This is a genomic window from Amycolatopsis sp. lyj-109 (genome assembly GCF_046548995.1).
Classification (GTDB): Bacteria; Actinomycetota; Actinomycetes; order Mycobacteriales; family Pseudonocardiaceae; genus Amycolatopsis.
The window spans coordinates 1-109,630 of record NZ_JAJPWR010000012.1 but is presented as its reverse complement, the minus strand read 5'-3'; the positions used below and the strand labels follow the sequence as shown (position 1 = coordinate 109,630).

The following is a 109,630-nucleotide window of genomic DNA, read 5'->3' as shown; positions in this document are numbered from 1 at the left end:
TGTGCCACGCCCAGGCCCAAGCTCAACCAGCCCAGCCGCCGGCCCTGCCGCTGCACCTCCTCCTGCTTTGTTCGTTCTCCTGTCGGGCTCACCGAGCGCGTCATGGTCAGCCTCCGTATCCGATTGCGCCCTGCCGGACGACCCGGTGTGCCACGCCCCGGGACGGTCTGATCCGGGCGGCTACCCCTCGGCGATCCGGCTAACCCACCGGCCCCGTTCGAACGGTGGCGGCCGGTCGTGGTTTAGCGGGATCCCCGGCGGACATCCGGCTCCGCAGGAAGTTCCGCCACGACAAGGAGGACGTTGTGAAAGCAGTGGTGTACGAAGGGCCGCGGAAGGTCAGTGTCAAGGACGTGCCGGACGCGAAGATCGAGCGGCCGACCGACGTCCTGGTGCGGATCACGTCGGCGAACATCTGCGGCTCGGACCTGCACATGTACGAGGGCCGGACCGACTTCGAGCAGGGCCGCTGGTTCGGGCACGAGAACATGGGCCAGGTGGTCGAGGTCGGCTCCGGGATCGACAAGGTACAGGTGGGCGACTGGGTCGTCATGCCGTTCAACATCGCTTGCGGGCATTGCAAGAACTGCGAGCGCCAGCTGACGAACTACTGCCTGACCGCCCAGCCCGAGCCGAAGATGGCCGGTGCCGCGTACGGTTTCGCCGACATGGGTCCGTACGCCGGGGGACAGGCCGAGCTGTTGCGTGTGCCCTGGGGTGACTTCAACTGCCTGCGGCTGGGCGAGGACGCCGAGCAGCGGCAGACCGACTACGTAATGCTCGCCGACATCTTCCCGACCGGTTACCACGCTACCGAGATGGCCGGCGTGCAGCCGGGCGACCAGACGGTCATCTACGGCGCGGGCCCGGTGGGGCTGATGGCGGCCCTTTCGGCGACCATCCGGGGGGCGAGCAAGGTGATGGTCGTCGACCGGCACACCGACCGGTTGCGGCTGGCGGAGTCGATCGGCGCGATCGCGATCGACGACTCGAAGGTCGACCCGGTGCAGGCCGTGCTGGACGAGACGATGGGGCTGGGCGCCGACAACGGCTGCGAGTGTGTCGGCTACCAGGCGCACGAGCCCGACGGCCGGGAGCGGGCCAATCTGACGATGAACCGGCTGGTCGCCTCGGTGCGGTTCACCGGGAAGATCGGCAACGTCGGTGTCTTCGTGCCCCAGGATCCCGGGGCCGAGGACGAGCTGGCCAAGCAGGGCAAACTCGTCTTCGACTACGGCATGTTCTGGTTCAAGGGCCAGCACGTCGGCAGCGGCCAGGCGCCGGTCAAGAAGTACAACCGGCAGCTGCGCGACCTGATCGCCGCGGGCAAGGCCGAGCCGTCGTTCATCGTCAGCCACGAGCTGCCCCTCGACCGTGCACCGGAGGCCTACGAGCACTTCGACAAGCGGGACAACGGCTGGACGAAGGTCGTTCTGCACCCGGCGATGGCGGGTGCCTGACATGACCGGAGAGCTGAACGGACGCCGGATCGCCATCCTCGCGGCCGACGGAGTGGAGCGAGTCGAGCTGGAACAGCCGCGGCAAGCGCTGGACGACGCCGGTGCCCGCACCGCCGTGGTCTCCATCGCCGGCGGCGAAATCCAGGCGCGCGACCACGATCTCGAAGACGCCGGCACCTTCCCGGTGGACCACCTGGTCGGCGACGTGTCGGTCGACGACTACGAGGCGCTGCTCCTGCCGGGCGGGACGGTGAACCCGGACAAGTTGCGGATGGAACCCGCGGCGGTGCAGTTCGTCCGGGACTTCGTCCAGTCGGGCAAGCCGGTCGCGTCGATCTGCCACGGCCCGTGGAACTTCGTCGAGGCCGACGTCGCGCGGGGCCGCCGGCTGACTTCGTGGCCCAGCATCCGCACGGACCTGCGCAACGCGGGGGCCGAGGTGGTCGACGAGCCGGTCGTCACCGACGGCAACATCACGACGAGCCGATCACCCGACGACCTGCCGGCCTTCTGCGAACGCATCGTGCAGCAGTTCGCCTCGTAGACCGCGGACGACGCGCTGAAGCCGGCTCCTCCTTGCCGGAGGAGGCGCCGGGAGGCTCAGTGCGGGCCGCCCCATCGATGAATTGGCGTAGGTGCCGGGTCCGAAGCGTAGGGGTGGCAACCCGGCTTCCTGCCGCGCCGGACCCGGCGGCCCAGTCTTCCCGCATACTTTGATCGACCGATGTCTTGATCCGTGGTTCGCGGGACCGTGGCCGTATGACGGTGAACGAGATCGACAAGACCTCAGCGGACTGGCCGGCCGGGCCCCCGGATGCTCACGACCAGTGGAACTTCTCGGTGCGCCGGGAAACGCCGACGCAGCGCCTGGACCGCAACTACGCCGAGATCCTGCAGGAAGTGCGGGTGGCGCAGACCGGGGTGCAGCTGCTGCTGGCCTTCCTGCTCACCGTCGCCTTCACCCCGCGCTTCGCGACGCTGACCGAGTTCGAGCGGCGCGTCTACGTGGCCGCGCTGGTGCTCGGGGCCGCCGCCACGGCGCTGCTGATCGCGCCGGCCGCCTTTCACCGGCTCGTCTACCAACGGCGGCTCAAGCGGCAGCTGGTGCTCGCGTCCAGCCGGTTCGCGTTGTGCGGACTGACCCTGCTGATGCTGTCCATCGGCTCGGCGCTGCTGCTGATCCTCAGCGTCACCCTCGGACCCGCGCTCGCCGCGTGGTTCACCGCCGGCGCGCTGGGCTGGTTCGCGCTGTGGTGGTTCGTCGTTCCGATGTGGACTCGGATGCGCAACTCCGGAGACCGCTAGCCCGACGCCGAGTTTCGGGTCGCTTCGCGGGCGATGTCGATGCGCGAATGCGCTCCGAGCTTGGCCAGGATGTGCGAGACGTGCGTGGCCACCGTGCGCGGCGAAAGGAACAACCGCGTCGCGATCTGCGGATTCGACAACCCTTCGACCACGAGGCCGGCGATCTTGGTTTCCGTCGGGGTGAGGCTTTCCCAGCCGTGTGTGGCCTGGCGGTGCTTCACCGTCGGGCCACGCCGGATGCCGAACCCCCGGAACCGGGCCCGCAGCCGGGCCACGTCCCAGTGCGCGCCCAGGCTTTCGTACAGGTCCAGCGCGCGGGTGAACGCGGCCCGGGCCGAACCGCGGTCGCCGGCTTCGGCGAACGCGATTGCGGCGGCTTCCAGCGCCTTGGCGCGGGGGAGGGGACGGCCCGCGTCGCGGTAACCGTCCGCGGCGCCCAGCAACGTCGTCGCGTCCCGCTCGGTCATCCCCTCGCAGTAGCGGCCCAGCGCCCGGCGGTGCGGGACGCCCGCCCCGGCCGTGAGCGTACGGACCCGGGCGCCGATTTCGGTCGCGGTGGCGGTGTCACCGAGTTCCACGGCCAGCCGGACGGCGTCACCGAGCAGTCCTTCGCCTTCGTCTTCGCCCGTGAGCGCGGCGTTCAACGTGGCGAGCGCCCGCTCCGGCTCGCCCGCCTGCTCGAAGGCGAGGCTGCGCGCCAGGACCAGTGATTCCACGACCCGGCCGCCGATCCGGTCCGCGCACGGTGCCGCCGCGTCCAGATGTCCCTGTGCCGCCGCCGTTTCGCCGCGGTGGAAGCCGATGATCGCGGCCACGCCGTGGTCGCAGCACGCCACGCTCGGATCCTTGAGCTCGTCCGGGACGACGTCCGCCTCCGCCACGGCGTCGTCCCACCGCCCGCTGCCCAGCAGCAGCTGCCCGAGCGCGCTCTGGGCCTGGGTCAGCCGCACCACGCTGCCCGCGCGGTCCGCCAGTTCGCGGGCCCGCCCGGCGGCGGCGAGCGCGTCGGGGTAGCGGTCGAGTGCGCCGAAGGTGACGGCCTGGTTGATGCGCAGCAGCAAGCCGAGGTCGGCGAGCGTGGGATCGTCCGACGCGGTGGCCATCGCGCGCTCGAACAGCGGCAGCGCCGCGGTCCACTCGCCGCGCATCATCGCCACCAGGCTCAGCACGTGCAGGGCCCACCCGGTCGCCCAGTGGTCGTCGCCGGCTTCGGCCAGCGCGGCAGTGGCGACCCGGGCGGCGGTGTCGACTTCGCCGAGGTCGCGGTGCGTCCGGGCGGTGAGCACGAGCAGCCGGGCCCGATGCCGGGCAGGCAGGCCCGGTACGGCCTGGCTCAGCGCGGCGAGGGATTCGGCGGAGCGGCCGGTCATCCCACGGCACTGCGCCACCGTCGTGTGCAGGTCGACGAGCAGATCCGGGCCGGCGGTCCGGGGCAGGGCGCGGACGGCGACCCGCTCGGCTTCGGCGAAGTCGCCGACCCGGTAGAGCGCCTCGGCCAGCCGGCAGCTCAGCGCCCCGGCCGTCGCGTCGCCGTCCCGTACCGCGCGGCGAAGGAGCGTGACCGCGACCTCGGGTGCCTGGCCGATCAGCGGGGTGGCGGCGCCGAGCAGCCAGTCCACGACCCAGTGCGGGACCGGTTCGCCGGTGTCTTCGCCGGACACCGTGGGCAGCAGCTGCCGGGCGACCCGCTCGACCGGGGCACCGGCGTCGGCCAGCGCCCGGGCGGTGGCCCGGTGCCAGACGACCCGGACCCCCGCGGGCAGCTCGTCGTACAGGGCCTGGCGGATCAGGGGGTGCCGGAACGCGAGGTCGTCGCCGGCCGCGACCAGGACGCCGGCGGCTCGTGCTTCGTCGAGGGCGGCGAGGAGAACGACCAGTTCGGCTTCGGCCACGATCGTCAGGTCTGCGACCGAGAAGCCGACGCCGAGCAACGCGGCCGCCCGCAGCACGGCCCGCGTCGGCTCCGACAGGAAGCCGAGCCGGTCGGCGATCGCTTCCGGCAGCGAGTCGGGGGTGGGCCCGCCGGTCAGCTCCACGATCCCCGCGTCGTCAACGGTCAGGCACGCGCCCCGGGTCAGTGCCTCGAGCAATTCGGTGAGGTACAAGGGGTTTCCCGCGGCACCGTCGGCCAGTCGCTCCAGCCGGCCGCCCGGCTTGCCGCCGGCCAGCTTCGCCACCAGCTCGAGCGCCGCCGGTTCGGTGAGCCGGCCGACGCGCAGCCGTTCGGCGGGCGCGACGATCCGCCGCAGCGCGCGCAGGTCGTCGCGGCGGGGCACCGGGCGCAGCACGCCGATCAGGAGCAGGGGCAGCTGCCGGACCGAGCGGGCGAGCCTGCCCCACACCGCCACGGTCGCGCGGTCGGCCCACTGCAGCTCGTCGACCACCAGCACCACCGGGCCGCTCTGGCACAGCTCGTCGACCAGGGCCAGCAGCTGCTCGGCGGCCGCCGCGGCGAGATCCGCCACCTTGCCCCGCCCGGCGTCGCCGCGCAGCAACCCGGCGATGGCGCCACGTCGGGGATCCGGCGCGGAACCGGTGATCCGCAGTGCGTCCAGCAGGGGGAGCAGGGGCAGCGCCTGACCCAGTTCGTCGCCGGCGCCCCGGAAGACCTGGCAGCCGGACCGGGCGGCGGCCGCGCAGGCGGCCTGGACGAGGGCGGACTTGCCGATGCCCGGCTCGCCGTCCACCAGGACCGCCCGCCCGCGGCCGGCGGTCACGTCGTGCACCCAGCTCGCCAGCCGGGACAGCTCACCGTCCCGGCCGATCAGGAGGTCGACACCGTCCGTGAGCGGTTGCACACAGTCGATAATAGAAGAAGAACAGTTGCTGAACAAGAGGTGTATTCGACATGGCGGTGTGACTTTTCGGAAACCCGTTATTCCGATTCCGGAAATAAGCGGTTCGGTCGTTGTTCGAAAACCGGCCCGGGTGTGATATAGCCGCCTGGCGTTGGCGGGACCTTAACCGTCCGTTGGTCGCCGGTTGTGTCGGACCTGGGAGCGTGCGCCTGGCACGGAAGGCAGTTTCGCCCCGTTTGACCACCGGAGGAATGATGTTGGTTCGCCGAGCGGTCGCCGCGGTCGCATTGACCCTGCTCGCGGCTGGTGTTCTGGGTACTTCCGCTACTTTCGCCGTCGCCGCGGAGAGTGTGGCGCCGACGGCCGTCCTCGCCGAGATGGGGTACAACGGCGTGGCGCCCGATGAAATGGGCTACAACTAAGGACTTTCCGGTCCTGCGGCCGCGGCTGGAAAACGATTCCGGCCGCGGCCGTTCCGTTTGTTTCGGAGAATTGACTGCAGTGAACAAGCCGGCTCGATCGAGAGTCTCGCCCTCGAAGAGCCGCGCTTCACCGTCCGGCCAGCGCGGCCCGGACCGCCCGTTCGACCAGGATCGGCACGAAGACGTGAATGCGGGCGCCGGCGAACCGGGCGCGTTCGCGGTCGACCATCGTGTGGAGGCGGGTGCGGGCGACGTTCGCGTAGTCCCGCTCCAAGCGTTCTTCGAGCTGGGCGAGGTGGGTCTCGAGTTGCTCGGAGGCCATCGTGTCCAACGTGCTCATCGCTCACCTTCCGGTCGGCCGTGGTACGGACAACATGCCCCATGAGACGGCCGGGAGATGAACCCGAGGTGAACAAGAAGAATTCACCGTGGTGGTGCCGCCCCCTCCTACGGCTGTTCGCCGGCCAGGAACTCGGTGGTCCAGCGGTGTGCGGTTGAGCAGACCTCGGCTTCGGTGCCCCGGAGGTGTTCGACGACCTCGCCGTCGGCCCACAGCATCAGGGCGACCGCGCCGGGCCGGATCGGGGTCAGGCCGATCAGCCGTCGGTGGCCATTGCGCTCGAGGACCCGTTCGGCGGTGAGCCATTGGCCGGTCGTGCCGGTGCGGGTGACCGTCCACGCCGGATCCGCGGTGAGGTCGGCCACCGACCGGGGGACCGGTTTTTCTGGTTGTTCGCGCTGCACGCCGGCCAGCTTCGCACGGCTACCCGCATCTGGTGATCCGTGGGTGAATATCGGATGAACAACAGCTGGCCTGTGGTCGACGAGGGCCCGCTGACCTGGCTCTTCCGCCCTCATCGGCCGGTCGGCGCACTACTCGTGCGCCGCCGGCGGTGTAGCCGTCCGGACATGATCGACTACGCTGAGCCTGACCTGGGGGCCGCGACTGCTGGGAGCCCCTATGCCCACTTTCACCACCGTGGCCGACTGGACGATCACCGCGTCGGGCGACACCGCGGCCTTCACCCACGCCGCCGCCGGCTACTGGGCGCCGCGGGTGTGGAGCGGCCGGGGCCTCGCGATCGCCGAAGCCGACCTGCCCGCCCTCGACAAGGTCCTGGGTGAGGTGCTGAAGCTGCCGATCTACTGGCTCGCCCGCGCCCGGCGCGGCGACTCCGCCGCCGGGGACGCGGCAGTCTGGTCGGAGCCGCGGTACGACCCGGACGACGAGTTCGTCTACCTCACCGGTCCTTGCCGGACGGATGCGCCGGCCCCGGGGTACCGGCCGGCTTCGACGTTCGACATCGACCTGGTCCACCTACGAGGCCTGCGGATCAGGATCGCGGCCTACCGGGCGGCATCGGCGGGCCGCGGCTGAAAGACCACGCTCCGGCGGGTCACCGGCCGTCCCACGGCCACCCGCCCCGGCGCGGGCCGGCAGAGCGCGGCTCCGGCACCGCGCCGATGGGCGACGATGGCGTCGTCGCGCCACCGCGTCGGCGCTGTCGCTCCGCCCGCGGGCGTCGAGGTCTACCCGGCGGGAACCGAGTTCGGGAGCGGCACCTGGACGTCCGCACGCCACGCTCCCTACCGTTCACCGCAGAACCGCCGGCCTCGGTCCAGGACTGTGCCGAGCGGGCTGCGGGAACGACCATGCTGGAGGTTGTCACGATGCCGAGGTTCGACGGCCGGATCGCGCTGGTCACGGGGGCGGGCTCGGGGATCGGCCGGGCGAGCGCGCTGCGGCTCGCGGGCGACGGGGCACACGTCGTCGTCAACGACCTCTCGGCGGAGGCCGCGGAAGAGACGCTGGCCGAACTGGTCGCCGCCGGGGGGACGGCGGAGGTCGAGGTGGGTGATGTCCTGGTGGATGGCTACCTCGACGAGTTGTTCGACAAGGTCGTCGTCCGGCACGGCCAGGTCGACATCGTGCACAACAACGTCGGTTTCGGCCGCCGGGCCGCCATGGTGGACGTCGACGACGCAACCTGGGCGCGTGGCCTCGACGGCAATCTCGGCGCCACCTTCCGGGGCGTGCGGGCGGCGCTGCGGGTGATGGCTCCCCGCCGGCAAGGCTCGGTGATCAACACCTCGTCGCTCGCCGGGCTGGCGAAAGTGCCGGGCGTGACGCCTTACTACGGCGTGGCGAAAGCCGGCGTCATCCAGCTCACCCGCGAGGCCGCCGTCGAGGCCGGCGAGTTCGGGGTCCGGGTCAACGCCGTCGTGCCGGGGTCGGTCAGGACCCCGTCGCTGGAGGCCTTCTTCGGCTCGGACTTCGATGCGTACGTCGGGCAGCTGCCGCTTCGGCGGATGGTCGAGCCCGGCGACATCGCCAACCTGGTGGCGTTCCTCGCCTCCGACGAGGCCGCCGCCATCACCGGCGTCGCCATTCCGGTCGACTGTGGACAGAGCGCGGTGCTCTACCAGCCGACGGTCGGCTGAACGGCGGAGGTGAACCAGCCATGCGAACCGGCCTGTACTTCGACCTGCGCAACCCCGCGCCCTGGCGCCGGGACCCGGTGCGGCTCTACGGCGAGTTCCTCGACCTGTGCCAGGAAGCCGAGCGGCTGGGGCTCGACTCGGTGTGGGTGACCGAGCACCACGGCTTCGACGACGACTACCTGCCGGCCCCGCTGACGCTGCTCGCCGCGGTCGCCGCGCGGACCTCCCGGATCCGGCTGGGGACCGGCGTGGTCGTCGCGCCGCTGCACCGGGCGGCCGAGATCGCCGAGCAGGCCGCGGTCGTCGACCTCCTCAGCGGCGGCCGGCTGGACCTCGGGCTTGGCGCCGGCTACCGCCCGGCCGAATTCGAGCTGTACGGCGCTTCCCTGCGCACCCGGTACGCCGAGAACGACGCGCGGGCCAGGGAGGTGCGTGAGCTGTGGCGGTCGGGTGCGGTGACGCCGAAGCCGGCGCAGCCACGGCTGCCGATCTGGATGGGGTACCTCGGTCCGAAGGGCGCCCGGCGGGCCGGGCTGCTGGGGGAGTACCTGCTCTCGGCGGACGCCCGGCTCTGGGAGCCCTATCGCGCGGCGCTGGTCGAGGCCGGGCACGATCCGGCCGGCGGCCGGATGGCCGGCGGTGTGCAGGCGTGGGTGACCGACGACCCCGACCGGGACTGGCCGGTCGTCTCGCGGCACCTGGCCGCCCAGGTCGACTCCTACGCCCGGCACGCCCGCCAGGGCACCGGGCGGCCACCCCCGCGCCCGGTCGATCCCGACCGGCTGCGGGCCGGGGAACCGCGGACGTCGCTGGACTACTTCTTCTACGGCACCGCGGAGGACGTGGCGGCCCGGATCCTGGACTACACCGCCGGTGCGCCGGTCGACGCGGTGTACCTCTGGGCGGGGCTGGCCGGGATGAGCCAGGACCTGGTCGCCCGGAACGTCACGACGATCGCGACCCGGCTCGCGCCGCTGCTGCGCGAAGCCGGCTGACCCCGGAACCCGGTTCCGGTCGCGACGACCTCGTCGCGCCCGGCCGGCGGGCTACCGTCGGGACATGGCGGAGTACGGGACGGGTGGCGAATCCCTGGCCGGCCGCGTCGCGCTCGTCACCGGCGCGGGCCGGGGGCTCGGCCGGGCGCACGCCATGGCGCTCGCCGCGGCGGGTGCGGCGGTGGTCGTCAACGACATCTCCGTCTCGGTCGACGGGACCACCGCCGAGGAACGCGACCTGGCCACCCGGACGGCGGCGGAAATCGTTGCGGCAGGGGGAAAAGCGGTGGCCGACCGATCCGACGTCTCCTGCTTCGGCGGAGCCGCCGCGGCGGTGCGGGGTGCGCTCGAAACCTTCGGCGGACTGGACATCCTCGTCAACAACGCAGGCATCCTCACCGGCACCGGGGTGGGCGAACTGTCGCAACCGGAACTGGAACGGTGCCTGGCGGTCAACGTGATCGGCAGCGCCGGGACCGTCCGCGCGGCCTTCGACCACATGCGAGGCCGGCGCTACGGCCGGGTGGTCAACACGATCTCCGAGGCCGGGCTGCGGACCGGTTGCCACGCCGGTGTGGCGTACGCGGCGGCGAAAGCAGCGCTGTGGGGGCTGACGATGGCGCTGTCCGACGAGGCCGCGCCGCACGGCATCACGGTGAACGCGGTGTCGCCGGGCGCGCGCACCCGCATGTCGCGGGATCATCTCGACCGCGCCGGGAGCGATCTCGACCTGGCGCCGGAACACGTGTCGCGCGTCGTGCTGGCGCTCGTCGCCGAATCGGCGGGAGACATCACCGGCCGCGTGGTGCACGCGGCGGGCGGTGCGGTCCGGGAGTACCGGCTGCACCGCGAAGCCGACACCTCGCTCGTGCGACGGGTGAACGGACAGGAGGAGCGGCGATGCCGGAGCTGACACCGAGGTTGGCCGGGAAGGTCGCGCTGGTCACCGGGGCCGGGCAGGGCGTCGGACGGGGCACCGCGCTGGCGCTGGCTCGCGAGGGCGCCTGCGTCGCGCTGGCCGGGCGCACAGTCTCCAAGTGCGAGGCGGTGGTGGCGGAGATCGACGCCTTCGGCGGCTCCTCGATCGCGCTCGCCTGCGACGTCACCGATCAAGCCCAGATCGAGGGCGCGATCGCCGCGACGGCAGGCCGCTTCGGCAGGCTCGACGCGCTCGTCAACAACGCCCAGACGTCGGTCCAGCGGCTGCTCGCCGAGACGACACCCGAGGACGTGGACGTGTGCTGGCGCAGCGGGCCGCTGGCCACGCTGCACGCGATGCAGGCGGCGCTGCCGCTGTTGCGGGTCCGGGGCGGCTCGATCGTGAACTTCGGGTCCAGCACAGCCATCGACGGCAACGTGACCTTCGGTGCCTACGCGATGGCCAAGGAGGCGATCCGCGGGTTGTCCCGGGTAGCGGCCCGGGAGTGGGGCCGCTACGGCATCCGCGTCAACGTGGTCGTGCCCAACGCGCTCTCGCCCGCCGCCGAGCAGTTCAGCAAGGATCAACCGGAGCGGTTCCGGAAGCTGACTCAGGCGATGCCGCTGGGCCGCATGGGCGACCCGGAGGCCGACATCGGACGGGCGGTCGTCGCCCTGGTGAGCGACGACCTCGCGTACCTGACCGGTGACACGCTGATGCTGACCGGAGGCGCGTGATGGCCGGGACGACCGAGGGGCGGCTGGCCCGCGTCGAGGCGCGGCTGGACATCGGGCAGCTCCCGATCCGCTACGCCCTGGCCGTGGACCAGCGGGACCTCGACGCCTGGGTCGCGCTGTTCGTGCCCGACGTCGACATGGGCCGCCGCGGTACCGGGCGGCAGGCGTTGCGTGAGTTCATCGAGCCGCAGCTGCGCTGGTTCTACCGTTCGGTGCACCTGCTGGCCGGTCACCGGATCGAACTCGGGCCCGGGTATGCGCCCACCACAGCCACCGGCCAGGTGTACTGCCGGGCCGAACACGAGGTCGGGGACCGGTGGATCGTGATGGCGATCCGCTACGACGACACCTACCGGCTGGTGGACGGCGAGTGGCTGTTCGAACGCCGTCGTGAGCGCCACTGGTACGCCGCGGACCTGGCCGAGCACCCGCAGGCCGTGGGGTTCGACAGCTGGGGCACCGGCGGTCCGCCCGCGTTGCCGGCCGCCGACCCGGCCTGGGACCGGTTCTGGGCCGGATCGCCGGACAGCCGGCTTTCGTCACGCTGAGTCACGAGAGGGCGCGCAGGGTGCGTTCTTCCCGGGTATCGGAGGCCGGGCGCAGGGCCCGGAGCACGAAGTCCGACGCGGTGTCCAGGGCCTGGTCCTCGGTCATGGCGAGCTGGCCGTCCAGACCGTCGGCGAGCAGTCCGCGCATCAGGTGACCCACCATCGCGGCGTCGGCGACCGGGTCGCCGGCCCGGAACACCCGGTCCGCCATGCCGTCGCGGATCACCTCCGCCAGGCGCCTCCCCGGCACGCCGTAGAGCCGGTGCACCTCTTCGGGGAGTTCTTCGAGCAGTCCCGTGTCGAGGAAGAGTCGGGCGCGCTCCGCGAGCTCCCGCCGGTAGATCGTCCGGATGTTGAACTTCAGCCAGGCCCGCAGCCGGCCCTCGGCCGAGTCGGCTTCGGCGATCCGCACCGCGAGCAGGCGGTCCCCACGGGCCGTCTCGTCGGCCAGCAGGGCGAGCAGGAGGTGGGCCTTGCTGGGGAACGACCGGTAGAAGGTGCTCGCGGACGTGTTGGATGCGGTCAGCACCTGGCGTATCTTCAGCGAACGGAAGTGCGACCGCTCGAGCACGGCCCACGCCGCGCGCAGGATGCGCGCGGTCTCGGCGTCCGCGGGCGCGTCCGCATCGGACGGTACCGAGGTCATCACCGGCACGCGGGGACCTTCGACGACGGCGAGCTGCGACATCGCACCTCCGTTCAGGCCGACTCTAATAGTTAAATAAATTACACTATGGCGGCCTGACTTCCAAACGACGTCGAGGGCACTTGATCTCCACGAAGATCCCGATGTCGTCGGCCGTCAACGGGCCGGAAGGCGGGAACGCCGTTCCCTGGGCCTCCCGGATGACGGAGGTTACGGTCGTGACCTAAATCTCTTAATCTTCTAACTCTTTGGTCAAGGGCGATCGATGGAGGTACTCACCGTGGCCGACACGCAGCCCACAGTGCTCGAACCGGCGGTGGCCGTGGCCGACGACCGCCGCTACCTGGAGCCCGAGCTCGAAACGGCGTCCCGCGCGGAACTGGAGGCGTTCCAGCAGCGGCGCGTTCTCGAACTGGTGCCCGAGGCCTACGCGCAGTCGGCCTTCTACCGCGAGCTGTGGTCCGCCGCCGGGGTCGACCCGGCGCGGATCCGCTCGCTGGCCGACTTCCGCCGGCTGGTGCCGACGTTCACCAAGAAGGACGTCCAGGACTACCGGGAACGCACCGGCGACCCGTTCGGCGGGATGCTGTTCGGGCCGCCGTCCGGACTGTCGTCGATCATGTCCACCTCCGGGACCACCAGTGATCCCGAGCTGATCCCGGAGATCTGGGACGCCTACCCGCCGCTGCAGCTGTGTTCGGCCCGCGACCTGTGGGAGATCGGGCTGCGACCGGGCGACAAGGTCCTCGTGTCGGCCGGCTCGTTCCGGGGCTTCTACGACACCTTCTACCACGGCATGGGCCTGGTGCCGATCTTCGTGGACACCTGGATCGGCAAGGGCGAGGAGATCGTCCAGGCCCTGCTCCGGTTCCGGCCCGCCTACCTGCAGCTGATGATGCCGACCGTGCTCGAGCTCGAACGGCTGGAGCACACCTACGACATCCGGGACGCGCTGTCCTCCCTGAAGGGCGCCTCGTTCGCCGGGCAGCCGCTCGGCCGGGCGCTCGCCGAGAAGGTGCGCGACGACTGGGGTGTCGAGATGTTCACCTACAGCAGCGCGGGGGACACCGGGACGTGCTGGGAGTGCCGCGAACACGACGGCTACCACCTCTGGGAAGACCTCGTGCTGGCCGAGAGCCTCGACCCGGCCTCCGGCGAGGCGACCGGCGAGGGCGCGGTCGGCGAGCTGGTGGCCACCGACCTGGACAACCGCGCGGCACCGCTGATCCGGTACCGCAGCGGCGATCTCGTCCGGATCGACCGGCAGCCGTGCGGCTGCGGGCGGACCCACGCCCGCCAGTGGGTGGTCGGCCGGTGCGGCGAAGAGACCACGGTCGCCGGCGTCCCGGTCGTGCTCAGCGAGGTCTGGGCCGCCGTCGAATCCCTGCCCGAGACCAAGGACGGCATGTTCCAGATCATCCGCGAATCGGCCATTGTGGACAGACTGCGGCTGAGAGTCGGCTACGAACCGGCCCGCACCACCGACGTCACCGAACTGCGCGCCCGGTTGCGGCACGCCGTGCTGGACCGGGTCGGCGTCGAGCCCGACCTCGACCTCGTCACCGTCGACGACCTCCTGTCCCGCAGCTCCAGCGTGGCCAAGTTCCCGCGGGTGGTGAAGGCATGAGCAGGGTGAGCATGGCCGCGGCGCTGCAGGGTCCGGTTTCCCCGCTGTTCGGCATCGGGTTGTACCTCGACGACGGCCGGCAGGTCCCGTTCGACATCGGCTGGGCCGAATTCGAGCGTGACGTGCGGTGGGCGTCCCGGGTCCTGGACGTCTGGGACATCGCCGAAGCCGACCACGTGCTCATCAGCACGCCCAACTTCGAGGGGCCGTGGGCGAGCCCGGTGGTGCGGGCGCTGCGGGACCGCCGGGTCGTGCACAGCAACGCCGAACCGTACAGCTGGGACGTGCGGCGGTCCGCCACCTTCCTCCGGTTGCTCCCGTTCCGGGCGTACCTCGCCATGTCCGGGGAGACCGCCGTGGGCCTGCTGAAAGAGCCGGACTGCGCCGGGTCGCTGGCCGCGCTGGCCCCGATCTGGGCCCGGCCGGAGGCGATCGGCCCGTTGCGTGACGCGGGCCTGGACCCGGCCGTCTTCGCGATGCTGGGCCCCGCGCTCGGCCTCGAGTGCCCGTACCGATCGGGCGCCCACGTCGATCCGGCCGAGTGGCGGCTGGCGGAGAGCCCCGCCGGGGTCACCCTGAGCACCGCGGGCGACCGCGCCCACGTCGTGCGGGACCTCGTGGTCGGCCGGACCGCCGCGCTCGACCCCACGCCGTGCCCCTGCGGACTGCCCGGACCCCGCATCCGGGTCGTCGACCCCCTTCCCCTGCGTCCGGCCGGGTAACCCCCGGCCCGAACACGAACACCACCACACCGCGCGCTGGCGTGCCGGTGCCGCCGTCGTACCCGAATTCGAGGAGAACCACCCCATGAACCCGACGAGATCCCTGAAGCGATTCCGCTGGGCGGCAGGCGCCGGCCTGGCGGCCGTCGCGCTGGCGACCACCGCCTGCGGCGCCAGCGGGTCCGCCGCGACCGACACCCACGGCCTCACCGGTACGCCGATCAAGATCGGCGTGCTGGCCAACGTCAGCGGCCCCACCGGGGCGTCGGAAGCGTCGGCCACGAAGGTGTTCCAGGCCTGGGCCGCGCACACGAACAAGGGCGGCGGCATCGCCGGGCACCCGGTGGAGGTGGTCGTCAAGGACACCAAGGAGGACGCGCCGACCGCGGCGGCGGCCGCCCGGTCGCTGATCTCCGACAAGTCCATCGTGGCCGTGATGGCGGCGAGCACCAGCACCGACCCCGCGGTGGGCACCATCCTCGCCGACTCCGGGCTGCCGGTCACCGGCGGCATCGGCTACAACCCGACGGTGTGGGGCAAGCTGAAGAACTGGTTCGGCATCACCACCACCTTCCCGCAGGTGGTCAACATGCAGATCGCCTCGGCCAAGCCGGTGGGCGGCAAGGAGATCTCCGTGGTGGCGTGCGCGGAGGAACCCGCCTGCGTCGCCGCGGTGCCGCTGTTCGAGGCCGCGGCCAAGGCCGCCGGCACGACCTACTCGGGCACGATGCAGGTCGCGGCCGCCAGCCCGAACTACACCGCGCAGTGCCTGGACCTGGTCAACCGCAAGGTCGACTTCGTCCAGCTGTCGATCTCGCCCGCGGTGGGCGTGCGGGTGGTCAAGGACTGCCAGGCGCAGGGCTATGCGGGCTACTTCGGATCTTCGGCGTCGGCGATTTCCCCGACGCTGTACCACGCGCCGAACATCCGGCTGGCCGGCGCGCTCAACGCGTTCCCCTGGTGGGCCGACACGGCACCGGTCAAGGCCTACCGGGCGGCGATGTCCGAGGAGGGCGTGGCGGACAACGATTCGGGACAGCCCGCGTCGACCGCGCTGTGGGCCAGCGGCGAGCTGTTCAAGAAGGCGCTGACCCCGGCCGCCGGCCAGGCGACCGACACCGTCACCCGACAGGCCGTGCTGGCCGCCTACGGCAAGGTGAAGGGCGAGACGCTGGACGGCCTGCTGCCGCAGCCGATCACCTTCACGGCCGACCAGCCCGCCCCGCCGGTGAACTGCTACTGGCTGTACCAGTACCAGAACGGTGCGTTCGCCGGGTCCGCCCAGCCCACCTGCCCCAGCTAGGAAGGCGCCACCGTGCTGCAGCTGCTGCCCTTCGTCGTCGCCGGGATCGCCGCCGGGGCGATCTACGGCCTGGCCGGGACGGGCCTGGTGCTGACCTACAAGTCATCGGGCATCTTCAACTTCGGCCACGGCGCGATCGCCACCGTCGCCGCCTACGTGTTCTACGCGCTGCACACCGGACTCGGTCTGCAGTGGACGGTCGCGTTGATCGTCAGCGTGGGGCTCGCAGGCCCGGTGATCGGGCTGCTGATGGAGCGCATCGCGGCCCGGCTGGCGCCGCAGCGGATCGCCCTGCAGATCGTGGGCACGGTCGGCATCATCCTGGCGGTGCAGGGCCTGGCCACGCTGGTGTTCGGGGCGAACACCATCCAGGTCGAGCCGTGGCTGCCGGCCGGGCAGGCGAGCTTCCGCCTGCTCGGCGCGGTGGTCGCCTGGGGCCAGGTCACCATCGTGGCCATCGCCGTGGTCGCGGTGGCCGCGCTGTACGCGATGTTCCGGTTCGCCCGGATCGGCCTGGCCATGCGAGCCGTCGTCGACGACCCGGACCTGCTGGCGATGCAGGCCACCGACCCCCGGCGGGTGCGGCGGATCGCGTGGGTCATCGGGTCGACGTTCACGGCCTTGTCCGGGGTGCTGGTCATGCCGCTGATCGGGCTGGACGCCGTCGGCCTGACCTTCCTCGTGGTGCAGGCGTTCGGCGCGGCCGCGGTCGGCGCGTTCGGCAACATCCCGCTGACGTTCGCCGGCGGCCTGGTGATCGGCATCGCCTCGGCCGTCTCCCAGCACTACGTCCTCGACGTGCCGTGGCTGAGCGGGCTGCCGTCCGCGTTGCCGTTCCTCGTGCTCTTCGTGACGCTGCTGGTGCTGCCCAAACGCAAGCTGGTCCGGCCGTCCACAGTGGAGAGACGGCCGCCGCCGTCCTACCGCGCGCCCGGCCGGGTGCGGCTGGCCACCGGCGTGATCGTCGTGGTGGTGCTGCTCGTTTTGCCGCAGCTCGTCGGCGCCGACAACCTGTCCTACTGGATCGCGGCACTGGTCAGCGCGATCATGCTGCTCTCGCTCGGCCTGCTGGTGCGCACCTCGGGCCAGGTTTCGCTGTGCCACGCGGCGTTCGCGGCGATCGGTGCGGTGGCGTTCTCCCAGTTCGCCGTCGACCTCGGGCTGCCGTGGGTGGTCGCCCTCGTGCTGGGCGGGCTGGTCGTGGTGCCGGTGGGCGCGCTGATCGCGCTGCCCGCGATCCGGCTCTCGGGCCTGTTCCTGGCCCTGGCGACGTTCGGTTTCGGCATTCTCGTGCAGCAGCTGCTCTACCGCGAGCAGTACATGTTCACGTCGCTGTCCCAGGGCCGCACGATGCCGCGGCCGGACTTCGCGCCGGACGACGGCGGCTACTACTACGTCGTGCTGGCCGTGCTGGTGCTGGTCGCGGTGCTGCTGGTGCTGATCCAGCGGGGCCGGCTCGGGCGGCTCCTGCAGGGGATGGCGGACTCGCCGACCGCGGTCACGTCGATGGGCCTGAGCACCACCGTGTCCAAGGTGATCGTCTTCTGCGTGTCGGCGTTCCTGGCCGGGATCGCCGGCGCACTGCTCGGCGTGGCCCGGATGTTCGCGGTCGGGTCGGACGCGTTCTTCCAGCCCTTCGCGTCCCTGCAACTGCTCGCCCAGCTGAGCCTGGCGACCCTGGCCGAGCCGTGGTTCGCGTTGATCGCGCTGGCGAACGTGATCCCCGGCTACATCCCGGGTGACGGGGTCACGGAGGTGCTCGGGATCGTGTTCGGCGTGTCGGCCGTCCTGGTGGCGATGCGGGGCGGCGGCCCGCCGATGCCGCTGCGGTTGCGTGTCCTGCTCGATCGGCTCGGTGGCCGCCGGCGCGTGCCCGTCGTGGCCGAGGTGCCACCGCGCCGGGTCGCCGCCGGCAGTGGCGTGTCGGTGCGTGACCTGTCCGTCTCCTTCGGCGGCCTGAAAGCCGTGGAAAATCTCAGCTTCGACGCGCCGCTCGGCCGGATCACCGGGTTGATCGGCCCCAACGGCGCGGGCAAGACCACGACGTTCAACGCCTGCAGCGGCCTGAACCGGCGATTCGGCGGTCAGGTGCTGCTGCACGACCGCGACATCACCCGGATGCCGCCCGCGCGGCGCGGCCGGAGCGGGATCGGGCGGACGTTCCAGCGCATGGAGCTCTGCGAAACGCTCACCGTGGCGCAGAACGTGCTGCTGGGGCGGGAATGCGCGCAGGCGGGTTCCGGCGTCCTCACGCAGCTCGCGGCGCGCCCGGCGGAGTGGAAGGCGGCCGAGGCCGCGGCGTGGTCGGCGATGGAGCTGTGCGGGATCACGCACCTGGCCGACGAGCAGGCCGGCGCGCTGTCGACCGGGCAGCGCCGGCTCGTCGAGCTGGCCCGCTGCCTGGCGGGGCCGTTCGACGTGCTGCTGCTCGACGAGCCGTCGTCCGGGCTGGACCACGACGAGACCGAGCGCTTCGGGGAAATCCTCCAGCGGGTGGTCGAAGAACGCGGTGTCGGCGTGCTGCTCGTCGAGCACGACATCGCCCTGGTGATGCGGATCTGCGCCGACATCTACGTCCTCGACTTCGGCCGCCTGCTCTTCCACGGAACGCCGGCCGAGGTCGCCGCCAGCCCGGTCGTGCAGTCCGCCTACCTCGGGGCGGACGAATCCTTGGCCGAATCGGAGGTCCGATGACCAGCACCCTCGACGCCCCGTCGATCGCGCCGCCGGCCCTCGAGGTCGACGGCGTGTCGGCGGGCTACGGGCAGACGACCGTCCTGCGCGAGGTCTCCTTGGTGGTGCCGGCCGGCTCGGTCGTCGCGCTGCTCGGCGCGAACGGCGCGGGCAAGACCACCTTGCTCCGCGCGGTGTCCGGCCTGCTGCCGGTGCGCTCGGGCACGATCCGGATCGCGGGCCGCGACGTGACGGGTGAGCGAGCCCCGCGGCGGTTCGCGCGCGGGCTCTGTCACGTCCCGGAGGGCCGGGGCGTCTTCCGCGGGCTGACCGTCCGGGAGAACCTCGTCCTGCAGGGCTCCGCTCGTCTCGAGGCCGAGTCCGTCGAGCGGGCGGTGATGGCGTTCCCGATCCTCGGCGAGCGGCTGGGCCAGCAGGCGGGCACCCTCAGCGGCGGTCAGCAGCAGATGCTGGCGATGGCGGCCGCGTACGTCCGGAGCCCGGCTCTGGTGCTGGTCGACGAGGCGTCGCTGGGGCTCGCGCCGATCGTCGTCGACGAGATCTTCGGGTTCCTTCAGCGGCGTGCTGCCGAGGGGACCGCGTTGCTGATCGTCGACCAGTTCGCGCGGCGGGCGCTCGCGATGGCCGGGTACGCGTACATCCTGCGGCGGGGCCGCCTCGTGCACGGCGGCCCGGCCGCGGACCTGCTGAACGCCGAGCTGTTCGACTCCTACCTCGGCGGGCAGGCGGACTCCTGATGGTCTGCCGCGGCTTGTCGTGAGTGGTAATTCGGGTTCTAACCCTAATTACCACTCACGACAACCTGGCCACCTGCTCAGCCGAGTTATCCACATCTGCCCTGGTTATCCACAGATTTGGAACGCGCCTCCTACGAGCTGCCGAAACGCGGCACGGTCGAGGTATGCCTCTTCACACGCGCTGGTCCCCCGACGAGATACCGGCAGTCGCCCGGCCGAGCTGGCAGGTTCTACTCGAGGAGCAACACGGCATCGTCAGCAATCGGCAGCTCCGCGCTTACGGTCACTCGGTCGCCGATCTGACCGCCAATCTCGCTGCCGGACGTTGGCAGCGTGTGCTTCCCCGGATTTATGCGACCTTCACCGGCGAATTGTCTCGCCCCGCGCGGCTCCACGCCGCGCTCCGCTACGGCGGCTCACACGCGGCCCTGAGCCACCACAGTGCCGCGGAGGAATGGGGCATTCTGCCGATTGTCGATCGGCCGGTCGAAATCACTGTGCCCTACACGAGTTCAGCGATCTCGCATGCACCACTGGTAGTCGTTCATCGCTCCCGTGCTCTGCACTACACCACGCTGGAAACGAATCCGCCGCGGACGCGAGCGACGGACACCATCCTCGATCTCGCCGTGGCCCAGCCAACTGGTGGCCAAGCGACGATGCTCGTGGTCGATCTCGTCAGCCGAAGCTCCGTTCCGCTCCAGTCCATGCTGGACTGCTTCCAGGCCAGACCGCCGTTCCGGTTTCGCTCCGCGATCCGACGTGGCCTGGAGCTGGTGGGCAACGGGCTGATGTCCGCTCTCGAAGTCGAGTACTAGGACGAGGTGGAGGACAAGCACGGGCTGCCACGCGGCGAACGCCAGACACCTTTCCAAGTCGACGGAAAGACGCTGTGGGAGGACGTCACCTACGACGTACACGGCGCGCCGGTCACGGTCCGGCTCGATGGCCGGGCATCGCACGCCACGGCTGGTGTCGCTTTCCGGGACCGCCGCCGCGACAATGCCGCCGAGCTGGCCGGACGCGCTCGTCTGGTCTATGGCTGGCGCGACGTTCACACCATGCCGTGTGCGGTGGCCGCCGAGGTCCGGCAGATCCTGCTTCGCGAGGGCTGGAATCCTGAAGGCAGCCGCGAACCGACCTGTCGATGTGCGCAGGTGTCGTGAGTGGTAATTCGGGTTCTAACCCTAATTACCACTCACGACAACCCGCACCGAGACTGAGCCGTGCACGACGAGGTCACCCGCACCGGACGCACTCGGCTAGACGCCCGGCAGGGGGTCGGGCTCGGCGGGTGTCGCCGGGTCCCACGGCTCGAACAGCGGCGGCCGCTTCGCCAGGAAACTCTCGACGCCTTCCTTGAAGTCGGGGTGGCCGCGCAGGTGTCCCATCCAGAACCGGATCGCCGTCACCCGGGACTCCTCCAGGGAGGTCTCCCAGCTCTCGTAGACCTGCCGCTTGATCGTGCCCATGGCGACGGGAGAACTGTTCGCCGCCAACGACTTCGCGTATTCCAAAGTCTTCGGCATGAGCTCGGCGGGGGCGAACACCCGATCCGCCAGCCCCAGCGCGACCGCCTCCTCGCCGAGCACGACCCGGCCCGAGAGCAGCAGGTCCAGCGCGCGCGACGTCCCGATCAGCCGGGGGAGGGTCCAGGCCAGCCCGTGCTCGGCCATGATGCCCCGCTGGACGAACGCCGTGGTCAGCTTCGCCGTGGCCGAGACGAACCGCAGGTCGCAGTTGAGCGCGGCGATCAGGCCGATCCCCGCGCAGGCCCCGTTGATCGCGGCGAGCACCGGCTTGGCGATCCTCGTCGGCGTGGTCATCGGCTGGCGCAGGTGGGGATTGGTCGAGACGCCGGTGGCCACCTGGTCGGCGAGCGCGGCGGTGTCCATCCCCGGGCAGAAGCTGCGGCCCGCGCCGGTGACCACGACGACCCGGACGTCGGGATCGCGCTCGGCCTCGCGGAGCAGGTCGTAGTACCGGTTCTCCAGCTCGACGGACCAGGCGTTGTGTCGTTCCGGCCGGTTCAAGGTCAGCACGGCGACGCCGTCGGCCACGGTCCGGGTGACGATTTCGCTCATCGGGCGCTCCTGTCCGGTCGGGGTTCACGCGGCATGCCCAGGGCCGATTCGGCCAGGATGTTGCGTTGCACTTCCGACGTGCCGGCGTAGATCGTGCCGGACACCGCGTGCAGCCAGACCGTGGCCCAGGACGCCGTCGAGTTGGGGGCGCCGGGGTCGTCGGTGCGGTAGTGGCGGAGCGGGCCACGTCCGCTCGGGACCATGGCCGAGGGCCCGAGGATGTCCAGGGCCAGCTCGGTGACCGCCCGGTGGTGCTCGCTCCAGTAGAGCTTCGACACCGACGCTTCGGTCCCCGTCGGCTCGCCGCGCAGCCAGCGCGTCAGGACGCGGTTGCCGAGGTGGCGCATGATCTCGGCGCGGCTGTGGCACCGGGCCAGCCGCTGCCGGACGACGGGGTCGCCGTCGACGCCGCGTTCGCGGGCCAGCTCGATGAGCCGGTCGATCTCGGCCCGGAACATGATCGGGTTGGTCGCCGCTTCGTCGCCGCGTTCGAGGCCCAGCAGGCTCATGGCGACCGCCCAGCCCTCGCCGACCTCGCCGACGACGTTCGCTTCGGCGGTGCGCACACCGGTGAAGAAGACTTCGTTGAACCCGGTGTCGCCGGTGATCATGGTGATCGGGCGGATGTCCACGCCGGACTGGTCCAGCGGGACCAGCAGCATCGTGATGCCGCGGTGACCGCTGGCGGCCGGGTCGGTGCGGGCGAGCAGGAAGATCCAATCGGCACTCTGGGCCTGTGACGTCCACACTTTCTGCCCGTCGATGACCCACTCGCCGTCCACCAGCGCGGCACGGGTGCGCAGGGCCGCCAGGTCGGAGCCGGCGCCGGGCTCGGAGAAGCCCTGGCACCACTTGTCCTCGCCGCGGATGATGCGGGGGAGGAAGTACCGCTTCTGCTCGTCGGTGCCGTACCGGAGCAGCAGGTTGCCGATCATCTTGATGCCGAAGACGTCCTGGGAGCCACTCGCCGGGAGTCCCGCCTTCGCCAGCTCCTCGACGAGGACCACCTGCCGCAGCCGGTCCATCCCGCCGCCGCCGTACTCGACCGGCCAGGCGGGGGCGAGGTAGCCGTGCTCGGCGAGCACCCGGCGCCACTGCTCGACGAACGCCTTCGCCGCGTCGGTGTCCAGCGCGCCGAGGCCGTGCCAGTCCGGTGGGACGTTGGCGGCGATGAACGCCCGCACCTCTTCCCGGAACTGCTGCACCTCGGGTGGGTAGCTCAGGTCCACGATGGGCCTCCGTCAATGGGTGAGGGCTCGGCGCAGAACCTTGCCGTTCGGGTTGCGGGGCAGGGCGGTGACGAACTCCCAGAGTTCGGGCACCTTGAACCCGGCGAGCGTCGTCCGGGCGAAGGCGCGCAGCTCGCCGGGGTCCGGTGGGGCTGCCGGATCGCGCGGGACGACGAACGCCTTCACGGCCTCGCCGACCCGTTCGTCGGGCACGCCGACCACGACGGCCTCTTCGACGTCGTCGTGCCGGGTGAGGGTCTGCTCGACTTCGAGGGGGTAGACGTTCTCGCCGCCGCGGATGATCATGTCGCCCTTGCGGCCGGCCAGGAACACGTACCCGCGCTCGTCGACGCGGCCGAGGTCGCCCGTGCGCAGCCACCCGTCGGCTCCCGGGGCGAACAGGTGCGCACCGCGCGCCCACATCTCGCCGACGCCGTCTTCGTCCGGCTCGTGCACCGTCAGCTCGACTTCTTCGACGGCCGTCCCGACGGACTTCAGCAGTTCTTCGTCGCCGTCCGCCGCGCGCTCGTGGTCTTCGGGGGACAGGCAGGTGAGGGGCGCGCCCTCGGTCTGCCCGAAGAGGTTCACGAAGGCGGCTCCGGGCATGGCGTCCAGGGCCCGGCGGAGCGTGCCGGGGTGGATCGGGGACGCGCCGTACTGCAGCAGGCGCAGGGTGGGCAGCGCGAAGGCGTCGGCTCGCAGCAGCATCTCGATCATCGACGGCACCGCCTGCGCGTGGGTGACGCCGAGGCGGCCCAGGTTCTGCCAGGCGTCCACGGTGAACCGGGGGAACGTCACGATCCGGGCGCCGGTGGCCAGCGCCACCGCGAAGGCGCCGAGCCCGCCGATGTGGTGGAACGGCGAGCTCGCGCTGTAGACGCTGCCGGCGTCGAGCCGCGTCAGCCGGGCGTTGACGATCGCACGCGCGCCCATCCGGTCCTGGCGGACGTCGATCCGCCGCGGGCGCCCGGTGGTGCCGGACGTGTGCAGCACGAAGGCGGTGGCGTCGGCGGCGGCGGACAGCGACGGGGGCGTCACCGAGGCCAGGTCCCCGACCTCTACGAGGTCCCGCCCGCATGCCCTGGCCAGTGCGTGGCCGAGCTCGAGGGAACCGGGTTCGCACAGGATGACGGGGGAGTCGAGATCGCCGACGCAGTCCGCGAGTTCGGCCACCGTGAGCCGCGGGGAGAGGGGAGCGACCGGCCGCCGGGTCACCGCGCCGGCGACGACGACCGCCATGGCCTCGGGCCGGGTCGTCATCAGTGCCGGGACGACGGTGCCGGGCAGGCAGCCGGCCCGGTCGAGCAGAGCCGCCGCGCCGCCGATCCGCCGGCTGAACTCGGTGCCGGTCCAGCCGGCGCCGGGATCGTCCCCCGGGACGACGAGGACCCGGTCGCGGCCGGCGTCGATGGCCTGGGCCACGAGGTCGATCCACAACGGCGTGCGATCTGTCATCCCTGTCCTCCGCGCTCAAGTCGCTCTATTATCTATATCAGTTAACTGATAGGAGGCCAAGTGAACCGTTCGCTGACCGACCGTCTCGCCTGGCTGACGGAGCTGGAACGCCTCGAGGGGGACGTCTTCGTCGCGTTACCGTCGGGCCGCTCCGCCCGGATGTTCGGCGGCGAAGCCGCCGCGAGAGCCTTGGCGGCCGCGCAGGCCACCGTGTCCGCCGATCGTGCGGTGCACGTCGCTCAGGCGAGCTACCTGCGCCCCGGGAATCCGTCGGCGCCGCTGTGGCTTCGCGTCGCCCGGCTCCGCGACGGCCGGGCGTTTTCCCAGCGCCGGGTGGACGTCGAGCAGGAGGGCAAGCTCATCTTCACGGCGATGTTCTCGTTCCACGCCGGCGCGGCGGCGTTCGAGCACCACGACCCGATGCCGGTGGTTCCGGCGCCCGGGGAACTCGGCGGCGTCGAAGGCTGGTCCGAGGCGGCCGCCGTGTGGCCGCAGTGGCTGCTCGGCGATCCGTCGGTGGAGCTGCGGCCGGTGCCGTCCGGCGCGGACCCGGCCGGCACCCGGGCGCTGTGGTACCGCGCGGCCGGGCCGGTGCCGGACGATCCCGCGATCCACGCCTGCCGGTGGCTCTACGCCAGCGACCTGACCCTGGTCGCCTCGATCCGGCTGCCGCACGAACGCGGTTCGCGCAAGACGTGGCTGATGACCTCCCTCAACCACACCGTGTGGTTCCACCGGCCGTTCCGGGTCGACGACTGGCACCTGGTGGTGCAGCGGTCGTCCCGCGCGTGCGACGGCCGTGGCCTCGCGTCCGGGAAGGTCTTCACCCGCGGCGGGGAGCTCGTGTCCAGTCTTGCGCAGGAGGGGCTCGCTTCGCCGATCCCGTCGGTGTATAAATAGTCAAATAGGTTAGATAATTAGAAGGGATGTCCGACGTGACAGACGACGGTGAAGCTCCGCTGCTGGCGGCCGGACTGACCTGGGACCGGATGGCGGTGGGCTCGGCCTTCCGGACCTCGGCGCGCACCATCACCGAGACCGACCTGGTCAACTTCGTCGCGCTGGGTGGCTTCACCGAACCGTTGTTCTACGACGCCGGGCACGCGAAGGCGGGCGGCTATTCGGGCCGGCTGGTCCCGGGCGGGCTGGTCTACATGTTCGCCGAAGGGCTGGTGCTGCAGACGAACGCCCTGCACGGCACGGGGCTAGCCCTGGTGCACCTGGACTTCGACATCGCGGAGCCCACTTACGTCGGTGACACGCTGCACGTCGTGGTGCGGACGATCGAGTCGCGACCGTCCAGCAAGCCGGGTCGCGGGGTCGTCACCAGCCGGTGTTCGATCCGGAACCAGCGGGGCGAGGAAGTCGCGGTGTACCGGCCGGTCCGGCTCATCCGTGGCGCCGATTTCGCCGAGACGAGGGCGTGAAATGGCTGACGACGCCGTTCTGGTCACGGCCGACGGCCCAGTCCGGGTGCTCACGCTCAACCGGCCGCACACGCTCAACGCGTTCGACGCCGAGCTGCACCACGCGCTGCCCCGGGTGCTGGCCGACCTGAGCCTGGATCGCGACGCACGCGCGGTCGTGTTGACCGGCGCGGGACGCGCGTTCAGCGCCGGTGGCGATCTGGAGACCTTCGAACGGCACGCGAACGACCTCGAGGAGCGCCGGCGGACGCTGCGCATCGGGCGCCGCCTGTTCGACGAGCTGGTCGGCCTGCACCTGCCGGTCGTCGCGGCCGTCAACGGCCCGGCGGTCGGCCTGGGCGCGACCCTGGTCACCGCCTGCGACATGGTCTTCATCGCCGAGCACGCGTTTCTCGCCGACCCGCACGTCACGGTGGCCCTGGTCGCCGGGGACGGTGCCGCGGCGACCTGGCCCCTGAACACGAGCCTGTTGCGCGCCAAGGAGTTCCTGTTGACCGGCGACCGGGTGCCCGCCGCGACGGCGGTCGAGCTGGGGCTCGCCAACCGGGTCGTGCCCGCCGAGTCGCTGCTGGCCGACGCGCTCGCGTTCGCCCACCGCCTCGCCGCGCTGCCCCCGCAGGCGGTCCAGGACACGAAGGCGGTGCTCAACCAATGGGTCCGCCAGGCGGCGGTCTCGGTGCTGGGCTACGGGCTGGCCGCCGAGAGCCAGTCGCACGACACCGCGGAGTTCCGCGCCGTTCCCGAGGCGTTCCGCGCGCGGTCCGCCCGCAAACCCTGAGCTTCGGAGGTCAGCCGTGCGGTTCGCGCTGGACAAGGAGCAGGAGGAGCTGCAGTCGGTCGTCCGGGAGTTCCTGGCGGACTTCTCGCCGGAACCGGTCGTGCGGCGGCTGATGGCCGAAGACGAGCTCCATGATCGTCCCATGTGGACGAAGATGTGCGGCGAGCTGGGGCTCGCCGGGCTGGCGGTGCCGGAGGAGTACGGCGGCGCCGGGTACACGTTCGTCGAACTCGGTGTCGTGCTGGAGGAGCTGGGCCGGGCGCTGGCCGTCACGCCGTTCCTCACGTCGGTGGTCATGGCCACGACCCTGCTGCTGGCCACCGACGACGAGGCGGCCAAACACGACTACCTGCCCGGCCTGGCCGAGGGACGGCTGATCGGTACTGTCGCGCTTGCGGAGGACGCCGGGCACTGGACGAGCGAGAGCGTCGAGATGCGGGCGACACAGGCCGACGGGGGCTGGGTGCTCGACGGGCACAAGTCGTTCGTCCTTGACCTGCTGAGCGCGGACCTCGTTTTCGTGGTCGCGCGCACCGGCCACGGCCTCGGGGTGTTCGCCGTCGAGCCGGGAGCCACGGGACTGGATCGGCAGGCGTTGCCGGTGTTGGACCAGACCCGTAAGCAGGGGCGGTTGACCTGTGTTGCCACCCCCGCCAGGCTGATCGGCGGCTGGGCCGCCGTCGACCGGATGCTGGACCTGACGGCCATCGCGGTGAGCGCGGAGATGCTCGGCGGCGCGCAACGGACCCTGGACATGGCGGTGGCCTACGCCGGCGTGCGGGAGCAGTTCGGCCGCCCGATCGGCTCCTTCCAGGCGATCAAGCACAAGTGCGCCACGATGCTGGTGGAGATCGAAGCGGCCCGCTCGGCGGTCTACTACGCGCTGTGGGCCGCCGCGACGAACGCGCCCGACCTGGCCGCGACGGCCAGCCTCACCAAAGCGTTCTGCTCCGACGCCTACCTGCTCGCGGCGGGGGAGAACATCCAGATCCACGGCGGCATCGGCTACACCTGGGAACACCCGGCCCACCTGTACTTCAAGCGCGCGAAGAACTGTGCCCTCTTCCTCGGCGGCCCGGACTTCCACCGCGAACAGCTCGCCCAGCGCATCGGCATCCGAACCCGGAGGTACTCATGACACTCGACGCAGACCCCGAGGGCAGGTTGTACATCGACGGGGAGTTCCGCGAAGCGGCCGGCGGCGCCCGGTTCGAGGTCGTGAACCCGGCCGACGAGTCACTCGTCGGCATGGCGGCCGACGGCGGGCCCGACGACGTCGCCGCCGCGGTCACCGCCGCCCGGCGCGCCGCCGACGAGACCTCGTGGGCCACCGACCACGCGTTCCGCGCCCGCGTCCTGCGCCAGCTGCAAGAGGCGCTGCGCAAGGAAAGCACCGCGGCCGCGTCGATCCAGATCGCCGAAGCCGGTACCCCGGTCTCGAACATCGCCGCGCACATCGACGTGATGATCGAGGACATGTCCTTCTTCAACGACCTGGTCGAGCGGTTCCCGTGGGAGCGGGACTTCGGCCCGCACCAGGGGGTCGGGCCGCTGAGCAACCGCCGGGTCCGGTATGAGCCGTACGGCGTCGTCGGCGCGATCACGCCGTGGAACGCGCCGTTCATGACCGACATCTGGAAGATCCAGCACGCGCTGGCCACCGGCAACACCGTCGTGCTCAAGACGGCTCCGGATACGCCGCTGACCGGCGCCTTCATCGCCAGGATCGCGCACGAGCAGACGGACCTGCCGGCCGGCGTGCTGAACGTGCTCAGCTCGCGCGACAAAGCGGCGGCGGGTGAGGCGCTGACCGGTGATCCGCGGGTGGACATGTACCACTTCACCGGCTCGCCGGCGGTGGGGCAGCGGATCTACGAGCGCGGCGCCGCCGGCATCCGCAAGGTCTGTCTGGAGCTCGGCGGCAAGTCGGCCAACATCATCCTCGATGACGCCGACCTGGCCGTCGCGCTCCCGATGACCATCGGCATGTGCATGTCCAACAGCGGGCAGGGCTGCGCGCTCGCGACCCGGCTGGTCGTCCACGCCTCCCGGTACGACGAGGTGCTCGACGCGCTGACCGCTGCCATCAAAGGGCTGCCGTGGGGTGACCCGACGGACCCGGCCAACTTCGTCGGTCCGATCATCAACGCCGCTCAGCTCGCGCGGATGGCCGGACTGGTGGACCGGGCCCGCGACGCGGGCGCGCGGGTGCTTGCCGGCGGCCGCCGTGGCGACTCGCCGACCGGTGGCCGGGGGTTCTGGTACGAGCCGACCGTGGTCGCCGACGTCGACGAGAACGCCGAGCTCGCGCAGACCGAGGTCTTCGGTCCGGTGTTGACCGTGGTGCGCTACGACGGAGATGACGACGAGGCGGTGCGGGTCGCCAACAACTCCCGGTACGGGCTCTCCTCCTACATCCAGACCCGGGACCCCGAGCGGGCCCTGCGGCTGGCGAACCGCATGAAGGCCGGGACGGTCAACATCGGTCCGTCGTTCTACCTCTCGCCGGACACGCCGTTCGGTGGCTACGGCATCAGCGGCGTGGGCCGCGAGCACGGCGAGGACGGCTTCCGCGAGTACCTCCAGGCCAAGACGATCGCGACCCCGGCCTGACCGGAATGCTTCCCGGTGTCCTGCCCAGTCGGTCGACGGGCAGGGCACCGGGAGTTCAGCCGGGCTCGGCGCCGATCACGCCTTCGTCCCGGAGTTGCGCGATCTCGGCGTCAGCCAGCCCCCAGTCGCGCAGGGCGGCCACCGAACCCTCGCCCGGGCGCGGCGGCGGGCCCGCGATCGCGCCCGGCGTGCGCTCCAGGCGTGGCGCCGGAGCCGGCTGCACCACGCCGAACGCCGTCGTGAAGACCTCTCGGGCCCGGTTGTGCGGGTGGGCCGAAGCCTCGGTCAGGCTCAGCACCGGCGTGACACAGGCGTCGGTGCCGTCGAACACCTTCTCCCACTCGTCCCGGGTCCGTGAACGCAAGGCGTCGGCGATGATCTCGCGCAGCGCTTCCCGCTGGGCCGGGTCGTCGCGGTCGGGGACCGCCCGCGGATCGAGCCCCAGCAGTTCCAGGAACTCCCGGTAGAACTGCGGCTCGGCGGCGGCGACCGCCACGAACCGGCCGTCCGCGGTCTCGTGGACGTCGTAGTGCGGGGACCCGCCGTCGGAGAAGTTGACCCCGACCTCGTCCACCCAGCGGTCCTGGGCGAGGAAGCCGTGCAGCATCGTGGTGAGCGAAGCCACGCCGTCGACCATCGCCGCGTCGATCACCTGGCCGAGGCCCGAGCGGGACGCTTCCAGCAGCGCGCAGACGACCCCGAAGGCCAGCATCATCCCGCCGCCGCCGAAGTCGGCGACCAGCCCGGGCGGGGTGGCCGGAGGTTGGCCGGGCCGTGCGAACAGCCGCAGGGCGCCCGACAGTGCGAGGTAGTTGAGGTCGTGACCGGCGGCCGGTGCCAGGGGGCCGTGCTGACCCCAGCCGGTCATCCGGCCGTAGACCAGGCGCGGGTTGCGGCGCAGGCAGACGTCGGGACCGAGACCGAGCCGTTCCATGACGCCGGGCCGGAAGCCCTCGACGAGCACGTCGGCGCGCTCGGCCAGCCGCAGGACCGTTTCCGAGCCGCCGGGCGCCTTGAGGTCGACGACCACGGACCGGCGGCCGCGGTTGAGCACGGCCTTGGCCGGGTCGCCCTGGAGGGTGGACACCGGGCGGTCGACGCGCAGGACGTCCGCGCCCATGTCGGCCAGCATCATGGCGGCATACGGCGCCGGGCCGAGCCCGGCGAGCTCCAGGACCCGGATTTGATCTAGGGGTCCGGGCATCAGCCGAGCCGCTCGATCAGGGTGCCGGTGCCGAGGCCGCCGCCGCAGCACATGGTGACCAGCGCCCGGCGGCCGCCGGTGCGCTCGAGCTCGTGGAGCGCCTTCGTGAGCAGGATTCCGCCGGTGCCGCCGAGCGGGTGGCCGAGCGCGATCGCGCCGCCGTTGGGGTTGATGCGGTCGAGGTCCACGCCGGTTTCCCGCTGCCAGGCCAGCACCACCGAGGCGAACGCCTCGTTGATCTCGACCAGGTCGAGGTCGTCGAGGGTGAGCCCGGTGCGCGTCAGTAGCTTGCGGGTGGCGGGGATCGGTCCGGTCAGCATCAGCTCCGGGTCACTGCCCACCAGCACGGAGTCCACGATCCGGGCCCGTGGCCGCAGCCCGAGCTGCCCGGCCCGCTCGGCGGTCATCATGAGGACCGCCGAGGCGCCGTCGGCGATCTGCGACGACGATCCCGCCGTGTGCCGCGCCGGGGTGCGGTCCGGCAGGTTGGGCTTGAGCGTGCCCAGGACCTCGAGACTGGTCGGGCGCGGGCACTCGTCGGTGTCGAACGTCGTCGCGCCGACCTTGACCGGCACGATCTGGCTTCGGAAGCGTCCGTCGGCGACGGCTTGGGCCGCGCGGTGCTGGGACAGCGTCGCGAAGGCGTCCAGTTCGCCGCGGTCGAGTTCCCAGCGCTCGGCGATCCGCTCGGCCGCCTCGAACTGCGTGGTCGCCTCCCAATGCTCGGCGTACCGGCCGCCGCGGCTGTCGCCGAGCGCGGCGATCGTGCTCGAACCCATCGGCACCTGGCTCATCGACTCGACCCCGCACGCGACGGCGATGTCGGACAGGCCGCCGGCGACCAGCCCGTGGGCGAGGGTGTGCGCCTGCTGCGCGGACCCGCACTGGACGGTCACGGTGCTCGCCGGGACTTCCAGGGGCAGTCCCGCGCCCAGCCAGGCGTTGCGGGCGACGTTGCCGCCCTGCTGGCCCACCTGGCCGACGCAGCCGCCGACGACCTGGCCCACGAGTGCGGGGTCGAGGCCGGTCCGGTCGAAAAGCGCGGCGAGGACGTCGCCCAGCAACTCGGGGGCCCGGTAGCCGGACAGCGTTCCCCGTCGCTTGCCGACCGCCGACCGGACCGCCTCGACGATGACGACTTCGGTCACGGGTACCTCCTGAGTTCGGCGAGTATCAGGTAGATTGTAGCAATCAGATTAACTATCTAACTGATAAGATCCGACCGTGGCCGTGCCGACTCCGGGAGACAGACGATGATCCAGACGCGCTTCACCGAAGTCTTCGGCGTCCGGCACCCGATCGTGCAGGGCGGGATGCAGTGGGTGGGCACGGCGCCGCTCGTCGCCGCCGTCGCGAACGCCGGGGCCCTGGGGCTGATCACCGCGCTGACCCAGCCCAGCCCCGAGGAACTGCTCCGCGAGATCGGCCGCTGCCGCGACCTGACCGATCAGCCGTTCGGCGTCAACCTGACGATCCTGCCGAGCATCAAGCCGCCGCCCTACGCCGAGTACCGCGCGGCCATCGTCGAGTCCGGGGTGCCGATCGTGGAGACCGCCGGGTCCAACCCGGAACCGCACCTGCCGCACTTCCACGAGGCCGGGATCAAGGTACTGCACAAGTGCACCAGCGTCCGGCACGCGGTCAAGGCGCAGGCCGTCGGCGTCGACGGCGTCAGCATCGACGGCTTCGAGTGCGCCGGGCACCCCGGCGAGGACGACATCCCCGGCCTGGTGCTGATCCCGGCCACCGTCCGCCGCCTCGCCATCCCGGTGATCGCCTCGGGCGGCTTCGCCGACGGCCGTGGGCTGGTCGCCGCGCTGGCTCTGGGCGCGGACGGCGTCAACATGGGCACGCGCTTCCTGTGCACGGTCGAGGCGCCGGTGCACGAGCGGGTCAAACAGGCCATTGTGGACGGTGACGAGCGGAACACCGAGCTGATCTTCCGCCCGCTGCGCAACACCGCACGGGTGGCGCGCAACAAGGTCAGCGTCGACGTCGTGCGGATGCTGGCCGAGGGTGCGCAGTTCGCCGACATCCGCGACCTGGTCGCCGGGGTGCGCGGCCGCGAAGTGTTCCGGACCGGCGACCTGGACGCCGGGATCTGGACGGCGGGCTGTGCCCAGGGACTCATCGACGACGTCCCCACCGTCGGCGAGCTGGTCGGCCGCATCGTCGACGAAGCCGAAAAGCTGATGGAGGCGGGACTGCCCGCCCTGATCTCGCGATGAGCCCGGGCTTCCGCGTGTTCGCCATCCGCTACGCCCACCGCGACGACGTGGCGGCCGCCGAGGTGTTCCACCACGCCACGCCCGCCGACGAGCCGCGGGCGATGGCCTACTACATCTGGCTGATCACCGGCCCGGCGGGGACGTTCCTGGTGGACACCGGCTTCGGGTGTGAGGTGGCCCGGAAACGCGACCGGGAAGACTGTCTGCGCGGGGACCCGCTCGACGCGGTGCGCGCGCTGGGCGCCGACCCCGAAACGCTGACCGACGTGCTGCTCACGCACCTGCACTTCGACCACTGCGGCGAGCTGCACCGGTTCCTCCGGGCCCGGTTCTGGCTGCAGCGGCGGGAACTGGCGTTCTGGACGGGCCCCGGGGCGAGCCGCCCGTCGTTCCGCCGGGTCGTGATGAGCGAGGACATCACCGACGTGGTCGCGCTGAACCTCGACGGCCGGGTGCGCTGGGTCGACGGGGACGTCGAGGTCGCGCCCGGGCTGTCCCTGCACCTGGTCGGCGGGCACACCGCCGGGATGCAGGTGGTGCGGGTGGAGACCGCGCACGGCGTGGTCGTGCTCGCGTCCGATGCCGCCCACTACTACGTCAACCTCGAAACCGACCGGCCCTATTCGGCCCTGGATTCGGTGAGCGGCGCGCACACCGCGTTCGACCGGCTGCGCGAGCTGGCCGGACCGGCGGGCCACATCGTGCCCGGCCACGATCCCGAGGTCCTGCGGCGCTACCCCGTGGCCGGGCCCTACCTCGACGACGTGGCCGTCGAGCTGACCCCTGTCGAGCGTGAGGAGCAGCCATGATGAGTACCGCGGTGATCGGCCTGGGCACCATGGGCGGGGCGGTGGCGGAACGGCTGCTTTCCTGCGGTTTCCCGGTGCTCGTCCACGACATCGATCCGGCGGCCGTCGCCCGGCTCGTCGAGCTGGGGGCCACCGCATGCGACCCGGCCGGCGCCGGAGCCGCGGACGTGATCATCACCAGCCTGCCCAACGACCGCATCGTCCGCGACGCGGTGATCGGCAGCGGCGTCCTGAAGAGCTGGGCGGGCCGCGTCCTGGTCGAGCTGAGCACCACCCTGCCCGACACGGTGAAAGCGGTCGCCGACGCGGCTCGGCCGCACCAGATCCTGGTCGTCGACTGCCCGGTCAGCGGCGGCCCGGGCGAAGCCCTCTCCGGCAAGCTCGTCCAGCTCGTCGGGGCCGACGACGACGCCCTGGAGCGGGCCCGGCCGGTGCTGGCCGCCCTCGGCTCGATCGAGCACGTCGGCGCGGTCGGCCACGGCAAGACGGTGAAGCTGCTCAACAACCTGATGGCCATGGGCAGCATCGTGGTCGCCGCGGAGGCGTTCACCCTCGGCGTCCGGCTCGGCCTGGACCGCCACGAGCTGTTCGACGTGCTCAGCCGCTCGGGCGGCCGCTCGTTCCACTTCCTCAAACGCTGGCCGTACGCCCTGGCCGACGACTACCACGCCCGGTTCGCGGTGGCGCTGGGCGAGAAGGACATCCGGCTCGGGCTGGAACTGGCCCACCAGAGCGACTACGTGATGCCGGCGGCGAGCATCGTGCACCAGATCTTCGAGATGGCCCGCGCCAAGGGCCTCGGGAACGAGGACGTCGTCGCCGTGCTCAAGGTCTACCAGGACTGGGCCGGGCTGTAGGGGCGACGGTCGCTTCGATTTTTGTCGTAACTGTTCGTTCATCGCCTCACCGCCACGCTGAGGATGCGGCAGGTAGGCGGTGAGGTGTGGTGTGCAGCCACCAGTTTCTTTCCTTCGACTCGGATGCCGGTCTCGTCGAAGTGTGCCACCGGCGCTGCCCGCAACGCGTCTTCGACCCGCTCGGCGAACTCCTCGAGGTTGGTGGCGACCGGGTGAGAGCACCGGCGGCCCAGCCGGTTGACACCGGCAGCCCCAGCAGGTCCGCCAGCAGCTGCGCGGTCCGCGCGACCGGGATGATGTGGCGGCATCCGCGGCACCGCAGCCGGTGCAGGCGATGCTCGGTCACCGGCGGGCGCACCGGCGGCAGATCCACGACCTGCCGCCGGATCACCCCTGCACGGTCGGTGCGGTGCAGGCCCGTGCCGCATCCCGAGCACACCGACGGTGCGTGGTCGAAGATGGTGTCCGGGTTCTCCACCAGGGACAGGTTCGCTCCGGGTTGCTTGCCCTGCTTACGTCCGGATTTGCCCCGCAGTGACTTGGGGGCGGGTTTGCCGAACCGGTCCGAGGATGGTGGCATTGAGGAGTTACCCGAGTTCGTGCCCAGCCGGCGCTTGAGCGCGGCCACTTCGGCCCGCAGCGCGGTGATCTCCTCCCGTGCACGCGCGAGCTCCACCGCCTGCGCCGCGACCAGCGCGGCTGGCTCGCCATACGACGGACGAACACCGTCCCCCACAACAAGATTCTCCCACCGGCCAGCTCCCAGCCGGAAAACGACCTGAACAGTTACTTTCTGTCTGATGTGGACAGAGGACCCTGATCCACCTGATCGTGTGATGGTGTTCGAACACGTGTTCGCGTAGCTTGGGGGTATGGCCGAGACCGAGCAGACCGCAGCGTGGCAGCTCTCCGACGGGGAGCTCGCCTCGATGCTGTGTGCCACCGAGAAACGCCTGCGAATCGAGTACGCCCGGCATCTGGAGCTGGTGGCCGAGGCCGACCGGCGCGGCCTCGGCCCGTCGAACGGCTGCCGGGACACCGCCGCGTTCCTGGTGGGGAACCTGCGGGTGTCGTGGCAGGAAGCCCGTGCCCGGGTCGCGATCGCCACCTCCGGTCGTTCGCTGGTGGGGGCCGCGCTCGCCGCGGGCGAGATCACCGCCGAACACGCCGCGGAGATCGACGCGGTGCTGGCCAAGGCCCCGGACGCGCTCGAGACGCAGCAGCTTGCCGAAGACGAGGCAACCCTGGTGTCCCTTGCCCGGCAAGCAATCCCGTCGACCGTGCGCAAAGCCGGACAGCGCCTGCTTGCCTACTGGGATCCGGATCGCCGGGAACCGAAGGACCGCGAGGAGGAGCTGGCGCGGCCGAAGCGGGAGTTCCGCTACCACTGGACGCGTGACGGACGCCTGCGGTTCTCCGGTGAGTTCGACTCCGAAGCCGGGCGCCTCGCCGAGGATCTCTTCGTGCCGCTGGCGAAACCGGAGCCGAAGGACGAGCACGGTGACCCGGACGCCCGCACCACCGCCGAACGCCAGGGCGACGCCGTCGCGGCGATCTTCGAACTGGCCGCACGAGCCGAGGACCTGCCGTTGCGGGCCGGCGAACGCGCCGTCGCGACGGTGACGGTCCAGCTGGAAGATCTGCGGCGCGAGGCAGGGCCGGTGCTGCTGGACAACGGCGACACGATGACCACGTCGCAGCTGCGGCGGCTGCTGTGCGACGCCAAGATCTACCCGGCGGTGCTGGGCGGCGACGGTCAAGTCCTCGACCTCGGCCGTGCCGCGCGCACCGCGACTCCGGCGCAGCGCCGGGCGTTGGCGATCCGGGACAAGGGATGCACCCGGCCCGGCTGCGACCGCGGTCCGAAGTGGACAACGCCACACCACATCGTTTTCTGGGCAACGCAGGGCGGCGAGACGAACCTCGACGATCTCGCACTCGTCTGCGAACGGTGCCATCACCTGATCCACCACGGCGGCTGGGACATCCGGCTCCACGAGGGAGTGGTCTATTGGATTCCGCCCGCCTGGCAGGACCCGCAGCGAAGACCCGTGCGCAACAAGGCCCACGACCCGCCACGCTTCCAGGCCGCGGCCTGAGGCCGGGGTTTCGATGCCGGCCGGTCAGCTGCGGCTCACGTACTTGAGCCGCTGGAAGCCGCGCAGGCCCTCCGCCCCGCCCTCGGTGCCGACGCCGCTGAGGTGGAACCCGCCGAACGGGGTTTCCGGCAGGGAGGGCCGCCAGCTGTTGACCGCCACCGACCCGGCCTCCAGCTCACGCGTGATGTGCGCCGCCGCGCGCGAGTCGCCGGTCCATGCGTACGACGCCAGGCCGTACGGCAGCCGGTTCGCTTCCGCCAGGGCCTCGTCCAGGTCGTCGAACGGCGTCACGGTCTTCAGCGGCCCGAACGGCTCGACCGTACCGGCGAGCGAATCCGGCGGCACGGACGTCAGCACGGTCGGCGCGAAGAACCACCCGCTGTCGCCGATCCGCTCGCCGCCGGTCTCCACGACAGCGCCGCGGGCGCGCGCGTCGGCCGTCATTTCGGTCAGTGCCCGCAGCCGCCGCTCGGTCGCCACCGGTCCCATCTGGACACCGTCGGCCCGCCCGTCGCCGACCTTGCGGTCGCGGACCGCGTCGACGAACGCGGCCAGGAACCGGTCGTACACGTCGGCGTGGACGAGGAACCGGGTCGGCGAGGTGCACACCTGACCGGAGTTGCGGTAGCACGCCGGCACGGCCGACCGCGCCACCGACTCGACGTCGGCGTCGGCGAGCACCAGGACCGGCGCGTGGCCGCCGAGCTCCATGGTCATCCGCGTCATCGACGGGGCGCCCAGCGTCCGCAGCTCCGCGCCGACGGCGGTCGAGCCGGTGAAGGTGACCGCCTGCACGACCGGCGACGTCACCAGGTGGTGCCCGATCATCGGCGGGTCACCGAACACCACGTTGAGCACGCCGCCGGGGAGCCCGGCCTCCTCCAGCGCCGCGGCCATCATCAGCGCCGCCGTCGGGGTTTCCTCGGCCGGTTTGAGGATCATCGAGCACCCCGCGGCCAGCGCGCCGCCGATCTTGCGTGACGGCGTCACCGCCGGCGCGTTCCACGGCGCGAACGCGGCCACCACGCCGACCGGTTCGAGCACGGTGTGCTGCACGGTGTCCGGATCCCGGGCCGGGATGACCCGGCCGTACGAGCGGCGAGCCTCTTCGGCCGCCCATTCGAGGTGCTCGGCGGCCAGGAGGACCTCGGCCCGCGACTCGCCCAGCGGCTTGCCCAGTTCGAGGGTGATGACCATGGCCAGGTCGCCGGCCCGGTCGCGGATCAGCCGGGCGCCGTCCCGCAGCACCCGGCCGCGCTCGAGCGGGGAGGTCCGGCGCCAGCCGGGGAACGCCCGGCGCGCGGCGTCCAGGGCCTCGTCGAGGTCCGCGGCGGTGGCGACCGGCAGCTCGGTGAGGGTTTCGCCGGTCGCCGGGTTCTCGACCGGGCGGGTATCGGTCCCGGACCCCCGGGTCCAGCGGCCGTCGATGAGCATCCGGGGGATCATTCCGCGTCTCCCTTTGTCGACCCGTCGCGCAACCGGACGACGGCGTCGAGCGCGACGACGCCTTCGCCGTCCGGGCGGACGAGCACGGGGTTGATCTCGGCCTCGGCGACGTCACCGCGCGCGGCCAGCTCCGACACGGCCACGACCAGCCGGGCCAGCGCGCCGAGGTCACCGCGAGGGGCGCCGCGATGGCCCCGCAGGGCCGCGATGCCCTTCACCTCGCCGAGCAGGCGGTGCGCGGTGGCGAGGTCCACCGGGGCCGGACGCAGGCTGCGGTCGGCGTAGATCTCGGTGAGCACCCCGCCCGCGGCGACCAGCACGAGCGGGCCGACGTCCGGGTCTTCGCGGTAGCCGACGAGCACCTCGCCGAGGCCGGCCTCCATCGACTGCACCAGCACCTCCGAGATCTCGACCCCGCCTCGCGCCGCGACATCGGCGCGAATCCGTGCCGACGCCTCGCGGACCCCTTCGGGCGTGTCCACCGCCAGGACCACGCCGCCGACGTCACTCTTGTGCCCGAGCGAAGCGGACAACGCCTTGACCGCGACCGGGAACCGCAGGTCCTCCGCGTCCGCGCTGTCCACCGGGAGCACCCGATGGGGCGCGGCCTCGACGCCCACGTCGGCCAGCACGGCGTACGACTCGGCCTCGTCGAGCGGGTGTACCGGCCCGGGGCCGCCGGGCGCGGGCGGTGACACGCTGCGGGGGGCCTGGCGGGCGAACGCCGCGGCGATCGCGTCGGCGCAGGACTCGGGCGTGCGGAAGGCGGGGACACCGGCCGCGGCGAGCATCGCGAGTGCCTCCGGGGCGTGGGGCACCAGGAAGGCGGCCAGGCCGGGGCGGTGGGCGCGGTCGACGATCGGGCGCACCGCGATCTCGGGCTCGAACCGGGCCGAGGATCCGACCACGGCGACGACCAGGTCGAACTCACCGCAGGACAGCAGCACGTCCAAGGCGGCCGACATGACTTCGTTTCGGGTGCCCGCGAGGGTGAGGTCGACGATCACGCCCGGCGCGGCGGGAGCACCGGCCGCGGCGAGCCGGTCCAGGGTGGCCGGCGTGGGCCCGGCCACGTCGATGCCCAGCACACCCAGCTGGTCGACGACCATCGCGGCGCCGCCACCGGTCGTCGTCACCACGCCGACCCGCGCGCCGCCCGGCACCGGTGTGCGCGCGAGCAGCGGGAGTCCTTCGAGCAGCCCGTCGAGGGTGTGAGCGCGGGCGATGCCGCAGTCGGCGAGGAAGGCCGCGGCCACGTCGTCCTCGCCCGCCAGGGACCCGGTGTGGGAGACGGCCAGCTCGGCCGCGGCGCGGGAGCGGCCCAGTTTGTAGGCCAGCACCGGCTTTCCGTGGGCCGCGGCGGCCCGGGCGAAGGTGCGCAGGCCCTCGGCGTGGCGGAGGTTTTCCAGGAACAGCAGGAACCCGGTGACGTCCGGGTCGGCGACGGCCGTGCCGCAGATCTCGCCGATCCCCAGGTCGGCTTCGCCGCCGACCGACACCAGGTGCGAACACGCGGCACCGCGGGACAGCAGCGCGCCGATGAGACTGCCGGAGTGCGAGGCGACGAAGATCCCGCCCGGCTTCAGGTCCGGATCGGCGAACGCGGCGTTGGCGGTGAGCGTCAGGCCGGTGCGGGTGTTGACCAGGCCGAGGCTGCTCGGCCCCACGACCCGGGTGCCGGACGCCCGGGCGACGGCCGCCAGCTCCCGCTGCCGCGCGGCGCCCTCCGGCCCGGCTTCGGCGAAGCCGCCGGACAGGACGGTCACCACCGGCACGCCGAGCTTGCCGCACTGCCGGACGGCGTCGATCGTGGCCGCCGCCGGGGTCATGAGGAATGCGTGCTCGGGCACCTCGGGCAGGGCGCCGAGCGACGGGAAAGCCGGCTCGCCGTCGATCTCGGTGACCCGGGTGTTGACCGGGTAGACGGCGCCGGCGAACCCGCTGCGCCGCAGAAACCGCAGCGGCCGCGATGACGCCTTCGCGGGATCCGCGGAAGCGCCGACCAGCGCCACGCTGCGGGGCCTGAACAGCGCGGCGGCGAGATCGGCCGTCATTTCGGCGCCCGCTGGCTGAACCGGCGACCCAGCACACCCTCGGCGATCCGGTTGCGCAGGACTTCGAGGGAGCCACCGGCGATCATCCAGCCCCGCGTGCGGCGGAAGCAGTACTCGACCAGGGTCTCCGTGCTGTAACCCATCGCGCCCATCACCTGCATGGCCTGGTCGGCGGCCTGGAAACCCGCCTGGTTGGCCGCCAGCTTGGCGACCGACGTCTCGTAGGCCGACGGCAGGCCGTCGCCGGCCGCGGCCCGCTCCAGCAGGAGGTCCGCGCCGTCCAGGGCCACGGCCACGTCGGCGAACTTCCACTGGACGCCCTGGAAGTCGGCCAGTGTGCGGCCGAACTGCTCGCGCTGGAGCACGTGGTCGCGAGCGATACCGAACGCCAGCCTGCCCAGGGCGAGCGAGCGCGCGGCATTGCCGAGCCGCTCGACGTTGAACCCGCTGATCTGCTTCTTGAAGCCGCCGGGTCCCAATAGGACGTTCTCCGCGGGGATCCGGCAGTTCTCGAAGTACAGCGGCGCCCACTGCTCACCGCTCATGTATTCCGACGGGTTGCCGATCTCCAGCCCGGGAGTCCCGCGTTCGACCAGCACCGAGCCGATGCCGCCGACGCCGGGTCCGAAGCGGACGTAGACGAGGAACACGTTCGCCTCGACGCTGTGGGTGGACCAGAGCTTGGTGCCGTTGACGACGTACCCGTCGCCGTCCGGCTCGGCGCTCGTGGTCAGGTCGGTGACCGCGGACCCGGCCTCCGGCTCGCTCATCGCCAGGCCCAGCAGCGTCTTGCCGGCCAGGAACCCGGGCAGGAAGCGGGCTTTCTGGTCGTCGTCGGCGTACTCGGCGAAGGTCCGCAACGCCCCGAAGTTGCCGGCCTGCACGACGTCGGCGCTCTTCGGGCAGACGAGGCCGACCTCCCGGATGGCCGTCACGGCGTCGAGCAGGGTGGCGCCCTGGCCGCCGTCACGTTCCGGCACGGTCAACCCGAGCAGGCCTTGCCGCGCCAGCAGCTCCGCGACGTCCCACGGGTACCCGGGGGCGTGCGCCCGTTCGAGCGCGCCCGCCGCCAGCCGGTCGTGGGCGAAGGCGCGGACCGACTCGGCGAACGCCGTCCGGTCCTCGGTGCTGGTGGTCATCGGGGCTTTCCTTCCTCGTCCGACAGTTCGGACATGACGGCGGCGATGTCGTCGAACGCCCACACGGCGGCGGCCACCCCGGCCGCGCGCCCGGCGCCCAGGACCGGATCGGCGAGCAGCCGGAATTTCGCCGTGAGTTCTTCGTCGTCCAGCGGCCGGCTCGGTTCGCCGCGCGGCTGGGCGACCTCGCGGCACAGCGACGGCTGACCGGCGCGGTGCACGGTGACGCGGGCCGGGCGCTCGGCCGGGTACCGGGCGTCGAACTCGGCGCAGGCGACGACCTCGACCCGGGCCGCGAGGGCGGCCACCGCCGGGGACGCCCGGTGGGCCTCGTCGAACTGCGGCAGGCCGGCCTGCCCGTCGAGCAGGGCCACCGCCACCGCATAGGGCAGGCTCATCTGAGCGTCGATGAAGCTGCCGAACGTCGTGTGCGCGTGGGCCGCGGCGACGGAGTAGGTCTCGACGCGCACCGCCGTCACCGCGGCGAAGTCGTGTTCGGTCCGCAGGTCCAGCAGGGCGTCGATCGCCCCGTGCAGGTGCCGGCAGCACGGGTGGACCTTGACGTAGGTGTACCGCAGCGCCCACCGCTCGCCGAGCCCGTCGAGCAGCTCGGCGGGGCGCCACGCGCCGCGGGCGAACGCGGGGAAGTAGCCGTTGGTGCCTTCGAGCACCGTCGCCGGACCGTTGACGCCCAGCTGGGCGAAGTGGGCGGACAGCAGGCCGTCGCGGGCCGCCTTGCCGGCGTGCAGCCGCTTGACCTCGGCGCCGCTGCCCAGGAACTCGAACAGCCCGCCCGCATGGGAGCCCGCGACCCCCAGGGCCGAGACCACGTCGGCCCGATCCAGGCCGAGCACCACCGACACCCCGGCCGCGGCGCCCAGCACCCCGGCCAGCGCGGTGTTGTGGAACCCGGCCTCCCGGGTCGCCGGGTGGGCGGCGCGGGCCAGCCGGCAGGTCACCTCCACGGCGGTCGCGACGGCACGCAGCACGGTGTCCGCCGGGGCACCGGTGCTCTCGGCCGCCGCCAGGACGGCCGGGATCGTCGGCGCGCTCGGGTGCACCGAGCCCGGGGTGTAGCCGTCGTCGATGTCCAGTGCGTGCGCGGCGGTGCCGTTGGCCAGCGCGGCCCCGGCGGCCGACGCGCGACCCCCGCCGACGACGTGAGCGTGATCCCCGGGGTACATCCGGGTGACGAGGTCGCGGACCGCGGCCGCCACCGGCGTCGCCGAGCCGGCGATCGTGGCCGCGAGACAGTCCAGCACGAGCCTTCTGGCCTGATGGGCGACTGTGGCGTCCAGCGTGGCCCGCTGCATGCCGTGGACCCACTCGGCGAGCCGCGCCGTCGCGCCGGAACCGTCATGCACTCGGAGACCGCCCTCGACTGGAGGAGTAATAGTCAATTCATCTAACTATATCCGAGAGCATGTCCGACCGGAAGGGCGGCTACTGAGGACGGACGCGCACGAGTCCTTCCTGGACCGCGCTGGCCACGTGCCGCCCGGCGCGGTCGAAGAAGTGCCCGCGCGCCAGTCCCCGGCCGCCGGCGGCGGTCGGGGACTCCTGGTCGAACAGCAGCCAGTCGTCCACCCGGAACGGGCGGTGGAACCAGACCGCGTGATCCAGGCTGGCCATGGCGACCCGGCCGTCGTCCGCGCCGAAAGCCTCCAGCCGGTGCGCATAGGTGACGCCGCTGAGCAGGGTCAGGTCGCTGGCGTAGGTCAGCAGGCAGGCGTGCAGCAGCGGATCGTCGCCGAGGCCGTCGGCCGCCCGCAACCAGACCTGAGTGGTGCGTTCCGGATCCGTCCCGGCCCGCCAGCCGTCCTCGCCGACCCGGCGCAGGTCGAACGGGAGGATGTTGCGCGGGGTGTCCCGGCCCGCCAGCAGGAACGCTTCACGCGGGGTGGGCAGCGATTCCGGCGGCGGGGCGGCCGGCATCGCCTCCTGGTGGGCGAGGCCTGGTTCGTCGCCGTGGAAGCTCGCCGACATCGTGAAGATCGTCTCGCCGTGCTGCAGCGCGTCCACCCGGCGGGTGGTGAACGACCGGCCGTCCCGGATCCGGTGGACCCGATAGACGATCGGGGTCGCGGGCCGGCCGGGCCGCACGAAATAGCCGTGCAGACTGTGCACCGGCCGATCCCGGGCGACCGTGCGGCCCGCGGCCACCAGCGCCTGCCCGGCGACCTGGCCGCCGAACACCCGTTGGGTGGCCTTCCGCGGGCTTCGCCCGCGGAAGAGGTCCACCTCGAGGTGTTCCAGATCCAGGATTTCGCCGACCAGCTCGAGCAGCGCGGCCCGCGCGGGATCGTGCACCGGCCGGACGGGTGCGCCGGTCACGGGAGCGAGCCGGTGTGCTCGCGGGCGAGCCGCAGCCCTTCGGTGCGGCTGGGCGCGGTCACCTCCCACCGCTCGCACGAACACGCGCACACGTAGGTGCCGTCGTCCCGCGGGATCACGGACTGGGCCACGCAATGGCCGGTTTTCTCGGCCACCTCGTGCAGGAACTCGGTGGGGGAGTCGTACAGGACGGTGTCATTCAAGACGGTGTCATTCAGGACGGTGTCATGCAAAGCAGTGTCGTCACTCACGTCGTCACTCCCCGTCAGACCGCTGCGGGCAGCGGCGGCACGTCGGGGAACAGCTCGGTGAAGGCGCCGACGGTGATGCGATGCCGGACCTCCGGGTCCACTCCGTCGAACAGGTGGTGCAGCGTGTCCTGAGTGTGCCCGTAGGTGCCTTCCATGTGCGGGTAGTCGCTGCCCCACATGACGTTCCGGTACCCCATCGCGGTGCACGCGGCGATCGCCGACTCGTCGTGCTGGAACGAGGCGTACACCTGCGAGTAGATGATCTCCTTCGGCGACCGCTTGAGCTTCGGCCGCACCGCCATCGCGTGCTGGCGGTACCCCTCCTCCATCCGGTCGGCCACGAACGGCACCCAGGTGGCGCCGCCCTCGGACACCAGGACCCGCAGGTCCGGGTGGCGGTCGAGGGCGCCGGAGGCGACCAGCTTCATCACGGCGCGCTGACCACCGAAGGTCGTCTCGGTGTAGTTCAGCACCGCACCGCCGGGCCCTCGGTAGACCACTCCGGACGCACCGCCCTTGGACAGGTCGATGGGGTCGGTGCCGATGTGGAACGCGAGCACCATGTTCGCCCGCTCGGCGGCCGTCCAGAACGGCTCCCACACGTCCTGGTTGTAGTCCTTCTGCAGCGGGTGCGGCGCCACCGGGAGGTAGACCGCGCGGTAGCCCATTTCGGCGACGCGCTCCAGCTCCGCCACCGCGTCGCCGATGTCCAGGGTGGACACCTGCGCGGTGGTGACCAGCCGCGGGGAGAAGTCCTCGATCGCGTCCCACGCCCAGTCGTTGCTGACCCGGAGCGCTTCCCGCAGGACCTCGGGGGTGCGGAACGACGAGCTCCACATGCCCAGCGACGGGAAGACCAGTTCCGCCCAGACGCCCTCGTTGTCCAGGTCGACCATGCGCTTGGCGAGGTCACGGGCGCCCGGCGCCCGGTGCGTCGCCTCGAGGAACTCCTTGTTGCGGCCGGTCGGCAGCTTGCGGCGGAAGGACATGCCGTCGATGTGCACGGTTTCCCACTCGCCGTCGGGGTCCTTCTCGGCGCGCGGGACGAGCTCGGCCAGCCGCGCCGGCAGGTTCTCCCGCCAGAGTTCCTCGGGCTCGAGGAAGTGCGAGTCACCGGAGTTCGCCCAGATCTTCTCCATCGGAAATCCTTCTTCCCGGGGTCGCGGCATCCGGTAGCGGCGCCCGACGAGTGAAAATGACGTTTTCAGTAGAGTCCTTGAACGCCAGGCTGTCAACACCCGGGTGATGACGACTCGTCAGGAGATGGCGGGCGCCTTCGCGCCGAGGGCGCGCAGCGCGAAGCCGGTCAGCAACTCGGCCGTCTCGTTCGGAGCGGCCGGGGCGGTCCCGGCGATCTGCTCGTCGAAGGCGTGCTGGATCGCGGCGCGGATCCAGCCGGCGTCCGAGGCCGGCCGGGTCAGCGGGAACGAGCCGTCGACTCGCCCGCGTTCGAGGATGTGGACCAGTTCGTCCTGCACGAGCGCGTGGTAGCGCTGACGCTCGGCGAGGTACCCCTTCGCGCGGGCGATCTCCTCGGAGGACATGACCAGCACGCGCTGGCGCCGGCGCGGATCGGCCGTAATCCGCAGCATGGCCTGCACGAAGGCAAGGAGCGCGGCGGCGGGGGGTTCGGCGGCCGCGGCGCGGCGCAGGCGGGCGGCCACCCGGTCGGAGTCCTGCCGGAACAACGCGAGCAGCAGCTCGTCCTTCGAGTCGAAGTGGCGGTAGAACGCGCGGGTGCCCAGCCCGGCGGACCGCAGGACCTCGCTCACCGACAGGCTGGTGCCGCCCGTGGCCGCCAGGGTGCGGTACGCGGCGTCGATGATCCGGTCACGTTCCGGCAGCTGGTCCACGTCACCTCTTTTCTCGTTGCACTCCGGCCACAGCGTAGAGCAGGCGCGCGCCGGCCGCCGCTGTCGACCTTGACATCCGCCGTTATAGTTTAATTAGCTAACTGAATATCCCGACGGCATCGGCTGAGCAGGCCGGGACGAGGAGTCGGCCGAGATGCGCCGCACCATATTCACCGAAGATCACGAGCTGTTCCGACGATCCGCGAGGACGTACTTCGAGAAGGAGTGCGTGCCGTTCGTCGACGAGTGGGAGGCGGCCGGCAAAGTCAGCCGCGAGGCCTGGCTGAAGGCCGGCGAGCAGGGCCTGCTCGGCTGGGAGGTGCCCGAAGAGTACGGCGGCTCCGGGGTTGCGGACTTCCGGTTCAACGCGATCGTCACCGAGGAGTACTGGGCGAGCGGCGCGGTGGGCATCGGGCTCGGCCTGCAGAACGACATCATGGCGCCGTACCTGATCACCTTGACGACGCCGGAACAGCGGCGGCGATGGCTGCCCGGGTTCTGCTCCGGGGAGATCATCACCGCCATCGCGATGTCGGAGCCGGGTGCCGGGTCCGACGTGCGCAGCCTGCGCACGACCGCCCGCCGCGACGGCGACCACTACGTGATCAACGGGACGAAGACGTTCATCTCGAACGGGCTGCTGGCCGACTTCGTCCTGGTCGCGTGCAAGACCGACCCGGCGGCCGGGCACCGCGGCATCAGCCTCGTCGCGGTGGAGTCCGGGACTCCCGGATTCTCCCGGGGCCGCAAGCTCGACAAGATCGGGCAGCGCTCGGCCGACACCGCGGAGCTGGTCTTCACCGATGTCCGGGTGCCGGTCGAAAACCTCATCGGCGAGGAGAACCGCGGTTTCTACCACCTGATGCAGAACCTGCCCAAGGAACGGCTCGGGATCGCGGTGCACGCCGTCGCGAGCGCGCGGCGGGCCTACGAGATCACCCTCGCCTACGCCGGCGACCGGGAGGCGTTCGGCCAGCCGATCGGGAAGTTCCAGGTCAACCGGCACGCGCTCGCCGAGATGCGGACCAAGATCGACGTCATGGGCACCTACCTCGACCAGTGCATCCTCGCCGCGAACGCGGGTGAGCTGACCGCGGAGGAGGCCGCCGGCGCGAAGTGGTGGACCACCGAGACGCAGTGGGAGATCCTCGACCGCTGCCTCCAGCTGCACGGCGGATACGGCTACGTCAACGAGTACGAGATCGCCCGCCTGTGGCGCGACGCCCGGGTGCAACGGCTCTACGGCGGGACCACGGAGATCATGAAGGACCTGATCGGCCGCTCACTGGGGATGTGAGCTCCCGCGAGTCGGTCTGCCGCGGCTCGTCGTGAGTGGTAATTAGGGTTAGAACCCTAATTACCACTCACGACAACCCGCACCGAGATCAGTCGACCAGGACCGAGAGGGCGTTGTCCCGCAGGAACTTCCGGCGGTTCTCGTCGCCGAGGCCGCTGAGCCGGTCGTAGAAGTCGGCCGGCTCGGCCAGGCCTTCCGCGTGCGGCCAGTCCGAGCCCATCACGAGCGAGTCCGCGGTGCCCAGCCGGTCGACGAGGCCCACGATGTCGTCCTCCGGATACGGCACCACCTTGACGTGCTTGTGGAAGATCCGGCTCGGGCGCTCGGGCAGCTGCCCGCCGAGCCAGATGCCGTTGCGGCCCATGCCGCGGCTCTTGTCCATGTGCTTCAGGAAGTGCGGCACCCACTCCGCCCCGAACTCGCTCACCACGAGCTGGATGTCCGGGAACCGGCCGAAGAGGTTGTCGAAGATCAGCGCCGACAGCGTGTCGGTGATCGGCCGCTCGCCGTAGGTGTTCTGCCACTGCCAGGCCGAGAACTGGAACGGCGGCACGAGCCCCCAGCCCCACTGCGACGCCACATTGGACTGGTAGTGGAACTCGGAGATGTGGAAGGCCACGCGTGCCTTGGCCTCGTTGATCCGCGACCAGATCGGGTCGAAGTACGGGTCGCCGGGGGAGCGGCCGTAGGCCGGCCCGGCGGGCAGCAGGACGAACCGGGCGCCGGCGGCGAGCACCGTGTCCAGCTCGGCCACGGCCCGGTCGAGGTCGCGCAGGGACAGCATCGCCGGCGCGTAGATCCGGTCCTTGTAGTTGAAGCCCCAGTCCTCGTCGATCCAGCGGTTGAACGAATGCAGGTTGTCGTAGAGCGGGTCGATCCCGTCCAGGTACGCCTCGGCCATCAGCGCCCAACCGCCCGGGTACATGAGCCCGCGTTCGATCTGCTGCTCGTCCATCTTGGCCAGCCGGGCGTCGTGCCGGAGGTACTCGTCCTTGATGTCCTCGAAGAAGCGCTCGGAATCGGACTGCTCGCCCTGCGACCGCTGCCGCAGCATCTCGGCCAGTGAACCCGGCACGTACGCCTTGTCGAGGTCGTTCTCCAGCGCGTTGACGATCTTGTGGTTGGCGAGCAGGACCTTCTTGCCGGACGCCAGCCGCACCGTCTGGATCGCGGAGTCCTTCTTGGCCTCCGGCATGAACCGCGTGAAGCAGTCCTCGGTCTCGTAGGAATGGGTGTCGAAGTCGATCATCTGGTAGGGCAGCTTGTCGGCCATCGTCGGTCTCCTTGTCTTCTCGGTCAGCAGGTTCAGCAGGTTCAGCAGGTTCAGCAGGTGAGGTCGGCGCAGTGCGCGAACGCCCGCCGGGTCAGGTGGGCGATCGAGCCGCCGCTGTGGTGGCCGGCCCGAAGCGCGCTGGTGAGGCAGGACACCGCGATCGCCGCGGCCAGCGTCTGGCCGAGGTCCGGCCGCCCGAGGCCGGCTTCGCGCGCCAGCTGGGCCGCGACCTCGCGTTCCCAGCGCAGCCGGAGCCGGAGGCTGCGGGACTCCAGTGCCGGCGTGGTCATGACGAGGTGGGTCAGCCGCTGGCCGCTGGTGGCCGGACCGGCGACCGAGCTGTGGGCGAACCGGCACACCGGTTCGGCGAGCGCGGCCACCGTGCGGCGGCGGTCGCGCCGCTGTGCCACCAGGGCGACCAGCGCGCCCGCCGACGCGTCCTCCCCGCTGAAGAGCACGTCCTCCTTGGCCCGGAAGTACCGGAAGAACGTCGCGCTGGAGATCCCGGCCCGGACGGCGATCTGCTCCACGGTGGTGTGGTCGTAACCGTGCCGTTCGAACAGCTCGAGCGCGGCCGCCTCGACGTCGGCCGCGGTCCGCAGCCGGTTCCGCTCCCGCAGTGTCATGGCTGCGATGCTATGTCGGGCTGAGAGAGTCTCACAAGAGCATCGGCTAAATTATCTAACTAATAGATATGGATAGATGAATCAACGACTGCTAGCATCGGCCGCATGACGACGCAGGTGGCCGTCGCGGACGGCCTGTTCACGTGGCCCTCCGGCGAACCCAGGCTGATCGCATCCCGCGCGGACGACGGTGTCCTGTCGTTCCCCGCCCGTCCCGGTGAGGAGCAGTACCTGCTCGGCCGGCGCGGCACGCTCTGGGCGTTCACGACCCAGCAGTTCCGGCCGCCTTCGCCGCCGTACGACGGCAATGACACCGACGAAACGTTCCAGCCGTACGCGCTGGGGTACGTCGAGCTGCCCGGCGAGCTGCTGGTGCAAGCGCGGTTCACCGAGTCCGATCCGGCGAAGCTGCGGATCGGGCAGCCGATGGAGCTGCGGATAGTCCCGTACACCACCCGGGAAGACGGCACCGAGGTGCTCACCTACGCGTTCGCGCCGGTTCCGGACGAGGTGGCGTCGTGAGCGCGCCGGACGTGGCGATCGTCGGTGTCGGCCTGCATCCGTTCGGCAGGCACGGCGACAAGCAAGCGCTGCAGATGGGCGCCGAGGCCGCCCGGGCGGCGCTGGCCGACGCCGGCACCGAGTGGTCCCGGGTCCGGGAGGCGTACGTCGGCAGCTACGAGGTGTCGAACCCCGACGCGATCGTCGGCCTGCTGGGGCTCACCGGCATCCCGGTGCGCGGCGTCTTCAACGGCTGCGCCACCGGGGGCACGTCACTGCAGGCGGCCGCGGCAGCCATCCGGCACGGCGAGGCCGACGTCGCGATGGCGATCGGGATGGACAAGCACCCGCGCGGCGCGTTCGCCGCCGACCCCGCGGTGGCCGGGCTGCCCGCCTGGTACGGCCGGACCGGGCTGTTCCTCACCACCCACTTCTTCGGCACGAAGATCGGCAAGTACCTGCACGACCACGGTGTGTCGGTCGAAAGCCTGGCCAAGATCGCCGCCAAGAACCTGCGCAACGGCTCGATCACCCCGCACGCCTGGCGCCAGAAGCCGCTGTCCGAGCGCGAGATCCTCGACGCTCCCGTGGTGAACCACCCCCTGACGCGGTACATGTACTGCGGGCCGGACGAAGGCGCCGCGGCCGTCGTGCTGTGCCGGGGTGACCTCGCCCGGGAGTTCACGTCGTCGCCGGTGTACGTGCGTGCCTCGGAACTGCGGTCCCGGCGGTTCGGCGCCTTCGAGCTGCAGAGCCCGTCGCTGCCGCTGACCAGCGCGCCGAGCCCCACGGTCGACGCGTCCCGGGCCGCCTACGAGGTCGCGGGCATCGGCCCGGACGACGTGCGGGTCGCCCAGCTGCAGGACACCGACGCCGGTTCCGAACTGATCCACCTGGCGGAGAACGGGTTCTGCGCCGACGGCGAGCAGGAGCGCTGGCTGGCCGAGGGCGCCACCGAAATCGGCGGCAGGCTGCCGGTGAACACCGACGGCGGCCTCATCGCCCACGGCGAGCCGATCGGCGCCTCCGGCCTCCGCCAGATCTACGAAATCGTGCTCCAGCTGCAGGGCCGCGCCGGCGCCCGCCAGGTCGGCGGCGACCCGCGGGTCGGCTACACCCACCTCTACGGCGCGCCCGGCGCGTCCGCCGTGACGATCCTGTCCCGCTAGCTCCGCAGACGAAAGGTGACGGCAATGGATATCCGTGACGGGGTCGCCGTGGTGACCGGCGGAGCGTCCGGGCTCGGCCTGGCGACCACCCAGGCCCTCCTCGGCGCGGGTGCGCGCGTGGTGATCCTCGACCTGCCCGGCTCGGACGGCGAGCAGGTGGCCGCCGGGCTCGGGGCCGACGTCCGGTTCGCCCCCGCCGACGTCCGGGATCCCGAGCAGGTCGCGGCCGCCCTCGACGTCGCGGACTCGCTCGGTGCGCTGCGCGTGGCGGTCAACTGCGCGGGCACCGGCAACGCCGTCCGCATCCTCGGCCGGGGCGGGGTGTTCCCGCTGCCGGAGTTCACGAAGATCGTCGAGATCAACCTGATCGGCACCTTCAACGTGATCCGGCTGGCCGCCGAACGCATGGCGAAACAGGAACTTTCGGGCGAGGAGCGCGGCGTGGTGGTCAACACCGCGTCGGTGGCGGCCTTCGACGGGCAGATCGGCCAGGCGGCCTACTCCGCGTCGAAGGCCGGCGTCGCGGGCATGACCCTGCCGATCGCGCGGGACCTGGCCGGGCAGCAGATCCGGGTGGTCACCATCGCGCCGGGGCTGTTCGACACCCCGCCGATGGCGGCCGCGCCCGAGGAGTTGCGCGCTGCGCTGGGCAAGCAGGTGCCGCACCCGTCCCGGCTCGGCGATCCGGCCGAGTTCGCCGCCCTGGTCGCCCACGTCGTGGCCAACCCGATGCTCAACGGCGAAGTGATCCGGCTCGACGGCGCGATCCGGATGAGCCCGCGATGACCGCGGCGGACACCGCGGCGTTGCTCGTCCGGCTGGTGGTCGGGGCGACGATGGCCGCGCACGGGTACAACCACCTCTGGGGCGGCGGCGGGGTCGACGGCACCGCCCGCTGGTTCGCCTCGCTCGGCATGCGCCCGGCCCGGCTGCACGCGGTGCTCAGCGGGGCCGGCGAGCTGGCCGCGGGCGCGGCGCTCGCCGCCGGCTTCCTGACGCCGCTCGCCGCCGCGTTCGTGGTCGGCACGATGGCGGTCGCCGGGATCACCGCCCACCGGGCCAACGGGTTCTTCGTGTTCAAGGACGGCTACGAGTACGTCCTGATGATCGCGGTGATCTGCGCGGCACTCGCGCTCACCGGGCCGGGCGGGTTCTCGCTGGACCACGCCCTCGGCTGGGACGGCGCGTTGTCGGGCGGGGCCGGGCTGGCGGTCGCCGCCGGCGGGGGCGTGCTCGGTGCCGCGGCGCTGCTCGCCGCGACCTGGCGGCCCGCACGGATCGAAGCAGGACAGTGACGACCAAAGACGTGACGATCAAGGAGCAGACATGCGTGACGCGGTGATCGTCGAAGCGGTGCGGACGCCGGTCGGCAAGCGGGGCGGCGGGTTGTCCGGGGTGCACCCGGTGGACCTCTCGGCCCACGTGCTCACCGCGCTCGCCGAGCGCAGCGGGCTCGATCCGGCCCTGGTCGACGACGTGGTGTGGGGCTGCGTCGGGCAGGCGGGTGAGCAGACCGCGGACATCGCGCGCACGTCGGTCCTGGCGGCCGGCTGGCCCGAGTCGGTGCCCGGCGTGACCGTCGACCGGCAGTGTGGTTCGTCGCAGCAGGCCGTGCACTTCGCCGCAGCCGGGGTCGTCTCCGGGCAGTACGACGTGGTCGTCGCCGGTGGTGTCGAGTCGATGTCCCGCGTGCCCATAGGCTCCTCCGCGATGGGGCAGGACCCGTACGGCCCGCGCTACCTCGCCCGCTACGACGGCGCGTATCCGAACCAGGGGATCGGCGCGGAGATGATCGCGCGGCAGTGGGGGCTCGGCCGGACCCGGCTGGACGAGTTCTCCCTCGGCAGCCACGAGAAGGCCGCGGCGGCCCAGGACGAGGGAAGGTTCGACGCGCAGATCGCGCCGGTCACCCTCGAGGACGGCACCGTGGTCGCCCGGGACGAGGGCATCCGTCGCGGCGGGACCCTCGAATCCCTGGCCGGGCTCCGGACGGCGTTCGACGAGCACGGGACGATCACCGCGGGGAACTCCTCGCAGATCTCCGACGGGTCGGCAGCCCTCTTGATCACGACGAGTGCCAAGGCCGCCGCGCTGGGACTGCGCCCGCTGGCCCGGGTGCACACGGCCGTGCTGGCCGCGGGAGACCCGGTGATCATGCTGACGGCGCCGATCGAGGCGACCCGGAAGGCGCTCGCGCGGAGCGGCCTGGCGATCGAGGAGATCGGCGCGTTCGAGGTGAACGAGGCGTTCGCGCCGGTGCCGCTCGCCTGGCTGGCCGACCTCGGCGCGGACGTCAAGGCGCTCAACCCGAACGGCGGCGCGATCGCGCTGGGCCATCCGCTGGGCGGTTCCGGCGCCCGGCTGATGACGACGCTGGTGCACCACATGCGGGACGACGGGATCCGCTACGGACTCCAGACGATGTGCGAGGGTGGCGGTCAGGCCAACGCCACCATCCTGGAACTGCTCGGCTGAGCCGGGGAAGAAGGCACGACATGGCTGACGAAGTCCTCCTGGAACGCGACGGCGCGACCCTGATCATCACGATGAACCGGCCGGCGGTGCGCAACGCGGCGAACGGCGCGCTCGCGCGCGGTGTCGCGGACGCACTGGACCGGCTCGACGAGGACCATTCCCTCGTCACCGCCGTGCTCACCGGCAGCGGCGGGAACTTCAGCTCCGGGATGGATCTGAAGGCGTTCCTCACCGGCGACACCCCGGACATCCCGGGCCGCGGGCTGCTGGGGCTCGCCGCCTGCCCGCCGGTCAAGCCGATCATCGCCGCCGTCGAGGGGTACGCGCTCGCCGGCGGCTGCGAGATCGCCCTGGCCTGCGACCTGATCGTGGCTGCGCGTGACGCCCGGTTCGGCCTGCCGGAGACGAAACGCGGGCTCGTCGCCGGTGGCGGCGGGCTCCTGCGCCTGCCCCAGCGGATCCCGCGGGGGATCGCCCTGGAGTACGCGCTCACCGGCGACCAGTTCGGGGCCGAGGAGGCGTCGCGGTGGGGCATGGTGAACCGGCTGACCGAGCCGGGCGGGGCACTGGCCGCGGCGCGCGAACTGGCCGCGCGGATCGCGGCGAACGGACCCCTGGCCGTGTGCGCGACCAAGCAGATCGTGGCGGAGGCCGGCGAGTGGCCGGCCACCGAGCAGTGGGAACGCCAGCGCGTGGTGACCGATCCGGTGTTCGCCTCGGCCGACGCCGTCGAGGGCGCCCGCGCGTTCGCCGAAAAGCGGCAGCCGGTCTGGAGCGGACGCTGAACCGCCCGGAACGGCACTGGGTCGGTTCCGACTTCCAGGAGCCGCCGCGGACCGAGGGTGGCGTGGCGCTGTGCGGCGCCTGCCGGCTGACCGGCACGTGCCGGCTGGGTGTCGAGCACGAACGGCTGGACGGCCCGGACACCGCCCTGTTCGACGTCCGCTGCCCGCGTGACCAGGAAGGCGGCCCCGACGTGGCCCACGGCGGCTGGACCGCCGCGGTGCTCGACGAGTGCCTCGGGCACATCGCCCTGCTGCAACGCGTGCTCACGGTGACCGCCGAGCTGAGTGTCAGCTTCGTCAAGCCGGTGCCGGTCGAGCGGCCGATCGAGGTGCGTGCCTGGGTGGAGCGCCGGGCGGGGTCCCGCTGGTACATCCGGGGCGAGATGGTGCTGCTGCCCAGCCGGGCGCTGCTGGCCAAGGCGTCGGGCATCTGGGTGCGGCGCGACCCCGCGCACTTCGATCGCCACCAGCGCTGGCTCGCCGACCAGGACGCCGGCCAGACTCAGTAGGTGGTCACCTTGTCGTGAGTGGTAATTAGGGTTCTAACCCTAATTACCACTCACGACAAGCCGCGGCAGACCGTCCTAACGCGACTGGACCGCCGGGCGGCCGGTCGGCGCCGCGCCGTAGAGCTGGGGGAGGGCCTCGGTGAGCTCGTCGGCGGTGACCGCCTTCCCGGTGCTGCTCAGGTGGCTGCCGATGACGGTCCAGCCCTGCAGCCGGTTGACCGTGGCGCCGTCGATGCGCAGCACCTGGCCGGTCAGCCAGCCGGCCGCGTCCGAGGCGAGGTAGACGACCGCGCCGGAGGCGTTGGCGGGATCGCGGGGATCGAAGCCCTCGGCGTCGCTGCCCGTGCCGGCCACCGCCAGGTCGGCGGTCATCCGGGTGGCCGCGATCGGCGAGATCGCGTTCGCCGTCACGCCGTAGCGGCGCATCTCCAGGGCGGTGATCACGGTCAGGCCGGCGATGCCGGCCTTCGCGGCGCCGTAGTTCGCCTGTCCCGCATTGCCGAACAGGCCGGTGCCCGACGTCGTGTTGATCACCCGGCCGGCGACCGGTTCGCCGCGCTTGGCCGCGGCCCGCCAGTACGCGCAGGCGTGGCGGGTGAGCGCGAAGGTGCCCTTGAGGTGGACCGCGATCACCGCGTCGAACTCCTCCTCGGACATGGAGAAGAGCATGCGGTCACGGACGATCCCGGCGTTGTTCACCACGATGTCCAGCCGGCCGAACTCGGCGACCGTGTCGGCGACCATCGCCTCGGTCGCGGCCCAGTCGGTCACCGACGCGTGGTTCGTGGTCGCCGTCCCGCCCAGCTTGACGATCTCCGTCGCGACGTCGTCGGCCGGAGACTCGCCGGTCCGCTCGCCGTGGAGGCCCGACCCGAGATCGTTGACCACCACCGTCGCGCCCGCCTCCGCGAGGGCGAGGCAGTGTGCCCTGCCGAGCCCCCGGCCGCCGCCGGTCACGATGGCCACCTTGCCGTCGAGGATGCCCACAGCCGCTCCAATCAGTTAACTAATCTTATTCTTTATGCTAGCTTGTAGAGCGGGTCGAGTCGAGGAGGGCGGATGACCGAAGTGGCACAGCACGAGGTGGCCGGTCCGGCCGCGACCGGCGTGGATCCGCGGCGGCTCGACGTCCTGCTACGGCGCGTCCGGCAGGCAGTGGCCGAGACTCCGCTGCCCTCGATGCAGGTGGCCGTGGCCCGGCAGGGCAGGCTGGCGGCGTTCGAGACCTTCGGCGACGCCACCGGCCGGGACCGGTACGTGCTGCAGTCCGTCGGTCGGTCGATCGTCGCGGGCGTGGTGTGGCACCTGCTCGGCCGGGGACTGCTCGACCTCCGCGAGCGCGTCGGCGAGATCGTTCCCGGGTTCGGCACGAACGGCAAGGACGCCGTGACCGTCGAGCACGTGCTGACCCACACCGCCGGGTTCCCGTTCGCCCCGCTCGGCTACCCGAAGATGCTCGACCGCGAACAGCGGCTGGCCGCGTTCGCCCGCTGGCGGCTGGACTACCCACCCGGTACGAAATTCCAGTTCCACCTGACGTCGGCGGCCTGGCTGATCGGCGAGATCGTGCACCGGCGCACCGGCCTGACGTTCGCCGAGTACCTGCGCGCCGAGCTCACCGGCCCGCTCGGCCTGTCCTCCCTCGACCTGGGGGTCCCGGCGGACACGGTCCTGCCGATGCTCGCCACCGACCGCACCGGCGACGACCAGGAGCCCGACCCCTGGGGCCCGTGGTACCTCTCCGACCCCCGGGTGCTCGCCGCCGGGGAGCCGAGCCACGCCCTCGTCGGCACGGCGGCGGACGTGGCGCTGTTCTTCCAGGCGCTGGTCCACTCCGGACGCTGGACGGCCGACGCCGTCACCGAAGGGGCCCGGATCCGGTTCACGCGCCGACCGGCCGGCGAAGAGGCCTACGGCGGCGGCACTCCGGTCGGCATGGGGCTCTTCGTGACCGTGGCCGGCGGTGGTCTGCCGTCCACCGGTTCCCCGGCGCTGTTCGGCAACAGCGGCGCCGCCTACCAGCTCGGTTTCCTGGATCCGGTCAGCGGGGTGTCATTCGCATTGCTGTGCAACGGATATCCGCTGACCGGCTACGACCTGTCCGAACGTGGCCGGACGATGATGCGCACCATCGCCGACCTCGCCGCGGACCTGACCTGACCTGACCTCACGGAGGATTTCGTGGACGTACCCGACAAGGTCGCGCTCGTCACCGGAGCCGGGCGCGGCATCGGCGCGGCCATCGCCGCCGAACTGGCCGCGCGCGGCCACCGGATCGCGGTGTGCGACGTGGACCGGGCCGCGGCGATCGACACCGCCGCCGCCATCGCCGACCAGCACGACGTGAAGACGGCCGCAGTCGTCGCGGACATCGCCGACAGCGAGGCGGTCCGGGCCGCGGTCGCCGAGACCGAGGCCGGGCTCGGCCCGGTGGACGTGCTGGTGAACAACGCCGCCATCGACGTCCTCGGCCGATTTGTCGACAGCACCGAACAGAGCTGGGACCGGATCATCGGGGTGAACCTCCGGGGCACCATCACGGTGACCAGGGCCGTGCTGGACGGGATGATCGGGCGCGAGCGCGGGCGGATCATCCACATCGCCTCCGACGCCGGCCGGGTCGGCTCCTCCGGTGAGGTGGTCTACTCGGCGACCAAGGGCGGGATCATCGCGTTCGGCAAGGCTTTGGCCCGCGAGGTCGCCCGGCACGGCATCACGGTCAACAGCGTGTGCCCCGGCCCGACCGACACCGCGCTGCTCGGCCAGGTGGCCGAGTACAGCCGGCGGATGTACGAGGCGACCGTCCGCGCGATTCCCCTGCGTCGCGTAGCTCAGCCCACCGACATCGCCGGCGTGGTCGGCTTTCTGGCCTCCGACGCGGCCGCCTACCTGACCGGGCAGTCGATCTCGGTCAGCGGCGGCCTCACCATGGTGTGACCGAAGGGAATCCAGCCGTGGCAGACCTGCTGCGCGTCGACGTGGCGGACCGCGTCGCCGTGCTCATCCTCGACCGCCCGGACCGGCTCAACGCCATCGGGACCGCGACGGCGGACCGTATCGAGTCCACATTGGACGATCTGCGGGCCGACCCGGCGGTGCGGGCACTGGTGTTCACCGGGGCGGGCCGCGGCTTCTCCGCGGGAGCCGACCTCGACGAGATCGAGGCGCTCCGGACCGCCTACGAGTTCCGCACTTTCGTGGGACGGCTGACCGAGGTGTTCGGCCGGCTGCAGGCGTTCGCCAAGCCGTCGGTGGCCGCGATCCACGGGTTCGCCCTCGGCGGCGGCCTCGAACTCGCGCTCGCCTGCGACCTCCGGGTCGCCGAGCGCGGCGCCAAGCTCGGGCTGCCGGAGATGAAGCTCGGTGTGCTCCCCGGGGCGGGCGGCACCCAGCGGCTGCCGCGGCTGGTCCCGCCGGGGATCGCCAAGCAGATGATCCTCACCGGTGAGCCGATCGACGCCGAGCGCGCCTACGCGGTGGGCCTGGTGAACGAGCTGGCGGAACCGGGTGAGGGGCTGCGCGTGGCGACGGCGCTGGCCGGCCGTCTCGCGGCGGGCGCCCCGCTGGCCCTGGCGGCGGGCAAGGCCCTGGTGGACCGGATCGACGGCGACCTCGACGCGGGGATCGCCGCCGAACGCGAGACCGTATCCGTCATGTTCACCGCCGAGGATCGGGCCGAGGGGCTCCGCGCGTTCCGCGACCGGCGCCCCGCCGACTTCCGCGGGGCCTGACCGCGGCTCTCCCACAGGTCGTGAGTGGTAATTAGGGTTCTAACCCTAATTACCACTCACGACACCTGAGCCCGGCGCTGAGTGGACGAGCGGCGAGCGGCGCCGCTACAGCGGGAGGTCGGCGCCTGCGGTGAAGTCGGGGCTGCGCTTCTCCCGGTGCGACGCGAGCCCCTCCTGCACGTCGGGGCCGCCGAAGCCGAAGAACTCCAGGCCCAGCGAAGACTCGAAGATCGGCGCGGCCGTGCGGAACCAGTGGTTGAGCGAGCGCTTCGTCCAGCCGAGGGCGCTGGCCGAACCGCCGGCGAGCGAGGTGGCCACGCGCAGTGCCTCGGCGTGCACCTCTTCGTCGTCGACGCACCGGGACACCAGGCCGATCCGCTCGGCTTCCTCGCCGGTGAGCACCTCACAGGTGAGCAGGTAGTACTTCGCCTTGGCCATCCCGCACAGCAGCGGCCAGCAGAGCGCCGCGTGGTCGCCGGCCGCGACACCGAGGCGGGTGTGGCCGTCCACGATCTTCGCCCGGCGGCCCACGATCGAGATGTCGGCCATCATGCCGACCGCCAGCCCGGCCCCGACGGCGGGTCCGTGGATGGCCGAGATGACCGGTTTCGAGCAGTTCAGCACCCCGTACACCATGTCCCGCGCCTCCCGCATCACCCGGGCGCGGACCACGTAGTCGCGGCTCATCTCCTCGATCGAGTCGAAGGTGCCGCCGGCCGAGAACGCCTTGCCCGCGCCCTGCACGAGCACCGCGCGGGTCTCCGGGTCGCGGTCGATCACCGGCCAGACGTCGGCGAGTTCGGTGTGCATCCGCGGGGACACCGCGTTCAGGTTGGGCGCGTCCAGCACGAGCCGCAGGACGCCCGGGGCGGGGCGGTCGAAGGTGAGGGACGGGAACTCGTCGTAGCGATCACTCATCGGGACTCCTCGTGCGACGCCGGGACATTGACTCAAGCCACTCCGGTAAGACTATAATTATATAACTGATTGCGCGGAAAGGTGTGCCGGATGACGGAGACGGCCTCGGTCGGCGTCCTGAGCGACGAACAGCTCCAGCTGCGCCAGGTGCTGCGGACCTTTCTGGACAGACACAGCGCGGAACTCGACGTACGCCGGCTGATGGCGACCGACGAGGGTTACGACCCGCGGGTGTGGCGACAGCTGGGCGGTGAACTCGGGCTGCCAGGGCTCGCGATCCCCGAGGAGTACGGCGGATCCGGCTTCGGCTACGCCGAGCTGGGTCTGGTGTTCGAGGAGACGGGCCGGGCGCTGCTGTGCGCGCCGTACTTCGGGACCGTCGCGCTCGCCGCCGAAGTCCTCCTGCGCGCGGGGGACGAGTCGGCGGCCAAGGACCTGCTGCCGGGGATCGCGGCGGGCGAGACCATCGCGGCACTGGCTCTCACCGAGCCGGGTGGGCGCCGCGACGAAGGCGGGATCACCCTCCGGGCCGAGCGGGTCGCGAGCGGCTGGCAGCTGACCGGGGTCAAGACCCACGTCCTCGACGGCCACACCGCGCAGCTCCTGCTCGTCGTGGCACGGACGGACGCGGGGACCGGACTTTTCGCCGTCGACGCCGAAGCCCCCGGTCTGCGGCGGACCGCGGAACGCACCATCGACCAGACCCGCAAGCAGGCCCGCCTGGACTTCTCCGGGGTCCCGGCCCGCTTGATCGGCGACGCCGGGACGGCCTGGCCCGCGATCGAGCGCACGCTGTCCACCGCGGCCGTCCTGCTCGCCGCCGAACAGCTGGGTGGCGCCTCCCGCGCGCTGGAGCTCGCGGTGGACTACGCGAAGATCCGCGAACAGTACGGCCGGGCGATCGGCTCGTTCCAGGCGGTCAAGCACCGCCTGGCCGACATGCTGACCGACGTCGAGTGTGCCCGGTCCGCGGTGCAGGACGGCCTGCGTGCCCTGGTGGCCGACGCCGAAGACCTGCCCATCGCCGCGTCCGTGGCGAAGGCGTATTGCTCGGAGGTGTTCACCCGAGTCGCCGCGGGCGCCATCCAGGTGCACGGCGGCATCGGCTTCACCTGGGAGCACTCCGTGCAGCTGTACTTCAAGCGCGCCAAGGCGTCCGAGCTGCTGCTGGGCACGCCGGCCGAGCACCGCGCGCGGCTCGGGCGGTGGTTGGGCCTGTGAGTCGAGAGGAGCTTTCGGTGGACGTGGACTTCGGGCCGAGTGTCGCGGACTTCCGGGCGGAGGTCCGCGACTGGCTGGCCGGGCACCTGGTCGGCGAGTTCGCCGCGCACCGGGGGATCGGCGGACCGGCCGACTCGGAGGCGTGGGACGTCCGGGTCGCGTGGGACCGCGAGCTGGCCGCGGGCGGCTGGCTCGGGCTGAGCTGGCCGGTCGAGTACGGCGGCCGTGGCCTCACCCTGCTGGAGGAGGTCGTCTTCAATTACGAGTACGCCCGCTCCGGTGCGCCCTACCGGGCCACCACCAGCGGCCTCGACCTGTTCGGGCCGATGCTGCTGGCCATGGGCACGCCCGAGCAGAAGCAGCGGTTCCTGCCACCCATCCTGCGCGTCGAGGAGCTGTGGGGGCAGGGCTTCAGCGAGCCCGGCGCGGGCTCCGACCTCGCGTCGCTGCGCTGCCGGGCGGAGCTGGACGGCGACCACTGGGTGCTCAACGGCCAGAAGGTGTGGACGACGATGGCCCACACCGCGGACTGGCTGTACGTGCTGGTGCGCACCGACCCGGACAGCAAGCGGCACCGGGGGCTGAGCATGCTCCTGGTGCCGCGCCACCAGCCGGGCGTCGACGTGCGGGTGATCCGCAACCTCGCGGGGCAGGACGAGTTCGCCGAGGTCTACTTCGACGACGCCCGCACCCCCGCCGACCTGGTCGTCGGCGAGGTCGGCGAGGGCTGGCGGACCGCGATGGGCACCCTCGGCATCGAGCGCGGCGTCACCCTGCTGCCGCAGCAGCTGTCGTTCGAGCGTGAGGTGGAGAACCTGGTGCAGGCCGCGCGGGACGCGGGTGACGCCGTGCCGCCGTCCACGCGGGACCGGATCGTCGAAGCCTGGATGTCGGTCCGCCTCATGCGCACCACCAACCTCCGCACGCTGGGTGAGGTCCTGGCCGGGCGTACCCCCGGCCCGCAGGCCGGGATCGCGAAGCTCTTCGCCTCGACCTCGCACCAGCGGATGGGGCACCTCGCCGCCGAGGTCGCCGGACCCGCCGGCCAGCTCGTGGGGGAGGACTACGGCCTCGACGTCCGCCAGCGCACGTTCCTGCTGTCGCTGGCCGAGACGATCTACGGCGGCTCGAGCGAGATCCAGCGCACCATCATCGGCGAGCGGCTGCTGGGCCTGCCGAAGTGACCATGACCGTGCGCCGCCGATCGGTCACCGGTCGTCGTCAGTATCCCTAATTCAGGTAAATAGGTTAGCCTTTTCCGGAGTGTCAGGTCCAAGGAGTGATCACGGTGCACCCTGCCCGCCGCCTCACCATCGCCGACGTCGTCCGCGAGCACCGCAGATCGTTCGCGGACGCGGTCGCCTTCGTGGACGGCGACGTCCGGCTCACCTGGACCCAGTTCGACGAGCGCACCAACCGGCTGGCCAACGCGCTCGCCGCGGACGGGGTCGGCGCCGGCGACCGGGTGCTGTGGCTGGGCCAGAACTCCGTGCGGATCTGGGAGCTGCTCGGCGCGGCGGCCAAAATCGGCGCGATGGTCTGCCCCGGCTACTGGCGGTGGGCCGCGCCGGAGATGGCGTTCGCCGTGCGGGATTTCGACCCGAAGGTCGTGGTCTGGCAGCACGAAGAGATCGGCGAAACGGTCGCGAAGGCGCGGGCGGAGCTGGGCGATCCGGCCGGCGTGCGCTGGCTGCGGCACGACAGCCCGGCCGGTGAGGACGGGTACGAGTCCTTCCTCGCCGCAGGCGCGCCGGAGGACCCCGCGCTCGACGTGGACCCCGACACGGCGTTGCTCGTCATCTACACCGCGGCGATGTCCGGCACGCAGTGCGGGTCGATGCTGTCGCACCGCAACCTCCTGGCGATGGGCGCCACCGGCGCGTGGCTGGGCGACCTCGACCACACCACGGCGTTCCTGAGCGCCGGTCCGATGTTCCACATCGGCAACTACCAGTTCTGGGGCGTGCCGGCGTTCCTCCAGGGCGGGAAGAACGTCATCGTCCGGCGGGTGGTCGCCGAGGAGGTGCTGCCGCTGCTGGCGCAGGAGCGGTGCACGCACGGGTACCTGATGCCACCGACCATCGTGGAGCTGGTCAAGCTGAACGCCTCGGCCGGGCACGACCTGTCCGCCTTCCGGGCCAGCGTGGCGCCCCACCTGTGGGACGGCACCGTGCGGGTCGACACGAGCCGGTTCACCGCCAACGGCGGGGGCGAGGGCCGCGGCTACGGCCAGACCGAGGTCACCGGGTTCGCCGTCACCGGCGGGTTCGGCGGATCCGGGCTGGGCAACGCCGGGCGTCCGGGCCCGTTCGTCACCGTGCGCATCGCGGCCGGGGACGGTACCGAGTGCGCACCCGGCGTGGCCGGGGAGATCTGCGTGCGCGGTGACCTGGTGCACCTGGGCTACTGGAACCGGCCCGAGGTCAACGAGCACCGGTTCCGCGACGGCTGGTGGCACACGACCGACCTCGGCCGCCGGGAACCGGACGGCACGATCACCTTCCTCGGCACCACCACCCGCATGCTCAAGTCGGCCGCCGAGAACATCTTCCCGGCCGAGGTCGAGAACTGCATCGAGGGGCATCCGGCGGTCAAGGAAGCGGCCGTGATCGGGGTGCCGAACGAGCGCTGGGCGCAGGACGTCAAGGCCGTCGTCGTGCTGCACGACCCCGATCGGGTGACCGCCGTGGACATCATCGAGCACTGCCGGGAGCGCATCGCCTCGTACAAGAAGCCCAAGACGGTCGAGTTCGTGGACGCGCTGCCGCGGACCACCGCGTTCGCCAAGGACTACGCCGCGCTCGACGCCCGGTTCGGTGGGGGCGGCTACCCCGGCGGCGAGACGCTCGGAGCCGGCCGGTGAAGACGGCCCGGCAACCGGTCGTCGTCGGCGTCCACGCCACCGAGCAGGCGCTGTCGCTGCCGCACCGGGACGCGATGGACCTGGCACTCGAAGCGGTCACCGGCGCGATCGCCGACGCCGGCCTGCGTCCGTCCGATGTGGATGGTGCGCAGGTCGACTGGCCGGGGCCCGGCGGTGTGCCGGGGGAGGGCAGCTCGTGGGCGCGGCTGCTCGGCGACCTGCGCTGGACCAGCGACGCCATGCTGGACAACGCGGGCTCCCGCGGGCTGCTCAAAGCCGCCGCCGCGGTGTCGGCCGGGCTGGCCGACACCGTTGTCGTCGGTGGCTGCCGGCTGGTCTCCCGGGGCACCGGACCGGTCGGTGCGGGCGTCCCGGTCGAGTTCGCCGACGTCTGGGGCAGCTACGTCGTGGCCCAGTTCGCGCTGGTCGCGGCCCGGCACATGCACCAGTTCGGGACGACGTCGCGGCAGCTCGCCGAGGTCGCGGCCACGATCCGGAACAACGGCTCGACCAACCCCGAGGCGATGATGTACGGACGTGGCCCGTACACCGCCGACGACGTCTTGGCCTCGCGGTTGGTCGCGACGCCGTTCCACCTCCTGGACTGCTGCATCGTCGGCGAGGGTGGTGGCGCGTTCGTGGTGACCACCGCCGAGCGCGCGCGTGACCTGCAGCGGACGCCCGTCGCGATCCTGGGCGGCGGGATGGAGTTCCACCAGGCCGCGTACGCGAATCCCGCGCTGTACCGCGAAGTCGGCATGATCGGCCGGGACGCCGCGGCCCGCGCGTTCGGCACGGCCGGGGTCGGGCCCGCGGAGGTGGACGTCTTCTCCCTGTACGACCCCAATTCCTTCGAGGTCATCCGGCAACTGGAAGCGCTGGGCGTGTGCGAGGAGGGCGAGGGTGGCCCGCTGGTGGAATCGGGCGCGATCGCCGTGGACGGCAAGTACCCGGTGAACCCGGACGGCGGCTGCCTGTCGTACGCCTGGAACGGGACGCAGCAGATGACGCTCAAGGTCGTGGAGGCCGTGCGGCAGCTGCGCGGCAGCGCCGTGCACCAGGTTGCGGGTGCCGAGGTCGCTGTCGTGGGCAACGCCGGGTCGGGCGCACAGCACTACGAGATGTCTGTGCTGGGGAGGATTTGATGAGCAGACCGGTGCCCCAGCCGACGACATTGAGCCGCCCCTTCTGGGACGCGGCCGCCGACGGCAGGCTCGTTCTCCCGAAGTGCGGGGACTGCGGGCTCACGTTCTTCGCGCCCGAGCCCGCGTGCCCGGGCTGTCTCTCCCGGAACTGGACGTACGTGCCGAGCGCGGGAACCGGCACGGTCTACGCCGTGACAGTCGTCCACCGCGCCCCCGGACCCGGCTTCGACGTGCCGTTCGCGCTGGCGATCGTCGACCTCGACGACGGGGTGCCGTTGCTGTCCCACGTGGTCGGCTGCCCGGTGGACGACGTGGTGATCGGCCTGCGGGTGCGGGTCGACTTCCGGCCGCTGACCACCGAGATCACCCTGCCGTATTTCGTGCCCGCGTAAGGGAGTGCCATGCAGGTCTTAGCCGGTCTCGAGGGGATCTTCGCCGCCAAGGGCAGCGTGCTGGGCAGCAGTGAGTGGGTCACCGTCGACCAGGACCGGATCGACGCGTTCGCCGGGGCGACCGGCGACCACCAGTGGATCCACGTCGACGCCGAGCGTGCCGCGGCGGGACCGTTCGGCACGACGATCGCGCACGGCTACCTGACCCTGTCGTTGCTGCCGATGTTCATGGTCGCCGTCTACCGCGTCGAAGGCGCCCGGATGGCGGTCAACTACGGCCTGGACAAGGTCCGCTTCGTCACGCCGGTGCCGGTCGGCTCGCGGCTGCGCGGCACCACCGAGCTGCTGGACGCGCAGCCGCTGGACGGCACCTCGGCGCAGCTGCTGTTCCGGGTGACCGTGGAGATCGACGGCGTCGAGCGGCCCGCCTGCGTGGCCGAGACCGTCAGCCGCCAGTACTTCTAGGAAGGCGGACCGCGTGCGGATACCCAAGATGGCCGAACTGGTCGCGCTCGAGCTGCGCCGCCGGATCGTCCGCGGCGAGCTGACCGAAGGCGACGCGCTGCCGGCCGAGGCGGAGCTGATGGCCGAGTTCGCCGTGTCGCGCCCGACGCTGCGCGAGGCGTTCCGGGTACTGGAGTCGGAGTCGCTGATCAGCATCCGCCGCGGGGCTCGGGGCGGGGCGCGCGTGCACGTCCCGGACGGTTCGGTCGCCGCACGCTACGCCGGGTTCATCCTCGAGCACCGGTCGGCGACGCTGCAGGACGTCTACGCCGCCCGGACCGTGATCGAAGCGCCGTGCGCCGGCCTGCTCGCCGGGCGGCGCACCGCCGCCGACCTCGACCGGCTGCACACCGCGCTCGCCGAGGCGGAGTCGCTGATCGACGACCCGCCCGCGTTCATCCGCGCGCACATGCGGTTCCACGCCCTGGTGGTGGAGCTCTCCGGAAACCAGACGCTGGTCCTGCTCAACGGCATGGTGCGGCACATCATCGACCGGGCGAACTGGTCGCACGTCGACCTCGACGCGGGCACCGAAGAGAACGTCCGGGCCAACCTCAGCGGCTTCCGCGCACACGTCCGGCTGGTCGAACTGGTCGCCGCCGGTGACGCCGGCGAGGCCACCCGGGTGTGGCGGTCGCACCTGGAGCAGGCCCACGAGTACCTGCTCGGGAACCGGTCGACGACGACGGTCCTCGACCTGCTGCGCTGACGCCTATATAGTGCAATGAGATAGATGATTACTCGTTCCCGACCGATTGGGGTCTGCCGTGGACTTCGAGCTGACCGACGAGCAACGGATGTTGCGCGAGACCGCGCGTCAGTTCGTCGCGAAGGTCTGTCCGGCGGAGCAGGCCAAGAAGTGGGACGAGGAGTCCGCCGTACCCCCGGAGCTGTTCTCCGGCATGGCCGAGCTGGGCTGGTTCTCCCTGCCCTTCCCCGCCGAGGAGGGCGGGGACGGCGGCGGCCCGGTGGAGCTGATCGTGCTCGCGGAGGAGCTCGGCCGCGCCAGCTTCGACGTGGCCATGTGCTACATCGGCGTGCTCATCCCGGGGATCACCGTGTTCCGCTGGGGAACCGAACCGCAGCGGGACTTCATCCGGGATCGGGTGATGACCGGGCGGCACCGCCTCGCGGTCGGCCTGAGCGAACCCGACAGCGGCTCGGACGCGGCCGCGTTGCGCACGACGGCCGAAGACCGCGGGGACCACTTCGTGGTGCGCGGCCAGAAGGCGTGGTGCACGGGCGCGGGGCTGCCGGACACCACGATCGCGACGTACGTGCGCACCGGGCCGCGGGAACCCAAGCACAGCGGGATCAGCCTGCTGCTGATCGACCCGGCGAGCCCGGGCGTGGAGGTCCGCCGGACCCCGACGCTGGCCCGGCACATCCTGGGGACCAACGAGGTGTTCTTCGGCGACGTCGTGGTGCCCAAGGAGAACCTGGTCGGCCCGGCCGGCGAAGGCTGGAAAGTGATGCTCTCCAACATCGAACTGGAGAAGGTCATCATCACCGGCGGCTACCTCGGCGCGGCGCAGGCGACGTTGGACGAGATGCTCGAGTTCGCCCGCACCCGGCAGGCGTTCGGCCGCCCGGTCGGCACCTTCCAGGCCATCGCGCACGCCATCGCCGACCTCCAGACCGAGATCGACTCGGCCCGGCTGCTCGCCTACCGGGCGGCCTGGCTCCTGGCCCAGGGCAAGCCGTGCACGCGCGAAGGCTCGATGGCGAAGCTCAAGGGATCGGAGACGTACGTCGCCGCAGCCCGGCTGGGGATGCAGGTTTGCGCCGGGCACGGCTTCTCCACCGAGAGCGTGATGAGCTTCCGCTACCGGGAGTCCATCGTCGCCACGATCTCCGGCGGCACCAGCCAGATCCAGCGCAACGGCATCGCTCGCAGCATGGGCCTGCGCACCTACTGAGGGCTGTCCGGTAAACCAGGTGCCCGCTCCGCGCCGCCCCGGGTAGCGTGCGCCGGCATGGCAGCGAAACTGGCACGTCCCCCGCTCGACGCGGACGAACGCACCGCGCTCATCGGCTGGCTGGACCTGCAGCGGCAGATCCTTCGGTGGAAGTGCGAGGGGCTGACCGAGGACGACGCGCACCGCTCGGTCATCCCGACCTCGCCGGCCATGACGATGGCGGGTCTCCTCTCGCACATGCGCTGGACCGAACACACCTGGCTGGAGGTGTTGTTCCTCGGCGGCGACGAGAAGCCGAACCCGTCGTTCGACGAGTCGGCCGAGGATGCCGACTGGCACGCTGAAAGCCGCCCGATCGCCGAGCTCATCGCGGAGTACGACGCCCAGTGCGCCCGCAGCAACGCGATCGTCGCGTCGGCTTCCCTGGACGACGTCGGCCGCCACTCCGGCTTCCGCGCCGGTGGCGCCAACCTCCGCTGGATGCTGATCCACCTCATCGAGGAGACGGGCCGGCACGCGGGGCACGCGGACATCGTCCGGGAACTGCTCGACGGCACGAAGGGCTATTACTGAGCTCCGGTGAACCCTGGTAGGGACCATGGATTCGCCCGGCGCGGTGGTTCAGGGTCCGGTCATGCTGCTGGCTGACAAGGTCGCCCTGATCACGGGAGCGAGCACCGGGATCGGCGCCGCGTCCGCCCGGCTCTTCGCCCGGGAAGGCGCCGCCGTCGTGCTGTGCGCGCGTTCGGAGGACAAGCTCGCCGGGGCTGGTCGACGAGATCCGGGCGGCGGGCGGGCAGGCCGTCCCCGTGGTCGCCGACGTCGCCCGGGACGCGGACTGCGAAGTGGCCGTCGCCGCGGCGGTCGAGCGGTTCGGGCGGCTCGACGTGGCTTTCAACAACGCCGGTGTCGGTCCGGAGGGAACGCCGCTCGCTGACACGTCGCCGGAGGCGTGGCAGGCGGCGCTCGCGACCAACCTCATCGGCGTCGCGCAGTGCCTGCGGCACGAGATCCGCGCGATGCTGGCGACCGGCGGCGGCGCGATCGTCAACAACGCCAGCACCGCCGCGTTCTTCGGGACCGCGTTCTCCGCCGCCTACTCCGCGTCCAAGCACGGCGTCGTCGGGCTGTCGAAGGCCGCGGCCGCCGAATACGGCCCGTCGGGGATCCGGGTCAACGTCGTGAACCCCGGCGTCACCGAAACCCCGCAGACCGGCCCGTGGCTCGATTCGGTCCCCGGCGAGCGTGACCGGGTCGCCGGGTGGAACGCGCTGAAGCGGCTGGCCCGGCCCGGGGAAGTGGCCGAGGCGGCGGCGTGGCTGCTGTCGGACCGCGCTTCGTTCGTGACCGGCGCGGAACTGGCCGTCGACGGCGGTTACACGGCGATCGCGCCCTACGTCGGATGAAGGCTGGTTCTCGCCACGTCGCACGACGTTCGCCGGGCCGCTGTCACCGGACCTCCGACGCGCGACCTAGTACTGCAGGGACACTTGTGTGCGTGACCTGGGGAACAAGGTCACCGTTTGCCGTGGCTGGTGGTCGTGAGTGGTAATTCGGGTTCTAACCCGAATTACCACTCACGACCAACTGCGGCAGACCGGCAGACCGGCGTCCAGGATTAGGTCTCGCCACGTCGGACGGCTGACGGCGCGTGGCCGAACCGCCTGCGGAACTGGCCACGGAACGCCCCGGCGTCGGCGTAACCGACCAGCGCGCCCACCCGGTCCACCGGGATCGAAGACCGGCTGAGCATGATCCGGGCCGCGTCCAGGCGCAGCCGCCGCAGGACGTCGCTCGGGCTTTCGCCCAGCACCGCGCGGCACCGGCGGCGCAACGTCCGTTCGGTGGTGCCGAGTTCCGCCGCGATCGCCGCGACGGACCGCGGTTCGGCGTAGTGCTCGCGGGCCAGCTGGAGGAACCGCCCCACCGTCGCGTCCGGCACCGGGTCCGGGCGGCCCAGTTCTTCGTTCACCCAGTCCAGCTGGTTCGGTGAGCCGATCCGGCGCACGAGCTCGCGCACCATCTCCTGCTCGCCGTCCATGGTCGCGGCCGTGACGATGTTCCCGGTCGCCAGCATCGGCAGCCCGGGCAGCAGCGAGACGGCCGGATGGCGGGTTTCGATCCGTCGTGCCACCCGCTCGTCGGCGACCGCTTCGGTGCCGTCCAGCAGCCCGGCCTCGGCCAGCGCCAGCACGGACGCGCCCGCCGCCGCGATCAGCGCCCCTCCCGCGTGCTGCCGCCTGAGCCAGGGCAGGACCGCCGCCCACTGCGGCGAGGGCACATCGCGACTGAACGCGGGCAGCACGACGGCTTTCGCGATGGTGTTCCCGCCGGCGCGGCCGTCGGCGACCAGCCGGACACCGCCCGCCGCGCACACGCCGTCGCCGGTCGGGGTCAGCACCCGCACCTGCAGGCCGGTCACTTCGGTGCTCGATGGGTAGAACGCGTGTCCGCCGTAGACCCGGCCGCGGTAGCGGTCCGAGAGCGCCATGGCGTCCGAAACCAGCCCGAGGCTGCCGAGGAGGACTCCCTCGAAGGCGACGATGAAGACCTGCTGCCGCATCCGTGCCCGCCTCTCACCGTCCGAAGTGGCCGGAACGGCGCCGGTATCGTCCGTTTCGCCCATGGTTTCCGCCGCCGTCCCGGCGCACGCTTCCTGCCGACACCCGTCCGGGACCCAGGGAGGCTTCCGATGGACCAGGCCAGCCGCACACTGCTCGAACTGGGGCAGGCGCCGGAGCTCTACCGGTACCCCGCGGCGGAGTTGCTCCCGCTGCACCTGGCCGCGGCGGACGCCGTGGTCGCCGAGCGACGGCAGCAGGTGCCGATCCTCGACCGCCGGGCCCGCGAGGCCGGGGTGGACCGGATTTCCCGCACGAGCGACCTGGTTCCGTTGCTGTTCCCGCACTCGACCTACAAATCCTACCCGGCGAGCTTCGTGGAAAAGAAGCGCTGGAAGGATTTGGCGCGCTGGCTGACCACTTTGTCCACCGACGACGTGACCGGCGTCGACTTCGACGGCGTCACCGACGAGGACGAGTGGGTCGACCGGCTGCGGGAAAACGGCCATTTCGTGATCGCCACCAGCGGCACCACCGGCAAGTGCTCGTTCCTGCGGCACAGCGCCGAAGACCGCGCGCGCAAAGTGGACGCCTTCGCCCGCCAGCTCGGCTGGCCCTTCGCCCGCGCGGACGGTTCCCGCAGCTACTTCTGGCTGGGCCCGCACGTCGGCGTGAACAGCGCCACGGACGCGGCGAACCTCGGGGCGAGCCTGTGGTCCACCCCGGACAACGCGTTCTTCCTCACCGACGAGCGGTTGCGCCTGACCGACATCAGCCGCCTCGCGACCATGCGCCGCCGGATGGCCGACGGCCTGGCCACCCCCGGCGAGATCGCCGCCTTCGAACGGCAGCAGCAGGCCCGCAGCGCGGCGATGTACCCCGGCATCGACGCGTTCATCGACCGCCTGCTGGACCGGCGGAACGAGAAGCTGAGCATCTCCGGCACCTGGGCACAGCACCTGCTGGTCCGCGACCGGGCCCGGGAACGAGGCATCCCGGACGGCGCCTTCCACCCCGAGACGATCGTCAGCGCGGGCGGCGGGATCAAGAACGTCGCCCTGCCGGAGGACTACCAGGAGCAGGTCGCGCAGTTCTACGGCGACGTCGTCCGCACCGGCACCTACGGGATGACCGAAATGTTCCAGTTGATGAACCGGTGCGAGAAGCTGCGCTACCACATTCCCCCGGGACTGCTGCCGCTCGTGCTCGACCAGACGGGCGAAAAGCTGCTGAACACCGAGGACGTCAGCGGGCAGGTGGTCGAAGGCCGGTTCGCGTTCGTGGACTTCGCCATCACCGGCCGCTGGAGCGGCACGATCACCAGCGACCGGGTGCAGTTCGACACCGGCGAGCACTGCCTGTGCGGGAGGCCCGGGCCGACGATCCTCGACACCATCACGCGGTACCAGACCGGCGACGACACGATCGGGTGCGCCGGCACCATCGACGGCTACATCCGGGGAGCGCTGGCCTCATGACCACCCTCGAGACGGACACCCCGAACCGGGTGTGGCACGTGCAGCGCGGCGTGCCGGTCAGCGGCGACGAACGGTCGTTCGGCAGCGGGGCGGGCCGTTTCGTCACGCCCGCGCTGGACCTCGACGCGCTGGTCTGGCCGCGCAACGATCCGGGACCGGCGTTCGGCACCCCGGTCGCCGAAATCATGGACCTCCTAGAAGAACTCGGTTCCTGGCTGGACCGGGACCCGGACGGCCTGGTGGCCGGCGCGCTCGCGGCCGCCCGGCGGACGAACCCGCTGCCGGCCGGGGTGCTCACCGAGGCGTACGCCTCGCTGGGCCGGACGTTCAGCAGGCGTGCGATGGAGTTCATGATCGAGCAGGAACTCGGGGGCCCCGACGTCCTCGACGGCTGGCGGACCATCACCGGCCTGCCCTCCGGCCGCAGCGCCCGGGTCCGCGCCTTCCCGGCCCGCGTGGTCCACGTGCTCGCGGGCAACGCACCCGGCGTCGGCGCGGTTTCGCTGCTGCGGGCGGCGCTGACCAAGGGCGTCAACCTGTTCAAGCTGCCGTCCAACGATCTTTACTCGACCAGTCTGCTGCTCGCCGGCCTGCACGCGGTGGCGCCCGGCCACCCGACGACCCGCTCGTGTTCGGCCGCCTACTGGCGCGGCGGGGACACCGAGGTCGAGTCGGTGCTGTTCCGGCCGCAGTTCTTCGACAAGCTCGCTGCCTGGGGTGGCGAGGCGTCGTTGCGCAGCGCCCGCGCCTACGTGGGCCCCGGGTTCGAACTGGTGTCGTTCGATCCCAAGACGTCGGTTTCCCTGATCGGCAAGGAGGCGTTCGGTTCCGCCGCGGCGGTGGCGGAAGCCGCTGAGGCCGCCGCGCGGGACATCATGCTGATGGACCAGCAGGCGTGCGCGGCCAGCCGGTTCCAGTACGTCGAAGGCAGCGCGGAGGACGCCGACCGGTTCGCCGCCGCCCTGCTTCCGCGGCTCGGCGTCGCCCGCCGGCTCGGGTCGGCGGTGGGGAACCCGGTGCCGGCCGAGATCCGCGCCGAGGTCGAGGCGCTACGGGACTTGGCGCCCTACGCCCGGGTGTTCGGCGGTTACGAAGGCCACGGGCTGGTGGTGCGCACCGAGGAGCCGGTCGACTTCCACCCGGAGTGCAAGGTGGCGAACGTCGTCCCGGTGGACCGGCTCGAGGATGCGCTGGGCCGGATCACCGTCGCCACGCAGAGCGTCGGCGTCCATCCGGCGTCCCGCAAGGAGTCGCTGCGGGACGCGCTCGCCGCGGCGGGCGCCCAGCGCGTCTTGACGCTCGGGGACGTGCCGGTCGTCGAGGCCGGGTTGCCGCACGACGGCTTCTACCCGCTGCAGCGGCTCGTCCGCTGGGTCAGTGACGAGGGATAGTGTAATTATCTACCTATTAATGATAGGGTCGCCCGATGCAGCACGACCTCGAACCGGACTTCGTCGACGAGGTCCGCCGGTTTCTCGACGCGCACGCCGATCGACGGCCCGAGCCCGCGGCGTTCCGCTGGGGTGACGGCGACGACCGGGTGGCCTACTTCAGCGCCGACCCGCCGGACGTCGAACGGGCCGCGGTGGACCGCGCGCGGGCCTGGCAGCGGACCCGGTACGAAAACGGGTTCGGCTGGATCACCGGGCCGCCCGAGTACGGCGGCCGGGGCCTGACCGCGGTCCACGACATGCTCTACGACGCGATCGAGGCGGAGTACGACGTGCCGGACACCGGCACTCTCAGTGTGGTCGGGCTGGGGATGGTCGGCCCGACCATCCTGGCCCACGCGCGGCAGCACCTGAAGGACCGCTGGCTGCCGGCGATGTACCGCGGCGACGCCATCGCCTGCCAGCTGTTCAGCGAGCCCGGTGCCGGGTCCGACCTCGCGTCCGTGCGGACTACGGCGGTGCGTGACGGCTCGGATTGGGTCCTCAATGGACAGAAGGTGTGGACGTCGGTCGCGCATCTCAGCCGGCTCGGCCTCGCCCTGACCCGCACCGACCCGGACGCCCCCAAGCACCGCGGCATCACCGCCTTCCTCGTGCCGATGGACGCACCCGGCGTCGAGGTCCGGCCGCTGCGCCAGATGACCGGCGGCGCCGACTTCAACGAGGTCTTCCTGACCGACGTCCGGGTCCCCGACGACCACCGGCTCGGCGACGTCGACGGGGGCTGGACGGTCGCGCTGACCACCCTGATGAACGAGCGGGCGACGGTCGGCAACGAAGGCGTCGGCGCGGTGAGCGCGGCTCTCACGCCGGACCGGCTGGCCGCGCTGATGCGGGCCACCGGCCACGAAACCGACGGTGCGCTGCGCGCCCGGCTGGCCGAACTGCTCGTCGACCTGACCGCCACCGCCCAGCTCAACGCGCGGGCGATCCGCCGGATGCGGGCCGGGGTGGCGCCCGGACCGGAGATGTCGGTGTCGAAGCTGATGTACGCGCAGAACCTCACCAAGGCCGCGCACTTCGCAGCGGACGTGCTGGGCCAGCGGGTGGTCGCCGACACCGGCGAATGGGGCACCTTCGCCTGGACCGAGCTGCTGCTGGCCACCCCGGCGTTGCGGATCCTCGGCGGCACCGAGGAAATCATGAAGAACATCCTCGCGGAACGGGTGCTCGGCCTGCCGAAGGAACCGGGCATCGACACCCGGTCGCCGTTTCGCGCGTTGCGCCATTCCGTGGCAGAGCAGGGAGGCCGGTCGTGACGACAGCGACTTCGCAGGACGACCTCGACGCGTTGCGGGCGACCGTGCGCGACTTCCTCGAGGCGGTTTCGGGCGAGGAAGCCGTGCGGGAACTGGTGGAATCCGAAGCGCCGTTCGACCCGAAGGTGTGGGCCCAGCTGTCCGGCGAACTGCAGCTGGCCGGGCTCGCCATTCCGGAAGAATACGGTGGCGACGGCTTCGGGCTGGTGGAGCTGGGCGTGGTGCTGGAGGAGATGGGCCGCGTCCTGCTGTGTGCGCCGTTCTTCTCCTCCGTCGTGCTGGCCGCCACCACGCTCCTGGCCACCGGCGACGGCGTCGCCTGCGCGCGGTACCTGCCGGGCATCGCGGCGGGCACCACGACGGCGGCCTTGGCGGTGACCGAGGCCGACGGCTCGTGGGGTCCCCGCCGGATCACCACGGAGGCGGTGGAGACTTCGCCGGGCCGATGGTCGCTGACCGGGCGGAAGAGCTTCGTGATCGACGGGACCACTGCCGACCTGCTGCTGGTCGTGGCCCGTGTGGGTACGGGCGTTTCGCTGTTCGCGGTGGATCGCTCGGCGCCGGGGGTGCGTACCGAAGCCCTGCGTACGCTGGACCCCACGCGAGCGCAGGCCCAGGTCACCTTCGACGCCGCGCCGGCGACCCGGGTGGGCGGGGACGGTGCGGGGGAGTGCGTGTTCGGCCCGGTGCTCGACACCGCGTCCGTGTGCCTCGCGGCCGAACAGGCCGGGGGAGCGCGCCGGGTGCTGGAGACCGCCGCCGAGTACGCCCGGACCCGGCACCAGTTCGGCCGGCCCATCGGCTCGTTCCAGGCGGTCAAGCACAAGTGCGCGGACATGCTGGTGCACGTCGAGCTGGCCGAGGCGACGGCCCGCGAAGCCGCCCGGCTGCACGACGAGGACCCCACCGGACTGGCAGCGGCCGCGGCGGCGGCGCACGCCTGCTGTTCCCGTGCCTACCTCTTCGCCGCCATGGAGAACATCCAGGTGCACGGCGGGATCGGGTTCACCTGGGAGCATCCGGCGCACCTGCACTTCCGCCGCGCCAAGTCCGCCCAGCTGCTCTTCGGCGGCCCCGCGGCGTACCACGAGCGGCTGCTCGCGGCGCTCGGCGTCTGAGCCCGTGCCCGGCTGCGAAACCCTGCTGACCGCCCTCGACGCCGGCGTCCTGACGGTCACCCTCGACCGGCCCGGCCGGCTCAACGCGATCACGCCCACGCTTGTGCGGGAACTGCTCGCCGTCCTGGACGCCGCCGACGCCGACGACGAGGTGCGGGCGATCATCGTCACCGGCGCCGGCCGGGCCTTTTGCGCGGGCGCCGACCTCGGCGCCGGAGGCGGCGCCTTCGACCACCGCGAGGCGGGTGCGGAGCACCGGGACCTCGGCGGCCTGGTCGCGCTGCGGCTCTACGCGAGTGCCAAGCCGGTGATCGCCGCGGTCAACGGCCCGGCGGTCGGGGCGGGCGCCGGGCTGACCCTGCCGATGGACATCCGGCTCGCGTCCACCACCGCCCGGTTCGGGTTCGTCTACGCCCGCCGCGGCATCGTGCCGGAGTCGGCGGCCGCCTGGTTCCTGCCCCGGGCCGTGGGCATGCAACGCGCGATGGAATGGGTCGCCACCGGCCGGATCTTCGACGCCGCCGAGGCCCTGGCCGGCGGCCTCGTCCGGTCCGTGCACGAGCCGGACGAACTGCTGCCCGCCGCCATCGGCATCGCGCGTGAGATCGCCGCGAACACCGCGCCGGTCTCGGTCGCGCTGTCCCGGCAGCTGATGTGGCGGATGCTCGGCGAAGGGCATCCGATGGCCGCGCACCGGCTCGACTCGCGGCTGATGGGGGAGCTCGGCGGCGGCCCGGACGCGGTGGAGGGCATCGAGTCGTTCCTGGCCAAGCGGCCGCCGGTGTTTCCCGGGCGGGTCAGCACCGGCCTGCCGCCGGGCTGGCCGTGGTGGCCGGACGAGCCGTTCCGCCCGGCGTGACGAGGTCAGGACAGGATGTCGATGAGCTCCGGCACCTCGCCGCGGGTCATGTAGTTGCTGACCTGCTTGAGGTGCTTGCGCCAGAACTCCGTTGCTCCGTCGGCGTCCCGCGCCTGGATCAGGTCCAGCAGCTTGACGTGGGCCCGCTGGACCACCTTGGCCGAGGCGAACGCGGGAACGTCGTCCTGGGTGGCCGCGTAGGCACGGTGGTGGGCGTCGATGAGGTGGAAGAGCATCCCGGCGAGCACGTCGAGCGTGTCGTTGCCCGACAGCTTCACCAGCAGCTCGTGGAAGTCCGCGTCGTGTTCGGCGTAGCCCACCGCGTTGCCGATGAGCGTCTCGCCCGTTTCGACGAGCTCGGTCAGCGCCTGCAGGTCCGCGGCGGTGCGCTTGGCCGCGAGGGTGCGCACGGCCGCGGTTTCCACGAGGCTGCGGGCTTCGTAGACGTCGGCGATGGACGCCTTGCGGTACTGCAGGAGCAGGCCGGCGTAGCGGGCGGCCACCCGGGAGTCGGGCACCAGCACGCGAGCCCCGCCGCGGGCGCCACGCCGGATGTTGATCAGCTGCTCCGATTCGAGGATGCGGAACGCCTCGCGCAGGGTCGGCCGGGACACGCCGTACCGCTCCATCAACGCCGTCTCGGAGGGCAGCACGTCGTCCTTCGCGAGCTCGCCGAGGACGATCTGGCGCCGCAGGTCGGCAGCGATCATCTCGCCCGCCTTCGGCACGCGCACGATGCTCGTTCTGGACGCCGCGGTCATCCTGTTCCCCCTTGAGTTGATTGAGTGAACTCATCGTACCGGATGACCGGTTCGCGAGCGCGGCGCCGGGCGGGCTCGCCACCTGAGATTCGTTGACAGTCCGAAGGGTCGTCTCTATCGTCTATTCAGATAGATAATTGTTCTGATGCTGGGAGAGGTGGCGACGATGGCACCGGACGCGCGGCCGCGGCACTGGCTGATCACGGGCGTGTCGGGCGGGCTGGGCCGCGCCCTGGCCGAGCAGGCGCTCGACCGCGGGGGCATCGTCGTCGGGACGCTGCGTGACCGGCGGCAGTCCGCCGCCTTCGAAGAGCTCGCTCCGGGCCGGGCGTTCACCGTGGAGCTCGACACCACCGCCGCGCCCGAGGTGCTCGCGGACCGGGTCGCCGAGGCGGTCCGGCTGGCCGGGCACATCGACGTCCTGGTCAACAACGCCGGCTACGGACTGGTGGGAGCCGTCGAGGAGGTCGGCGAAGACGAACTGCGCCACCAGATGGACACGAACTTCTTCGGCCCGCTTCGCCTGATCCGGGCGCTGCTGCCCCACCTGCGTGCGCGCGGGGGTGGCCACCTGGTCAACATCAGTTCGATCGCGGGGTTCCGGGGCCAGGCCGGACTCGGGCTGTACAACGCTTCGAAGTTCGCCCTGGAAGGGTTGTCGGAGGCCCTGATGGCCGAGCTGAAGCCGCTCGGCATCACCGTCACCGTCGTCGAACCCGGTGGGTTCCGCACCAACTGGATGGGAAAGGGCCTGCGCCGGGCCGAGCGGCGGCTGGCCGAGTACGCGTCGGTCGACGAGCTCGCCGGCACGATGCGGCGGTTCGACGGCCTGCAGCCGGGAGACCCGGTGCGGGGTGCCGCCGCCATCATCACCGCCGTCGAGGCGGCCGACCCGCCGCTGCGGCTGCCGCTGGGCGCCGACGCCCACCAGGCGGTCCGCGGCAAGCTCGCCGAGATCGCCCGCGAACTCGACGCCTGGGAACACGTGAGCGTCTCCACGTCGTTCGAAGCGTCCGGAGCCGGCTGATGATCCGCCGGTTCGCGGTCCCGGCGGCCGGCCGCACGCTCGAGCTGGGTGGCCGGCCGTGGCTGATGGGCGTCGTCAACGCCTCACCCGAGTCGTTCTCCGACGGCGCGCTGGTCGGCACCGCCGACGCCCAGCTCGCCCACGCGGCACAGCTGCTCGATGAAGGCGCGGACCTCATCGACGTCGGCGGCGAGTCCGCGATCACCAACGTGCCGGCGGTCGCCGTGCAGGAGGAAATCGACCGCGTGGTGCCGGTGATCGAGCGGATCACCCGCGAGCTGGGTGCCGTGGTCTCGGTGGACACCTACAAGCCCGAGGTCGCCGAAGCCGCCATCGCGGCCGGCGCGGTCCTGGTCAACGACGTCAGCGGGCTGCGCGATCCGAGGTTGGCCGACGTGTGCGCGAGGACGGGCGCGGCCCTTGTCCTGATGCACACCCGCGCCGCGCCGAAACAACGCCTGCAGGATTCCGCGCTGTACCGGGACATCACCCGGGACGTCGTCACTTTCCTGGCGGACCGGATGAAGCTCGCGATGGATCGCGGAGTGCCCGGGGAAGCCCTGATCCTGGACCCGGGTCCGGACTTCTCGAAGACCCCGAGCCAGACCGTCGAGATCCTGCGGCACCTGAACGACCTGCACGCACTCGGACGGCCACTCCTGATGGCGGTGTCCCGCAAGGACTTCATCGGCGCACTGACCGACCGGCGGCCGAACCGGCGGCTGGCGGGCACCCTGGCCGCCATCGGCTACTGCACGGACGCCGGCGCCCACGTGCTGCGGGTGCACGATGTCGGCGCGGTGCGCGAATACCTGACGGTGCGGGCCGCGCTGCTCGGCGAACTCGTCGTGGACCCGTCGCTGAGCCTCCAGGAGTCCCTTCGCCACGAACGCCCCGGAACGGACCCGGACCGGAGTTTCACCAAGTCCTAACCCCGCCTGCTCAGCCCGTCCAGCACGAGGGTGATGACATCGTCGGCCTCGGTCCGCCAAGCGGGGCGGTCGTGGGCCGCGCCGATGCCGTGCAGGGCCATCATCACGGCGCCGGCGTTCACGTCGTCGCGGACGGCGCCGTCCTGCACGGCGGCGGCGATCAGGTCGGTGACCGCCTGCTCCAGCGCTTGACCGCCCTCGGCAAGGGCGCCCGAGCGGTGGGCCATGAGCGTGGCCAGCGTCCGGGCCAGGCCCTGGTGGGCGTCGATGTGGTCGACCATGCCGCGGAGGAAGGCCGCCAACGCCTCCGCCGCGGGCAGTGTGGCCTGCAGCCGGCGGGCGCGGTCGCACAGCGCGGCGACTTCCCCGTGGTAGACCGCCTCGGCCAGGGCCTCCCGGGTGGGGAAGTGGCGGTACAGCGTGCCGGTGCCCACCCCGGCCAGGCGGGCGAAATCATCGAAGCGCAGGTCGAAGAAGCCCCCGGCGTCGAAGACCTCCCGGGCGGTGGCGAGCAGGGCCTCCCGCTTGCGCCGGGCGTCGGCCCGCAGCGGCTTGTCGGCGGTCATGCGCTCCCTCGCGTTGACAACTGGAGATGACCTCCATATTTTGAAAGTGGAGATGATCTCCAAATCGATCCTACCGCACGAGGTGCAGCGTGAAGATCCTGATGTTCGGCCGAGGCGTGATCGCCACCGTCTACGGCTGGGCCCTGGAACGGGCCGGACACGACGTCGAGTTCTACGTCCGGCCGGGTCGCGCCGCGACCTACGGAGACGCGGTGGACCTCGACCTGCTCGATACGCGACGCCGGGTGTGGGGGCACCGCGTCGTCGAGAAGTGGCCGGTGCGCTACCGCGAGGCGCTGGAGCCGGACCACGACTTCGACCTGATCGTGCTCAGCGTGCCGCACCACCGCCTCCCGGAGGCGACGGCCTTCCTGGCCCCCCGTGTCGGGCGGGCCACGGTGCTGGTCTTCGGCAACCTCTGGACCGAGCCGGCCGCCGCGATCGGCGCACTCCCGCTCGACCGGGTCGCCTGGGGCTTTCCCCTGGGCGGTGGCGGTTTCGGCGCGGACGGCGTGCTCCGCGGGCTGCTGCTGCCGTCGGTCGTCTTCGGCACCCTCGGCCGGCCCCCGACCGATCGGGAGCAGGCCGTGCGCCAGGCGTTTCGCGAGGCCGGGCTCCGGATCAGGGAGCGGCCCGACTTCCGCGGCTGGCTGTGGGTCCATTTCGTGTCGGATGCCGGCCTCTTCTCGCAGGGCTTGCGGCTGGGTTCCCTGTCCGAGCTGGCCGGGTCGACGAGCGACTTCCGCGAGGCGCTGCTGGCCGGCCGCGAGCTGCTGCCGCTCCTCACCGCGCGCGGCGTCGACCTGCGACGTCACCGAGGCGGTGTGCTGCTGTTCCGGGCGCCCACCTGGCTGATGGCTCCCGCGCTCGCCTGGCTGACCACTCATGTCGCGCCCCTGCGCCTGAGTTTCGAGGCGCACTGCGACCCCGACGCCGAGGAGCCGCGTGAGATCTGCCGGGACACCCTGGCCGAAGCACGACGGCTGGGCATCTCGGCACCACGGCTGGAAGCGGCGGAACTGCACTTCGCCCGCGAGGGAAAAGGTTGAGGGGAAACGGAAATCCCGGGCGAGTCTTGTTTCGTCGCGCGGAAAAGCCTTCTTGCTTCCCTCGCTGACCCGCCGCGCGCCGGAGCACGAGGTGACGGCTTTCGGGCCGCACCCTTTCGGGCCGCCCGGTCTGCCCCCGCGGTCGTGGTCGCCGGGTCGCGGCGGGTCGTATCCTCGAATCGTGGAGCATGTGCGCAGGAAACCAGCCGTCCGGCCGCGCGATGCCCAGCCTCACCGGGAATCCGCGGCGACGGAACCGGGGCTGCTGCGGCTGCAGCGCCTCGCCGGGAACGCCGCGACCACGCGCCTGGTCACGGTGCAGCGCGATCTCGACGACCAGGCCGCGCTCGCCGCGGTCGACGGGCTGCCCGCGCAGGTGCTGTCCGGCAACGGTGGCGTGCCGCTGGCGACCGAAGCGGCGAAGCAGGAGTTCCTGCGCGCGGGCCGGGAATGGTTCGGCAGCCACGAGGCGACGCTGGACCATTTCCGCGGCATCGAGCAGTCCACCGCGCCCGGCCACCCGTTCCTGCACCGGGACGCGAAAGCCCGGCTGGAGGCGGCGATCGCGTCGCTCGGCGGTCCCGGGCCGTCGTCGACCGTGGCGTTCTCCTTCCGCAAGGCGTTCACCGCGGACACCCACTACACGCCCGCGTCGATGCACACCCTCGGCTACGCGATCGACTACGACGCCAACACCATGCCCCGCATCGGCCGCGGCGAGACGGCCGAGCTGCTCCGGCTCACCGGCGGCGGTCCCAGCAACGCCCAGCTCGGCGAGTACTCGGCCCGGCGGGCCGTGATCAGCGCGACCGGCGACGCGACCGCCGCGGGGGAGGCGCCACCGGCACAGGCGGCGGCGCTGATGGACCGGATCCGCGCCGAGTCGCAGCGGCTGGCGGCGTCCTCGCAGGCGTTCCAGGCGAGCCTCGGTGCTTCGCGCGAGCAGTTCCTCGAGCTGCGGACCCAGTACTTCGAGGCGTCGACGCCCCAGGAGAAAACCGCGGTCCTGAACCAGGTCCCGGTCCTGATCGGGCCGTGGACGACCGCGATCACGACCGAGGAGCAGCGCCTGACCGCGTTGGCGGCCGCGGCCGCGCTCGATCCGGCCGCGCTGCCCGCGAAGGCTCACCTCACCGCGCGGATCGCGCAGATCGAGGCAGCCGTGCGGGAGGCGGGCCGGGCCGTCGCCCAGGCGAAAGGCAAGGAACCGGACGCGAAGGCCAAGCTGTGGGGCCGGCTCGCCGCTTGGGAGAAGCTGGTGAAGACCGAGCCGGACGGCCTGTTCGGTGAGCGCGTCACGCGCGTCACCGAACAGGCCCAGACCCTCCTCGACGGCCTCAAACCCCTTGTGGGCGCGAAGGAAACGCTCGCGAAGCTGACGTCGTTGCGGACCAAGCTGAGCGATCCGGCGTTCCTGTTCGGCAGCGCGAAGCGCAAGAAGGGCGAGCGGCCCACGACCGCGACGGTCCCGGACACGCCGTCGATGGCGCAGCTGGTGGAGAAGGGCTACTTCACCCCTCGCGACCCGGTGGCGGGACGCGAGCACTTCAACGCGGAGTTCCTGGTCGCGCTGGCGCAGCACGGGTTCGACCTCGGCGTCGCCTGGACCGGCGAGTCAACCGACTCGATGCACATGGAGCTGGTCGTCCCGCGCGGCGGCTGAGCCGGCGGCCACGCGCGAACCGCGGCCGAGCAACCCGAACCCGATCACGGCCTGCACCGCCAAAACGAGCGCCTGCGTCACGGGTGAATCGATGGTCACCAGCGCGATGGTCGTGTTGACGCCGAAATGGACCGCGACCGACGCCGGGACGCCGCCGCGTTCGTAGGCGTAGCCGGTCAGCAGCGCCATGGGGATGACGCTGAGCGTGAACAGCAGCCCGCTCCAGCTGATCAGGCCGAAGGCGGCCTGGACGGTTCCGGGGATGAAGAACAGGGGCAGGTGCCAGACGGCCCAGACGACACCCAGCAGCAGGCCGGCCTGCAGGCGGGTCATCGACGCGCGCAGGCGTGGGTAGGCCGTTCCGCGCCAGCCGGGCTCCTCGGCCAGCGGCCGCCGATCAGCATGCTGACCACGAACGGAACCCCTCCGCCGACGGTCGCGATCAGGTTCCGCCCGGCCGTCAGGTTCAGCGCGGGACCGCCCAGGACCTGCGCGAGCAGCGCGGCCGCCAGCACGGTCGCCGATGCCAGCACCAGCAGGGGCACCGTCCAGAGCCACCGCGCGCCGAGCCGGGAACTCACCGCGTGCGCCGGGGCGGGTTCCCGGCGGCGGGCCCGGCGCACCCGCAGCACGATCGCGCCGATCACCGGGCCGAAGCCCCCGAGCAGGTAGGGGATGACGGTGGGAGAACTCGTCGGCGGTCCGCCGAGCAGGATCGCGACGAGCCAGCAGGCCCAGCTCGTCGTGAACGTGACGGCCCAGAAAAGAGCGAGACCACTCTTCCGGCGAACCGGGGAGGCGAGGGACATTGCTTGGCCTTTCCATCGAAAGTGGGCGGCTTTGAGCCCCGGGAACAATGCGGAAGCTGTTTCGTCAGGGCCGGTCGGCGGGCTCGGTTTCCCGGAGCCGGCGGGCGAGCCAGCCGGACACCTGGGCGAGCAGGTCGGCGTCGACCGGGTGGCGCAGCTGGCGGCGATAGGACCGCACCGACGGACGGCCGGGGTCGCGGCGCAGCAGGTGGGTGAGGTCGGCGATCCGGTGGATCTCGGCCTCGCCGGGCACCAGCCGGCGGATCTCGGCCAGGTCCGCGGGGTCGACCTGGACGTCCTTGCCGCCGGTGATCGCCAGGACGGGGACCCGGATGTTCGCCAGGTCCGGGCGCGGGTCGTGGGCGAGCAGCTCGCGCAGCCACCGTGCGTTCACCGGCACCCCCGCGACGCGGGTGACGTCCGTGCCGGTCGCCTTGATCCGGGCCAGCTGCCGCACGGCGAACGCCCGCAGGACCGGCCGGACGAACGAGGGGAGATCGCGGGCGATCATCCGGGCCTGCCGGCGCAGTGCGTCCTCGCCCGGGCGGGCGAATCCGGCCAGCAGCACCACCGCGGCGACCTCCGGGCGGGTGCCGAGAGACATGGCGTGGATCGCGCCTTCGCTGTGTCCGATCACGCCGACGGCGTCCGCGCGGATGCCGGGTCGGGCGGCCAGGGCGCGCACGGCGGCGACGGCGTCGCGGCGGTTGTCGGTGAACCCGGTCGCGCGCCAGTCGCCCGGCGTGGCGCCGACACCGCGCCGGTCGTAGCGGAACGTGGCGATGCCGTTCTTCGCGAGCGCGGCCGCCATGGGCGCTCCGTACCCCATGCGGAGCCGGGTGGTGTCGGCGTCGCGGTCCAGGCGCCCGGATCCGTGCAGCAGCAGGACGGCCGGGTGCGGGCCGGGGCCCGCGGGCAAGGTCAGGGTGCCGGCCAGGCGCAGCCCGTCGTCCGCGGTGACCGTCAGGTCGACCTCCCGCATGTCCGTCCTCCATTATTATCGATCATGGGAATGTTCTCAACGGTGGGAACAGTATCGCATGTGAGAACATTCGTCCATGGCTACCGCGGACCTCCTCCTGCACCCCGTCCGGATGCGCATCCTGCAAGCGCTGTTCGACGCCGACCCGCTGACCACCGCGCAGCTTCGCGAGCGCATCCCGGACATCGCGCCGGCGACGATGTACCGGCAGATCGCGGTGCTGGCCGAGGCGGGCGTGCTGGAGGTGGCCGAAGAGCGCCGGGTGCGCGGCACGACGGAGCGCAGCTACCGGGTGCGCAAGGAGGAGGCGGTGGTCGACCCCGCGGCGCGCGCGACGATGACCCGGGCGGAGCACCACCGGGCGTTCACGACGTTCGCGGCGTCGTTGATGGGGGATTTCGACCGCTACCTCGCCCACGAGGACGCCGACCCGCACGCGGACGGCGTGGTGTACCGGCAGGCGGCGGTGTGGCTGTCCGAAGAGGAATTCGCGGTGCTGGTCGAGGAGATCGAGAAAGCGGTCGTCTCGCGGATGGGCAACACCAGGGACGGCCGGATCCGCCGCGTCGTCAGCCTCGTCGTCGTGCCGGACGAACCCGGGACGGTCTAGTACTCCAGGGCCAGTTCTTCGGTCGGCGTGGCCGTGGTGGCTGGTCTGCCGGGACAGGAACGGCCAACTCACCGCTCGCAGCAGCCAACTCACGCACCGAAACGGCCAACTCGCCGGGCACGCGGGTGAGTTGGCCGCTCCGGTTGGTGAGTTGGCCGTTGCGAGCGGTGAGTTGGCCGCTGCGGGCTCCCCGCGCTGTCGGTAGTCACGTGACCGTGGGCCTAACGCGCCGTACCGCTCACTACAGCTGCGGCAGGCCGGCCGGCCGGGTTTTGCCAGGTCGCGCGCAAGTGTCCCTGGAGTACTAGGCATCTCCGTCGCCGGCGTCGCCACTGTTGTCGTCACCGCCGGATCCGACGGCGGTGAACGCCCACAGGATGAAGACGAGCACGAGACCGCCGAAGATCGCGGTGGCGGGGTGGCCTTGGACGATGCCGGTGACCACCAGAGCGGCACCACCGGCCAGCATCAGCATCAGGACGATCACGACAGCGCCCTCCGTCCGCGGCGCAAGGCCAGTTCGGCGAGCACGGCGGCGCCGTCCGGCAGGACCGCGTCGTCGAACTCGGCCAGCGGCGAATGGTTGTCCGTGGTGCCGTCGCCCGCGCCGAGCAGGACGAAGGCTCCGGGGATCCGGTGCAGGACCCGGGAGAAGTCCTCACCGCCGGGCAGGGGGTTGGCCAGCCGGTGGAACCGGTGCGCGCCGAGAACCTCGCCGACGGTGCCGGCGACGAACGCCGTCTCCTGCGGGTCGTTGACGGTCATGGGATATCCGTCGAGGTAGGTCACTTCGGCACGCAGACCGTGGGCGCGTGCGACGGACTCGGCCAAGGTGATGGCGGCGTCCTTGATCCGGGCCTTGGCGGCGGCGGAGAACGTGCGCAGGGTCGCTTCGAACTTCGCGGTGCCGGGGATGACGTTGCGGCGCGTTCCGGCGTGCAGGGAGCCCACGGTCAGGACCACCGGGTCGAAGATGTCGGACCGGCGGGTGACGAGGGTCTGCAGCGCCGTGACGATCTCGCACACCACCGGGATCGGGTCGGCCGCGCGATGCGGCCGGGCACCGTGCCCGCCGGCGCCGACCACGGTGACTTCGAGTCCGTCGGAGGCCGCCATCGTCGTGCCGGGGCGGGCCGTGAACACCCCGTGCGGCACGGCCGCACTGAACACGTGCAGCGCATAAGCCGCCTCCGGTGGCTTTCCCGCGGCGTCCAGCACGCCCTCGGCGATCATCGCGGCCGAGCCGTCCCAGCCCTCTTCGCCGGGCTGGAACATGAAGATCACGTCCCCGGGCAACTCGTCTCGCCTCGCCGCGAGCAGGTGCGCGGCGCCGACCAGCATGGCGGTGTGCAGGTCGTGCCCGCACGCATGCATGACACCGTCGACCCGGGACGCGTACCCGAGTCCGGTGCGCTCTTGCACGGGCAGGGCGTCCATGTCCGCGCGCAGCAGCACAACCGGACCCGGCCGGTTCGCCCGCAGTACCGCGGTCACGGAGCTCAGCGCTTCCCCGAGCGTCACCTCCAGTGGCAGCCCGTCGAGCGCGGCGAGCACTTTTTCCTGGGTGCGCGGCAGGTTCAGGCCGATCTCGGGTTCGGCGTGCAGCCGGCGGCGCAACCGGACCAGATCGTCGTGGATCGCGGTGGCTTCCTCATGCACGGACATCGGGCAGGCTCCTCGGGGTCGTCGGCTCCTTGCCGAGAATCGCGACCGATGCCACGCTGAGGGGCAAAATCCACGATTTCGCTCACCTGGGTGGCCCCCATGCCGGATGTGCTCACGCCCGACGAGATGGACCTCAAGCTCGTGCACGCGCTGCAGGCGGCGCCCCGTGCGACCTGGCACGAGATCGGCCGGTCGCTCGGCGTCGACCCCGGTACCGCCACGCGGCGCTGGCAAGGACTCGTCGAAGCCGGGACCGCCCGGGTCACCGCCTATCCCGAAGTCAGGCTGTGGGCGCAGGACCACTGCAACGCGTTCATCGAACTGGATCTCCAGCCGACCGCCCGCGCGCACGCGGTGGAGGTGCTGTCCCGTGTCCCGCAGATCGCCTCTATCTCGATCGTCAGCAGTGGCCGGGACCTGTTCCTGACCGTGCTGACGCCCGATCTGGCGACGCTGTCCCGGCTCGTCCTCGAGAAGCTCCAGCAACTTCCCGGGTTACGCGGGACGCGGACCCACGCGGCCACCACCGTCTACGGCGAGGGCAACCACTGGCGACTCGATGCGCTGCCGCCGCAGCAGCGTTTCCGCGTCCCACCGAAAGCCGGAAACCGGCCCGTCTGGAAGGACCACTACCGGGAAGTGCTCCGCGCCCTCGGCGACGGCCGGAGCCCCGCGGCCGACATCGCGGCCCGCACGGCGAGAAGCGGGTCCACCGTCCGCCGCCGGCTCAACGAGATGATCGACGGCGGCCTGCTGTCCCTGCGCTGCGAGGTCGCCCAGCCCATCACCGGATGGCCGGTCGCCGCGACGTTCTGGGCGCGGGTGCCCCCGAACGAACTGCACCGGACCGCCACCGCCCTGACCGAACTGCCGGAAGTCCGCCTGTGCGCGGCCACCACCGGAGCGGACAACCTGGTGCTGACCCTGTGGCTGCGCTCCCTCGGCGACGTCCAGCGCCTGGAAGCGGAACTCGCCGGAAAACTCCCCGCGCTCACCCTCACCGACCGGGCCGTCACCCTGCACGCCGCCAAACGGATGGGCTGCCTGCTCGACGACGCCGGCCGGATCACCGACGTGGTGCCCATCGATCCGTGGGCGTCGTGGTAGCGCTTTCCCGGGTGTCGAGGACGACACGGAACCGCGCTTCGCCGGACATCATCCGCTCGTAGGCCTTGGGTGCTTCGGACAGTGGCATGATCTCGTTGCGGCTGCGGATCCCACGGTCGTGGGCCAGCCGGAGACTGTCCTCGTTCTCGATCGAGGAACCGGTGAGCGCGCCGGTCACCGAGCGGGTGCCGAAGATCAGGTCCGGGGTGCGGACCGCGATCGGGTCGGGGGCCGCGCCGACGACGAGGAGCTGCCCGCGAGTGCCAAGCCCGGCGACGAGCGAGGACATCGACGCGCCGCTGGACGCCGTCGCGACGATCGCGGCGGCGCCGCCGAGCCGAGTCAGCGCCTGGCCGGGGTCGACCGCGGTGCTGTCGATGTACTCGTCGGCGCCGAGTTCGGCGGCCAGTTCGGCTTTCCCGGTGCCGCGGGCGATCGCCGCGACGCGGTAGCCGAGGGTTTTGGCGTACTGGACGCCGAGGTGGCCGAGGCCGCCGATGCCCTGCACAGCCACCAGGGATCCGGGCCGGGCGCCGGCCGTCAGCAACGCCCGGTACATCGTGAGTCCGGCGCACAGCAGCGGTGCGACGTCGAGGGGCTGGGCGCCGTCGGGGATGCGGACCAGGCCGGTGGCGCGGGCGTAGGCGATTTCGGCGTAGCCGCCGTCGGTGGTGGTGCCGGTCCAGGGTTGGTCGGTGCAGTTGACGAAGTCGCCGCGGCGGCAGTTGTCGCACTGGCCGCAGTGGCCGTTGAGGTAGCCGACGCCGACGTGGTTCCCGGGTGCCCAGGCGGTGACGCCCGGCCCGACGGCGTCGATCACGCCGACGATTTCGTGGCCGGGCACGACCGGCGCCGACGGGTCGGCGCGTTTCCCTTCGACGGCGAGGGTGTCGCTGTGGCACACCCCGCAGGCCTCGACGCGCACGCGCACCTCGCCGGGCAACGGATCGCGGATCTCGCGTTCCACGAGGGCGAACTGCCGGGTCCCGGTCACTTCGAACGCACGGTAGGTGGACATCACTGGTCTCCCGAGGCGGTGTGGAGCTGGTGGTCGAGTTCGCGCAGGACGTGCAGGAACGCTTCGGAGAAGGTCGGGAACGGCTGGACCACGTCCAGCAGCACGGCCAGCGGGACCCGGGCGCGGATGGCCAGAGTGGCCTGCTGGAGCCATTCGCCGGCTTCCGGGCCGACGGCGTACGCGCCGGTGAGCCGTTCGCCGTCGGAGACGACGGTGAGGAAGCCGGGACGCGTGTCGTAGGCGCGGGTGTAGGTCGCCGTGCGGGGCACCTCGGAGAGCTGGACCGTCGCGGTGAACGCGTCTTCGGCGGCGCCGACGGCCGCGGCTTGGGGGTCGGTGAACACCACGCGCGGGATGGCGTCGTAGTTCACCTTCGTGGTCCGGCCGAGGATGTTCGCGGCCACGACCCGGCCCTGGTACTCGCCGACGTGGGTCAGGTTCCACTGCCCGGTGACGTCGCCGACGGCCCACAGGCCCGCGCCGGCCGCCATCCGGTCGTCGGTGGGGATGCCGTGCGGGGTGGCCTCGACGCCGACCGTCTCCAGGCCGATGCCCTCGACCCGCGGGCGCCGTCCGGTGGCGACCAGCAGCCGTTCGGCGCGCAGCTGCGTGCCGTCGGGCAGGTCGAGCACGTACTCGTCGCCGTCGAGCCGGGCGGCGTTCGCGTGCTGTCCGAGGTGCAGGGCGATGCCGTCGGCGCGCAGGGCTTCTCCGACTGCTTCGCCGAGCGCGCGGGGTTCGCGGGGGAGCACGTGGTCGGCGCCGTCGACGATCGTGACTTCGGCGCCGAGCCGGGTGAACGCCTGGGACAGCTCGACACCGGTCGGTCCGGCGCCGAGGACGAGGAGCCGGCGCGGGATCTCCTTCGCGCCGGTGGCTTCGCGGTTGGTCCACAGCCCGGGCAGTTCGCGCAGCCCGGGCACGGGCGGGATGACGGGGTCGGAGCCGGTGGCGACGACGATGTGGTCCGCGGTGTGGCCGGTTCCGCCGACGGTGACCGTGTGCGGCCCGGCCAGCCGGCCTTCGCCACGCAGGACCGTGATGCCGGCGTTGTCGGCCCAGGCCTGCTGGCCCTTGTCGTCGTAGGACGAGACCATGAAGTCGCGGTAGGCGAGGGCCGCGGCGGCGTCCGCCCGGCCGGTGACGGCCTCGCGGGCGCCGGGCACGTCGCGGGCGGCGGCCAGCGCTTCGCCCGGTCGCAGCAGGGTTTTGGACGGGATGCAGGCCCAGTAGGAGCATTCGCCGCCGAGCAGCTCCCGCTCGACGACGGCGACCCGCAGGCCGCCCGCGGCGATCGCGGCCGCGGTGTGTTCGCCGGGCGCGCCACCGCCGAGGACGATGGCGTCGAAATCGCGTTGGGTCATGACTGCCTTCTTTCGGGAGTCTTTCGAGGATCCGGTGCGCGGGTCGCCCCGCGCACCGCCGGATGGCTCAGGCGTCCTGGTGCTGTGCCATGTACTGGGCGTACCAGGTGGGCCATTCCTCGTCGTACTGCCCGGTTTCCTTCTCGTGTTCGCCGTGTGCCGCCGCGGCTTCGCGCAGCCCCTGCTCGAGCTTCTGCGTCGAGCCGTAGGTCACACCGTCGACGCGCCCGGGGAGGCGGGTCGTGATCTCCTGCAGCAGCCAGGTGTTGCCGTCCGGGTCGCTGAACGACGCGAACGAGGAGTAGGTGCCGCGGTCGGGGTGGATGCCCGGGGCGAACGCGCCGGTCGCGTCGCGGTGGAAGACCTCGGTGACGTCGGCGCCGTGGCCGGCGAGCTCTTTGCGGGCCGCCTCGATGTCGTCGACGACGAGGTAGGTGCCGCGGACCGAGCCCGGGGCGACGTCGGTGAGGCCGGAGCCGAACTGGACCGACGCCGCGGATCCCGGCGGGGTCAGCTGCACGACCCGGGTGTCGCCGAAGACGATGTCGGCGTCTTCGCGCCAGCCGAGGGTCTTGTAGAAGTGCTTGGTCCGGTCGACGTCGGTGACGGGCAGGACCACGACTTCGAGTTTCATGTCCATGATCGGATTCCTTCCGGGGTGGCGGCGGGCTTGCCGCTCGCCATCACTGTCGTCCTTCCGCGGTCCGTTCGCCCCCGTGAGACACCCTGGTCGGTCCCGGGCCCGGGACCGGGAACCGCGCTAGTGTTCCGGGTCATGTCGGGTCGGGATCCGGAGCTGGTCGGCCGCGGCGAGGAAGTCGCCGCGCTCGAGGGCGCGCTCGCCGCCGCACGGGCTGGGCGCAGCCGGGTGCTGGTGCTGCGCGGCGAGGCGGGGATCGGCAAGACGGCGCTCCTGGAGCACGTCGCGACGCGGGCGACCGGCTTCCACGTGGCGCGGACCGCGGGCGTCGAGTCCGAGCGCGAGCTCCCGTACGCCGGTCTGCACCGGCTTTGCGTTCCCTTCTTCGGCCGGCTCGAGCACCTGCCGGCGCCGCAGCGGGCCGCCCTCGGCACGGCGTTCGGCCTGACCGTGGGCGAGCCGCCGGACCGGTTCCTGGTCGGGCTGGCGGTGCTGACCCTGTTCGCCGGAGTCGCCGAGGACCGGCCCCTGGTGTGCCTGGTCGATGACGCGCAGTGGCTCGACCGGGTGTCCGCGCAGACCCTCGCGTTCGTCGCCCGGCGGTTGCTGGCCGAGCCGATCGCGCTGGTCGTCGCGGTGCGCGAGCCGGCGGAGGAGCTCGACCTGGCCGGATTGCCGGAACTGGCCGTCCGGGGCCTCGGCGAAGCGGCGGCGGGCGCCTTGCTGGACTCGGTGCTCAAGGGACCGCTGGACGTCCGGGTCCGCGACCGGATCATCGCCGAGACCCACGGCAACCCCCTGGCCCTGGTCGAGCTGCCCCGGTTCTGGACCGCCGCGGAACAGGCCGACGGGCTCTTCCGCCCGGGCGGCGACGCGCTGGCCGACCGCCTTGAGCGGTTGTTCCTCCAGCAGGTGGTGCCGCTGCCGCCCGACACCCGCCTGCTGCTGCTGACCGCGGCGGCAGAGCCGCTGGGGGACGCGACCCTGCTCTGGCGCGCGGCCGGTGAGCTCGGCCTCGGTGCGGATCCGGCGGCCGCCGCCGAGGCGACCGGGCTGGTCGAGTTCGGGCCCCGGGTCCGGTTCCGGCATCCGCTGGTGCGCTCGGCCGTCTACCGGTCCGCCTCGGCGCCGGAGCGGCACGAGGTGCACCGGGTGCTCGCGGCGGTCACCGATCCGGCCCGCGACCCGGATCGGCGGGCGTGGCACCGCGCGCAGGCCACCGTCACCCCGGACGAGGAGGTCGCGGTCGAGCTGGAGTGCTCGGCCGGGCGTGCCCAGGCGCGTGGGGGTCTCGTCGCCGCCGCGGCGTTGCTCGAACAGGCGGCCACCCTCACGCCCGATCCGGCGGTGCGCGCCCGGCGGGAGCTCTCGGCGGCCCGGGCGAAACGCGGTGCGGGCGCGCTCGAAGCGGCGCTGGACTTGCTGGGTGCGGCCGAGGCCGGACCGCCGGATCCGGTGCGGGACGCCGAGGCCGGGCGCCTCCGCGGGCAGATCGCGTTCGACCAGCGGCGCGGCCGCGACGCGGTGGAACTGCTCCTGCGTGCCGCCGGGTCCCTCGACGGCGACGAGGCCCGCGAAACGTACTTGGAAGCGCTCGGTGCCGCCGTGTGGGCCGAGTACGGCGTCGTCGAGGCGGCCCGGCGAACGCGTGCGGCGCCGGCGGCCCAGGTGCCACCGGGTGCGGTCGACCTCGTCCTCGACGCGCTCGCGACCCGGCTCACCGACGGCTACGCGGCCGCGGCCCCGCGGATGACCGCGGCGGTCGACGTCGTCCGCGCGCTCGACACCGGTAGTGAGGACTCCGGGCGCGTGCTGTGGCTGCTGGGCAACCGGGCCGGCGGAACCCTCGCGACCGAGATGCTCGACTACGCCGCCGGCCGCGAGCTCGCCGAGCGTCAGGTGCGGCTGGCCCGCGACACGGGTGCGCTCGTGCAGTTGCAGTTCGCCCTCAACTTCCTCGCCAACCACGAACTGCTGGCCGGCGACCTGACCGCGGCCCAAGCCCTCGTCGAAGAGGACCGGCTGCTCGCCGAAGCCACCGGCGGCCGCCCGGTCGGCTACAGCGCGATCCTGCTCGCCGCCCTGCGCGGCCGCGACGCCGATGCCGCCGCGGAGATCGCGGCCGCCGGCGCGGCGGCGGCCGAGCGGGGCCAGGGCCGGGTCGTGCGGTTCGCCGACTACGCGCTCGCCGTGCTCGGCAACGGCCTCGGCCGCCACGAGGCCGCCCGCGACGCGGCGCGCCGGGTGGTCGAACGCGACACCGTCGGCGACCATGCCCTGGCGACGGCCGAGCTGGCGGAGGCCGCGTCACGCACCGGCGACGGCGACCTCGTCACCGCGGCGCTCGACCGGATGTCCGAACGCGCCCGGGCCACCCCGACGGCGTGGACCCGGGCCCTCGAAGCCCGCCTGCGGGCGTTGGCGGGCATCACTCCCGGCGAGTGCTACGCCGAGTCGATCGCGCTGCTCGCCGAAAGCCCGTTGCGGGTCGAGCTGGCCCGGGCCCACCTGCTGTTCGGCGAATGGCTCCGGCGCGAGGGACGCCGTGTCGACGCCCGGGAGCACCTGCGCACCGCCCACGAAATGACCTCTCGGATGGGCCTCGAAGCCTTCGCCGACCGTGCGCGCCGCGAGTTGCTGGCCACCGGGGAGACGGCACGCAAACGCACCGCCGGGACCACCGAGGGGCTGACCCCGCAGGAGTTCCAGATCGCCCGCCTCGCGCGCGAAGGACTGTCCAACCCCGAAATCGGCACCAGGCTCTTCCTCAGCCCGCGCACCGTCGAATGGCACCTGCGCAAGGTTTTCGGCAAGCTCGCGATCAGCTCGCGGCGTCAGCTGCGCGAAGCGGTCTTCGACGGGGCGTGATGAGGGCCCGGTAACCGGATCAGCGCCCTGGGGTTCAAGCGGTTGAGGCGTGGTGGGTCGCGGTGCGGACGAGGGCCCAGCGCGGGTCGTCGTCGCTCCAGTGGTTGATCAGGGCGTCGACGGCGAGCTGGTGCACGGTGGGGTCGAGCACGCCGCGCTCGGTCGCCGTCTCGAGCAGCCGCAGGTACGTGGTGATCGACGCGATCGGGAGCGCCGCGGCGGTGGGCGTCACCGAGGCGGCGACGTCCCGCATGTCGACCAGGACGAAGACACCGACGACGATCGCCCCTTCGTCGCGCAACTCGGCGGCGAACGCCTCGATCGCGGTGCCCTGCGACACGGCGTCGTCGACGAGCAGCACCCGTCGGCCGTTCACCGACGCGCCGCGGACGCGTGGTTCGTGATCTTCGTGCCCCACGTAGCCGGGTTTGCGCACGAACGCGAACGGCAGTCCGCCGGCCAGCGAAACCGCGCCGGCCAGCGGAATGCCGCCGGTCTCGGCGCCGACGACGACGTCGGCGCCGAGGCGGTGGGCGAACCTCGCGCCCGGTTTCGCGAGGGAGTGCAGCAGCCGGGGATCCGCGTAGGCGTTCTCCACCGACAGCGGGTGCAGGGGCAGCCGGGTGGTCATGTCCCAGGTCGAGATCCCGGGGCGGACCAGGCCCGGCACGGTGGCGAGCCGGGCGGCGAGGTCGTGGGTGCGCATCGGACGTCTCCTGGATGAGTCAGTGCACGTGCTTCGGGTGGCTGCGGGCTTCGACGGCCTTCACGGTCTTGCTCAGCGCGCCGCCCAGGACGCGCTTGCCGGCGACTGAGAGCAGCGCGCCGAGCGCGTGCCCCTTGAAGTTCTTGCCGTCGCGGACGACGACGGCGTCGATCTCGGTGGTGCCGTCGGGGCGTTGCGTGAGGGTGTAGGTGTGGCCGGAGGCGCCGCCCCAGAGGTTCGAGTCGGTGGTCTTCATCTCGATGTGGCGGGGATCGGACCAGTCGTAGTGGAGGCGTTCCCAGACCCCGCCCGAGCCCTCGGTGACGTCGGCGTAGGTGTCGCCGCGGTCGTGGACCTGCAGGTATTCGTCGGCGTTGTTGCCGAAGAGCTCCGCGCGGCCCGGGCCGAAGTCGGTCAGCGCGGCGAGGAACTGCCCGGGGGTGGCGGTGGTGATGACGGTGAAGTGGATGGTGGACACGGTGTCCTCCTTCGAGGGGTTCTGTGGTGCTCTCTCACCGTCGCTCCGCAGGGCACCTGTTCGCCCCAGGGGAAGTCCCTGGCGACTCCCTGGCGTGCTCCCGGGCGAGGCGCTCACCGCGCCGGTTCCGTGCCCGGATCGGTCAGTGCGGCGGTCGCCCGCCAGAGGTCGCGGGCGGTGGTCTCGTCGAGGCCGGCCGCGGACGGCTTGCGGATCCTCGGGTAGCCCCTGATGCTGCCGGGGCCGTCGGGGCCGACGTAGGCGTTGCCGGGAACGTCCTGGGTGGCCGCGTACAGGATCGGCAGTGCCCCGCGTTCGGGAGTGTTGATCAGGAACCCCAACCGGTTGACGAAGCCGGACGAGGAGTGGGCGGCCAGCGAGGTCGACGCGATGCCGGGGTGCGCCAGGACCGAGCGCGCGGGACTTCCCGAGGCGGTCAGGCGCCGCTGCAGCTCCAGCGAAAACAACACGATCGCCAGTTTGGAGTCGTAGTACCCCTTCATCGGGTGGTATTCCCGGGACCGCCAGGCCAGGTCGTCGAGGTCGATCCGGCCCTGGCGGTGCAGCTGACTGGTGACGCTGACCACCCGGTCGGTGATCCGGGGCAGCAGGAGGTTGGTCAGCACGAACGGGCCGAAGTAGTTCGTCGCGGTCTGCACGTCGAAGCCCTGCGGGGTGCGGTTCAGCGGGACAGCCATGACACCGGCGTTGTTCACCAGGACGTCCAGGCCGCCGGTCCACGACCCGGCGAACCGGCGCACCGAGCCGAGGTCGGCCACGTCCAGGTGGCGTACCTCGAACGTGCCCGCCATCCCGGAGATCGCCTCGGCCGCCTTGTCCACGGTGCGCACGCCCAGCACGACCCGGGCCCCGGCGCGGGCGAGTTCCCGTGCGGTGATCAGCCCGAGCCCGCTGCCGGCCCCGGTGACGAGCACCGTGCGGCCGGTCAGGTCCGGCAGGTCGTCAGTGGTCCATTTCGCCATCGTCGTCTCCTGATCAGTGGTCGTCCCGGCCAGTCCAGCCCGACGGCGGAAGTGGGTCGAGGACCTGTCGAGCCACGGATCGGCAGTCAGTGGCTGAGCCGGGCGAAACCGTCCACGATGGACTCATGGCCACCACGATGGACCGGCAGGCGCTCGGCGCCTTCCTGCGCGCCCGCCGCGAAGCGCTGCAACCCGAGGACGTCGGCTTGCGCCGCGGCCCGCGGCGCCGCACGAACGGGCTGCGCCGCGAGGAGGTCGCCGAGCTGTGTGACATGTCCGCCGACTACTTCGCGCGGCTGGAACGCGGCACCGGTCCCCGCCCTTCCGAACAGCTGCTCGCCGCCATCGCCCGCGGGCTGCGGCTCACCCTCGACGAACGCGACCACCTGTTCCTGCTCGCCGGACACCGGACCCCGCACCGTGCCCTGCGCGGCGAGCACGTCAGCCCGGGGCTGATGCGCATCCTGGACCGGCTGCAGGACACCCCGGCGCAGATCATGGGCCCGGTCGGGGAAACACTCGTGCAGACACCTCCCGCGGTCGCCCTGCTCGGCAACCAGACGGGGTTCACGGGTCCGGCCCGCAGCGCCGTCTACCGCTGGTTCACCGACCCTGGCGAGCGGGCGCGCTATCTCGCCGAAGACCATCCGCAGCACAGCCGGATCTCGGTGGCACAGTTGCGCGCGAGCACCGCCCGGCAAGGTCCCGGCTCGCCGGCCGCTCGCCTCGCCGCCGAGCTGACCGCCCGCAGCAGCGAGTTCGCCGACCTGTGGGAACGGCAGGAGGTGGGCATGCGGTGGAGCGACCAGAAACGGTTCACCCACCCCGAACTGGGACTTCTGCGCCTGCACTGCCAGACCCTGCTCGACCCCGACCAGGACCAGACGCTGCTGGTCTTCACCGCGACACCGGGCACCGGCAGCCACGACGAGCTCGCCATGCTCACCGTCATCGGCGCCCAGCAACTCCGGCCGTGAACGCTCAGGCGCTGCCCTTGCGGCGACGAGGCGCGGCTGAACGCGGAGGCGCCGAACGCATGTGCTCCCGCACCGGGGCCAGCAGGGCGGCGAGGGCCTGGACGTCGTCGCGCGAGAGAGGTTCGAACAGCAGGCCGCTGACGACCTCGACGTGGCCCGGCAGCACCTTCGCCAGCAGCGCGCGTCCGGTGTCGGTGATGGTGACGGTGATGCCGCGCTCGTCGTCCGGGGACGGAGCCCGCTCGACCAGGCCGGCCTTTTCGAGCAGGCCGGCCTGGTAGGTCAGGCCGCTGCGGCTGTAGACGACGCCGTCGGCGAGGTCGGTCATGCGGTGGCTGCCGGTGGGGGAGTCGCCGAGCCGGGCGAGCAGCTGGAACTGCACGTAGCTGAGGTCGCCGGCCTCGCGCAACTGCTGCTCGACGGCGTGCCGGAGCAGACTGGTCACCTCGATGAGGTCGAAGTAGGCGCCGAGCTGCACGGGGTCGAGTGACGGTGGCGCATCGGTCATGCCCCGATGGTACTGCTTCGAATTCGAAGAGTGCTGGGTGGTGGGCGGTGGTGAGCCCGGCTGAGCACCCCGGGAGGTGGAGATCGGGCAGTGGGGTGTCGCAGGGTCGCGGGCATGAGCATCCCTTGTCTCGCCCAGCGGGAGGACCAGCAGCGGCTCGAGTGGAGCGGCGGGAGCGTCTTCAGCGTCCTGCTCGACGCCGAGGCGAACGGTGGGCAGCTGACCGTCGGCCGCTTCGACGTCAGCGAAGCCTTCGGGATCACGCCGCAACTGCCGGCCGAAGCCGCCGAACCGGCCGGCAACGTCGTGCTCGGCCCGCCTCGGTGACCCATCTCACTTGCTTCGAATTCGAAGCAGGACTACCGTAACCGTAGTTGCTTCGAATTCGAAGCGCGTAGATGAAGGAGAGAGTCCGATGAAGGCAGTGCGTTTCCACGAGTACGGCGACCCGGGCGTTCTGCGGTACGAGGACGTGGCGCAGCCGGTCCCCGGCCCGGGGCAGGTTCGGATCCGCGTGGCCGCGACGTCGTTCAACTCCGTCGACGGGAACATCCGCGGCGGCTTCATGCAGGGCCCGATCCCGGTGGAGCTGCCGCACACCCCCGGCCTCGACGTCGCCGGCACGATCGACGCGCTGGGCGCGGGACTGGACGGTCTCGCGGTCGGTGACGAGGTCATCGGCTTCCTGCCGATGGACAAGCCCGGCGCCGCCGCGGAGTACGTCCTGGCACCGGCCGAGGTCCTCGCGGCGGCGCCGAAGAGCGTCCCGCCGGCCGACGCCGCCGCCTTGCCGCTGGTGGCGCTCACCGCGTACCAGGCACTGTTCGACCACGCCGGGCTGACCGCGGGGCAGCGCGTGCTGATCAACGGCGCCGGGGGAGCGGTCGGCGGCTACGCGGTGCAGCTGGCGCACAACGCCGGTGCCCACGTCATCGCCACCGCGAGCCCCCGCAGCGCCGACGCGGTCAAACTCGCCGACGAGGTCCTCGACCACACCACCACGAGCGTGACCGACGCGGTGACCGACCCGGTCGACGTCGTGCTCAACCTGGCGCCGGTCACGCCGGAGCAGCTGGCCGCGCTGGTCACGCTGATCCGGCCGGGCGGTGTCCTGGTGAACACGACGGTGTGGATGCCTGCCCCCGGGGACGAAGCGCGCGGTGTGCGCGGCATCGACCTGTTCGTCCGCAGCGACGCCGGCCAGCTGGCGAAGCTGGTCGCGCAGGTCGACCGCGGCGAACTGCGCGTCGACGTCGCCGAGCGGGTGCCCCTGGCCGAGTTGCCCGCGCTGCACGCCCGGGCCGCCGAAGGCGCGGTGCACGGCAAGGTCGTCATCGTCCCGTCCGCCTCCTGACCCCCGACTCCCGAAGGACAGCCCTGCCCTCGATGGCCGGCCTGGCGTTCCCGACCTCGCCCGCGGAGGTCGAGCGCGGGGCGGCCTACGAGTTCGTGCTCCACCACGTGGTCGACTGCGACACCCCCACCGACCTGTTCCGCATCGAAACGGAGACCGCCGGTGCCTGAGACCACCCTCGCGGATCTCGCCCACGAGGTCCGCTCCAAGAACGCCGGCCCGTTCTGGGTCACCATGGAACTGTTCATGCGCGACGACGACGGCTACCGCATCGCCTCCGACGAGGCCTTCCTCGACGAGCGCGTGATCGCGGAGCTCTACCGCGTCGAGGCGGATTCGGTGCAGCTGTTCCGGATCCCCTCGCTCAACGTCGTGAAGATCTCCTTCCCCCGCCCCGTGAGCCAAGGCTCGCTGCGGGACCGCGACATCCACGCCGGTCAGCACCACGTCCCCCTCGCCCGCCTGCCGGTCGAGCGTGGTGGTCGCTGACGACCTCGGCTCCTGGGCAGCCGCGGCCCGCTTCGATGGCCTGAACGGGCACGCGGTCCACCCGGTCCGGCAACGCGCTCGCCTACGAGGTCCAGGGCGTTCTCGCTGCCGTCCATTCAGTGGGAAGGTAACGAGCCGGCTGTGGTGCTGGTCATCGACCGGTTAGCCTCGAACGATCGCGGCGACTGGGGACGGCCAGTGGCGACCGCCTCGCCGGCGAGCCGGGCGAGACCTGTCGGGGCCTCTCCCTACCGCGGTCGGTCGAGGTCACCCCGGACGCACGAGCTGCCGAACTTCGTTGTGAGGGGGGCATGTGCGCTTGCTACTGGTGGGGACGATGCCGGCGACCGCCGGGAACCTGAGTCACGAGCTTCGGGGTCACGGCTTCGAGGTGAGCGTCGTGGACAGCGGGACCGCGCTGCTCGCCACCTCCGTCCTGGCCGACCTGGTGGTGCTGGCCCTGGACCTCCCCGATCTCGACGGCCTGGAGGTCTGCCGCCGCCTTCGTGCGCGCAGCGGGGTGCCGATCATCGGCGTGTCCGCTCGTGACTCCGAACTGGACCGGGTGCTGGGTCTGCAGGCGGGGCTCGACGACTACGTGACCGGGCCGGTCCGGCCGAGCGAAGTGGTCGCGGTGATCGACGCGGTGCTGCGCCGGGTGCGCGGCGCGGCCGCGGAACCGGCGGCGGCCCCGGAGACCGTCGTGCACGGCTCGCTGCACATCGGCCTGCGGGCCCGGGAGGTCCGGGTCGGCGGCCGGCGGGTCGCGGTGACGCCGAAGGAGTTCGACCTGCTCACCCTGCTGGCCTCCGAGCCGGGCCGGGTGTTCACGCGGCGCCGGATCATGTCCGAGGTGTGGCGTGATTCGAGCGGACGGGGCACGCGGACAATCGACACGCACGTCCGAACATTGCGGGCAAAACTGGGGGCGCACTCCTGGGTCGTCAACGTGCCGGGAATCGGCTTCCGGCTCGGCGGCTGACAGGTACAACGATGTCCGGTCCTTGTTGTAGTTCCGGTTGTCTCGGCAGGTGCCGACCGGAATCGTGCACGGATTGTGAAATCGTCTGCAGCCGTTGTGGGATTGGTTGAGAAGTTCCGGAAAACTTGCCAGACTCGGCGACCGAGAAGATCTTGCCGATGGTTGTGTGGCGATTCACTGGGGGCAGTGATGGTACGTGTGCTGGTTGCCGAGTGTGACGAGGTGGAGCGGCTGGTCGTCGCCGGCGCGCTGCGCAGGCAGGGGTTCGAGGTCGAGACCGTCGACACCGTACCGGCGGCGGTCTCCGCCGCGTCCGGCGTCGACCTGGTGGTGCTCGGGTTGCCGGCACCCGGGCTGGCGGTCTGCGCGGCCGTCCGGGAGTCCAGCGCCGTGCCGATCATCGGCACGGCGGCGCCGGGATCGGACATCGACCTGGTCACCGGCCTGCGCAGCGGACTCGACGCCTTCCTCGTCCGGCCGGTCGGGATCCGCGAACTGGTCGCCCGGGTGGACGCGATCCTGCGCCGGACCCTGGCGGGCGCCGACGACTGGGAGGTGATTTCGCGTGGCCCCCTCCGGCTCGACGTCCGCACCAGGGAGGTGCACCGGTGCGGCACGCTCGTCCAGGTGACGCGGAAGGAGTTCGACCTGCTGCTCCTGCTCGCCGCCGAGCCGGACGAGGTGTTCACGCGGCGCGAGATCATGGCCAGGGTGTGGGGCGACGAATGGGCGCGGTCCGACCGGACGATCGACACCCACGTCAACAGCCTGCGTAACAAAATGAGTGACTCTGCGGTAATACGGACGATACGTGGTGTCGGTTTCCGCATCGGTTACCGGGCGCTCGCCGGGGTCGGTGGGCGAGCCGTGTCCACCGGTTCTTGATTTTCTCTGACACAGACTTGCCGGAACCTTCGCTGTGGGCCCGTTGACCGGCTCCCCGCAATTAGACAGAATAGATTTCAGGCGGACGCGGGCATCGAGCGTCAATCCGGTCGATCGGGTCGCCGAAAATCTTTCATCCAGCCGGAGGAAAAATGGCATTCATTTCGGCGGAAGCCGACAATTTGACGGTGCTGAACCTGTTCGGCGCCAAATCCGCTGCCGCCCAGGAGAAACTGCTCACCACGATGCGCGGCATCATCGACTCGGCCGACTTCCCCGGCTGGATCTCGTCCACCCTCTTCGGCGGGATCGCCGAGCCCGGCACGGCGAACTACATCCAGTGGCGCAGCGCCGAGGACCTGCAGAACCGGTACCACGGCGAGAAGTTCCAGAAGGAGATCGTCCCGCTGTTCGACGAGCTCGCCACCTCCGTCCGGCTCCTGCAGACCGAAGTGGTGTTCACCCGTCGCCGCGCCGGGCTGGACGCCATCGAAATCGGCCCGGACCACGACCACTGCACGGTGCTCGCGGTGATGGGGGTGGCCCCGGACGACCAGCAGGAACTCGTGGATCTCTTTTCGCAGGAGGACGACTGGCTCACCGGGTTCCCGGGTTATCTCTCCAACAGCATCCTCCGCGGCACCGACGGCACCTTCGTCGTGAACTTCGCGCAGTGGGAGAGCCAAGCCGCCTACGACGTCTTCCACACGCTGCCCGAACAGGAGCGCCCCGAGGACGTGCGGAAGACGCGGCTGCGGGCGCGGTCGTTGCTGACCTCGCACGAGTACAACACCTACCGGCCCGTGCACACCCGGTCGGCCGCGCCGGCCGCGGCGCGGTCATGACCGCGCCGGTGATCGTCGTCGGCGCCGGCCCGGTCGGGTTGATGCTGGCGGGAGAACTGCGGCTGGGCGGCGTGGACGTGATCGTGCTGGAACGCCGTGAGGAGCCCAGCGGCGAGTCGCGGGGCCTGGGCTTCACCGCACGGGCCACCGAAATCTTCGAGCAACGGGGGCTGCTGAGCCGGTTCGGCACGGTCGAGACGAGCCCGCAAGGCCACTTCGGTGGCATCCCGATGGACTACAGCGTGCTGCCGGGATCGCACTTCGGCGCGCGCGGGATCCCGCAGCACCGCATCGAGAGCATGCTCGAAGACTGGGCATGCGAACTGGGCGCGGAGGTGTTGCGCGGCCACGAAGTCGTCGGCGTGCGGCAAAACGCCGACGGCGTGGTGGCGATCGTCGACGGCGGCGACGGGCTCGCCGAGTTCGACGGCTCCTACCTCGTCGCCTGCGACGGCGGTCGCAGCACCGTGCGGGGTCTGGCGGGGTTCGACTTCCCGGGCACCGAAGCCACCCGCGAGATGTACCTCGCCGACGTCGTCGGCCGGAACATCCGGCCCCGGTTCATCGGCGAGCGCGTGCCGGGCGGCATGGTCATGTCGGCCCCGCTCGAACCCGGCGTGGACCGGATCATCGTCTGCGAACGGGGAGTTCCGCACCGCGAACGCGGTGAGGCGCCCGACTTCGCCGAGGTCGCCGACGCCTGGCAGCGGTTGACGGGCGAGAGCCTGCACGGTGCGGACACCCGCTGGGTGAGCGCCTTCACCGACGCCACACGGCAGGTCACCGAGTACCGCAGGGGTCGGTTCCTCGTCGCCGGGGACGCCGCCCACACTCACCTGCCGGCCGGCGGCCAGGGACTGAGTCTCGGCGTGCAGGACGCGGTCAACCTGGGCTGGAAGCTGGCCGCGACGGTCCGGGGCTGGGCGGCGCCGGACCTGCTGGACACCTACCACTCGGAACGTCACCCGGTCGGCGCCCGGGTCCTGCGCAACACCAGGGCACAGGGCCACCTCTACCTCAGCGGCGAAGAAGTCGAGCCGCTGCGCGAGGTGGTGGCCGAGCTGATCCGGATCCCGGAGGTCGGCCGGCACCTGTCCGGCATGGTCAGCGGGCTGGACATCCGCTACGACGTCGGCCCCGGCACCCATCCGCTGCTGGGCCGCCGGCTACCGGGCGTCGCCCTGCCCACCGGCCGTGGCCTGCTGACCGGGCCGGCGGCCGGCGAGGCGACCGACTGGGCCACTCGCATCGAACTGCGGCCCGGCGGCGAACCGGTGCTGGTCCGGCCGGACGGCTACGTCGTGTGGGCCGGCGGCGACGGCCTCGACGAAGCTCTGCGCCGCTGGTTCGGCGAGCCGAAAACAGTCACGGAAAGGCAACTCGAATCATGCACAGCACCCTGATCGTGGCGCGGATGGACCCGGGCTCGCAGCAGTCCGTGGCCGACCTGTTCGCGCGGTTCGACGCGAGCGAGCTGCCCGAGCTGATGGGCACCCGCCGCCGCGAACTGTTCCACTACCGCGGCCTGTACTTCCACCTGCAGGACTTCGACGGCGAGCACGGTGGCGAGGCGATCCAGGAGGCCCGCACCCACCCGGGGTTCGTCGGGATCAGCACCGACCTCAAGCCGTTCATCGAGGCGTACGACCCGTCGACCTGGCGGTCCCCGAAGGACGCGATGGCGACCCGCTTCTACCACTGGGAGGAGAAGTGACGCGCCGGGTCGTGATCACCGGGGTGGGCGTGCTGGCCCCGGGCGGAACGGGGGCGAAGGAGTTCTGGAGCCTGCTCGTGGCCGGCCGGACGGCGACCCGCGCCATCACCTTCTTCGACCCGGCGCCGTTCCGCTCGCGGGTCGCGGCCGAGATCGACTTCGACCCGGTGGCGGCCGGGCTCACCCCGCAGGAGATCCGGCGGATGGACCGCGCGGCCCAGTTCGCCGTGGTGGCGGCCCGGGAAGCGGTGGCCGACAGCGGGCTGGACTTCGAGGACCTCGATCCGGGCCGGCTCGGCGTGACCGTCGGCACGGCCGTCGGGGCCACCACCGGGCTGGAGGAGGAGTACCGGGTGGTCAGCGACGACGGCCGGCTGCACCACGTGGACCACCGCTACGGCGTGCCGCACCTCTACGACTACCTGGTGCCCAGCTCGTTCGCGGCGGAGGTCGCGTGGGACCGCGGCGCGGAAGGGCCGGCCGCGGTCGTCTCGACCGGCTGCACCTCCGGGCTGGACTCGGTCGGCTACGCCACGGAACTCATCCGCGAGGGCTCGGCGGACGTGATGATCGCCGGGGCGACGGACGCGCCCATCTCGCCGATCACCATGGCCTGCTTCGACGCGATCAAGGCGACGACCCCGCGCAACGACGATCCCGGGCACGCGTCCCGTCCGTTCGACGCGACCCGCACCGGTTTCGTGCTCGGCGAGGGAGCGGCGATCTTCGTGCTCGAGGACCTCGACCGGGCCCGGGCCCGCGGCGCCCAGATCTACGCCGAGATCGCCGGTGTCGCTTCCCGCTGCAACGCCTACCACATGACCGGTCTCCGGCCGGACGGCGCGGAAATGGCCGAGGCCATCACCCGTGCCCTCGCCGAGGCCCGCATCGATCCCGCGGACGTCGACTACGTCAACGCGCACGGTTCCGGCACCAAGCAGAACGACCGGCACGAGACCGCCGCGTTCAAGCGCAGCCTCGGCGACCACGCCTACCGCACCCCGGTCAGCTCGATCAAGTCGATGATCGGGCACTCGCTCGGCGCGATCGGCTCGCTGGAGATCGCCGCCTCCGTGCTGGCGATCCGGCACGACGTCGTGCCGCCGACGGCCAACCTGCACGTCCCGGACCCCGAGTGCGACCTGGACTACGTGCCGCTGGTGGCGCGGGACTGGCCGACGAAGACCGTGCTCAGCGTGGGCAGCGGCTTCGGCGGGTTCCAGAGCGCGATGGTGCTGCGGGAGCCGGCGTGAGCGCCACGGCCGTGGTCACCGGCCTCGGCGTGGTGGCGCCGAACGGCCTGGGCGCCGAGGAGTTCTGGAAGGCCACGCTCGCCGGCGAGCACGGCATCGGCCCGGTGCGGCGGTTCGACGCCGCCGGCTACCCGGCGCGGCTCGCCGGCGAAGTGCGGGACTTCGTCGCCGAAGACCACCTGGAGAGCCGGCTGCTGCCGCAGACGGACTACATGACCCGGTACGCCCTGGCGGCCGCCGACTGGGCGCTGGCCGACGCCGGCCTCGACCCGGGCGAGCTGCCAGCCTTCGACATGGGCGTGATCACGGCGAGTTCGGCCGGCGGGTTCGAGTTCGGGCAACGCGAACTGGAGAACCTCTGGAGCCGCGGCAGCGGATACGTGAGCGCCTACCAGTCCTTCGCGTGGTTCTACGCGGTCAACACCGGGCAGATCTCCATCCGCAACGGGATGAAGGGGCCGAGTGGCGTCGTGGTCAGCGACCAGGCCGGTGGCCTGGACGCGCTCGCCCACGCCCGCCGGCAGATCCGCAAGGGCAGCCGGCTGATCGTGTCCGGCGGCGTCGACGGCTCGATCTGCCCCTGGGGCTGGGTCGCCCAACTGGCCAGTGGGCGGCTCAGCACCGGCGAGGACCCGGACACCGCCTACCTGCCGTTCGACGCGCGCGCCGCCGGGCACGTGGCCGCCGAGGGCGGCGCGATCCTGGTCGTGGAGGACGCCGCGACCGAGCGTCCGTCCTACGGCGAGATCGCCGGCTACGCCGCGACGTTCGACCCGAAGCCCGGGAGCGGCCGGGAGCCGGGACTGGGGCGCGCGATCCGCGGAGCGCTCGGCGACGCCGGCGTCGAACCGGCCGACGTCGACGTGGTGTTCGCCGACGCGGCGGCGGTGCCCGAGCTGGACCGGGCCGAAGCGCGGGCGATCACCGACGTGTTCGGCGCGTACGCCGTTCCCGTGACCGCGCCGAAAACGATGACCGGACGGCTCTACGCGGGTGGCGCGGCCCTGGACCTGGCCTGTGCCCTGCTGTCCATCCGGGACGGTGTCATCCCGCCGTCCACCCACGTCCGGCTCTCGCCGGAGCACCCGATCGACCTCGTCACCGGGCAGGCCCGCAGCGCGACGGTGCGCACCGCCCTCGTCCTCGCGCGCGGTCACGGCGGCTTCAACTCCGCCATGGTCGTGCGCGCCAACCACAGCTAGGAGGCAGTCGTGTCACTGACATTGGAGAACCTCAGGCGGGTCCTGCGGGAAGGCGCCGGTACCCAGGACGGCGTCGACCTCGGCGGGGACATCCTGGACACGCCGTTCGACGAGCTCGGCTACGACTCGCTGGCGGTGCTGGAAGCCACTTCCCGGATCACCCGCGAGTTCAAGATCGAGTTCGACGACGACGCCGCGGTGGCCGCCACCACGCCGCGGGAGTTCCTGGCACTGGTCAACGCGGGCTGAGGAGAACCATGAGCAGAACAGCCATCGTCACCGGCGCGACCAGCGGCATCGGCCTGGCGACCACCGCGCTCCTCGCCGATCAGGGGCACCGCGTTTTCCTCTGCGCTCGCGACGCCGACAACGTCGCGCTGACCGTGAAACAGCTGCGAGACAAGGGGTACGAGGTCGACGGCGCGGCGTGCGACGTCCGATCGCCGGAGGCGGTCCGGTCGTTCGTCACGGCCGCGGTCGACCGCTACGGCCCCGTCGACATCCTCGTCAACAACGCCGGCCGCAGCGGCGGTGGCGTCACCGCCGACCTCGCCGACGACCTGTGGTTCGACGTCATCAACACCAATCTGAACAGCGTCTTCCTGGTCACGAGGGACGTGCTGTCGATCGGTGGCATGCGGGAGTCGGGTTGGGGCCGCATCGTCAACGTCGCGTCCACCGCGGGCAAGCAGGGCGTGGTTCTCGGTGCGCCGTACTCGGCGTCCAAACACGGTGTCGTCGGCTTCACCAAGGCGCTGGGCAACGAGCTGGCCAAGACCGGCATCACGGTCAACGCGGTGTGCCCCGGCTACGTCGAAACCCCGATGGCCCAACGGGTCCGGCAGGGCTACGCGGCCGCCTGGGACACCTCGGAGGACGACGTGCTCACCCGGTTCCAGGCCAAGATCCCGCTCGGCCGCTACTCGACGCCCGAGGAAGTGGCGGGGCTGATCGGCTACCTCGTCACCGACATCGCGGGCTCCATCGCGGCGCAGGCTCTCAACGTCTGCGGCGGTCTCGGCAACTTCTAGGAGAATCATGCCCATCACACGCAACGTCGAGCACGAGATCACCGTCGAGGCCCCGGCCAAGGAGATCTACCAGCTGATCGCGGACGTGGGGAACTGGCCCCAGCTGTTCGCCCCCACCGTCCACGTCGAACACGCGTCCCAGGACGAGCGGACGGAACGCATCCGGATCTGGGCCACCGCGAACGGCACCGCCAAGACCTGGACGTCACGCCGGGAACTGGATCCCGGCGCACTGCGCGTCGACTTCCGCCAGGAGGTGTCCCAGCCCCCGGTCGGCGGGATGGGGGGGCGCCTGGCTGGTGGAGCCGCTGTCCGAAGGGACGTCGAAGGTGCGGCTGCGCCACGACTACCACGCAGCGACCGACGACCCGGCGGACCTGGCGTGGATCGACCAGGCCGTGGACCGCAACAGTCACGTGGAGCTGGCGGCGCTCAAGGACACCGCCGAAGCGGCGGCGTCGGACCTGCTGTTCAGCTTCGACGACACCCTGGAGATCGACGGCAGCGCGCGGGACGTTTACGACTTCATCAACGAGGCCCGGCTGTGGCGAGAGCGGCTGCCGCACGTCGCGCGGGTCGACCTGACCGAGGACACCCCCGGCCTGCAGGTGCTGGAGATGGACACGCGGACCCAGGACGGCTCGACGCACACCACCCGGTCGATCCGGGTCTGCCTGCCGCACCGGAAGATCGTCTACAAGCAGGTCCAGGTGCCCAAGCTGATGACGCTGCACACCGGGCACTGGCTGTTCGAGGACCGGCCGGGCGGGGGTGTCACGGCCACCTCGCGGCACACCGTCCGGATCAACGAGGACACCATCACCGAGGTGCTCGGCGCGTCGGCGGACGTGGCGGCTGCGCGCGCGTTCGTGCGGAAGGCGTTGAGCACCAACAGCCTCGCCACCCTCGGTCACGCCAAGAACTATGCCGAGAGCCGCTGACGTGCCCGAGGTGCTGGTGGCCGGCGCCGGGCCGGTCGGGCTGCTGCTCGCCGGTGAGCTGCGGCGCGCCGACGTCGGGGTGACGGTGGTGGACCGGCTGGCCCGGCCGATGCAGGAGTCCCGGGCGTCGCAGCTCACCAGCCGCACCGCGGAGCTGCTGCACGAACGCGGGCTGCACGCGTTGCTGGCCGAGGCCGTCCACGAACCCCGCGCGCACTTCGGCGGCCTCGGCTTCGACATGTCCGATGTGGACAGTGAGTTCGCGGGCAACTGGAAGGTCCCGCAGTACCGGACCGAAGCGGCGCTCGCGGAGCAGGCGCTCGGCCTGGGTGCCACGTTGCTGCGCGAGCACGAGCTTGTGGCTTTGACCGTGCACGAGGACCACGTCGAGGCGGCTTTCACCGGCCGGCCGTCGCTGCGGGCGGACTTCGTCGTCGGCTGCGACGGCCGGCACAGCACCGTCCGGCGGTTGGCCGGATTCGAGGTCGATTCCGCACCGGCCACGCGTGAGCTGCTGCGGGCGGACGTCACCGGCCTCGACGTGCCGGACCGGCGGTTCGAACGGTTCGAGCACGGCATGGCCGTCGCCTCGACCCGGGCCGGCGTGACCCGGGTGATGGTGCACGAGTTCGGCCGGGAGGTGACGCTCGAGGAGCCGATGTTCGACACCGTCGCCGAGGTCTGGGCGAAGGTGACGGGGGAGGACATCTCGCACGGCACGCCGGTGTGGGTGGACGCCTTCGACAACGCCCGGGGGCAGGCCACCGAGTACCGCCGGGGCCGGGTGTTCCTCGCCGGCGACGCGGCGCGCTGGCACCTGCCGATCGGCGGGCAGGCGCTGAACGTCGGCCTGCAGGACGCCGTCAGCCTCGGCGCCGCGTTCCGGCCGGGGCGGTCGCTGAACGAGTATCACGACGAACGCCACGCCGCCGGCGCGAAGATCCTGCGTCTCGTCACGGCGCAGGAAGACCTGCTGCTGGGCGGCCCCGAGGTCGAGCCGCTCCGCGCGGTGCTCGCGGAGCTGATCGCCCTCCCGCAGGTCCAAGCCCAGTTCGCCGCCCTTCTCAGTTAGGAGCAGCGCATGACCCCTCCCGAGATCCCCATTCCCGCCCGCATCCTCCAACTCGCGACGGCGAGCTGGCTGTCGGCGGCGGTGAGCGCGGCGGCGTCCCTCGGCGTCGCGGACGCGCTGGCCGCCGGCCCGCGTCCGGTGGAAGACATCGCGAAGGAGATCGACGCGCACGCGCCGACGCTCTACCGGCTGCTGCGCGCGTGCGCGGACTACGACCTGTTCGAGGAACACGACGGCCAGGTCTTCGCGCTCACCGAGCTGGGGCACGCGCTGCGTACCGACAGCCCGGTGTCGATGCGCGGTTTCGCGCAGTGGGTCGGCGATCCGGCCGACCGCTACAGCTGGTCCGGCCTCGCGGACTCGGTCCGCACCGGGCGGTCGGCGTTCGAGCAGGTGCACGGCCAGGACGTGTGGGCGTACATGGCCACGCACCCGGACACCGCGAGCGTGTTCAACAACGCCATGACGAGCGCCTCCGACCAGATGATCAAGCCGGTGGTGGCGGCCTACGACTTCAGCCGGTTCGGCCGGGTCGTCGACGTCGGCGGCGGCCACGGGGCGTTGCTCGCCGAGATCCTGCGGGCCAACCCCGGCGTCCACGGGGTGCTGTACGACCAGCCCGAGGTCGTGGCCGGCGCGTCGCACCCCGACGTCGCCGACCGGTTGTCGGTGGTGGGTGGCAGTTTCTTCGAGAGTGTGCCGCCGGGCGGCGACGCTTACCTGCTGTCGAACGTGATCCACGACTGGGACGACGAGAAGTCGGCCCGGATCCTGTCGAACGTCCGGGAGGCGATGGCGCCGGACGCCCGGGTGCTGCTGGCCGAGGTGGTGATGCCGGGCAAGGCCGAGCCCGCCGCGACGGTGAAGCTGATGGACCTCAACATGCTGGTGCTCTGCGACGGCAAGCAGCGGACCGAGGCCGAGTTCGCGGAGCTGTTCCGCAGCGCGGGCCTGGAGCTGTCGCGGATCGTGCCCAGCGGGTTCTGCAGCGTCGTCGAGGCGGTGCGGGCGTGAGCGCGCTGGAGGGGAAGGTCGCCATCGTCACCGGGGGCGCCGGTGGCATCGGCGCGGCCACCGTAGCCGCGCTGGCGGAGGCCGGTGCTCGGGTGGTGGTGGCCGACGTGGCCGAGGCCGCCGTCGCGGAGGTCGTCGACTCGCTGACCACGCAGGGGCACAAGGTGGCCGGGCACGTGGTCGACGTGTCCGATGAGGACAGTGTGCGCGAGCTGGTGCGGTTCACGGTGGACACGTTCGGCGGCGTAGACATCCTGGACAACAACGCGGCGCTGGTGTCGGCGATCAAGCGGGACCGCGATGTCGTGACCATGCCCGTCGAGCTGTGGGACGAGGTCATGGCGGTGAACCTGCGTGGCCCCATGCTGCTGTGCAAGCACACCGTGCCGATCATGATCGAACGCGGCGGCGGCTCGATCGTCAACATCGCCAGCGGCCAAGGGCTGTCCGGGGACCGCACGATGGTCGCCTACGGCAGTTCGAAGGGCGGCCTGATCGCGCTGACCCGGTTCGTCGCGGCCGCCTACGGCGACCACGGCGTCCGGTGCAACACCGTGGCGCCGGGGCTGATCAAGACGCCCGCGCTGGACGCGGACATGCCGGAGTTCGTGCAGGACAAGATCCGCGCGCACAACCTGGTACCCCGGCTGGGCACGCCGGCGGACGTGGCCGCGCTGGTCACGTTCCTCGCCTCGCCGGCCGCGAGCTTCATCACCGGCCAGCTCATCCCAGTCGACGGCGGCTTCCTGTCCCACCTGCCGACGCTGGCGGTCCTGGCACCCCCCGGTCAGGGCGACGCCGGCCACGTAGCCAACCGAACCTAGTCCCGGCGCGGGTTGTCGTGAGTGGTAATTAGGGTTAGAACC

Annotated in this window: 115 protein-coding genes and 2 pseudogenes (1 of these 117 cut by a window edge); 79 read left to right on the top strand and 38 right to left on the bottom strand. The window is 71.8% G+C overall.

What is annotated here, in order from left to right:
- Positions 1 to 104 carry the start of an SRPBCC family protein gene (locus tag ACLJQF_RS26250; protein WP_410612424.1) on the bottom strand. It extends 895 nt beyond the left edge of the window, so only the first 104 of its 999 coding nucleotides appear in the window; it begins with the start codon at positions 102 to 104; the stop codon falls past the left edge of the window.
- A gap of 201 nt (positions 105 to 305) precedes the next feature.
- On the opposite strand from ACLJQF_RS26250, the gene ACLJQF_RS26245 reads away from it, so the two are divergent.
- The 3 genes from ACLJQF_RS26245 (at position 306) to ACLJQF_RS26235 (ending at position 2,765) form a co-directional block, all read left to right on the top strand.
- Positions 306 to 1,460 carry a glutathione-independent formaldehyde dehydrogenase gene (locus ACLJQF_RS26245; RefSeq protein ID WP_410612423.1) on the top strand — a complete coding sequence of 385 codons (1,155 nt, stop codon included), beginning with the start codon at positions 306 to 308 and terminating at the stop codon, positions 1,458 to 1,460.
- Position 1,461: 1 nt separating this feature from the next.
- Positions 1,462 to 2,004, top strand: coding sequence for a type 1 glutamine amidotransferase domain-containing protein (locus ACLJQF_RS26240; protein WP_410612421.1), 543 nt, complete (start codon positions 1,462 to 1,464; stop codon positions 2,002 to 2,004).
- Positions 2,005 to 2,219: 215 nt separating this feature from the next.
- A complete protein-coding gene (locus ACLJQF_RS26235) occupies positions 2,220 to 2,765 on the top strand; it encodes a DUF6328 family protein (RefSeq protein WP_410612420.1) in 546 nt (181 codons plus the stop codon).
- On the opposite strand, the gene ACLJQF_RS26230 is transcribed toward ACLJQF_RS26235, so the two are convergent.
- Entirely contained in the window at positions 2,762 to 5,563 is a 2,802-nt protein-coding gene (locus tag ACLJQF_RS26230; RefSeq protein ID WP_410612418.1) for a helix-turn-helix transcriptional regulator, read from the bottom strand. The genes ACLJQF_RS26235 and ACLJQF_RS26230 overlap by 4 nt on opposite strands.
- Positions 5,564 to 5,817: 254 nt before the next feature.
- Between ACLJQF_RS26230 and ACLJQF_RS26225 the strand changes: the two genes are divergently transcribed.
- The gene (locus ACLJQF_RS26225) at positions 5,818 to 5,985 is read left to right on the top strand and encodes a hypothetical protein (protein ID WP_410612416.1); all 168 of its coding nucleotides are present in this window, start codon (positions 5,818 to 5,820) and stop codon (positions 5,983 to 5,985) included.
- A gap of 127 nt (positions 5,986 to 6,112) precedes the next feature.
- On the opposite strand, the gene ACLJQF_RS26220 is transcribed toward ACLJQF_RS26225, so the two are convergent.
- On the bottom strand, positions 6,113 to 6,325 hold the full coding sequence (locus ACLJQF_RS26220; RefSeq protein ID WP_410612414.1) for a three-helix bundle dimerization domain-containing protein: 213 nt from the start codon (positions 6,323 to 6,325) through the stop codon (positions 6,113 to 6,115).
- Positions 6,326 to 6,432: 107 nt separating this feature from the next.
- Positions 6,433 to 6,729, bottom strand: coding sequence for a hypothetical protein (locus tag ACLJQF_RS26215; RefSeq protein WP_410612413.1), 297 nt, complete (start codon positions 6,727 to 6,729; stop codon positions 6,433 to 6,435).
- A 217-nt stretch (positions 6,730 to 6,946) separates the two neighbouring features.
- Here ACLJQF_RS26215 and ACLJQF_RS26210 point away from each other — a divergent pair, with 217 nt between their 5' ends.
- The 6 genes from ACLJQF_RS26210 (at position 6,947) to ACLJQF_RS26185 (ending at position 11,626) form a co-directional block, all read left to right on the top strand.
- Positions 6,947 to 7,363, top strand: coding sequence for a hypothetical protein (locus ACLJQF_RS26210; protein ID WP_410612412.1), 417 nt, complete (start codon positions 6,947 to 6,949; stop codon positions 7,361 to 7,363).
- Between the two features lie 275 nt (positions 7,364 to 7,638).
- Positions 7,639 to 8,427, top strand: a complete 789-nt coding sequence (locus tag ACLJQF_RS26205; protein ID WP_410612410.1) for an SDR family NAD(P)-dependent oxidoreductase — start codon at positions 7,639 to 7,641, stop codon at positions 8,425 to 8,427.
- 20 nt (positions 8,428 to 8,447) lie between these two features.
- Positions 8,448 to 9,422, top strand: coding sequence for an LLM class flavin-dependent oxidoreductase (locus ACLJQF_RS26200; protein WP_410612408.1), 975 nt, complete (start codon positions 8,448 to 8,450; stop codon positions 9,420 to 9,422).
- A 64-nt stretch (positions 9,423 to 9,486) separates the two neighbouring features.
- Positions 9,487 to 10,335, top strand: a complete 849-nt coding sequence (locus tag ACLJQF_RS26195; RefSeq protein WP_410612407.1) for an SDR family NAD(P)-dependent oxidoreductase — start codon at positions 9,487 to 9,489, stop codon at positions 10,333 to 10,335.
- Positions 10,323 to 11,078, top strand: coding sequence for an SDR family NAD(P)-dependent oxidoreductase (locus tag ACLJQF_RS26190; protein ID WP_410612406.1), 756 nt, complete (start codon positions 10,323 to 10,325; stop codon positions 11,076 to 11,078). The genes ACLJQF_RS26195 and ACLJQF_RS26190 overlap by 13 nt, the downstream gene beginning before the upstream one ends.
- Positions 11,078 to 11,626 (top strand): nuclear transport factor 2 family protein, encoded by a 549-nt coding sequence (locus ACLJQF_RS26185; protein WP_410612404.1) that lies wholly within the window; start codon positions 11,078 to 11,080, stop codon positions 11,624 to 11,626. Before ACLJQF_RS26190 ends, ACLJQF_RS26185 begins: the two co-directional genes overlap by 1 nt.
- 1 nt (position 11,627) lies before the next feature.
- On the opposite strand, the gene ACLJQF_RS26180 is transcribed toward ACLJQF_RS26185, so the two are convergent.
- Positions 11,628 to 12,314, bottom strand: a complete 687-nt coding sequence (locus tag ACLJQF_RS26180; protein ID WP_410612402.1) for a TetR/AcrR family transcriptional regulator — start codon at positions 12,312 to 12,314, stop codon at positions 11,628 to 11,630.
- Between the two features lie 223 nt (positions 12,315 to 12,537).
- On the opposite strand from ACLJQF_RS26180, the gene ACLJQF_RS26175 reads away from it, so the two are divergent.
- The 7 genes from ACLJQF_RS26175 (at position 12,538) to ACLJQF_RS26145 (ending at position 20,521) form a co-directional block, all read left to right on the top strand.
- A complete protein-coding gene (locus tag ACLJQF_RS26175) occupies positions 12,538 to 13,899 on the top strand; it encodes a phenylacetate--CoA ligase family protein (RefSeq protein WP_410612401.1) in 1,362 nt (453 codons plus the stop codon).
- Complete coding sequence (locus tag ACLJQF_RS26170; RefSeq protein ID WP_410612400.1) at positions 13,896 to 14,621, top strand: hypothetical protein; 726 nt, start codon at positions 13,896 to 13,898, stop codon at positions 14,619 to 14,621. Before ACLJQF_RS26175 ends, ACLJQF_RS26170 begins: the two co-directional genes overlap by 4 nt.
- 85 nt (positions 14,622 to 14,706) lie before the next feature.
- Entirely contained in the window at positions 14,707 to 15,924 is a 1,218-nt protein-coding gene (locus tag ACLJQF_RS26165) for an ABC transporter substrate-binding protein (protein ID WP_410612399.1), read from the top strand.
- Positions 15,925 to 15,936: 12 nt separating this feature from the next.
- Complete coding sequence (locus ACLJQF_RS26160; RefSeq protein ID WP_410612397.1) at positions 15,937 to 18,618, top strand: ABC transporter permease subunit; 2,682 nt, start codon at positions 15,937 to 15,939, stop codon at positions 18,616 to 18,618.
- Positions 18,615 to 19,355 (top strand): ABC transporter ATP-binding protein, encoded by a 741-nt coding sequence (locus ACLJQF_RS26155; RefSeq protein WP_410612396.1) that lies wholly within the window; start codon positions 18,615 to 18,617, stop codon positions 19,353 to 19,355. Before ACLJQF_RS26160 ends, ACLJQF_RS26155 begins: the two co-directional genes overlap by 4 nt.
- A 164-nt stretch (positions 19,356 to 19,519) precedes the next feature.
- Entirely contained in the window at positions 19,520 to 20,173 is a 654-nt protein-coding gene (locus ACLJQF_RS26150; RefSeq protein WP_410612394.1) for a hypothetical protein, read from the top strand.
- Positions 20,174 to 20,179: 6 nt separating this feature from the next.
- Positions 20,180 to 20,521, top strand: a complete 342-nt coding sequence (locus tag ACLJQF_RS26145; protein WP_410612393.1) for a hypothetical protein — start codon at positions 20,180 to 20,182, stop codon at positions 20,519 to 20,521.
- Between the two features lie 96 nt (positions 20,522 to 20,617).
- Here ACLJQF_RS26145 and ACLJQF_RS26140 read toward each other — a convergent pair whose 3' ends face one another.
- The 3 genes from ACLJQF_RS26140 to ACLJQF_RS26130 are packed head-to-tail and all read right to left on the bottom strand — an operon-like array spanning position 20,618 to position 24,123.
- Positions 20,618 to 21,439 carry an enoyl-CoA hydratase-related protein gene (locus ACLJQF_RS26140; protein ID WP_410612392.1) on the bottom strand — a complete coding sequence of 274 codons (822 nt, stop codon included), beginning with the start codon at positions 21,437 to 21,439 and terminating at the stop codon, positions 20,618 to 20,620.
- Entirely contained in the window at positions 21,436 to 22,668 is a 1,233-nt protein-coding gene (locus ACLJQF_RS26135) for an acyl-CoA dehydrogenase family protein (protein WP_410612391.1), read from the bottom strand. Before ACLJQF_RS26135 ends, ACLJQF_RS26140 begins: the two co-directional genes overlap by 4 nt.
- 12 nt (positions 22,669 to 22,680) lie before the next feature.
- Entirely contained in the window at positions 22,681 to 24,123 is a 1,443-nt protein-coding gene (locus ACLJQF_RS26130; RefSeq protein ID WP_410612390.1) for a class I adenylate-forming enzyme family protein, read from the bottom strand.
- A 60-nt stretch (positions 24,124 to 24,183) separates the two neighbouring features.
- On the opposite strand from ACLJQF_RS26130, the gene ACLJQF_RS26125 reads away from it, so the two are divergent.
- From ACLJQF_RS26125 to ACLJQF_RS26105, 5 genes are read left to right on the top strand one after another with little or no spacing between them, the layout of a single operon-like run.
- Positions 24,184 to 25,023: an acyl-CoA thioesterase gene (locus tag ACLJQF_RS26125; protein WP_410612389.1), complete on the top strand. Its 840-nt coding sequence runs from the start codon at positions 24,184 to 24,186 to the stop codon at positions 25,021 to 25,023.
- A gap of 26 nt (positions 25,024 to 25,049) precedes the next feature.
- Positions 25,050 to 25,550 (top strand): MaoC family dehydratase, encoded by a 501-nt coding sequence (locus ACLJQF_RS26120; protein WP_410612387.1) that lies wholly within the window; start codon positions 25,050 to 25,052, stop codon positions 25,548 to 25,550.
- A 1-nt stretch (position 25,551) separates the two neighbouring features.
- Positions 25,552 to 26,328: an enoyl-CoA hydratase/isomerase family protein gene (locus ACLJQF_RS26115; RefSeq protein ID WP_410612385.1), complete on the top strand. Its 777-nt coding sequence runs from the start codon at positions 25,552 to 25,554 to the stop codon at positions 26,326 to 26,328.
- A gap of 16 nt (positions 26,329 to 26,344) precedes the next feature.
- The gene (locus tag ACLJQF_RS26110; protein ID WP_410612383.1) at positions 26,345 to 27,466 is read left to right on the top strand and encodes an acyl-CoA dehydrogenase family protein; all 1,122 of its coding nucleotides are present in this window, start codon (positions 26,345 to 26,347) and stop codon (positions 27,464 to 27,466) included.
- Positions 27,463 to 28,941 (top strand): aldehyde dehydrogenase family protein, encoded by a 1,479-nt coding sequence (locus ACLJQF_RS26105; RefSeq protein ID WP_410612382.1) that lies wholly within the window; start codon positions 27,463 to 27,465, stop codon positions 28,939 to 28,941. The genes ACLJQF_RS26110 and ACLJQF_RS26105 overlap by 4 nt, the downstream gene beginning before the upstream one ends.
- A gap of 55 nt (positions 28,942 to 28,996) precedes the next feature.
- Here the strand turns inward: ACLJQF_RS26105 and ACLJQF_RS26100 are convergent, their stop codons facing one another.
- Both ACLJQF_RS26100 and ACLJQF_RS26095 read right to left on the bottom strand, forming a co-directional pair.
- Positions 28,997 to 30,145 carry a CaiB/BaiF CoA transferase family protein gene (locus ACLJQF_RS26100; RefSeq protein WP_410612380.1) on the bottom strand — a complete coding sequence of 383 codons (1,149 nt, stop codon included), beginning with the start codon at positions 30,143 to 30,145 and terminating at the stop codon, positions 28,997 to 28,999.
- Positions 30,145 to 31,293: a thiolase family protein gene (locus tag ACLJQF_RS26095; RefSeq protein WP_410612378.1), complete on the bottom strand. Its 1,149-nt coding sequence runs from the start codon at positions 31,291 to 31,293 to the stop codon at positions 30,145 to 30,147. The genes ACLJQF_RS26100 and ACLJQF_RS26095 overlap by 1 nt, the downstream gene beginning before the upstream one ends.
- Positions 31,294 to 31,398: 105 nt before the next feature.
- Between ACLJQF_RS26095 and ACLJQF_RS26090 the strand changes: the two genes are divergently transcribed.
- From ACLJQF_RS26090 to ACLJQF_RS26080, 3 genes are read left to right on the top strand one after another with little or no spacing between them, the layout of a single operon-like run.
- Positions 31,399 to 32,373, top strand: a complete 975-nt coding sequence (locus tag ACLJQF_RS26090) for an NAD(P)H-dependent flavin oxidoreductase (protein WP_410612377.1) — start codon at positions 31,399 to 31,401, stop codon at positions 32,371 to 32,373.
- Positions 32,370 to 33,182 (top strand): N-acyl homoserine lactonase family protein, encoded by an 813-nt coding sequence (locus ACLJQF_RS26085; RefSeq protein WP_410612375.1) that lies wholly within the window; start codon positions 32,370 to 32,372, stop codon positions 33,180 to 33,182. The genes ACLJQF_RS26090 and ACLJQF_RS26085 overlap by 4 nt, the downstream gene beginning before the upstream one ends.
- Positions 33,182 to 34,039 carry an NAD(P)-dependent oxidoreductase gene (locus ACLJQF_RS26080; RefSeq protein WP_410612373.1) on the top strand — a complete coding sequence of 286 codons (858 nt, stop codon included), beginning with the start codon at positions 33,182 to 33,184 and terminating at the stop codon, positions 34,037 to 34,039. Before ACLJQF_RS26085 ends, ACLJQF_RS26080 begins: the two co-directional genes overlap by 1 nt.
- Positions 34,040 to 34,085: 46 nt before the next feature.
- Here ACLJQF_RS26080 and ACLJQF_RS26075 read toward each other — a convergent pair whose 3' ends face one another.
- A complete protein-coding gene (locus ACLJQF_RS26075; protein WP_410612372.1) occupies positions 34,086 to 34,775 on the bottom strand; it encodes a DUF6444 domain-containing protein in 690 nt (229 codons plus the stop codon).
- A gap of 136 nt (positions 34,776 to 34,911) precedes the next feature.
- Between ACLJQF_RS26075 and ACLJQF_RS26070 the strand changes: the two genes are divergently transcribed.
- Entirely contained in the window at positions 34,912 to 36,138 is a 1,227-nt protein-coding gene (locus ACLJQF_RS26070) for a DUF222 domain-containing protein (protein ID WP_410612371.1), read from the top strand.
- Between the two features lie 24 nt (positions 36,139 to 36,162).
- Here ACLJQF_RS26070 and ACLJQF_RS26065 read toward each other — a convergent pair whose 3' ends face one another.
- From ACLJQF_RS26065 to ACLJQF_RS26030, 8 genes are all read right to left on the bottom strand, one after another.
- The gene (locus ACLJQF_RS26065) at positions 36,163 to 37,584 is read right to left on the bottom strand and encodes an NAD-dependent succinate-semialdehyde dehydrogenase (RefSeq protein WP_410612370.1); all 1,422 of its coding nucleotides are present in this window, start codon (positions 37,582 to 37,584) and stop codon (positions 36,163 to 36,165) included.
- Positions 37,581 to 39,638 carry an acetate--CoA ligase family protein gene (locus ACLJQF_RS26060; RefSeq protein WP_410612369.1) on the bottom strand — a complete coding sequence of 686 codons (2,058 nt, stop codon included), beginning with the start codon at positions 39,636 to 39,638 and terminating at the stop codon, positions 37,581 to 37,583. The genes ACLJQF_RS26065 and ACLJQF_RS26060 overlap by 4 nt, the downstream gene beginning before the upstream one ends.
- Complete coding sequence (locus tag ACLJQF_RS26055; RefSeq protein WP_410612367.1) at positions 39,635 to 40,777, bottom strand: acyl-CoA dehydrogenase family protein; 1,143 nt, start codon at positions 40,775 to 40,777, stop codon at positions 39,635 to 39,637. The genes ACLJQF_RS26060 and ACLJQF_RS26055 overlap by 4 nt, the downstream gene beginning before the upstream one ends.
- Entirely contained in the window at positions 40,774 to 42,141 is a 1,368-nt protein-coding gene (locus ACLJQF_RS26050; RefSeq protein ID WP_410612366.1) for an MmgE/PrpD family protein, read from the bottom strand. The genes ACLJQF_RS26055 and ACLJQF_RS26050 overlap by 4 nt, the downstream gene beginning before the upstream one ends.
- A gap of 79 nt (positions 42,142 to 42,220) precedes the next feature.
- Positions 42,221 to 43,111 carry an acyl-CoA thioesterase gene (locus ACLJQF_RS26045; protein WP_410612364.1) on the bottom strand — a complete coding sequence of 297 codons (891 nt, stop codon included), beginning with the start codon at positions 43,109 to 43,111 and terminating at the stop codon, positions 42,221 to 42,223.
- Positions 43,108 to 43,314, bottom strand: a complete 207-nt coding sequence (locus ACLJQF_RS26040) for a hypothetical protein (RefSeq protein ID WP_410612363.1) — start codon at positions 43,312 to 43,314, stop codon at positions 43,108 to 43,110. Before ACLJQF_RS26040 ends, ACLJQF_RS26045 begins: the two co-directional genes overlap by 4 nt.
- Positions 43,315 to 43,376: 62 nt before the next feature.
- Complete coding sequence (locus ACLJQF_RS26035; RefSeq protein ID WP_410612362.1) at positions 43,377 to 44,501, bottom strand: amidohydrolase family protein; 1,125 nt, start codon at positions 44,499 to 44,501, stop codon at positions 43,377 to 43,379.
- 117 nt (positions 44,502 to 44,618) lie between these two features.
- Complete coding sequence (locus tag ACLJQF_RS26030; RefSeq protein WP_410612361.1) at positions 44,619 to 45,215, bottom strand: TetR/AcrR family transcriptional regulator; 597 nt, start codon at positions 45,213 to 45,215, stop codon at positions 44,619 to 44,621.
- Positions 45,216 to 45,369: 154 nt separating this feature from the next.
- Between ACLJQF_RS26030 and ACLJQF_RS26025 the strand changes: the two genes are divergently transcribed.
- Complete coding sequence (locus tag ACLJQF_RS26025; protein ID WP_410612360.1) at positions 45,370 to 46,512, top strand: acyl-CoA dehydrogenase family protein; 1,143 nt, start codon at positions 45,370 to 45,372, stop codon at positions 46,510 to 46,512.
- Positions 46,513 to 46,600: 88 nt separating this feature from the next.
- On the opposite strand, the gene ACLJQF_RS26020 is transcribed toward ACLJQF_RS26025, so the two are convergent.
- Both ACLJQF_RS26020 and ACLJQF_RS26015 read right to left on the bottom strand, forming a co-directional pair.
- Complete coding sequence (locus tag ACLJQF_RS26020) at positions 46,601 to 47,785, bottom strand: amidohydrolase family protein (protein WP_410612359.1); 1,185 nt, start codon at positions 47,783 to 47,785, stop codon at positions 46,601 to 46,603.
- A gap of 50 nt (positions 47,786 to 47,835) precedes the next feature.
- Complete coding sequence (locus ACLJQF_RS26015; protein WP_410612357.1) at positions 47,836 to 48,411, bottom strand: TetR family transcriptional regulator; 576 nt, start codon at positions 48,409 to 48,411, stop codon at positions 47,836 to 47,838.
- A gap of 105 nt (positions 48,412 to 48,516) precedes the next feature.
- Here ACLJQF_RS26015 and ACLJQF_RS26010 point away from each other — a divergent pair, with 105 nt between their 5' ends.
- The 7 genes from ACLJQF_RS26010 (at position 48,517) to ACLJQF_RS25980 (ending at position 53,850) form a co-directional block, all read left to right on the top strand.
- Entirely contained in the window at positions 48,517 to 48,933 is a 417-nt protein-coding gene (locus tag ACLJQF_RS26010; protein ID WP_410612356.1) for a Zn-ribbon domain-containing OB-fold protein, read from the top strand.
- On the top strand, positions 48,930 to 50,081 hold the full coding sequence (locus ACLJQF_RS26005; protein WP_410612354.1) for a thiolase family protein: 1,152 nt from the start codon (positions 48,930 to 48,932) through the stop codon (positions 50,079 to 50,081). The genes ACLJQF_RS26010 and ACLJQF_RS26005 overlap by 4 nt, the downstream gene beginning before the upstream one ends.
- A gap of 24 nt (positions 50,082 to 50,105) precedes the next feature.
- The gene (locus tag ACLJQF_RS26000; RefSeq protein ID WP_410612353.1) at positions 50,106 to 50,867 is read left to right on the top strand and encodes a 3-hydroxyacyl-CoA dehydrogenase; all 762 of its coding nucleotides are present in this window, start codon (positions 50,106 to 50,108) and stop codon (positions 50,865 to 50,867) included.
- Entirely contained in the window at positions 50,864 to 51,376 is a 513-nt protein-coding gene (locus ACLJQF_RS25995) for a DoxX family protein (RefSeq protein ID WP_410612351.1), read from the top strand. The genes ACLJQF_RS26000 and ACLJQF_RS25995 overlap by 4 nt, the downstream gene beginning before the upstream one ends.
- 31 nt (positions 51,377 to 51,407) lie before the next feature.
- The gene (locus tag ACLJQF_RS25990; RefSeq protein ID WP_410612349.1) at positions 51,408 to 52,556 is read left to right on the top strand and encodes a thiolase family protein; all 1,149 of its coding nucleotides are present in this window, start codon (positions 51,408 to 51,410) and stop codon (positions 52,554 to 52,556) included.
- Between the two features lie 20 nt (positions 52,557 to 52,576).
- Entirely contained in the window at positions 52,577 to 53,341 is a 765-nt protein-coding gene (locus ACLJQF_RS25985) for a crotonase/enoyl-CoA hydratase family protein (RefSeq protein WP_410612347.1), read from the top strand.
- A gap of 62 nt (positions 53,342 to 53,403) precedes the next feature.
- A complete protein-coding gene (locus ACLJQF_RS25980) occupies positions 53,404 to 53,850 on the top strand; it encodes a PaaI family thioesterase (protein WP_410612345.1) in 447 nt (148 codons plus the stop codon).
- A gap of 75 nt (positions 53,851 to 53,925) precedes the next feature.
- Here ACLJQF_RS25980 and ACLJQF_RS25975 read toward each other — a convergent pair whose 3' ends face one another.
- On the bottom strand, positions 53,926 to 54,837 hold the full coding sequence (locus tag ACLJQF_RS25975) for an SDR family NAD(P)-dependent oxidoreductase (RefSeq protein WP_410612344.1): 912 nt from the start codon (positions 54,835 to 54,837) through the stop codon (positions 53,926 to 53,928).
- Between the two features lie 72 nt (positions 54,838 to 54,909).
- On the opposite strand from ACLJQF_RS25975, the gene ACLJQF_RS25970 reads away from it, so the two are divergent.
- From ACLJQF_RS25970 to ACLJQF_RS25960, 3 genes are read left to right on the top strand one after another with little or no spacing between them, the layout of a single operon-like run.
- Positions 54,910 to 56,010: a serine hydrolase domain-containing protein gene (locus ACLJQF_RS25970; RefSeq protein ID WP_410612342.1), complete on the top strand. Its 1,101-nt coding sequence runs from the start codon at positions 54,910 to 54,912 to the stop codon at positions 56,008 to 56,010.
- A gap of 21 nt (positions 56,011 to 56,031) precedes the next feature.
- On the top strand, positions 56,032 to 56,787 hold the full coding sequence (locus tag ACLJQF_RS25965; protein WP_410612340.1) for an SDR family NAD(P)-dependent oxidoreductase: 756 nt from the start codon (positions 56,032 to 56,034) through the stop codon (positions 56,785 to 56,787).
- Positions 56,788 to 56,804: 17 nt separating this feature from the next.
- Positions 56,805 to 57,581: an enoyl-CoA hydratase/isomerase family protein gene (locus tag ACLJQF_RS25960; RefSeq protein WP_410612339.1), complete on the top strand. Its 777-nt coding sequence runs from the start codon at positions 56,805 to 56,807 to the stop codon at positions 57,579 to 57,581.
- A gap of 105 nt (positions 57,582 to 57,686) precedes the next feature.
- Here ACLJQF_RS25960 and ACLJQF_RS25955 read toward each other — a convergent pair whose 3' ends face one another.
- Positions 57,687 to 58,499, bottom strand: a complete 813-nt coding sequence (locus ACLJQF_RS25955) for an enoyl-CoA hydratase/isomerase family protein (RefSeq protein ID WP_410612338.1) — start codon at positions 58,497 to 58,499, stop codon at positions 57,687 to 57,689.
- Between the two features lie 90 nt (positions 58,500 to 58,589).
- Here ACLJQF_RS25955 and ACLJQF_RS25950 point away from each other — a divergent pair, with 90 nt between their 5' ends.
- The 11 genes and pseudogenes from ACLJQF_RS25950 (at position 58,590) to ACLJQF_RS25900 (ending at position 67,949) form a co-directional block, all read left to right on the top strand.
- Positions 58,590 to 59,720 (top strand): acyl-CoA dehydrogenase family protein, encoded by a 1,131-nt coding sequence (locus ACLJQF_RS25950; RefSeq protein WP_410612337.1) that lies wholly within the window; start codon positions 58,590 to 58,592, stop codon positions 59,718 to 59,720.
- A gap of 17 nt (positions 59,721 to 59,737) precedes the next feature.
- Positions 59,738 to 60,904, top strand: a complete 1,167-nt coding sequence (locus ACLJQF_RS25945) for an acyl-CoA dehydrogenase family protein (RefSeq protein ID WP_410612336.1) — start codon at positions 59,738 to 59,740, stop codon at positions 60,902 to 60,904.
- Between the two features lie 104 nt (positions 60,905 to 61,008).
- Positions 61,009 to 62,583, top strand: a complete 1,575-nt coding sequence (locus ACLJQF_RS25940) for an AMP-binding protein (protein WP_410612334.1) — start codon at positions 61,009 to 61,011, stop codon at positions 62,581 to 62,583.
- Positions 62,580 to 63,728, top strand: a complete 1,149-nt coding sequence (locus ACLJQF_RS25935; RefSeq protein WP_410612332.1) for a thiolase family protein — start codon at positions 62,580 to 62,582, stop codon at positions 63,726 to 63,728. The genes ACLJQF_RS25940 and ACLJQF_RS25935 overlap by 4 nt, the downstream gene beginning before the upstream one ends.
- Positions 63,728 to 64,120, top strand: a complete 393-nt coding sequence (locus ACLJQF_RS25930; protein ID WP_410612331.1) for a Zn-ribbon domain-containing OB-fold protein — start codon at positions 63,728 to 63,730, stop codon at positions 64,118 to 64,120. The genes ACLJQF_RS25935 and ACLJQF_RS25930 overlap by 1 nt, the downstream gene beginning before the upstream one ends.
- A gap of 9 nt (positions 64,121 to 64,129) precedes the next feature.
- On the top strand, positions 64,130 to 64,585 hold the full coding sequence (locus ACLJQF_RS25925) for a MaoC family dehydratase (protein ID WP_410612330.1): 456 nt from the start codon (positions 64,130 to 64,132) through the stop codon (positions 64,583 to 64,585).
- A 13-nt stretch (positions 64,586 to 64,598) separates the two neighbouring features.
- Positions 64,599 to 65,333, top strand: coding sequence for a FadR/GntR family transcriptional regulator (locus ACLJQF_RS25920; RefSeq protein ID WP_410612328.1), 735 nt, complete (start codon positions 64,599 to 64,601; stop codon positions 65,331 to 65,333).
- A 58-nt stretch (positions 65,334 to 65,391) separates the two neighbouring features.
- Positions 65,392 to 66,543 (top strand): acyl-CoA dehydrogenase family protein, encoded by a 1,152-nt coding sequence (locus ACLJQF_RS25915; RefSeq protein WP_410612327.1) that lies wholly within the window; start codon positions 65,392 to 65,394, stop codon positions 66,541 to 66,543.
- A gap of 57 nt (positions 66,544 to 66,600) precedes the next feature.
- The gene (locus ACLJQF_RS25910) at positions 66,601 to 67,116 is read left to right on the top strand and encodes a DinB family protein (protein WP_410612326.1); all 516 of its coding nucleotides are present in this window, start codon (positions 66,601 to 66,603) and stop codon (positions 67,114 to 67,116) included.
- Between the two features lie 25 nt (positions 67,117 to 67,141).
- Positions 67,142 to 67,252 (top strand): annotated as a pseudogene (locus tag ACLJQF_RS25905) (hypothetical protein); the annotation flags it as partial.
- A 100-nt stretch (positions 67,253 to 67,352) separates the two neighbouring features.
- Positions 67,353 to 67,949 (top strand): SDR family NAD(P)-dependent oxidoreductase, encoded by a 597-nt coding sequence (locus tag ACLJQF_RS25900; protein WP_410612324.1) that lies wholly within the window; start codon positions 67,353 to 67,355, stop codon positions 67,947 to 67,949.
- Positions 67,950 to 68,161: 212 nt separating this feature from the next.
- On the opposite strand, the gene ACLJQF_RS25895 is transcribed toward ACLJQF_RS25900, so the two are convergent.
- Positions 68,162 to 69,106, bottom strand: a complete 945-nt coding sequence (locus ACLJQF_RS25895; protein WP_410612323.1) for a GlxA family transcriptional regulator — start codon at positions 69,104 to 69,106, stop codon at positions 68,162 to 68,164.
- A 129-nt stretch (positions 69,107 to 69,235) separates the two neighbouring features.
- Between ACLJQF_RS25895 and ACLJQF_RS25890 the strand changes: the two genes are divergently transcribed.
- From ACLJQF_RS25890 to ACLJQF_RS25870, 5 genes are read left to right on the top strand one after another with little or no spacing between them, the layout of a single operon-like run.
- Complete coding sequence (locus ACLJQF_RS25890) at positions 69,236 to 70,582, top strand: hypothetical protein (protein ID WP_410612321.1); 1,347 nt, start codon at positions 69,236 to 69,238, stop codon at positions 70,580 to 70,582.
- Complete coding sequence (locus ACLJQF_RS25885) at positions 70,579 to 71,973, top strand: acyl-CoA reductase (RefSeq protein ID WP_410612319.1); 1,395 nt, start codon at positions 70,579 to 70,581, stop codon at positions 71,971 to 71,973. Before ACLJQF_RS25890 ends, ACLJQF_RS25885 begins: the two co-directional genes overlap by 4 nt.
- Positions 71,974 to 72,008: 35 nt before the next feature.
- Positions 72,009 to 73,292 (top strand): acyl-CoA dehydrogenase family protein, encoded by a 1,284-nt coding sequence (locus ACLJQF_RS25880; protein WP_410612317.1) that lies wholly within the window; start codon positions 72,009 to 72,011, stop codon positions 73,290 to 73,292.
- Positions 73,289 to 74,410: an acyl-CoA dehydrogenase family protein gene (locus ACLJQF_RS25875; RefSeq protein ID WP_410612315.1), complete on the top strand. Its 1,122-nt coding sequence runs from the start codon at positions 73,289 to 73,291 to the stop codon at positions 74,408 to 74,410. The genes ACLJQF_RS25880 and ACLJQF_RS25875 overlap by 4 nt, the downstream gene beginning before the upstream one ends.
- Positions 74,411 to 74,414: 4 nt before the next feature.
- Positions 74,415 to 75,269: an enoyl-CoA hydratase-related protein gene (locus ACLJQF_RS25870; protein WP_410612313.1), complete on the top strand. Its 855-nt coding sequence runs from the start codon at positions 74,415 to 74,417 to the stop codon at positions 75,267 to 75,269.
- Positions 75,270 to 75,274: 5 nt separating this feature from the next.
- Here the strand turns inward: ACLJQF_RS25870 and ACLJQF_RS25865 are convergent, their stop codons facing one another.
- Positions 75,275 to 76,030, bottom strand: coding sequence for a FadR/GntR family transcriptional regulator (locus ACLJQF_RS25865; RefSeq protein ID WP_410612312.1), 756 nt, complete (start codon positions 76,028 to 76,030; stop codon positions 75,275 to 75,277).
- A gap of 145 nt (positions 76,031 to 76,175) precedes the next feature.
- On the opposite strand from ACLJQF_RS25865, the gene ACLJQF_RS25860 reads away from it, so the two are divergent.
- Together ACLJQF_RS25860 and folP are read left to right on the top strand one after the other, a co-directional pair.
- Positions 76,176 to 77,057 carry an oxidoreductase gene (locus ACLJQF_RS25860; RefSeq protein WP_410612310.1) on the top strand — a complete coding sequence of 294 codons (882 nt, stop codon included), beginning with the start codon at positions 76,176 to 76,178 and terminating at the stop codon, positions 77,055 to 77,057.
- Positions 77,057 to 77,989, top strand: coding sequence for a dihydropteroate synthase (folP, locus tag ACLJQF_RS25855; protein ID WP_410612309.1), 933 nt, complete (start codon positions 77,057 to 77,059; stop codon positions 77,987 to 77,989). The genes ACLJQF_RS25860 and folP overlap by 1 nt, the downstream gene beginning before the upstream one ends.
- On the opposite strand, the gene ACLJQF_RS25850 is transcribed toward folP, so the two are convergent.
- Entirely contained in the window at positions 77,986 to 78,555 is a 570-nt protein-coding gene (locus ACLJQF_RS25850) for a TetR/AcrR family transcriptional regulator (RefSeq protein WP_410612307.1), read from the bottom strand. The two genes, folP and ACLJQF_RS25850, sit on opposite strands and share 4 nt — an antisense overlap.
- 89 nt (positions 78,556 to 78,644) lie before the next feature.
- Here ACLJQF_RS25850 and ACLJQF_RS25845 point away from each other — a divergent pair, with 89 nt between their 5' ends.
- Both ACLJQF_RS25845 and ACLJQF_RS25840 read left to right on the top strand, forming a co-directional pair.
- Positions 78,645 to 79,604 carry a ketopantoate reductase family protein gene (locus ACLJQF_RS25845; protein ID WP_410612306.1) on the top strand — a complete coding sequence of 320 codons (960 nt, stop codon included), beginning with the start codon at positions 78,645 to 78,647 and terminating at the stop codon, positions 79,602 to 79,604.
- A gap of 181 nt (positions 79,605 to 79,785) precedes the next feature.
- Positions 79,786 to 81,267 (top strand): hypothetical protein, encoded by a 1,482-nt coding sequence (locus tag ACLJQF_RS25840; RefSeq protein ID WP_410612304.1) that lies wholly within the window; start codon positions 79,786 to 79,788, stop codon positions 81,265 to 81,267.
- Here ACLJQF_RS25840 and ACLJQF_RS25835 read toward each other — a convergent pair.
- The 3 genes from ACLJQF_RS25835 to ACLJQF_RS25825 form a co-directional block, all read right to left on the bottom strand.
- Entirely contained in the window at positions 81,220 to 81,600 is a 381-nt protein-coding gene (locus tag ACLJQF_RS25835) for a type II CAAX prenyl endopeptidase Rce1 family protein (protein WP_410612303.1), read from the bottom strand. The genes ACLJQF_RS25840 and ACLJQF_RS25835 overlap by 48 nt on opposite strands.
- Positions 81,597 to 82,076, bottom strand: a complete 480-nt coding sequence (locus ACLJQF_RS25830) for a hypothetical protein (RefSeq protein WP_410612301.1) — start codon at positions 82,074 to 82,076, stop codon at positions 81,597 to 81,599. Before ACLJQF_RS25830 ends, ACLJQF_RS25835 begins: the two co-directional genes overlap by 4 nt.
- A gap of 64 nt (positions 82,077 to 82,140) precedes the next feature.
- Positions 82,141 to 83,058 (bottom strand): alpha/beta hydrolase family protein, encoded by a 918-nt coding sequence (locus ACLJQF_RS25825; protein WP_410612300.1) that lies wholly within the window; start codon positions 83,056 to 83,058, stop codon positions 82,141 to 82,143.
- A gap of 76 nt (positions 83,059 to 83,134) precedes the next feature.
- Here ACLJQF_RS25825 and ACLJQF_RS25820 point away from each other — a divergent pair, with 76 nt between their 5' ends.
- A complete protein-coding gene (locus ACLJQF_RS25820) occupies positions 83,135 to 83,668 on the top strand; it encodes a helix-turn-helix domain-containing protein (protein WP_410612298.1) in 534 nt (177 codons plus the stop codon).
- A 304-nt stretch (positions 83,669 to 83,972) separates the two neighbouring features.
- On the opposite strand, the gene ACLJQF_RS25815 is transcribed toward ACLJQF_RS25820, so the two are convergent.
- Together ACLJQF_RS25815 and ACLJQF_RS25810 are read right to left on the bottom strand one after the other, a co-directional pair.
- Entirely contained in the window at positions 83,973 to 84,155 is a 183-nt protein-coding gene (locus ACLJQF_RS25815; RefSeq protein WP_410612297.1) for a hypothetical protein, read from the bottom strand.
- Positions 84,152 to 85,333, bottom strand: coding sequence for a M20 metallopeptidase family protein (locus ACLJQF_RS25810; RefSeq protein WP_410612295.1), 1,182 nt, complete (start codon positions 85,331 to 85,333; stop codon positions 84,152 to 84,154). The genes ACLJQF_RS25815 and ACLJQF_RS25810 overlap by 4 nt, the downstream gene beginning before the upstream one ends.
- A 99-nt stretch (positions 85,334 to 85,432) precedes the next feature.
- Here ACLJQF_RS25810 and ACLJQF_RS25805 point away from each other — a divergent pair, with 99 nt between their 5' ends.
- Positions 85,433 to 86,440: an Lrp/AsnC family transcriptional regulator gene (locus ACLJQF_RS25805; protein WP_410612294.1), complete on the top strand. Its 1,008-nt coding sequence runs from the start codon at positions 85,433 to 85,435 to the stop codon at positions 86,438 to 86,440.
- On the opposite strand, the gene ACLJQF_RS25800 is transcribed toward ACLJQF_RS25805, so the two are convergent.
- The 3 genes from ACLJQF_RS25800 to ACLJQF_RS25790 all read right to left on the bottom strand — a co-directional run bounded on the left by ACLJQF_RS25800 (position 86,400) and on the right by ACLJQF_RS25790 (position 89,462).
- Positions 86,400 to 87,458, bottom strand: coding sequence for an alcohol dehydrogenase catalytic domain-containing protein (locus tag ACLJQF_RS25800; RefSeq protein WP_410612292.1), 1,059 nt, complete (start codon positions 87,456 to 87,458; stop codon positions 86,400 to 86,402). The two genes, ACLJQF_RS25805 and ACLJQF_RS25800, sit on opposite strands and share 41 nt — an antisense overlap.
- Positions 87,458 to 88,822: a dihydrolipoyl dehydrogenase family protein gene (locus ACLJQF_RS25795; protein ID WP_410612291.1), complete on the bottom strand. Its 1,365-nt coding sequence runs from the start codon at positions 88,820 to 88,822 to the stop codon at positions 87,458 to 87,460. The genes ACLJQF_RS25800 and ACLJQF_RS25795 overlap by 1 nt, the downstream gene beginning before the upstream one ends.
- 67 nt (positions 88,823 to 88,889) lie before the next feature.
- Positions 88,890 to 89,462, bottom strand: a complete 573-nt coding sequence (locus tag ACLJQF_RS25790; protein ID WP_410612290.1) for a VOC family protein — start codon at positions 89,460 to 89,462, stop codon at positions 88,890 to 88,892.
- A 135-nt stretch (positions 89,463 to 89,597) separates the two neighbouring features.
- On the opposite strand from ACLJQF_RS25790, the gene ACLJQF_RS25785 reads away from it, so the two are divergent.
- Positions 89,598 to 92,330: an AAA family ATPase gene (locus ACLJQF_RS25785; RefSeq protein WP_410612288.1), complete on the top strand. Its 2,733-nt coding sequence runs from the start codon at positions 89,598 to 89,600 to the stop codon at positions 92,328 to 92,330.
- Positions 92,331 to 92,364: 34 nt separating this feature from the next.
- Here the strand turns inward: ACLJQF_RS25785 and ACLJQF_RS25780 are convergent, their stop codons facing one another.
- The 3 genes from ACLJQF_RS25780 to ACLJQF_RS25770 all read right to left on the bottom strand — a co-directional run bounded on the left by ACLJQF_RS25780 (position 92,365) and on the right by ACLJQF_RS25770 (position 94,497).
- Positions 92,365 to 93,036 carry an orotate phosphoribosyltransferase gene (locus tag ACLJQF_RS25780; RefSeq protein ID WP_410612286.1) on the bottom strand — a complete coding sequence of 224 codons (672 nt, stop codon included), beginning with the start codon at positions 93,034 to 93,036 and terminating at the stop codon, positions 92,365 to 92,367.
- A gap of 19 nt (positions 93,037 to 93,055) precedes the next feature.
- The gene (locus tag ACLJQF_RS25775) at positions 93,056 to 93,514 is read right to left on the bottom strand and encodes a hypothetical protein (RefSeq protein WP_410612285.1); all 459 of its coding nucleotides are present in this window, start codon (positions 93,512 to 93,514) and stop codon (positions 93,056 to 93,058) included.
- A gap of 113 nt (positions 93,515 to 93,627) precedes the next feature.
- Positions 93,628 to 94,497, bottom strand: a complete 870-nt coding sequence (locus ACLJQF_RS25770) for an SDR family NAD(P)-dependent oxidoreductase (RefSeq protein ID WP_410612284.1) — start codon at positions 94,495 to 94,497, stop codon at positions 93,628 to 93,630.
- 125 nt (positions 94,498 to 94,622) lie between these two features.
- Here ACLJQF_RS25770 and ACLJQF_RS25765 point away from each other — a divergent pair, with 125 nt between their 5' ends.
- Entirely contained in the window at positions 94,623 to 95,474 is an 852-nt protein-coding gene (locus ACLJQF_RS25765) for a helix-turn-helix transcriptional regulator (RefSeq protein WP_410612282.1), read from the top strand.
- 4 nt (positions 95,475 to 95,478) lie between these two features.
- On the opposite strand, the gene ACLJQF_RS25760 is transcribed toward ACLJQF_RS25765, so the two are convergent.
- The gene (locus ACLJQF_RS25760; protein WP_410612281.1) at positions 95,479 to 95,982 is read right to left on the bottom strand and encodes a MarR family winged helix-turn-helix transcriptional regulator; all 504 of its coding nucleotides are present in this window, start codon (positions 95,980 to 95,982) and stop codon (positions 95,479 to 95,481) included.
- A 114-nt stretch (positions 95,983 to 96,096) separates the two neighbouring features.
- On the opposite strand from ACLJQF_RS25760, the gene ACLJQF_RS25755 reads away from it, so the two are divergent.
- From ACLJQF_RS25755 to ACLJQF_RS25670, 18 genes and pseudogenes are all read left to right on the top strand, one after another.
- Positions 96,097 to 96,309, top strand: a complete 213-nt coding sequence (locus ACLJQF_RS25755) for a hypothetical protein (protein ID WP_410612280.1) — start codon at positions 96,097 to 96,099, stop codon at positions 96,307 to 96,309.
- A gap of 88 nt (positions 96,310 to 96,397) precedes the next feature.
- Positions 96,398 to 97,336, top strand: a complete 939-nt coding sequence (locus tag ACLJQF_RS25750) for an NADP-dependent oxidoreductase (RefSeq protein WP_410612278.1) — start codon at positions 96,398 to 96,400, stop codon at positions 97,334 to 97,336.
- A 32-nt stretch (positions 97,337 to 97,368) separates the two neighbouring features.
- Positions 97,369 to 97,506: a hypothetical protein gene (locus ACLJQF_RS25745; RefSeq protein WP_410612277.1), complete on the top strand. Its 138-nt coding sequence runs from the start codon at positions 97,369 to 97,371 to the stop codon at positions 97,504 to 97,506.
- Complete coding sequence (locus ACLJQF_RS25740; protein WP_410612276.1) at positions 97,499 to 97,825, top strand: DUF4387 domain-containing protein; 327 nt, start codon at positions 97,499 to 97,501, stop codon at positions 97,823 to 97,825. The genes ACLJQF_RS25745 and ACLJQF_RS25740 overlap by 8 nt, the downstream gene beginning before the upstream one ends.
- Positions 97,826 to 98,138: 313 nt before the next feature.
- Complete coding sequence (locus ACLJQF_RS25735) at positions 98,139 to 98,807, top strand: response regulator transcription factor (RefSeq protein ID WP_410612275.1); 669 nt, start codon at positions 98,139 to 98,141, stop codon at positions 98,805 to 98,807.
- Positions 98,808 to 98,996: 189 nt separating this feature from the next.
- Positions 98,997 to 99,692 (top strand): response regulator transcription factor, encoded by a 696-nt coding sequence (locus ACLJQF_RS25730; RefSeq protein ID WP_410612771.1) that lies wholly within the window; start codon positions 98,997 to 98,999, stop codon positions 99,690 to 99,692.
- Between the two features lie 152 nt (positions 99,693 to 99,844).
- Positions 99,845 to 100,537 carry an antibiotic biosynthesis monooxygenase family protein gene (locus tag ACLJQF_RS25725; protein WP_410612274.1) on the top strand — a complete coding sequence of 231 codons (693 nt, stop codon included), beginning with the start codon at positions 99,845 to 99,847 and terminating at the stop codon, positions 100,535 to 100,537.
- Positions 100,534 to 101,940 (top strand): FAD-dependent monooxygenase, encoded by a 1,407-nt coding sequence (locus ACLJQF_RS25720; RefSeq protein WP_410612272.1) that lies wholly within the window; start codon positions 100,534 to 100,536, stop codon positions 101,938 to 101,940. The genes ACLJQF_RS25725 and ACLJQF_RS25720 overlap by 4 nt, the downstream gene beginning before the upstream one ends.
- Positions 101,925 to 102,251: a TcmI family type II polyketide cyclase gene (locus ACLJQF_RS25715; protein WP_247050626.1), complete on the top strand. Its 327-nt coding sequence runs from the start codon at positions 101,925 to 101,927 to the stop codon at positions 102,249 to 102,251. Before ACLJQF_RS25720 ends, ACLJQF_RS25715 begins: the two co-directional genes overlap by 16 nt.
- Positions 102,248 to 103,504, top strand: coding sequence for a beta-ketoacyl-[acyl-carrier-protein] synthase family protein (locus ACLJQF_RS25710; protein ID WP_410612270.1), 1,257 nt, complete (start codon positions 102,248 to 102,250; stop codon positions 103,502 to 103,504). Before ACLJQF_RS25715 ends, ACLJQF_RS25710 begins: the two co-directional genes overlap by 4 nt.
- Positions 103,501 to 104,706 (top strand): ketosynthase chain-length factor, encoded by a 1,206-nt coding sequence (locus ACLJQF_RS25705; RefSeq protein ID WP_410612269.1) that lies wholly within the window; start codon positions 103,501 to 103,503, stop codon positions 104,704 to 104,706. Before ACLJQF_RS25710 ends, ACLJQF_RS25705 begins: the two co-directional genes overlap by 4 nt.
- A gap of 9 nt (positions 104,707 to 104,715) precedes the next feature.
- A complete protein-coding gene (locus ACLJQF_RS25700) occupies positions 104,716 to 104,955 on the top strand; it encodes an acyl carrier protein (protein WP_410612267.1) in 240 nt (79 codons plus the stop codon).
- 8 nt (positions 104,956 to 104,963) lie between these two features.
- The gene (locus ACLJQF_RS25695; protein ID WP_410612266.1) at positions 104,964 to 105,737 is read left to right on the top strand and encodes an SDR family NAD(P)-dependent oxidoreductase; all 774 of its coding nucleotides are present in this window, start codon (positions 104,964 to 104,966) and stop codon (positions 105,735 to 105,737) included.
- A 7-nt stretch (positions 105,738 to 105,744) separates the two neighbouring features.
- Positions 105,745 to 105,912: pseudogene (locus ACLJQF_RS25690) on the top strand (cyclase); the annotation flags it as partial.
- 124 nt (positions 105,913 to 106,036) lie between these two features.
- Complete coding sequence (locus ACLJQF_RS25685) at positions 106,037 to 106,678, top strand: SRPBCC family protein (RefSeq protein WP_410612265.1); 642 nt, start codon at positions 106,037 to 106,039, stop codon at positions 106,676 to 106,678.
- Positions 106,662 to 107,750: an FAD-dependent monooxygenase gene (locus ACLJQF_RS25680; protein WP_410612263.1), complete on the top strand. Its 1,089-nt coding sequence runs from the start codon at positions 106,662 to 106,664 to the stop codon at positions 107,748 to 107,750. The genes ACLJQF_RS25685 and ACLJQF_RS25680 overlap by 17 nt, the downstream gene beginning before the upstream one ends.
- Positions 107,751 to 107,759: 9 nt before the next feature.
- Positions 107,760 to 108,764, top strand: a complete 1,005-nt coding sequence (locus ACLJQF_RS25675; RefSeq protein WP_410612261.1) for a methyltransferase — start codon at positions 107,760 to 107,762, stop codon at positions 108,762 to 108,764.
- The gene (locus ACLJQF_RS25670) at positions 108,761 to 109,588 is read left to right on the top strand and encodes an SDR family NAD(P)-dependent oxidoreductase (RefSeq protein ID WP_410612260.1); all 828 of its coding nucleotides are present in this window, start codon (positions 108,761 to 108,763) and stop codon (positions 109,586 to 109,588) included. The genes ACLJQF_RS25675 and ACLJQF_RS25670 overlap by 4 nt, the downstream gene beginning before the upstream one ends.
- Positions 109,589 to 109,630: the final 42 nt, after the last annotated feature.

Coding starts and splice junctions, on each gene's coding strand:
- ACLJQF_RS26240 (WP_410612421.1), top strand. CDS start 1,462: ATGACCGGAGAGCTGAACGGACGCCGGATCGCCATCCTCGCGGCCGAC.
- ACLJQF_RS26235 (WP_410612420.1), top strand. CDS start 2,220: ATGACGGTGAACGAGATCGACAAGACCTCAGCGGACTGGCCGGCCGGG.
- ACLJQF_RS26225 (WP_410612416.1), top strand. CDS start 5,818: ATGTTGGTTCGCCGAGCGGTCGCCGCGGTCGCATTGACCCTGCTCGCG.
- ACLJQF_RS26220 (WP_410612414.1), bottom strand. CDS start 6,325: ATGAGCACGTTGGACACGATGGCCTCCGAGCAACTCGAGACCCACCTC.
- ACLJQF_RS26210 (WP_410612412.1), top strand. CDS start 6,947: ATGCCCACTTTCACCACCGTGGCCGACTGGACGATCACCGCGTCGGGC.
- ACLJQF_RS26205 (WP_410612410.1), top strand. CDS start 7,639: ATGCTGGAGGTTGTCACGATGCCGAGGTTCGACGGCCGGATCGCGCTG.
- ACLJQF_RS26200 (WP_410612408.1), top strand. CDS start 8,448: ATGCGAACCGGCCTGTACTTCGACCTGCGCAACCCCGCGCCCTGGCGC.
- ACLJQF_RS26195 (WP_410612407.1), top strand. CDS start 9,487: ATGGCGGAGTACGGGACGGGTGGCGAATCCCTGGCCGGCCGCGTCGCG.
- ACLJQF_RS26190 (WP_410612406.1), top strand. CDS start 10,323: ATGCCGGAGCTGACACCGAGGTTGGCCGGGAAGGTCGCGCTGGTCACC.
- ACLJQF_RS26185 (WP_410612404.1), top strand. CDS start 11,078: ATGGCCGGGACGACCGAGGGGCGGCTGGCCCGCGTCGAGGCGCGGCTG.
- ACLJQF_RS26180 (WP_410612402.1), bottom strand. CDS start 12,314: ATGTCGCAGCTCGCCGTCGTCGAAGGTCCCCGCGTGCCGGTGATGACC.
- ACLJQF_RS26175 (WP_410612401.1), top strand. CDS start 12,538: ATGGAGGTACTCACCGTGGCCGACACGCAGCCCACAGTGCTCGAACCG.
- ACLJQF_RS26170 (WP_410612400.1), top strand. CDS start 13,896: ATGAGCAGGGTGAGCATGGCCGCGGCGCTGCAGGGTCCGGTTTCCCCG.
- ACLJQF_RS26165 (WP_410612399.1), top strand. CDS start 14,707: ATGAACCCGACGAGATCCCTGAAGCGATTCCGCTGGGCGGCAGGCGCC.
- ACLJQF_RS26155 (WP_410612396.1), top strand. CDS start 18,615: ATGACCAGCACCCTCGACGCCCCGTCGATCGCGCCGCCGGCCCTCGAG.
- ACLJQF_RS26150 (WP_410612394.1), top strand. CDS start 19,520: ATGCCTCTTCACACGCGCTGGTCCCCCGACGAGATACCGGCAGTCGCC.
- ACLJQF_RS26140 (WP_410612392.1), bottom strand. CDS start 21,439: ATGAGCGAAATCGTCACCCGGACCGTGGCCGACGGCGTCGCCGTGCTG.
- ACLJQF_RS26130 (WP_410612390.1), bottom strand. CDS start 24,123: ATGACAGATCGCACGCCGTTGTGGATCGACCTCGTGGCCCAGGCCATC.
- ACLJQF_RS26120 (WP_410612387.1), top strand. CDS start 25,050: ATGTCCGACGTGACAGACGACGGTGAAGCTCCGCTGCTGGCGGCCGGA.
- ACLJQF_RS26115 (WP_410612385.1), top strand. CDS start 25,552: ATGGCTGACGACGCCGTTCTGGTCACGGCCGACGGCCCAGTCCGGGTG.
- ACLJQF_RS26105 (WP_410612382.1), top strand. CDS start 27,463: ATGACACTCGACGCAGACCCCGAGGGCAGGTTGTACATCGACGGGGAG.
- ACLJQF_RS26100 (WP_410612380.1), bottom strand. CDS start 30,145: ATGCCCGGACCCCTAGATCAAATCCGGGTCCTGGAGCTCGCCGGGCTC.
- ACLJQF_RS26090 (WP_410612377.1), top strand. CDS start 31,399: ATGATCCAGACGCGCTTCACCGAAGTCTTCGGCGTCCGGCACCCGATC.
- ACLJQF_RS26085 (WP_410612375.1), top strand. CDS start 32,370: ATGAGCCCGGGCTTCCGCGTGTTCGCCATCCGCTACGCCCACCGCGAC.
- ACLJQF_RS26080 (WP_410612373.1), top strand. CDS start 33,182: ATGAGTACCGCGGTGATCGGCCTGGGCACCATGGGCGGGGCGGTGGCG.
- ACLJQF_RS26070 (WP_410612371.1), top strand. CDS start 34,912: ATGGCCGAGACCGAGCAGACCGCAGCGTGGCAGCTCTCCGACGGGGAG.
- ACLJQF_RS26065 (WP_410612370.1), bottom strand. CDS start 37,584: ATGATCCCCCGGATGCTCATCGACGGCCGCTGGACCCGGGGGTCCGGG.
- ACLJQF_RS26060 (WP_410612369.1), bottom strand. CDS start 39,638: ATGACGGCCGATCTCGCCGCCGCGCTGTTCAGGCCCCGCAGCGTGGCG.
- ACLJQF_RS26055 (WP_410612367.1), bottom strand. CDS start 40,777: ATGACCACCAGCACCGAGGACCGGACGGCGTTCGCCGAGTCGGTCCGC.
- ACLJQF_RS26035 (WP_410612362.1), bottom strand. CDS start 44,501: ATGGAGAAGATCTGGGCGAACTCCGGTGACTCGCACTTCCTCGAGCCC.
- ACLJQF_RS26025 (WP_410612360.1), top strand. CDS start 45,370: ATGCGCCGCACCATATTCACCGAAGATCACGAGCTGTTCCGACGATCC.
- ACLJQF_RS26020 (WP_410612359.1), bottom strand. CDS start 47,785: ATGGCCGACAAGCTGCCCTACCAGATGATCGACTTCGACACCCATTCC.
- ACLJQF_RS26015 (WP_410612357.1), bottom strand. CDS start 48,411: ATGACACTGCGGGAGCGGAACCGGCTGCGGACCGCGGCCGACGTCGAG.
- ACLJQF_RS26010 (WP_410612356.1), top strand. CDS start 48,517: ATGACGACGCAGGTGGCCGTCGCGGACGGCCTGTTCACGTGGCCCTCC.
- ACLJQF_RS26000 (WP_410612353.1), top strand. CDS start 50,106: ATGGATATCCGTGACGGGGTCGCCGTGGTGACCGGCGGAGCGTCCGGG.
- ACLJQF_RS25995 (WP_410612351.1), top strand. CDS start 50,864: ATGACCGCGGCGGACACCGCGGCGTTGCTCGTCCGGCTGGTGGTCGGG.
- ACLJQF_RS25990 (WP_410612349.1), top strand. CDS start 51,408: ATGCGTGACGCGGTGATCGTCGAAGCGGTGCGGACGCCGGTCGGCAAG.
- ACLJQF_RS25985 (WP_410612347.1), top strand. CDS start 52,577: ATGGCTGACGAAGTCCTCCTGGAACGCGACGGCGCGACCCTGATCATC.
- ACLJQF_RS25970 (WP_410612342.1), top strand. CDS start 54,910: ATGACCGAAGTGGCACAGCACGAGGTGGCCGGTCCGGCCGCGACCGGC.
- ACLJQF_RS25955 (WP_410612338.1), bottom strand. CDS start 58,499: ATGAGTGATCGCTACGACGAGTTCCCGTCCCTCACCTTCGACCGCCCC.
- ACLJQF_RS25950 (WP_410612337.1), top strand. CDS start 58,590: ATGACGGAGACGGCCTCGGTCGGCGTCCTGAGCGACGAACAGCTCCAG.
- ACLJQF_RS25930 (WP_410612331.1), top strand. CDS start 63,728: ATGAGCAGACCGGTGCCCCAGCCGACGACATTGAGCCGCCCCTTCTGG.
- ACLJQF_RS25925 (WP_410612330.1), top strand. CDS start 64,130: ATGCAGGTCTTAGCCGGTCTCGAGGGGATCTTCGCCGCCAAGGGCAGC.
- ACLJQF_RS25910 (WP_410612326.1), top strand. CDS start 66,601: ATGGCAGCGAAACTGGCACGTCCCCCGCTCGACGCGGACGAACGCACC.
- ACLJQF_RS25895 (WP_410612323.1), bottom strand. CDS start 69,106: ATGCGGCAGCAGGTCTTCATCGTCGCCTTCGAGGGAGTCCTCCTCGGC.
- ACLJQF_RS25890 (WP_410612321.1), top strand. CDS start 69,236: ATGGACCAGGCCAGCCGCACACTGCTCGAACTGGGGCAGGCGCCGGAG.
- ACLJQF_RS25885 (WP_410612319.1), top strand. CDS start 70,579: ATGACCACCCTCGAGACGGACACCCCGAACCGGGTGTGGCACGTGCAG.
- ACLJQF_RS25880 (WP_410612317.1), top strand. CDS start 72,009: ATGCAGCACGACCTCGAACCGGACTTCGTCGACGAGGTCCGCCGGTTT.
- ACLJQF_RS25865 (WP_410612312.1), bottom strand. CDS start 76,030: ATGACCGCGGCGTCCAGAACGAGCATCGTGCGCGTGCCGAAGGCGGGC.
- ACLJQF_RS25860 (WP_410612310.1), top strand. CDS start 76,176: ATGCTGGGAGAGGTGGCGACGATGGCACCGGACGCGCGGCCGCGGCAC.
- folP (WP_410612309.1), top strand. CDS start 77,057: ATGATCCGCCGGTTCGCGGTCCCGGCGGCCGGCCGCACGCTCGAGCTG.
- ACLJQF_RS25850 (WP_410612307.1), bottom strand. CDS start 78,555: ATGACCGCCGACAAGCCGCTGCGGGCCGACGCCCGGCGCAAGCGGGAG.
- ACLJQF_RS25835 (WP_410612303.1), bottom strand. CDS start 81,600: ATGACCCGCCTGCAGGCCGGCCTGCTGCTGGGTGTCGTCTGGGCCGTC.
- ACLJQF_RS25830 (WP_410612301.1), bottom strand. CDS start 82,076: ATGTCCCTCGCCTCCCCGGTTCGCCGGAAGAGTGGTCTCGCTCTTTTC.
- ACLJQF_RS25825 (WP_410612300.1), bottom strand. CDS start 83,058: ATGCGGGAGGTCGACCTGACGGTCACCGCGGACGACGGGCTGCGCCTG.
- ACLJQF_RS25820 (WP_410612298.1), top strand. CDS start 83,135: ATGGCTACCGCGGACCTCCTCCTGCACCCCGTCCGGATGCGCATCCTG.
- ACLJQF_RS25810 (WP_410612295.1), bottom strand. CDS start 85,333: ATGTCCGTGCATGAGGAAGCCACCGCGATCCACGACGATCTGGTCCGG.
- ACLJQF_RS25805 (WP_410612294.1), top strand. CDS start 85,433: ATGCCGGATGTGCTCACGCCCGACGAGATGGACCTCAAGCTCGTGCAC.
- ACLJQF_RS25800 (WP_410612292.1), bottom strand. CDS start 87,458: ATGTCCACCTACCGTGCGTTCGAAGTGACCGGGACCCGGCAGTTCGCC.
- ACLJQF_RS25795 (WP_410612291.1), bottom strand. CDS start 88,822: ATGACCCAACGCGATTTCGACGCCATCGTCCTCGGCGGTGGCGCGCCC.
- ACLJQF_RS25790 (WP_410612290.1), bottom strand. CDS start 89,462: ATGGACATGAAACTCGAAGTCGTGGTCCTGCCCGTCACCGACGTCGAC.
- ACLJQF_RS25785 (WP_410612288.1), top strand. CDS start 89,598: ATGTCGGGTCGGGATCCGGAGCTGGTCGGCCGCGGCGAGGAAGTCGCC.
- ACLJQF_RS25780 (WP_410612286.1), bottom strand. CDS start 93,036: ATGCGCACCCACGACCTCGCCGCCCGGCTCGCCACCGTGCCGGGCCTG.
- ACLJQF_RS25770 (WP_410612284.1), bottom strand. CDS start 94,497: ATGGCGAAATGGACCACTGACGACCTGCCGGACCTGACCGGCCGCACG.
- ACLJQF_RS25765 (WP_410612282.1), top strand. CDS start 94,623: ATGGCCACCACGATGGACCGGCAGGCGCTCGGCGCCTTCCTGCGCGCC.
- ACLJQF_RS25760 (WP_410612281.1), bottom strand. CDS start 95,982: ATGACCGATGCGCCACCGTCACTCGACCCCGTGCAGCTCGGCGCCTAC.
- ACLJQF_RS25755 (WP_410612280.1), top strand. CDS start 96,097: ATGAGCATCCCTTGTCTCGCCCAGCGGGAGGACCAGCAGCGGCTCGAG.
- ACLJQF_RS25750 (WP_410612278.1), top strand. CDS start 96,398: ATGAAGGCAGTGCGTTTCCACGAGTACGGCGACCCGGGCGTTCTGCGG.
- ACLJQF_RS25745 (WP_410612277.1), top strand. CDS start 97,369: ATGGCCGGCCTGGCGTTCCCGACCTCGCCCGCGGAGGTCGAGCGCGGG.
- ACLJQF_RS25730 (WP_410612771.1), top strand. CDS start 98,997: ATGGTACGTGTGCTGGTTGCCGAGTGTGACGAGGTGGAGCGGCTGGTC.
- ACLJQF_RS25725 (WP_410612274.1), top strand. CDS start 99,845: ATGGCATTCATTTCGGCGGAAGCCGACAATTTGACGGTGCTGAACCTG.
- ACLJQF_RS25720 (WP_410612272.1), top strand. CDS start 100,534: ATGACCGCGCCGGTGATCGTCGTCGGCGCCGGCCCGGTCGGGTTGATG.
- ACLJQF_RS25715 (WP_247050626.1), top strand. CDS start 101,925: ATGCACAGCACCCTGATCGTGGCGCGGATGGACCCGGGCTCGCAGCAG.
- ACLJQF_RS25695 (WP_410612266.1), top strand. CDS start 104,964: ATGAGCAGAACAGCCATCGTCACCGGCGCGACCAGCGGCATCGGCCTG.
- ACLJQF_RS25680 (WP_410612263.1), top strand. CDS start 106,662: ATGCCGAGAGCCGCTGACGTGCCCGAGGTGCTGGTGGCCGGCGCCGGG.
- ACLJQF_RS25675 (WP_410612261.1), top strand. CDS start 107,760: ATGACCCCTCCCGAGATCCCCATTCCCGCCCGCATCCTCCAACTCGCG.